Genomic DNA, 115,343 nt, shown 5'->3' on the forward strand with positions numbered 1-115,343 from the left:
GATTGATGTGGAGCACAGCCGCGGTCGGCCACAGCTCCGCGCCGGGCACGGACAGGCGGTCCCCGCAGGGCCGGCTACGACTGAAGCCTCGCTGGTCGAAGTGGTGGTGAAGCCGCCACACAGTCGCCGCGCTCGAGTGTCGACTTGGCCAGCGACCAACTCAGTCAGCAAATTGATCACTGACCAAAAAGTCAAGCCGTGGGGTTGCCCGGTAAAATCCGGGAGGTGTCCCCGTCGCGCGCATCCGGTCCCCGCCCCGCGCCGTCACGGCGGGACGCGAAGGAGAACCTCGCGCGGATCCTGACCGCGGCCGCGGACGTCTTCGCCGAACAGGGGTGCACCGCCACGCTCGCCGACGTCGCCAAGGCCGCGGACGTCGGCGTCGCCACGGTCTACCGCACGTTCGCGACCAAGGACGACCTGATCCACGAGGTGTACGAGCCGCAGTTCGCGCGCGCGGAACAGCAGGCGCTCGACGCCAGCCTCGCCGCGGACCCGTGGGCCGGCATCGGCGGGTTCCTCGAAGACTGCATCACGACGATCGCCCCCGACCGCGGCTTCCGGGAACTGCTGAGCGGGTCCTACAGCGAGACGCTGGGCTGGTCGCGGCCCCGCACACCGCATCGGCTGGCGAAGCTGGTGGAGGACAGCCACAACCGCACCGGCAAGCACCTGGAGACGCTCGTCCGGCGAGCGCGCGAAGCCGGCCTGGTGCGCGACGACCTCGTGGCCGGGGACCTGCTGCTGCTGTCGATGGCGGTGCAGACGTCGGTCGAGTTCGGCGGGCCGAGCCACCCCCGGCTGTACCGGCGGATGATCGGCTTCCTCATGGACAGCCTGCAACCCGCGCGGGAAGCCCCGACCCCGTTGCCGGAGCCGGGGCTGACCAACCGCCAGATCGCCGCCATGGAGCGGCAGCGGCGCAAGCGGATGTCCGGCGCGTGACCGGCCGGCTCAGACGGCCGACGCGGCCTGCTTGACGAGGTCGGCCACGGCCCGCGGCTGCGACTCGTAGATGGCGTGGCTGCCCGCGACCTCGGTCACCGTCGCGCCCGCCCGCTCGGCCATCGCGCGCTGCGCGGGCGGCGGGATCATGTGGTCGTCGGTCGCGACGAGGTACCAGCTGGGCGTGAGCCGCCACGCCGGCTCGCTGACCGCGCCCGCGAGGGCGTCGACACCCCACGGGACCTGCGCGTCGGCGAGGAACCGTGCCCGCTCCGGAGACACGTCACCGGCGAACGAGGCATGGAACTTCTCCTTGTCCAGGAACAGGAAACCGTCCTGCGGGGGCAGGATCGGCGGCACCGGCGCACCGGGCGGCGGGTCGGCGATCAGCGTGTTCACCGACTCGCCCTTGTCCGGCGCGAAAGCGGCGATGTAGACGAGCGCGGCCACTCCCGCGTGGGTGCCGGCCTCGCTGATGACGGCGCCGCCGTAGGAGTGCCCGACCAGCACGGCCGGGCCGTCCTGCTGGTCGAGGACCTGCCGGGTGGCCGCCGCGTCCCCCTCCAGCGACAGGGTCGGGTTCTGCACGATGCTCACCGAATAGCCGTCCCGGGTGAGGAGGGCGTGGACCTGCTCCCAGCCCCCTCCGTCGACGAAACCGCCGTGGACGAGGACGACGTTGCGCACACCTGTGCTCATGCGGATCTCCTGCGGTGACCGGGTTTCTGGGCTGACGGACGAACACTAGGACGCGCTCCCCCGGCACCGATTCGGTCAAATGACTGTCACCGCGGCGAGTCCTCCAACGCCGTCAGGGCGTCGCGCAACGCCGCCCGGGAGGTGACGCCCAGCTTGGGGAACAGCTGGTACAGGTGTGCGCCGACGGTCCGCGGCGAAAGGAAGAGCTGCTCGCCGATCTGCTTGTTGGTGAGCCCTTCCGCGGCGAGCGTCGCGATCTGCCGCTGCTGGGGCGTCAGGACGACCGCGGCGGCCGGCCGGGCCCGCGCCCCGACGGCCCGGAGTTCGGCGCTCGCCCGCACCGCCCAAGGCTCGGCTCCCAGCCGTTCGAACCGCTCCCACGCTGCGGTGAGGTACGCGCGAGCCTGCTTGGCGGCCTTCGTCTTCCGCAGCCGTTCCCCGTAGTACAGCTCGGCCCGGGCCAGCTCGAAGGGCCAGCGGTCCAGTCCCGGGGCGTCGAGAGCTTCGGCGAACACCCGGCAGTCGTCGCCGTCGGCCGCCGTCAACGCCTCCGCGACGCAGGTGACGAAAGCCAGCCGTGGCGAGAGCGTGCCGAGGCTGGTCTCCCGTGCGGCGGCCGCGTGCGCCTTCGCCTCGGCGTGCCGCCCGGTGCGCTCCGCGGCCTCGACCAGGTCCAGCATCGTGCCCAGGGCGTGCGGGACGTGGGAGCCGAACTCGCCCGCCGGGGTGATCGACGTGGCGAAGCGGTACGCGGCCTCGAAATCGCCCCGGCCGAGCGCGTCGAGCGCCCCCACCTGGAAGGCGTGGTGGCGGACGAGACCCGAATGCCGGGGATCCGCCCACGCGGTCAGCTCCGCGACCGCCGCGGCCGCCGCGGCGTGGTCGCCCCGGGCGGCGGCGATCAGCGCGCGCAGGAACCGGCCGTGCCAGACCTGGAGCCGGTACCCGTGCCGCGCGCAGAGGTCGAGGCTCTCGTCGACCCGCTCGAGCGCGTCCGCCCACTGTCCACTGTGGAACGCGGCGGCGCCCAGCAGGGACAGCGCTTCGATGGCGGAGGCGATCGGGCCGCCTTCACGGCCGTACCCGACGACGCGGGTGAGCGCGTCCCGGCACGGCGCCAGCCGGTCCACATAGGACGCGGCCATGGCGACGCGGACGACTCGGGCCGGGCTGATTTCGTGCTGCAACCCGGCGATGGCGGTGTCGAGCCGGTCCAGCACTGCCCGGGACGCGCGGGCCGGGTCGGCGTAGGTCTCCTCCAGGATCGCGAGCAGCTCCGGAGAACGGGGCCGCAGTCGCGCCAGCGCCGCGTGGAGCTCGGACCACTGCTTCGGGTCCGCGCCGCCGAAGGACGACACGAGCAGCAGGTTGTAGAGGGCTTCCAGCAGCGTCTTGTCGGAGGCGTCGCTCGGGTCGGGCGCGGCCCGGACCGCGGCGGCGAGCAGGCGGTGTGCCCCGTCGATGTCGCCGTCGCGGTTGAGGAGGTGGTTGGCGCTCGCCAAGGCGAGGGCCGGCGACGGCTCGGTGGCGGCCTGCTGCGCGGACTCCAGCAGCCGCGCGGCGTCGCGGAAGTCGCCGGTGACGACGGTGCCGAGGTAGGCCGCCTCGGCCAGCCTCGTGCTGCGCCCGCCCGGGGTCGGGCTCAGCTCGGCGGCGCGCAGCAGCTCGCTGACCGCGTGCACGGGCGAACCACGCCGGAAATTGGTGTGCGCGGACCGCTGCAGCAGGGCCGCCACGTGCTCGTCGGGCCCGGTCGCCGCCTCCGCGAGGTGCCAGGCGTGCCGGCCGGCGTGGCCGCGGTGCGCCTCGGCGAGCCGCCGGTGGACACGGCGGCGCTCGGCCTCGGTCGCCTCGTGCACGACCGCGGCCCGGATCAGCGGATGGGCGAACGAGATCCGGTCCCCCGAGCCGTCGGCCCGGACGAGCCCCAGCCGCTCGGCGGCGGCGAGCGGGGCCGAATCCCGCCCGACCGCCCGCAGGGTCCGCAGCTCCCCGTCCCCGTCCAGCGCCGCGATGAGCAGCAGCTCCCGCGTCCGGGCCGGCAGGCCGCCGATCCGCGCGGCGAACGCCTCGTGCAGCCGGTCGGTCAGCGGCAGCACGGCCGGGAGCGCGCCCGTCCCGGCGCGCTGCCACCGGCTGAGGGTGGTGGGCAGTTCCAGCAGGGCCAGCGGATTGCCCTGTGCTTCCTCGACCAGCCGATGCCGCACGCGAACCGGCATCGCGGGAAACCGGTGCCCGAGCAGGGCCATCGCCGCGTCGTCGCCGAGCGCCGCCACCTCGCGCCGGGGCAGGCCGCCCAGTCCCGGCGCCTCGCCGTCCCCGCTCCGGGACGCGGCGAGGACGCCGATGCCGGTCCCGGCCAGCCGGCGCGCGACGAACCCGAGGATCTGCGCGCTCGCCCGGTCGATCCACTGGAGGTCGTCCACGACCAGCAGCAGCGGGCCCGCCGCGGCCGCGTCGGTGAGCAGGGTCAGCGCGGCGTGCGACACCGCCAGCTGGTTGGCCGCGCCGCCCCGGCCCAGGCCGAGCGCCACGGTGAGCGCTGCCGAGTGGACCGCGGGCAGCCGGTCGAGGCCGCCGGCGAACGGGTGGAGGATCGCGCCGAGTGCGCCGTAGCTGACCTCGACGTCGAACTCGGTCCCCGCGATGCGCACGACCGTCGTGCCGGTCGCGTGCGCCGCGGCCGCGTCCAGCAGGGCGGTCTTGCCGACCCCGGGCTCTCCGCGCAGCACCAGCGCGCCCCCGGCGTCGGCGACGAACCGCAGCACGTGCGCGAGGTCGTCGTCTCGGCCGAACAGCGGCGCCGGCTTCACGCTTCGTCCTCCCGTCCGGGTAGCCGACGCAGCGCGTCGCGCAGGCCCGCTCGCGAGGTGACGCCGAGCTTCGGGAACGCCTGGTAGAGGTGCGTGGCCACGGTCCGCGCCGAGAGGAACAGCCGGTGCGCGATCTGCTTGTTGGTCAGGCCTTCCGCGGCCAGCCGGACGATCGTGCGCTGCTGGGCGGTGAGCAGCTCGGTGCCGTCGTCCGCGCGGTGCGGGCCGGCCGCCTCCAGTTCGCGGCTCGTGCGCGCCAGCCACGCGGTGGCCCCGAGGCCGTCGAAGACCTCGCGGGCCCGCTCCAGCCGCACGCGCGCCTGGCGGTTCAGCCGGGCCCGCCGGAGCCGCTCGCCGTGCGCCAGCAGGACACGCCCGTGTTCGTAGGGCCACTGCCGCACCTCCGGGCGCGCCAGCACGGCCTCGAACGCCGGCATGGCCTCCTCGTCCGGGGCGGCCATCGCCGCGGCGGCGTCGACGAGCAGGCGGTAGCGCGGCGAGATCTCCCCCAGCCGGGCCTCGCGTGCGGCGGCGACGTGCGCCGCCGCCTCCTCGCGCCGGCCGGTGCGCACCGCGGACTCGGTGAGGTCGAGGACGAACCACAGCGCGTGGGGCACGTGGGAAGCGAAGACACCCGGCGGCGACACGGTGCTCGCGTGCCGGAACGCGGCGTCGTAGTCCCCGCGGCCGAGCGCGGCCAAAGTCCGGGCCTGCGCGGCCAGCCGGGACACCAGCGTGACCCCGCGCGGGGCGGCCCAGCCGACCATGCGGTCGGTCAGGTCGAGCACCCTGGCCTCGTCGCCCCGGCCCGCCGCGATCATCGCCTGCAGGTACAGCCCGATGCAGCGCAGGAGCTGGTAGCCGCCGTCGTCGGCCAGCCGGACGTGCTCGTCGGCGAAGACCTCGGCCTGCGCCCAGTCACCGGCGTGGAAGCGTTCCAGGCCCAGCAACGTCAGCGCGTGCAGCTGGACGGTGACCGCGTGGTCGGCCTCCGGCCGGTCCCGCAGCCGCAGCAGGGGTTCGCGGCACGCGGCCAGCCGGTCGACGAAGATGCCGACCAGGCTGGTGCGCACCACGTCGATCGGGGCCACCCGGTCGTCCAGCGCCGCGATGGCCTCGTCGAGCGCACCCAGCGCGGGCAGCGCCGTCCGTGCCGGGTCGCCGAAGAACGCACGCACGAACGCCACCGGCGTGGGGACGTCCGGGCGAAGCCGCGCCACGACGCCGTGGAACGCGTGCCACAGGTCCGCGCGGCCCCCGAAGTAGCACACCCAGCCGAGCGTGGTGACCGCCTCGACGACGGTGCTGTCCGCCGTGTCCAGCGGACCTTCCCGCATCTCCAGCGCGCCGGTCAGCAACCGGTGCGCGGTCTCGATGTCGCCCTCCCCGCTGAGCAGCAGGTAGTGGGCCGCGGCCACGGCGCTGCCCAGGTCCGGCGCCGGGTCGTCGTCCCACCGCTGCGCGTCGTCGAGCAGGCGGGGGACGCGGCGCAGCTGTCCCCCGGCGACCGCGCCGAGGTAGGCGGCCTCGACGAGCCGCCGGCTGCGGTCGGCGCCGGCCGGGCTCAGGTCCGCCGCGCGCAGCAGCGCGGCGACCGCCCCGGCCGTGTCGCCGCGGCGGTGCGTCCGGCCGGCGGCCTGTTCCAGCAGGCCGGCGATGTGCTCGTCCGGCTCGGCAGCGGTGTGACCCAGGTGCCAGGCATATCGGTCGGGACGGTCCCGCAGCCGCCGGGCGAGCACGGCGTGCGCCCGCCGGCGTTCGTCGCTCGTCGACAGCGCCACGACCGCCGACCGCGTCAGCGGGTGCCGGAAGCTCACGCGGCCGTGCTCGCGGTCGACGTCGACCAGGCCCGCACGCCCGGCCCGCGCGAGATCCCGCCGTCCGGTCGCCACCTCGACCAGGTCCAGGCGGACGCGATCTTCCAGCGCCGGCAACAGGAGCGTCCGCCGGACCGACGCGGGCAGTGCGCTCACCCGCGCCGCGAACACGCCGCGCAGCCGCTCGGTCAAGGAAAGCGTCTCCGGCAGGGCGCTGCTCCCCCGCTGCTGTGCGGAGGTCAGGGAGACCGGCAGTTCGAGCAGGGCCAGCGGGTTGCCCTGCGCGTCGTCCACCAGCCGGCCGACGACCTGGCGCGCCATCGCCGGGAACCGGGTCCGCAGGATCGCGGCGGCCGCCTCGTCGGTGAGCGGGCGCACCACGTGGACGTCGGCGCCGTCGAGCGGGTTGGCGTACTCGGCCCGCACCGTAACGAGCAACCCGGTGCGGCGCAGGGACGGGCGCCGCACGACGTCGGCCAGGACCATCGTGCTGGGCCGGTCGATCCAGTGCAGGTCGTCGACGGTCACCAGCACCGGCTGGTCCGCGGTGAGCACTTCGACCACGGCGTCGGTCACCTGCGCGCGGCTGGGCGGCGGCCCCTCGCGCATGCCCAGCGCGACGCCGAGGGCCTTCGCCGCGCCATCGTCCGGCACCAGCGGGCTCAGCAGCTGGTGCAGGCCGGCGAACGCGATCCCGGCTTCGAACTCGGCACCGGACGCCGACAGCACGCGCGTCCCCCGGGCGCGGGCGTAGGCGATGGCCGCGTCCAGCAGCGCCGTCTTCCCCACCCCGGCGTCGCCGGACAGCGCCAGCGCCGCCGCGCCCACCTCCGCGCGGTCGACGAAGGCGTGGAGGACGGCCAGCTCGGCGTCCCGGCCCACGATTCCGGCGTCACGCATGACCCTGTCCCTTCCCCGGGGCACGCAGGCGCGCCGCGGGACCCGGTTCGAGTGTGCGCCGCGGTGCCCGAAGACGGTAGCCAGTGCGGCCGCGGCCTCGATTCGGTCATTCGACCTAGCGAGCGATTGCCGGTCCCGCCGGGCTTCTCGTGAACGAGTACCGCTCAGGACGGCTCCGCGGAACTGCTATTCCGTTCGACCCTAGCGCGCCGCGCACCCGGTGCTACGATCCGGAATAGCTATTCCGATACGGAGGTGCGCATGGGCCCGGACCGGCAACGCTCGCGCGTGCTCGCGGTCGTCGCGCTCGCCCAGCTCATGGTGGTGCTGGACGCGACCATCGTGAACATCGCGCTGCCCGCCGCCCAGGCCGACCTCGGCTTCGGCGACGCCGACCGGCAGTGGGTGGTGACGGCGTACTCGCTGGCCTTCGGGAGCCTGCTGCTCGTGGGCGGCCGCATCGACGACCGGGTCGGTGCGCGGACCGGCTTCGTCGTCGGTCTTGCTGGGTTCGCCGTCGCCTCGGCCCTCGGAGGCTGGGCGCCGGACTTCGCCGTGCTCGTCACCGCGCGGGCCGCGCAAGGGGTGTTCGGCGCCCTGCTGGCGCCCGCCGCGCTGTCGATCCTGTCCACGACGTTCCGCGGCACGAGCGGCCAAGGCCGCGCGTTCGGCGTGTACGGCGCCGTCGCGGGTGGCGGCGGCGCGGTCGGGCTGCTGCTCGGCGGGATCCTCACCGACGCGCTGTCCTGGCGGTGGTGCCTGTTCGTCAACGTCGTCATCGCGGCCGCCGTCATCGCCGGCGCCCTGGTCACCCTGCCGCCCGCGGAGGCGCGCGCCGGGCGGACGGATTGGTGGGGCACGGGCCTGGTCGTCACCGGGCTGTTCGCGCTCGTCCTCGGCTTCGGGCGCTCCGAAGTGCTCGGCTGGACCAGTCCGGCGACGCTGGTGTCCCTCGGCGCCGGCGTCGTCCTCCTCGTGGCCTTCGTCTTCGTCGAATCCCGCGCGAGCGCCCCGCTGCTGCCGCTGCCGATCCTGCGGTCGCGCACGCGGGGCACGTCCTACCTGGTCATGCTGCTCGCCGCCGTCGGGATGTTCTCGATGTACCTGTTCCTGGCCTACTACCTGCAGCGGACGCTCGGCTTCTCCCCCGTGCTCGCCGGCGTGGCGTTCCTGCCGATGGCCGTGTCGGTCGCCGTCGGCTCCGCGGCCTCCGGCGCGGTGCTCGTCCCCCGGTTCGGCATCCGGCTGCCGGTCACCGCGGGATCCGCCCTCGCCGCGGCCGGATTCCTTTACCTGACCGGGATCGGCGTCGAGGACGCGTATGCGACGTCCGTCCTCCCGGCTCTCCTGATGGCCGGGCTCGGCCTGGGCGCGATCTTCGGATCGGCGATGAGCTCGGCGGCCGACGGGGTGCCCGCGGCGCAGGCGGGGATCGCGTCGGCGACCGTGAACACCACCCAGCAGATCGGCGGCTCGATCGGGATCGCCGTGCTCACCGGCCTCTCCCTGGCCGCGTCCGGCACCGGCGGGGAGATCGCCGGGTACCACGCCGCGTTCTGGGGCGCGGCCGTCGCGCTGGCCGCGGCCGCGGTGGTCGCCGGCGTGCTCTACCCGCGGCCGGTCCGCACGCCGGCGGACGAAGTCCTTTACCAGGAGGAGAAATCATGACGAAGCCCCGGCGCGCAGGCGTCGTCAGCGCCATCCACCGGAAGGTGTTCGGCCTGCCGCCGGCGACGACGGCCTACACGGTAGAACGCGGAATCCGTGTTCCCACGGCCGATGGCGCACAGCTCCTCACCGACGTCTACGCCCCGGCCGGGGAAGCCCGCGGCACGGTCCTGATCCGGACTCCGTACGGGCGCGGCCTGCCGGAGAGCCTTTTCCACGGGCGCGCGTTCGCCGAGCGCGGCTACCAGGTGCTCGTGCAGAGCGTCCGGGGTACCGGCGGTTCCACCGGGACGTTCCGCCCGATGGCACAGGAGGCGTCCGACGGCCAGGACACCGTCGCCTGGCTGCGCACCCGGCCGTGGTTCACCGGCCGGCTCGCGACCATCGGCGGCTCCTACCTCGGCTGGACCCAATGGGCGCTGCTCCAGGACCCGCCGCCGGAGCTGCGGGCGTCCGTCGTGATGGTCGGGCCGCACGACTTCGCCCGGGCACTGCGCGGCACGGGATCCTTCGCCCTCGCCGACTTCCTCGTCTGGAGCGCCACCATCCGGGCCGGCCTGCCCGAGATGGTCGCCGCGCGCCGCCGCGTCAAGGCCGCGCTGCGGGAACCGACCGCCGAAGCGGCCGCGGCAAGCGCGCTGGGCACCGGCGCGCCGTGGTTCACCGGCTGGCTCGGTCACCCCGAGCTGGACGATCCTTTTTGGACGGAGTACGACGCGACCGCCGCCCTCACCACGACCCGGGTGCCCACACTGCTCATCGGCGGCTGGCACGACGTCTTCGTCGACCAGACCATCGAACAGTTCCAGGCGCTCGAAGACCGTGGCGTCAACGTCGCCATGACGATCGGGCCCTGGACCCACCTGGACACGACGTTCAAAGCGGCACGCGTCGCCGATCCCGAAGCACTGGCGTGGTTCGACCGGCACCTCGCGGGCAGCGCGTCCCGCCGGCCGGCGCCTGTCCGGATCCACCTGACCGGCGCCGGCACCTGGCGGACGCTGCCGTCCTGGCCACCGAAGACCGTCGGACACACCCTGGCCCTGCACGGCAGCGGGCAGCTCCGGGACGAACCAGCCGGCGATCCGGGCACGGTCGAGTTCACCTACGACCCGGCCGACCCGACCCCCGCCCTCGGCGGCCGCCACATGTCAGCCAAGGCGGGCCGCCAGGACAACGGCCCGCTCGAAAGCCGCGACGACGTCGTCACCTTCACCTCGGCACCACTCGACACCGATCTCGACGTCGTCGGCGCTCCCCACCTCGAACTCCGCCTCACGGTGGAATCCCCCGCGCCGCCCGAACTTTTCGTCCGGCTGTGCGACGTCGACGACCGCGGCCGGTCGTGGAACGTGACGGAGTCGTTCACCAGGCTCACCAAGACGTCCGGAGCCGTGAGCGTGCGCCTCGGACCGTGCGCCCACCGCTTCCTGGCCGGGCACCGGATCCGCCTGCAGATCTCGGGTGGCGCCTACCCGCGCTTCGCCCGCAACCCCGCACCGGCTCACTACACGCTCGTCTGCGCGGATTCGTCGCTGTCCCTGCCCGTCGAACAGGAGTCCGCATGAGGAAAGCCCGTCGGCCGGCCGGAGCCGCGCTGCTAGCCTTGGCCGCGCTCATCGTCGTCCCCGCACCGGCCGAAGCGGCCTGGCTGCCGAGGCCGGAACCCGCGACCTACGGACAGAGCCGGCCGGTGCCCGCGTCCGTCACGATGGACGACGGCGTCGTGCTGTCCACGCAAGTCGTCTACCCCACCGACCCGGTCACCGGTGCGCGCGCACCGGGCACCTTCCCCGTTCTGCTTTCCCAGACCCCGTACGGCATGCCGGGCCCCGATCCGCGGGCCGGCGGCGCCTATTTCGTCGAACGCGGGTACATCTACGTGACGGCCTCGGTCCGGGGCACCGGCACCTCGGGCGGGCAGCTGGACTGGTTCGGCAGGCGGCAGGGCAAGGACGGCGCCACGCTCGTCGGCTGGGCCGCGCACGACCTTCCGGGCTCCGACGGCGCGGTCGGCCTCGACGGCTGCTCGTACCTCGGCGTCGACCAGTGGTACACCGCGGCCGAGGCCGGCCCATACTCGGCGCTCAAGGCCATTGCCCCGTTCTGCACGGATTCCGAGATGTACGACGACCTCGCGACGGTGGGCGGCGTCCCGACGACGTTCATCCCGTCGATCTCCCACGCCTTCCCGCGCGGGCCGGAGGACGACCCGCGGACCGATCCGCTGTCGGTCACGGCCGGCGACCTGACGACCGGTGGCGCCCGGTCGTACGACAACGCCTACTGGCACGGGATCGACGTCCGGGAGTTCATGCCGCGGATCGTCGCGAACGGCGTTCCCGCGCTGAGCGAGGCGGGCTGGCAGGACCTCTTCCCCGGCGGCAACATCGGCGCGTACGTGGCCGCGCAGAACGCATATTTCGGCCGTCCGGTGACCGCACCCATCGCCGCAGGCGAGCGGGTGACCGGGCGGTACCAGGCCATCGTGGGCCCGTGGACGCACGGCGAGCACGTGAACGAAGACGTGCTCTCGAACGTCCGCAAGGAATGGTTCGACACGTGGTTGAAGGGCCGGAAGACCGGCATGGCCGACACCACGAAACCGTTGCACCTGTTCGAGAACGGCGGCGGCCGCTGGGTCGACACCGCCGCCTGGCCGCCGTCCACCGGCACCGGTACGTACTACTTCGGCGACGGCGGCGCGTTGACGACGACCCGGCCCACCGCCGCGGGAACTGACGAACTCTCCTCCGCGCTCACTTACACCACCGCACCCTTGTCCCGGGACGCCGTGCTGGCCGGCCCGATCGACGTCAGCCTGTACCTGAAGTCGACCGCACCGGACGCGTACGTGGCGGCGACCGTGAACCTCGTGTCGCCGTCCGGCGCCGTGACCAAGGTGTCGGACGGCGGGCTCTTGGCAAGCATGCGCGAGCTGGACGCCCGGCGGAGCTGGTACGGCGCCGGCCACGCGCTGATCCAGCCGAGCCACCCGTTCACGCATGCGAGTCAACGGCTTCTCACCGCGAACGAGACCGTGAAGATGGACATCGCGGTCCTGCCGAACTTCACCGTGCTCCCGGCCGGCTACCGGCTCCAGGTCGTGCTGACCGGCCAGGCACCGGCCGACTTCCACCTCCAACTGGCCCCGACGCCGCAGCAGAGCGCGAACCTCGCCTCGGGGCGGTCCGCCATCAGCCGGGCGCCGTGGGCGCCGTCATCGATCACGGTGCCGCTCGCCGCGCCGAACTCGTTCACCACCAGCCCGGTCACTTGGGGACCGACTTCCTGAGAACCCGCGAACCGCACCGGAAGGACCGCGATCACCTCCGAACCCGCCGGCGAGCGCACACTTCGCCTGTCCTGGCCGAAGCCGTCCGGCGACGGCCAGGACACAGCGACGTCCGCGCACCGCGGCGTCAGCCGGCCGCCGATGCTCCCGACAACGCGCCGATCTCCGGTGCGGGCAAGCGGTTCAGCTCGTGCTTGAGCGACTCCAGCTCGGAACCTCCGGCCATGTGGTGAGTGAGGTTGTCCAGCGTCAGGTCCGCCCGCGCGGCGTTCAGCTCGACCTCGCCCTGGCGCAGCACGACGAAGTGGTCACCGACCATGAACGCGTGGTGCGGGTTGTGCGTGATGAAGATGACGCCGAGCCCGGCGTCGCGCGCCGCCGCGACGTACTTCAGCACGACGCCGGACTGCTTGACGCCCAGCGCCGCCGTCGGCTCGTCGAGGATCAGCACCCGGGCGCCGAAGTGGATCGCGCGGGCGATCGCGACGCACTGGCGCTGCCCGCCGGACAGGCTGCCGATGGGTGCCTCCACGTCCGGCAGTGCGATGCCCATCTTGCCCAGCTCGTCGATCGTCGTCTCGCGCATCCGTTCCGAATCCAGGACGCGGAACGGCCAGGTCCCCTTAGTCAGCTCGGACCCGAGGAAGAAGTTGCGCCAGACCGGCATCAGCGGCACCACCGCCAGATCCTGGTAGACCGTGGCGATGCCCTTGTCCAGTGCCTCGCGCGGCGTCGCGAACCGCACCGGGACGCCGTCGACCCGGTACTCCCCCTCGTCGTAGCCGTGCAGCCCGGAAATGATCTTGATCAACGTGGACTTCCCGGCGCCGTTGTCGCCGAGCACGCACGTGACCTCCGCGTCGCGCACCGCGAGGGTGACGCCGCGCAGCGCCGAGATGTTGCCGTAGTTCTTGCCGATGCCGGCCAGTTCGACGACCGGAGTCCTGTCAGCCATGACCGCTCACCTCCTCGAGGTGCGCAGCCGCACCCACATGTTGAGTAGCGTCGCGACGAGCAGTGTCGCGCCGACGAAGAACTTCACCCAGTCCGGGTTCCAGCCCGCGTAGACGATCCCCTGAGTCGTCGCCCCGTAGATCAGCGCGCCGATCCCGGCGCCGATGGCCGAGCCGTAGCCGCCGGTCAGCAGGCAGCCGCCGATCACCGCCGCGGCGATGAACAGCAGTTCCTGCCCGATGCCCGTGCCCGACTGGACCGAGTCGAACGCGAACAGCTGGTGCATGCCACCGAACCAGGCCAGCAGCCCGACGCCCATGAACAGCCCGATCTTCGTCTGCTTGACCGGGACGCCGACCGCCCGCGACGAGTCGGCCTGGCCGCCGACGGCGAAGATCCAGTTGCCCGCCTTGGTCTTGAGCAGCAGCCAGGTCGCCACCGCCACGAACGCGATCCACCACAGGACCGTGACCTTGATGGTGACATTGCCGATCGGGATGTCGGCCGCGAAGATCGCCTTCGCCGAGTCGAACCCATCCATGTCGGCGATGGAGTCGGAGGCGACGTTGCCGGTGACGAGCTTCGTGACCGCGAGGTTGAGCCCCTGCAGCATCAGGAAGCTGGCCAGGGTGATCAGGAAGCTCGGCAGCTTCGTGCGCATCACGAGGTAGCCGTTGAGGAACCCGATGCCGAGCGACACGATCAGGGCGACGAGGACGCCGACCCAGACGTTGACCGAGAACTGGTAGGCGACGATCGAGCCGACCAGCGACGACGTCGTGACCGCCACGCCGGCCGAGAGGTCGAACTCGCCGCCGATCATCAGCAGCGCGACCGCGACGGCGACGATCCCGATCGTCGAGCTGGAATAGAGCACTGTGGACAGTGCGGCCGGCCCGCGGAACGGCGGGGCGACGGCGAAGAAGAGCACGAACACCGCGATGACGCCGAGCAACGAGCTCAGCTCGGGCCGGGAGACGATCCGGCGGACCAGCGAACGCGGCTGGGCCTGGACGCGGTGCGCCGACGCGGTCGGGGTGGGCGTGAGTGCCTGTGTCATCGGATCCTCCTGGGTACTCCGGCCGCGGCGGTCACCGGGTGCCCTGTTTCGCGAACTCGGCGACGGTGTCGATGTTGTCCTTGGTGATGAACGACGGCCCGGTGAGCACGGGCTTGCCGCCGCCACTGACGTTGCCGTTGGTCTTGTACAGCCACAGCGCGTCGACCGACAGGTAGCCTTCGAGGTAAGGCTGCTGGTCCACCGACCACTGCACCGAGCCGTTCTTGATGAGGTCGACCAGTGCCTTGTTCGTGTCGAACGTCGCGACCTTGGCGGAGCTGCCCGCGCCGGACACCGACTGCACCGCGAGCTGCGCGATCGGCGCGCCCAGGGTGGCGACGAAGTCGATGCTCTTGTCCTGCTGGAGCTTCGCCTGGATGGTGCTCTGCACCGCGGACGGGTCGGCCTGGTTGACGTAGAGCAGTTCGCTCTGCCCCTTGTAGGCCTGCTTCAGGCCGGCGCATCGAGCTTCGAGCGCGACCTGGCCCTGCTCCTGGATGACGCACAGGGCGTGCTTGGCGCCCACCTCGTTGAGCCGGTTCCCGAACGCCTGCCCGGCCAGGGACTCGTCCTGGCCGAAGAACGACATCGCGCCGAGCTTCTGCCAGTTGTCCAGGCCGGAGTTGAAGGCCACGACGGGGATTCCGGCGGCCTTCGCCTTCGCGACGACCCCGGCCATCGCGTCGGGGTGGGCCAGGTCGACCGCGATGCCGTCGACCTTCTGGTCGATCGCGTTCTGCATCAGCGTGGCCTGCTTGGGACCGTCGGGGTCGCTGGAGTAGACGAACTCGACGTTGTCCTTGGCGGCGGCGGATTGGGCGCCCTTCTGGACGATGTCCCAGAACGTGTCGCCCGGGGTCGCGTGGGTGATCATCGCGACCTTCATCCGCGGGGTGTCGGCGACCCCCGCGGCGGCGTTGCCCGCGGCCTGCTCCTGTTGCTTGCCACCGCTACTGCTGCAGCCGGTGACAACCAGGACCGCGGCTGCGAGTATCGCGAAGACAGCGCGTTTTCCTTGCATTCTGTACACCTCTTTGTGTGGGGAAGGGATTTCAGCTAGACGTGGGGAAATCGAAGGCGGCCTCGGCGTGGGGCCAGCGGGTGGTGACGACCTTGGCGCGCGTGTAGAAGCGGACGCCTTCCGGGCCGTGGACCGGACTGTCGCCGATCAGCGAGTCCTTCCAGCCGCCGAAGGAGTAGTACGACATCGGGACCGGGATCGGCACGTTGACGCCGATCATGCCGACCTTGACCTCGCGCTGGAACCTCCGCGCCGCCTCACCGCTCGCGGTGAAGATCGCGGTGCCGTTGCCATAGGGGTTGGCATTGATGACGGCGATCGCCTCGTCCACCGTGTCGGCGCGCAGGATCGTCAGCACCGGGCCGAAGATCTCGTCGCGGTAGGCGTCCATCTCCGGCGTCACGTGGTCCACAAGGGACGGTCCGACGAAGAACCCCTCCTCGTGCCCGCCGACTTTCAGGTCGCGGCCGTCGACCACCACCGTGGCGCCCTGCGCGGCGCTGCGGGTGACGGCGTCGGCCACGCGGTCGCGGGCGGCCGCGGTGATGACCGGTCCCATGTCGCTGGCCGGGTCGCTGCCCGGGCCGACCTTCACTTCGCGGGCCTTGGTTTCGAGGATCTCGACCAGCCGGTCACCGGCCGGCCCGACGGCGACGCCGACCGAGATCGCCATGCACCGCTGCCCGGCCGAGCCGAACGCGGCGGCCGTGAGGTGGTTCGCCGCGAACTCCAGATCGGCGTCCGGCAACACCACGGCGTGGTTCTTCGCGCCACCAAGGGCCTGCACGCGCTTCCCGGCCGCGGTTCCACGTTCGTGGACGTACTTCGCGATCGGGGTCGACCCGACGAACGACACCGCGGCGATGTCGGGGTGGTCGAGGATCGCGTCGACCGCGACCTTGTCGCCGTGCACCACGTTGAACACCCCGTCGGGCAGACCGGCCTCGGCGTACAGCTCGGCGACGAGCATCGACGCGGACGGGTCGCGTTCGCTCGGCTTGAGGACGAACGTGTTGCCCGTGGCGATCGCCACCGGGTGCATCCACGACGGGACCATGATCGGGAAGTTGAACGGCGTGATCCCCGCGACGACGCCCAGAGGCTGGCGGAAGCTGAGCACGTCGACGTCGCGGGAGACCTGATCCGAGAAACTGCCCTTGAGCGCGTCGGCGATGCCGCACGCATACTCGACCACTTCGCGGCCGCGCACGATCTCGCCGCGGGCGTCCTCGACGACCTTGCCGTGTTCGCCCGAGATGATCCGGGCAAGCTCGTCTTCGTGTTTCACGAGCAGCTCGCGGAAGGCGAACATCACCTTGGTGCGCTGGGACAGCGAGGAGTCACCCCACGACTCGAAGGCCTTGCTCGCGGCCGCGACCGCGGTGTCCACATCGGACGCTTCGGCGAGCAGGACCTGCGCTTGCTGCCGGCCGGTCGCCGGGTCGTGGACGGGTGCGGTGCGGGTCGAGGCCGCCGGGGTCGCGGCGCCGTTGATCCAGTGTTCGATGGTGTGCATGTGACCGGGTCCCTGGGGGTCGGTCCCCTCTGGCGAAAAGGGGCGCTGGCGGACGTGTTCGTCTGCCGCGGCCGATCTCGTCGTGCACCGAAACTCGCCGGCCAGGGGCGCGGTGGCGCCGTGGCCGGAGGTGAAGCACCAGCACCCGGGGGGTGCGTTGCCTGACAACCCCGCAACTTGGGAACGAGACACTGAACCTCCACCGCCGGTCCTGTCAAGCCCCCATCCGGCGAACCCCCAGGTCAAGAGCCTGTTTTCGGCCATTCGGGGTCGAAGTGTTGACACAGCTCGCCGCCCCAGCGCACCCTTGGAGCGTTCCAAAGCGCCGCCAGGTCCGCCCCCAGTCCTCGGCTGGACCGCTCGATCACATCGTCACCGTCGAAGCACCGCGATTCCCCGCAACGGAACTCCCGGTTCCCGACCACAAGATCGGAAATGCCATGCCAACCCTTTCACCTGCGGTTTTGGAGCGTTCCAAAATCGGCACGACGCCGCCTCCCAGGCCGGGAGGTCGCTCGTGAAGATGTTCGCCGCCGGTGAGTGGACCGCCGGAAGCGCCTCGGAGGAGGTCCGGAATCCCTTCTCGGACGAGGCCGTCGACACCGTCCCGGTCGCCACCGCCGAGGACGCCCTTCGGGCCCTCGACTCTGCCGTGGCCGGCGCCCGCATCCAGCGGGAAACGACGGCTTACGACCGGCAGGCGATCCTGCTCAAGGCCGCGGCCCTCGCCGACGAGCGCGTCGAACTGCTCGCCGAGACGATCAGCGCCGAGTCCGGGAAGACCCTCGCCGAAGCGACCGGTGAAGCGTCACGGGCCGGGGAAATCCTCCGCCTGTCGGCCTTCGAAGGCACCCAGCTCTACGGCGACTCGCTGCCGCTGGACGCGCACAAGGGAGCCGGGCGGGCGAAGCTGGGCTTCACGCTGCGGCAGCCGTGCGGAGTCGTCGTGGCGATCACACCGTTCAACTTCCCGCTCCTGCTGGTGCTGCACAAGATCGGCCCGGCGCTGGCGGCGGGCAACGCCGTCGTGCTGAAGCCGGCTCGCACCACTCCCCTGACCGCCTTGCTCCTGGCGGAAATCCTCCTGGACGCCGGGCTCGAGCCGCGGGCGCTCTCGGTCCTGCCGGGACCGGGCGGGGTGCTGGGTGACGTGCTGTGCGCGGACCCGCGGGTGCGCAAGATCAGCTTCACCGGCAGCACCGCGGTCGGCGAGCACATCACGCGGGTCGCCGGCGTGAAGAAGCTGTCCCTCGAGCTGGGCGCGAGCTGCCCGGTGGTCGTGCTCGCCGACGCCGACCTCGAGCTCGCCGCGAGCTCGGTCGCGATCGGCGGCTACGCCAACGCCGGCCAGGTCTGCATCTCCGTGCAGCGGGTCGTCGCCGACCGGGCCATCGCCGGGGACTTCCTCGACGCGCTCACCGAACGCGTCGCCGAGATCCGCGCGGGCGACCAGCTCGACGCCGCGACGACCATGGGCCCGCTGATCACCACCCGGGAGGCCGACCGCGTGCACGCCGCGATCCAGCAGGCCGCCGAGGACGGCGCCAAGATCCTCTACGGCGGAGACCGGGACGGAGCCGTCGTGCAGCCGGCGATCGTGACGGACGTCCACCCGGATTCGGCGTTCAGCCAGGAAGAGCTGTTCGGCCCCGCGATCGCGGTGACGACCGCCGATTCCGCCGGCGAAGCACTCGCGATCGCCAACAACACACGCTACGGCCTGGGCGCCGGGATCTTCACCCGGGACGTCTCGGCCGCCATCCGCTTCGCGCGCGACGCCGAGGCCGGCAACGTGCACGTCAACTGGACGCCGCTGTGGCGCGCGGACCTGATGCCCTACGGCGGCTTCAAAGGCAGCGGGATCGGCAAGGAAGGCCCCCGCGCCGCGGTCGCCGAGATGACCGAAGAGAAGACGGTCGTGCTGCACGGCTGATCACCTTCATCCCCGACTTCGACGAGGAAGAGAAACCATGGGCACCGTGCGTGTGACCGCCGCCCAAGCGGTCGTGCTGTACCTGGGCAAGCAGTACAGCGTCAGTGACGGCGAACGCCGCCGGCTGGTGCCGGGGATGCTGGGCATCTTCGGCCACGGCAACGTCGCCGGGATGGGCCAGGCGCTCGACGAGTACTCCGGCGAGCTGACCTACTACCAGGGCCGCAACGAACAGTCGATGGTCCACGTCGCGGTCGGCTACGCCAAGGCCAGCAAGCGGAAGGCGACGCTCGCGGTGACCGCGTCGATCGGGCCGGGCTCGACCAATATGGTCACCGGCGCCGCGCTGGCCACGATCAACCGGCTACCGGTGCTGCTCTTCCCCAGCGACACCTACGCGACCCGGCACCAGGGCGTCGTGCTGCAGCAGCTGGAGGACCCGGCCGCGGCCGACGTCACCGTGAACGACACGTTCCGCCCGGTGTCCCGGTTCTTCGACCGGATCACGCGGCCCGAGCAGCTGCTGACGGCGTTGCCGGCGGCCATGCGGGTGCTGACCAACCCGGCCGACACCGGCGCGGTCGTCGTCTCGCTGCCCCAGGACGTCCAGTCGATGGCCTACGACTTCCCCGAAGAGTTCTTCGCCGAGCGGGACTGGCCCATCCGGCGGCGCAGCCCGCACCAGGACGAAGTCGCGGAGGTCGCGAAGCTGCTCGCCGCGGCGAAACGGCCCCTGCTCGTCGCGGGTGGCGGTGTCCACTATTCCGAGGCCACCGCTGAACTCGAGGCGCTGGCCGGGGAGTTCGGCCTGCCGGTCGTGGAGACGTTCGGCGGCAAGGGCGCGGTTCAGGCGCGTGAGTGGTGGCAGCTCGGCGGGCTCGGCCTGGAGGGCAATCCCGCGTCGAACACCCTTGCGGCCGAAGCGGATCTTATCGTCCACATCGGAACCCGGCTGACCGACTTCGCCACCGGTTCTCAGTCCCTCTTCGCCGATCCCGGCGTCCAGTTCGCCTCGATCAACGTCACCGAGCACGACGCGGTCAAGCAGAACGCGACCGCGATCGTCGCGGACGCCAAGCTCGCCCTGCGAGCCCTGGCCGAGGCCGCCAGGGTCGCGGGCACCGCTCCGCGCGCCGAGTGGGCCGAGCGGGCCCGTTCCCTGGCCGCGGAGTGGGCACCCCGGCGCGCGGAGGCGCTGGCCGGAACCACGCACAGCCCGATGTCCCAAGGGCAGCTGATCGGCGTGCTCCAGGAGGAGTCCCGGGCCGGGGACACTGTCGTGGCCGCGGCCGGCGGACCGCCCGGCGACCTGCTGAAGGTGTGGGACGCGACGGACGACCGGCGCTGCCACCTGGAGTTCGGCTTCTCGTGCATGGGCTACGAGCTGCCCGCGAGCATCGGCGTCCGGCTCGCCCAGCCGGACGGTGAAGTGGTCACCTTCATCGGCGACGGCACGTTCCTCATGCAGCCCACCGAGCTGGCGACCGCGGTCCAGGAAGGCCTGAAGATCACCGTGGTGATCTCGGAGAACCACGGCTTCCAGGTGATCCGGCGCCTGCAGATGACCGCGAGCGGCAACGACTTCGGCAACGAGTTCCGCCGCCGCGACGGCGAGGCGCTGACCGGCGGCTACGTCGACCTGGACCTGGCGGCGATCGCCCGCGGGCTCGGCGCGGCCGCGTTCACCGCGGGCACCCCGGACGAAGTGCGGGTCGCGCTGCACAAGGCCCGAGAGCACGCGGGCCCGGCCGTGATCGTGGTGGAGACCGCGCCGCAGGAGAACCTGCCGGCGGGCGGGGTGTGGTGGGACGTGGCACCGGCCGAGGTGTCCCGCGACCCCGCGGTGCAGGAGAAACGGCGTCAGTACGAGTCCGCGAAGGCAGCTCAGAGGTGGTACGCGTGAACCGGCGTCAACTGGTGGACCTGATGGCGGCCGGGCGGCCGGCGCTGGGGACCTTCGTCAACCTGGGCTCGCCGCTGGCCGCCGAGGCCTGCGCGCTCGGCGGCGCCTCTTGGCTGCTGCTCGACCTCGAACACGGCACCGGCGAACACGCCCTGCTCCCCCAGATCCTCGCCGCCGAAGCCCACGGCGTCGCCGCGCTCGTGCGCGTCGAGACCGCCGACCGGATCCGCGCCGGCCGGGTGCTCGACCTCGGTGTCACCGGGGTGATGTTCCCGCGCATCGACACCGTCGAGCAGGCCGCCGAGGCGATCGCGCATCTGCGGTACCCGCCCGAAGGCGACCGCGGGGTGGCCACCTACAACCGGGCGTGCGGGTTCGGGCTCGACACCGGCGCGCTCGACCGGGCCAACGGCGAGGTCCTCGGCATCATCCAGATCGAGAGCCCGGAGGCGGTCGCCAACGCGGCGGAGATCGCCGCGGTCCCCGGGGTCGACGTCCTGTTCGTCGGGCCCCGCGACCTCAGCCACGCCATGGGCATCCCCGGCCAGGTCCGGCACCCCGACTTCGTGGCCGCGATGGAGCACGTGCTCGCCGCGGCCGGGAAGGCGGGCATCGCGGCCGGGACCCTGGCCGCCACGCCCGCGAGCGCGGCCGGGTACGTCGCCGACGGTTTCACCTTCGTCGGCGTAGGTTCGGATTCCAGCATCCTCGCCGGTGCGGTGGCCGACGCCATCCGCACCACCACCGACGCCGCCACGCGGCTGCAGAAGGAGGTTTCGTGAGTACCACCGAGTTGGGGGTCGGCCTGATCAGCGTCGGCTGGATGGGCAAGCTGCACTCGCGGTCCTACGACCGGGTGAACTACCACTATCCCGAGCTGGGCCTGCGCCCCCGCCTCATCATCGCCGCCGACGTCCTCGCCGAACAGCGGGACTTCGCGCGCGACGCGCTGGGCTACGAGCAGGTCACCGGCGACTGGCGCGAGGTCGTCGCGCACCCGGGCGTCCAGGCCGTCAGCATCACCGCGCCCAACTACCTGCACCGGGAGATCGCCTCGGCGGTCGCCGCCGCGGGCAAGCACTTCTGGATCGAGAAGCCGGTCGGCCGGACCACCGACGACGCCGTCGCGGTCGCCGACGCCGCCGAGGCAGCCGGGGTCCGCACGGCCGTCGGGTTCAACTACCGGCACGCCCCCTCGGTCGCGCACGCCCGTGACCTGATCACCACCGGGCAGCTGGGCCGGATCACGCACGTCCGCGGCCGGTTCCTCAACGACTACGCCGCCGAGCCGAACGGCGCGCTGTCGTGGCGCTTCCAACGCGACCGGGCCGGGCTGGGCGTGCTCGGCGACCTCATGACGCACGCGGTGGACCTGCTGCAGTACCTGCTCGGGCCGATCACCGACGTGAGCGCGCTGACGTCGATCATGATCCCGGAGCGCCCGCTGCCCGGTGCCGGGCCGAGCACGCACTTCGCCGTGATCGAAGGCGGGCCGACGGCGCCGGTGGAGAACGAGGACTACGCCGCCGGGCTGCTCCGGTTCGCCGGCGGGCCGGTCGGCACCGTCGAAGCCAGCCGGGTGACCGTCGGGCCGCGCTGCCAGATCGGGTTCGAGATCTACGGCACCGAGGGCTCGGTCGCCTGGGACTTCGAGCGGATGAACGAGCTGGCGGTCTGCCTCGGCCGCGGCGGTCCCGACCACGGCTACCGCACGGTCCTGGCCGGACCGGGCCACGGCGAGTACGCCCGGTTCCAGCCCGGGCCGGCGATCTCGATGAGCTACGACGACCTGAAAGTGGTCGAAGCCGCGCTGTTCCTGAAGTCGATCGAAACCGGCGAGCAGCTGGCGCCGAGCGTGGCCGAAGCGTTGACCGCGTCCCACGTCGTCGCCACGATGGCCCGCTCGGCCGAGAACGGCGGCTGGCTCCCGGTTCCGGCCGCGGTCCCCGCCGGGGCCGGGCGATGACCGAGCAGGAGGCCCGGCGGCCCACGATCCACGACGTCGCCCGGCACGCCGGGGTCTCGAAGTCGCTGGTGTCCCTGGTGATGCGGGGCGCCCCGCAGGTCAGCGACGCCCGGCGGGAAGCCGTGCTGCAGGCCGCACGGGAGCTGGGCTACCGGCCGAACACCGTGGCGCGCAGCCTGGTCGAAGGCCGCACCCGCACCGTCGGCGTCGTCGTGTCCGACCTGCGCAACCCGTGGTACGTCGACATCCTCGACGGCTTCCGTCGGGTCCTGAAGGCCAACGGCCTGCGCGTGCTCATCGGCGGCGGGCAGCTCGACGGCAAGGTCGACCCTGGGGTCGCCGAGGCGTTCATCGACCTGCGCGTCGAAGGCCTGTGCGTTGTCGGGACCCTGCCGTACGACGAAGCACTGGCCGAGGCGATGAAGACCGTGCCCGCCGTCGTCGCCAGCAGCCACAGCTACGAGCTCCCCTACGCCGACAGCGTGGTCAACGACGACGAAGCCGGCAGCCGCAAGGCGACCGAGCACCTGATCGAGCTGGGACACCGGCGGATCGCCCACCTCGGCGGCGGCCCGGACGGCGTCGCCGAAGCACGGCGGCGGGGCTACGAGGGCGCGATGCGCGCGCACGGGCTCGCCGAGCACATCCGGGTGGAGCTCTGCGACTACGACGAGCCGTCCGGGCACGCCGCGGCGGCCCGGCTGCTGGCTTCGGATGACCGGCCGACCGCGATCGTCGCGCTCAACGACCTCGCCGGTGTCGGCGCGCTGTCCGCGGCCGACGACGCCGGGCTGGCCGTGCCCGCCGACCTGTCCGTCGTCGGCTACGACAACACCGCGCTCGCCGCGCTCACCCACCTCTCACTGTCCTCTGTGGACCCGCGGAGCGTTGAGATCGGCGAGCTGGCGGCCACCCGGATCCTCGCGCGGCTCGACGGCGCCGCCGACGCGGCCAAGGAAAGCGGCAGCCGCGACCTGATCGCGCCCACCCTCGTCGTCCGCCGCTCCACCGCCAGGAAGGAAGAGCGACCATGACCGCGTCCGTCATCATGGCCATGGGACCGGTGGACGACCTGGTCGTCGAGCGGCTGTCGCCGTTCGGCAAGGTCGTCACGGCGGAGTCCGCGGCCGAGCAGCGCGCCCTGCTGCCGGACGCGATCGGGCTCATCGCCCGCGCGACCAGCGAGGTGGACCGGGCGCTGCTCGACGCCGCGCCGAACCTGCGGGTGATCGGCCGCACCGGCGTCGGCGTCGACCGCGTGGACCTCGAAGCGGCCAGCACCCGATCGGTGCCGGTCGTCGTCACCCCGACCGCGGGTACCCGCGCGGTCGCCGAAGGCACCCTGGCCTTCGCCCTGCACCTGCTCAAGAAGCTCGGCCGGCACACCACCCTGGTCCGCGACGGCCGGTGGGCGCACCGCACCCGGCTCACGGCCTACGACCTCGACGGCGCCACCGTCGGGCTCGCCGGCTTCGGCCGGATCGGACGGAGAGTGGCCGAACTGGCCCGCTGTTTCGGGGCCGAGGTGATCGTCTTCGACCCGCACCTCGACGCCGCCGAGGGCGTCACCGTGACCGACTTGCCGCGGCTCTTGGCCGCCGCGGACGTCATCAGCCTGCACGCGCCCCTGACCCCCGAGACCCGGCACCTCATCGGCGCCGCCGAGCTGGCGCTGGTCAAGCCGGGCGCCGTCCTGGTCAACTGCGCCCGGGGTGGCCTGCTCGACCTCGACGCGGCGCACGCCGCCCTGCTCGACGGCCGTCTCGCCGGAGTCGGCCTCGACGTCTACGACCCGGAGCCGCCTGCCGACCACCCGTTGTTCCACCACCCGGATGTCGTGCTGACCCCGCACATCATGGGGATCTCAGCGCGGGCGTGGCAGCGCACGTGTGTCGACATGGCGACCGGGATGGCCGCGGTCCTCGGCGGCGGCCGCGCCGAGAACGTCGCCAACCCCGAGGTGTACGCGGGAGCACCGTCATGACGCTGCGCGTGGGCGTGATCGGCACCGGCGCGATGGGCTCGGCCCACGTGGCGACCCTGCGGACCGGGATCGACGGCGCGACGGTGGTGGCGGTGTCCGACACCGACCTCGGTCGCGCGAAGGAGGTCGCGGACGACCAAGCCCGCGTGACCGATCCGGATGCACTCATCTCGGCGTCCGATGTGGACGCCGTCCTGATCGCCGCTCCCGACGAGGCCCACGAACCCCTCGTGCTGGCCTGCCTCGACGCCGGAAAGCCGGTGCTGTGCGAGAAACCCCTCGCCGCGACGGTCTACGGCTGCCGTCGCATCGTCGAGCGTGAGGTCGCGCTGGGGCGTCGGCTGGTACAGGTCGGCTACATGCGCCGCTTCGACCCGGCCTACGCCGAGCTGAAACAGACGCTCGTGGACGGCGGTGCCGGGGCGCCGCTCATGCTGCACTGCGCGCACCGCAACGCCGTCGCCATGCCGTGGTTCACCCCGGAGATGCCGATCCTCAACTCGGCCGTCCACGAGTTCGACGTCATCCGCTGGCTCCTGGCCGACGACATCACCCGGGTGTCGGTCTTCACCCCGCGCAGCAGCAGCCTGGCCGCGGCCGGGCTGCGCGACCCGCGGCTGCTGGTCGTGGAGACCGCCGGCGGGGTGCTCGCCGACATCGAGATCTTCGTCAACGCGCAGTACGGCTACGACGTCCGCTGCGAGCTGGTCGGGGAAACGAGCACCGCCCGGCTGGCCGCCACCCCACCGGTCGCGGACTTCCGGGACCGGTTCGCCGACGCCTACCGCCGCCAGGTGCAGGCGTGGGTCACCGCGGTCACCACCGGCGGTGTCTGCGGCGCCAGCGCCTGGGACGGCTACGCCGCCGGTGTCACCGCGCAGGCCTGCCTGGAGGCCGCCGAGCAACGGCGCTCCGTCGCCGTGACCCTGCCGCCGCGGCCCGCACTCTACGAGTCCCCCACGGAGGAACCATGCGTCACCACCCCCTCGGGAGCACCGATCTGAAGGTGTCCGCGGTGTCGTTCGGCACCGCACCGCTGGGCGACATGTTCGGCGCCATCGGCGAAACCGAAGCCACGGCAGTGGTGCACCGAGCGCTCGACGCCGGGATCACGTTCTTCGACTCCTCGCCCTACTACGGAAACGGGCTGGCCGAACGCCGGCTCGGCACCGCCCTGCGCGGACATCGCGACAACGTCGTGATCGGCACCAAAGCCGGCCGCTACGGCGGTGACGAATTCGACTTCACGCCGAAGCGGCTGCGCGAGAGCGTCCACCACAGCCTGGAGCTGCTGCAGACCGACCACGTCGACATCCTGCAGCTGCACGACATCGAGTTCACCGACCTCGACGATGTCTTCGGCGACACCTACGCCGAACTGGCCCGGCTGCGCGACGAAGGCAAGTGCCGGTACATCGGGATGACCGGCTACCCGATGGAGACGCTGCGGCGCGCGGTCGCCGAGACCGACCTGGACGTCGTCCTCTCCTACGCGCACTACACGCTGCTCAACACCCGGCTCGCCGACGAACTGGCGCCGCTGTGTCAGGAACGGAGTGTCGGGTTGATCAACGCTGCCGCCGTCGCGCTCGGCCTGCTCACCCCGGCGGGTTCGCGGATCAAAGTTCCGGCGGGGCAACAGATCATCGATGCGGCCCGGCGCGCCGCCGAGGTGTGTGCCGAGCGCGGCGCCGACATCGCGTTCCTGGCCAACCAGTTCTCCATCCAGCGCTCGGGCGCCGCGACGACGGTCGTCGGCACCACCAAGGCCAAGCACCTGGACGCGGCGGTCGCCGCCGAGGCCGCGCCGATCGACGAAGACCTGCTGACCGCCGTCCTCGCGGTGACCGCCGACGTGCGGGCGCTGTCCTGGAGCAGCGGCCGTCCCGAAAACAACGGAGGTGACACATGTTCCGCGTAGCGCTGTTCGGCTGCGGCCGGATCGGCCAGGTCCACGCGCGGTCGATCGCCGGCCACGACGACGCCGAGCTCGCCTGGGTGTGCGACCCCGTGCTGCCCGCCGCCCAGAGCCTCGCCGCCCGGCACGGGGGCCGCGCGACCGACAGTGTCACCCGGGTGCTGTCCGACCCGGGGCTGGACGCGGTCGTCATCGCCTCCCCCACGCCGACGCACATCGATCTGCTCACTCAAGCCACTCTCGCCGGCAAACCGGTGCTGTGCGAGAAGCCGATCGACCTCGACCTGGCGCGGATCGACGCGTGCTGGGCGGAGATCGCCGGGCTGCGGCCATTCGTCATGATGGGCTTCAACCGGCGCTTCGACCCGACGTTCACGAACATCCACCGCCGGGTCGCCGACGGCGAGATCGGCACACTGCGGGCGTTGCGGCTCACCAGCCGCGACCCCGAGCCGCCGCCGCGGGCCTACGTGGCCGCGTCCGGCGGGCTCTTCCGGGACATGACGATCCACGACTTCGACGTCGCCCGATACTTCCTCGGCGAGATCGCGGAGGTGCAGGCGTTCACGTCCGGCGACGGCCACGAGATGCTCACCGCGGAAGGGGACGCGCACCAGGCGATGGTGCTGCTGCGTGCCCGGAGCGGCGCGCTGTGCACCATCACCAACAGCCGCAGCTGCGCGTTCGGCCATGACCAGCGTCTGGAAGCCTTCGGTGACAATGGAATGCTCGAAGCGGGCAACCAGACGTCGTCGTCCGTGCGGGCCTACGGGCCGGGCGGGACCGAGACGGCCGACCCGTACCTGAAGTTCTTCGTCGAGCGGTATCGCGACGCCTACCGCGCGGAGTTCGACGAGTTCGTGCGGGCGGTGCGCGAGCAGCGGCCGCCCTCCCCCGGCTTCGCCGACGGCCGAGCCGCCCTCGCCCTGGCCGACGCGGCGGCCGAAAGCGCGGCCACCGGCCGGGCCGTCGCCGTATCCCCCGCCCTCACCGACGGAGTGCTGACATGATCATGGACCGGGTTGCCGGAGCGCCGATCTCCTGGGGCGTCTGCGAAGTGCCGGGCTGGGGCCACCAGCTCACCCCCGACCGGGTGCTTTCGGAAATGAAGGACATCGGGCTGGTCGCCACCGAGTTCGGGCCGGACGGGTTCCTGCCCCGCGACCCGGCGGCGAAGGCGGCCAAGCTGCGCGAGCTCGGCCTCTCCGCGGTCGGCGGGTTCGTCCCCGTCGTCCTGCACGACGCCGGGCGTGACCCGCTGCCGGAGATCGACCGCGAACTCGACGGCTTCGTCGCGGCCGGCGCGGGTACGATCGTGCTCGCCGCGGCCAGCGGCCTCGACGGCTACGACGAGCGGCCCGAACTCGACGAACGAGCGTGGCGCACGCTCTTCGGCAACCTCGACCGCATCGCCGACCGGGCGCGCGAGCGCGGTGTCGCCGCCGCGCTGCACCCGCACGTCGGCACGATGGTCGAAAACCGCGCCGAGGTCGAGCGGGTCCTCGCCGGGTCGACGGTGCCGCTGTGCCTCGACACCGGCCACCTGCTCATCGGCGGAACGGACCCGGTCGAGCTGGCCAAGTCCGTCCCCGATCGCATTTCCCACACGCACCTCAAGGACGTCGACGTCACGGTCGCGGAGAAGGTGCGGGCGGGTGAGCTGACCTATGCCGACGCGGTGCGCGGCGGGCTGTACCGGCCGCTTGGGGCCGGGGACGTCGACATCGCGGCGATCATCGGCGTGCTGGAGTCCCACGGCTACCGCGGCTGGTACACGATGGAGCAGGACACCATCCTCGCCGGCGAGCCCGAAGGCGAGGGCCCAGGCGCCGACGTCCGCGCGTCCGTGGCCTACCTGCGGAGCCTGCCGTGGTGACGCCGGAGCTGCTGGCCACCTGCTGGACGTCGGCCGGGAACGTGATGCCGTCGCGCACCGGCGACCACAGCCCGATCGGGATCGAGCGGCGGATCGCGGCCGTCGCGGCCGCGGGCTACCGGGGGTTCGGGATCAACCACGCCGATCTCGTCGCCGCCCGCGACGACATCGGGCTGGCCCGGCTCGCGGAGCTGTTCGCCGCGCACGGGATCGTCCACATCGAACTGGAGGTCATCGACCACTGGTGGACCGCGGAAGCGTCCCAGGCGCGCGCGGACCTACTCGACGCCGCGGCCGCGCTGGGTGCTCGCCACATCAAGGTGGGCGCGGGCATGCTGGGTGACCAGTACGATCCGGCGGTGCTGCGCTCGTCGTTCGCGGAGCTGGCGTCCGAGGCTGCGGCCGCCGGGACGCGGATCGCGCTCGAAGCCTGCGCGTTCTCGAGCATGCCGACGCTCGAACCGGCGGCGCGGCTCGTCGCCGATGTAGCCCTCCCCGCCGCCGGGCTGCTGCTGGACATCTGGCACATCTACCGCAGCGGCATGGACTACCCCACGATGGCGGCACTCGTGCCGCACGGGCACCTCTTCGCCGTCGAACTCGACGACGGTGCCGCGGACCAGATCGGGTCGGGTTTCGAGGACACCTTCGACAACCGCGTCCTTTGTGGACAGGGCGACTTCGACGTCCCCGCGTTCATCGACGCCGTCACCGGGCTCGGCTACGACGGGCCATGGGGCGTGGAGATGATGTCGCACCGCCACCGGGCGCTGGACCCGGAAACGGCCGTCGCCGAAGCCTTCGACGCGGCCGCGAAGCTGCTGACCGCCGGGAGGAAAGCGTGACACCGCTGCGCATCGGGATCCTCGGCGCGGCCCGCATCGCCGGCAAGTCCATCGCCGAGCCGGCGGTCGCGACCGGGCACCGCCTGGTCGCCATCGCCGCCCGCAACCGCTGGCGGGCGGAACGGTTCGCAGCCGAGCACGGTGTGGAGCGGGTCCTCGGCTCGTACGCCGAGGTCGTCGAAGACCTTGAGGTCGAGGTGGTCTACAACCCGCTGCCCAACGCCTGGCACGGCCCGTGGAACCTCGCGGCGATCCAAGCCGGGAAGCACGTGCTGTCGGAGAAACCCTTTGCCAGCAACGCCGTCGAGGCCGCTGTCGTACGTGACGCGGCGGTGGCCGCTGGTGTGCGGGTGATGGAGGGGTTCCACTACCTCTACCACCCGGTCACCCGGCGGCTGCACGAGCTGCTGGAGAAGGGTGAACTGGGCGAGCTGCGCGCGGTCGAGGCCGACATGTTCATGCCGGCCCCGGACGACGCCGACCCGCGCTGGTCGCTCGACCTCGCCGGCGGCGCGACGATGGACCTCGGCTGCTACAGCCTGCACGCGCACCGCGCCCTCGCGGAGTGGACCGGCGGCCCGCCCCGGCTGGTCGCGGCCCGCGCGGGCGAGCGCGCCGGCCACCCCGGCGTCGACGAATGGCTCGACGCCGACCTCGAGTTCCCCAATGGCGTCATCGGCCGGGCCCGCTGTCACATGGCCGCGCCGTCGTGGCGGTTCAGCTACCGCCTGATCGGCAGCCGCGGCGAGGCCGTCGCGGAGAACTTCGTCCAGCCCCACCTCGACGACCGCGTCACGATCACCGACGCGAGCGGCACCCGCGTCGAGGAGCTCGGCCGCCGCTCGTCGTACACCTACCAGCTGGAGGCGTTCGCCGCCCACCTGCGCGAAGGAGCCCCGCTGGAGAACGACCTCGACGACGCCGTCGCCACGATGCGGCTGATCGACGACTGCTACCGGGCCGCCGGCTTCACGCCTCGCCCCGCGCGCGTCCGAACGGAGTCGCCCGGTCGTCCGTCGTAAGATCTAGCCGACGTACTCGGCCGGGCTGGTGGTGGAGGTGGGGCTCTCGTGGAGGTGGACACGGGCCAGGACGCGGCGCGCACGAGCGCCCCGGACACCGGCGCCAACCGGACCTCCCAGGCCTACCACGACCTCCGCGGCCTGATCCTCTCCGGTTTTTACGCGCCCGATTCGCGCCTGACCGAGTCGGACCTCTCCGTCCGGCTCCAGGTCTCCCGCGGCACCCTCCGGTCGGTGCTCGCCCGCCTCGCGCAGGAGGGCTACGTCACCGCGGAGGCGAACCGCAGCGCCCGGACCCGGTCGTTCACCGAGGACGAGGCCATCGAGATCCTCGAGACCCGCGAGGTGCTCGAGGCGGCCCTGGCGGCGAAAGCGGCCGAGCGGGCCACCGACGAAGACCTCGCCGCGATGACCGAGATCTGCGCGAGCATGCGGGCCGGCCAGGCGGAGGACGGCCGGGACGAGTACTCGGCCCTGAACCGGAGGTTCCACGAGCAGGTCCGCCAGGCGGCGCGGCAGGCCACGCTCACCAAGTTCGTCGACAGCCTGCTCTACCCGCTGGTGCTGCGCCAGTACCGCGACATGGACCGCTCGCGGCCGAGGTCGACCGTCGTGCAGGAGCACGAGGCGATCCTGGCCTCGATCGTCACGCACAATCCCGAGGCCGCCGCCGCGGCAATGCGGCACCACCTGTCGGCGGTCCGGCGCGCGCTGCAGCTGAAGTTCACCACCTCCTAGGTCACGACCAGAGCGCCACCGTCCACGCGGGATCAAGCTCGACCCCGACCTCGTCACCCGGACGGGCGGCGAGATGCGCGTCGGCGTGCGCGCGGAGCACCACGTCGTCGACAGCGATGACCACTTCGCGGCGGTCACCGAGGTATTCGGTCGCGGTCACGCGCGCCGGGAACCGGTTGGCCAGGATGGTCTCCGGCACCTCACCGACGACGCGGACGTGCTCGGGACGGATGCAGACGTGGACTTCGCGCACTCCCGCGGGCGGAGTGGCGAACCGTTCGCAGCGGAGCAGGCCGATGGACGTCTTGACCTCGACCGCCCCGGCGTCAGCCGGGCCGTCGGCTACTCCGGGGATCAGGTTGGCGCTCCCGACGAAGTCCGCCACGAACCGGGACGCGGGCGAGTCGTAGATCTCCCCCGGTGACCCGATCTGCTCGATGCGGCCCTTGTTCATCACCACGATCGTGTCCGACATGGCCAGCGCCTCACCCTGGTCGTGCGTCACGTACAGGGTCGTGACCCCGAACTTCTGCTGGAAGGAGCGCAGTTCGGACCGCAGCTGCGCGCGCAGCTTGGCGTCCAGGTTGGACAGCGGCTCGTCCAGCAGCAGCACCTCCGGCTCGCAGAGCAGGGCACGGGCCAGCGCGAGCCGCTGCTGCTGGCCGCCGCTGAGCTGGGTGGACCACCGGTCGGCGTACTCCCCCAGCCCCACCTGCTCCAGCATGGCAAGCACCCGCGTTCGCGTTTCCGTGCGGGAGCAGGTCTTCCGGCCGTACCGGAGCGGGAAGGCGGCGTTGTCGAAGACCTTCATGTGCGGCCAGATCCCGTAGGACTGCGGCACCATCGCGATCGGCCGGTCCTCGGGCGGCACGTCGCGGCGCGCCTCCGCGGAGAACACCGACTTGCCGTTCATCAAAATCTCACCACGATCCGCGCTCTCCAGTCCGGCGAGGCAGCGCAGGGTGGTGGTCTTGCCACACCCGCTGGGCCCCAGGAGCGTGAAGAAGTCGCCGCGCGGGACGGTGAAGCCGACGTTGTCGACCGCGAGGCTCACTTCGCTGCTTTGCTTGCGGGTGAAGCGCTTCTCCAGGCCGGAGATCGTCACGGCGTGGTCGGGAGAGACGGACATGGACACGACACCTCACATGTGTTGTTGGAAGCCACGGCGGTTGACCCACCAGACGGAGCCGGCCGAAAGCGCGAGCAGCAGCACCGCGAGGGCGCTGGCCTCGGGGTAGTTCGCACTCTCGCCGATCATGTCCCACAGCAGCACCACGACGGTGCGGTTGTCCGAACTGGACAGCAGCAGCGCGATGGGGAGCTCGCCCAGCGCGTTGGCGAAGACCCACAGCCACGTCCGGCTCACGGCGGGGGCGGCGAGCGGCAGCACCACTCGGCGAAGCACGGTGCCGCGCCGGGCACCCGACACGCGGCCGACCTCTTCGAGGCCGCCGTCGAGCTGCAGCAGCGACGTCTGGATCATCCGGGACGCGCGCGGCACGTACCGGGTGACGAGCGCGATGACGATGATCCAGATCGTGCCGTAGACCGGGATGGGCAGGAACAGGTACAGGAACAGCACCGCCACGCCCAGCACGACGCTGGGGACGGCGAAGACCAGGAACGTCAGGTCGAACAAGGCCCGTCCCACGCGTCCGCCGCGGGTCGACGCCAGCGCCAGCCAGAGCCCGAGGCCCGCGGTGAGCGTCGCCGTCACCAGGCTGATCACCAGGGTGTTGACGACCGCGTGGGTCAGGCTCGGGTTGGTGAAGATCGCGCCGTAGTTGCCGAAGCTGAGCTCGCCCAGGCTGTGCAGGTCGATCGGTTGCAGGAACGGCGTCAGGCTCGTCCACACCAGGGTCAGGATGGGGATCACGATCGCGATGAGCACGTACAGCGTCACCAGCGCGGCGATCGGGATCCGCCACCGGCCCAGCCGGACCGGCGTGACCCGGTACCCCTTGCCGCTGACGACCTGGAACCGGTGCGACTCCCGCGTCTGCCGCCGGTACACGGCGATCAGCACCAGGGAGAGCAGGACCAGCAGCACGCCGTACGCGCTGGCCCGGCCGTAGTCCGACAGGCCGGACGGCGGTTGCAGGGCCGCCTGGACCAGGCTGCTGAACACGAAGATCTGGTCCGGGGTGCCGAGGATGGACGGGATCGCGAACTCTTCGAGGGCGATGACGGCCAGCAGCATGGCGGCGGCGCTCATGGCGGGCAGGGTGAGCGGCAGGACCACCTTCCGGGTGCGGGTGAACCAGCCGGCGCCCGACGTCGCGGCCGCCTCCTCGAACTCGACGTTGAGCCGCGCGAAAGCCGGCGCGAGCATGAGGTACATGCCGGGGACGCCGAAGATGCCGGCCACCAGGATCATCCCGGGCAGGGAGTAGATGTCGACCGTCAGCCCGGTCACCTTGCGGATGAGGATCGCGATGGGCCCGTTGGCCGGGTTGGCGGCCAGCACCCACGCCACCGCCATGACGGTGGCCGGCACAGCCATCGGGGCCAGCGTGCTGGGAGCGAGGAACCGGCGGCCGGGGATGTCGGTCCGCTCGAACAGGTAGGCCAGGCTCGCGCTGACGACCAGCGCCAGCGCGACGGTACCCACCACGAAGATCAGCGAGTTGACGGCGACCTCGAGCACCCGCGGCGACGAGAAGATCCCGGCGAAGTTGTCGAGTGTGAAGCCCGGGATCTGGAAGGGCAGCTTCAGCTCGCTGTCCTTGAGGCTGCTGTAGACCAGCATGCCGAGCGGGAAGAGCACGAGGTAAGCGAGGAGCACGCCGATGGCGATGTTGACGGCGGTGAGCACACGGTCCCGGCGAGGGGGACGGGGGAGGTCGTCGGGTGGACGAGGGGGTGCGGCGGGGGCGACCCGGGTGACGGACTGCATCGTTGGAGTCTCCAAAGGGGCGTTAGTTCACGTCGGTGCCCATGGCCTTCTCGACCTGGGGGAAGAAGTCCGAAAACCGTTGGTACTGCTGGAGGTCGTTCTCGCTGAACCACTTGACGCCGGCCTCGCACAGGGCGGCGACGACACGGTTCTTCGTGGCCTTCGAGCAGTCGGTGTCGGGCGGCAGGATCGAGTTGTAGCTGCCGACCAGGGCGGCTTGGCCTTCCGCCGAGGCGAGGAAGGCGGTGAGGAGCCGGCCCGCCGCCGGGTGCGGGGACCCTTCGGGCACGAACAGGTACGCCTTGTTGGCGTTGGTCGGGCCGACCGGGGCGACGGCGATCGGCGCGCCCTTGGCCTGGTCCTCCAGCACGAGGTTGATCAGGTCGGTCCCGGCCGGGGTCTGGCCGGAGACGATGTTCGTGTGCGCCTGCGTGGTGTTGTCGGTGAAGTGCGGGTGCAGCTGCGCGAGACGGGAGGCGTAGTCGAGCCCGGCGTCGGTGCCCAGCGTGGGGTCCTGGGCCCACACTGTCATGAACGAGCCGCGCGACTCGACGGTGAGCTTGCCGTCGTTCCACCGCGGGGAAAGCAGGTCGTCCCAGCTGTTCGGCGCGGTTTCCTTCGGGACGGCGTTGGTGTTGTAGGCCCAGACTTTCGGCACGGCCCAGATGTAGACGAAGTTGCCGTCGAAGATCTGGTCGCCGGGGACCTTGAAGTCGGCCCAGTGCACCGAGGCCGCCATGTCCAGCGAGGGCAGCACGGTGAGGCCGCCGGCGTTGGAGACGTCGAAGCTGACGCGGCCCGCGGCCTGTTCCACGTTGAGCTGGGTGACCAGGTCCGGGGCCTTCTTGTTGGTGTACTTGACGGAGATCCCGGGGTACTTCTTCTGGAAGGCCTGGATGGCTTTGCGCATCTGCGCCTCGGGTTTCGGCGCGAACCAGACGACCTGCCCTTCCGCCTTGGCCGCCTGGTACAGCTCGTCGAGGTTCTTGGCACCGGGCACCGGCGGCGGCTCGCTGCAGGCCGTCCCGAGGAGGGTGACCAGGACGGCGACGGCGGTCAGGCGGAGCGAGCGGCGCATGACACTCACTGTCCCTCCGCGACGGTGATCCCGTAAAGCCGGGCGGCCGTCCCGCCGCTGATCAGGGCCAGTTCAGGGTCGTCCAGCGTGGGCAGCTGCTCCCGCACGAGGTCGCGCAGCTCGGCCAGCGATCCCGCCGACGCGGGGAAGTTGGAACCCCACAGCACGTGGTCCGCGCCGAACTCCTTGACCAGGGTTTCGACGAGCGGCGCCGCGGACCCCGCCTCACGCTGGGCACGCAGGACGGCGGGCGGGGTGAGCTTGACGAAGACCCGGCCGGTCTCGGCGAGCGGGGAGGGATACGGGTCGCCATCCAGCTGGGGGCGGGCGGCGTGGTCGAGGACCACGGTCAGCCCCGGGTACTCCCGCAGGAGTCCGGAAAGGACCGGGGCGTGCTCGGCGTGCATCTGGACGCACACCGGGACGCGCCGCTCGGACAGGAACTCCCACACCGGCGTCATGCGCTCGTCGTCGAGGCCGCGGCCCGGGGTCGGCACGGCCGTCGTGCCGTTCGCGGCGCGGATGCGCACCCCGGAGAAGCCGCGCTCGTCGACCCAGTGCGTCAGGTCGTCGACGGCTTTCGGGGAGAGGAAGTCGACCGAGCAGACGCCGGTGAGGCGGCCGGGGTGCCGGGCGAGCTCGTCGGCGACGTAGCTGTTGTCGAACCCGTACACCGTCGAAGCCTGGACCACGACGAGGTGATCCACGCCGGCGGCGTCGGCTTCGCGCAGCAGGCCGTCGATGTCGGCCGGGCGTTCGCGGGACCACTCGGAGCGGTGGCCGCCGAGCGGCGCGGCGGGGTAGGCGGTGGTGTCCGGAGAAATGATGTGAGTGTGCGTGTCGACGCTGAACATGGCACCTCTGGTCTCGGTCGGAAGGTCAGGAGAGGCGGGTGAAGTCGGCGAGCAGCTCGGCCACCGTCACCGGGGTGCGGATGACGTTCTGCTGCAGGGCGTAGTCGATGGCGACCTGGAGCCCGGCGACGAGCTCGTCGGTGACGCCGAACCGCAGGGCGCGCACGCGGGGGCCGGGGTCGGGCTCGGCCTTGCGCTCCTCGATGCGGGCGCCGAAGGCCTGGTACAGCTCGGTCACCGTGCCGGGTTCGGCTTCGAGGAGGTCGCGGCGGACGGTGAGCAGGTGGTTGATCGGCACCGTCGCGTGCCGGGCGCCCCACGCCTCCTCGGCCTCCCGCCAGTCCGGGATGAGCGGCACCAACGGGCCCTCCGCGCTGTCGAGCGCGGGCGGGCCGAGGACGGCGGCCGCGACCTCGCCGCGACCCAGGAGGTCGAGCACCTTCCCGCTCGCGCGCTCGACGTTCGGCGGCTCGACGTACTCGGCGACGTGCGGCTCCTCGGTGGTCACCCAGGTGACGTCCTTGGCGTCGACGCCGTACTCCTCGTGCAGGATGCCGCGGACCCACAGACCCGTGGTCTGGCTGTAGGCGCGCACGCCGACCTTCCGGCCGGCCAGATCGGCCGGGGTCAGCTCGGGTGAGCCGGGCCAGCGGGTCAGTGAGTGGTGGTGGAAGTCGCCGCTGAGCACGACCGGCAGCAGGGAGATCGGGACGCCGGCCTCGTAGGCCTGCAGGAACGTGGCGAGGGCGAGTTCGCTGACGTCGTAACGCAGTTCGCGCACCATCGGGGCGAACGCGCGGTAGATCGGGTTCGCCGCCGCAAGGGTGACCGGGTGCCCGCCCGCGGTGAAGGCAGGGTCGGTGAGGAACGCCGTGTGCGGGTAGGACTTCACCGCGACGGACAGGGGCCTGGCCATGGGGCAACTCCTCCGTTGTCTGAGGCCGAGCGGCCAGAATGTTCAACAGTGTCAGCGACCGTACGGCGCAAGTCCTGGACTTTCAAGACTTGAACGGCCAGATCGTTTAACAATCTGCCGAATATCACCCTTTGCATCCAGATTGACTACCCAGGGTTCAATCTCGCAAAGTTGTTCTACATAATTCGGGCATCACATCGGTTCTTGCTGGATCTGTGCAGCACCTGCTACGGTCGCCCGGCAAGTTGTTAAACAATCTGACCGAATCGCCAAGCGAGGTCACAGCCTTGATCAAGATCGACGAGGAGATCCCCGTCCCCGCGCCGCCGGGACGGGTGTGGGAAGTGGTGTCCGACCCCGCCGAGGTGGTGTCGTGCATCGACGGGGCCGAACTCGGCCAGTCGCACGAGGACGGTTCCTTCGACGGCACGCTGGCCGTCAAGTTCGGCGCCGTCCGCGTGCGCTTCGGCGCCCGGGTGTCGCTGGACCTGGACGAACCCGAGCGGGAAGGACGCCTTTCGGCCAAGGGCCGGGACGGGCAGGGCGCCACGCGGTTCACCGCGCACGCCACCTTTCAGGTGCGCGAGGACGCCGGCGGGTCCTGGGTCCGCGTCACCGGGGAGATCACCCTCGCGGGCAAGCTCGCGTCGCTGATCGAAGCCGGGGCCGGCGCCATGGTTGCCCGGATGACCAGGGAGTTCTCGGCGGAACTGGTCCGCCGATGCACGGGGACCACCGAAGTGACCCTGCCGCGGCCGTCCGTGTGGACCCGGCTGCGGGCCTGGTGGCTGCGGATCTTCCAGCGGAGTGAGGTGCGCAGTGGCCAGGCTCAATAGCGTGATCGCCGCGCTGGAGTCGGGGCAGCACGCCTTCGCCGCGTTCGCCGCCCCCGAACCGGCCGCGGCCCTCGACTTCGCGTCCGCAGACTACGACGGCCTCGTCTTCGAAGCCGAGCACAAGCCGTGGGACGCTCGGACCCTGCGCGACAGCCTCCAGTATCTGCTCGACCGGCGCCGGATCTTCGAGGCGGGCACCCTCGCCCCGTCGCCCACTCCCCTGGTCCGGGTGCCCGTCAACGGCGCGGAACACGGCCAGTGGCACGCAAAACAGGCCCTCGACCTCGGCGCGTACGGCATCGTGTGGCCGCACATCTCGCGCGTCGAAGAGGCACGCAACGCCGTCGCGGCCTGCCGGTATCCCCGGCTGCCCGACGCTCCCCGCTTCGAACCGGCCGGCCTGCGCGGCGACGCACCGGCGGCGGCCGCGCGGTACTGGGGACTGTCCACTCAGGACTACTACGCCAAGGCCGACGTCTGGCCGCTCGACCCGGACGGCGAAATCCTCGTCGTGATCCAGATCGAAGACCAGCTCGGCATCAACAACCTGCCCGCCATTCTCGACGAGGTGCCCGGCATCGGCCTGATCCTCATCGGCGAAGGCGACCTGAGCCAGGAACTCGGCGTCCCCCGGCAGCTCGAGCATCCGCTGATGGTCGAAGCCCGCGCCCGGATCGTGAAGACGTGCCTGGAGCACGACGTCGTGGTCGGGCACCCGCACGTCACCGCCCGCAACGCCGAGCAGGTCGTCGACGAGGGTTACCGCTTCCTCATGACCGCGCCGGTGCGCGGCTACCCCGGCCTCGAACGGGGCCGGGAACTCACCGGGAGGACCCCTTCATGATCATCGACTGCCACGGTCACTTCACGACCGCGCCGCCCGCGCTCGGGCGGTGGCGGGAGCGCCAGATCCAGGCGTTCGAGGGCTCGGGCGCGCGCGTCTCGCCCGACGAGCTGCACATCGGCGACGACGAGATCCGCACCGCCATCGAAAACGGTCAGCTGAAGCTGCAGCGCGAACGCGGCACCGACCTCACCCTGTTCTCCCCGGGCGCCGGGAAGATGGCGCACCACTACGGCGACGCCGAAACCAGCCTCGTGTGGTCCCGGGTGAGCAACGACCTCATCGCCCGCGTCTGCGGCCTGTTCCCGGACAACTTCGCCCCCGTCTGCCAGCTCCCCCAATCGCCCGGCGACGCGCTGGCCGCGTCCGTCCGCGCGTCCGCGGCCGAGCTGGAGCGCTGCGTCACCGAACTCGGCTTCGTCGGGTGCCTGCTCAACCCGGACCCGTCCGACGGCTACTGGCAGGCCCCGCCGCTGACCGACCGCGTCTACTACCCGCTCTACGAAAAGCTGGTGGAGCTGGACGTCCCGGCCATGGTGCATGTGGCGATGTCGCGCAACGACGCGGTTCAGGGCACCTGCGCGCACTACCTCAACGGCGACACGACCGCGTTCATGCAGCTGTGCCAGTCGGACCTGTTCCGCGACTTCCCGACGCTGCGGCTGATCCTGCCGCACGGCGGCGGCGCCGTGCCCTACCACTGGGGCCGCTACCGCGGGTTCATGCTGGACCGGGGCCGGCCGCCGCTGGAGGAGTCGTTGCTGGGCAACGTCTTCTTCGACACTTGCGTCTACCACCGGCGCGGCCTGGAGCTGCTGACCGACGTCATTCCCGCCGCGAACGTGCTGTTCGCCTCGGAGATGATCGGCGCCGTCCGCTCGGTCGACCCCGAGACCGGCCGCCGCTTCGACGACACCAAGGCGCTGCTGGACGACATCCCGTCCCTCACCCCCGAGGACCGCCGCGCCATCTACGGAGGCAACGCGCTGCGGGTGTTCCCCCGCCTCGCGGTCCGGGTCAGCCACCACGAAGAACAGGAGGCCGTGCGATGAAGGTCTACGAAGCACTGGCCGCGGCGTTCGCCGCCGAGGGCACCACGGACGTGTTCGGCATGATGGGCGACGCCAACATGCACTGGATGAACGCCCTCGCCGGGCACGGCACCCGCCTCTACGAGGTCCGGCACGAGGGCGCGGGCCTCAGCATGGCGCACGGGTACGCCCGCGCTTCGGGCCGCCCCGGTGTCGTGACGACCACCAGCGGGCCGGGAGTTTCGCAGCTGGCGACGTCGATGATCGTGGCGAGCCGGGCCCGCATCCCTCTAGTCGCGTTCGTCGGCGAGACGCCGCTGGGCGACGAGTCCGCCGTGCAGTACCTCGACCAGCGCCGGTTCGCCGCCGCGATCGAATGCGAGTTCTTCCACGTGGCCAAGGCGGACTCCGCCATCGAGGTCGTCCGGAACGCCTTCCACCTCGCCCGCACGCAGTCCCGGCCCGTCATGATCAGCGTGCCGATCGACGTGCAGCTGCAGGAGTTCGACGACGACCTGCCGTACTCACCCTCCACCGAACTGCTTCGCACCCCGAAGCTGCTGCCGCACCCGGAGCGGATCGAGCAGGCCCGGGAGCTGATCGCGGCGAGCAAGCGCCCGGTGATCATCGCCGGAAGGGGCGCACGCCAGGCCGGCGCCGCCGAGGAGATCCTCGCCCTGCAGCAACGGACCGGTGCGCTCCTGGCCACGACGTTGCAGGCCAAGAACTGGCTCTACGGACGCACCGACTACCACGTCGGGATCGCCGGGCTGTTCGGCAGCAAGGTGGCGATGGAAATGTTGCAGGAGGCCGACTGCGTGATCGCGGTGGGCGCGAGCCTCAACCACTACACCATCGAAAGCGGCTACCTGTTCCCCGACGCGAAGTTCGTGCAGATCGACACCGCGCCGAACGTCGTGATGGGCAACGGCCGGGTCGCCGACTGCTACGTCCAGGCGGATGCGATCACCGGGCTCACCGCGTTGACCGGCGCGCTCGAACCCGACGGCCTTGAGGGGTTCCACACTGCCGACGTGCACCGCCGGCTCACCGCTCCTCTGGTCGACCCGGCCGAGTACCGGCGGAACCCCGGTCTGCTGGACCCGCGCGAGGCGATCGCCGTCGTCGACGAAGAGCTGCCGGGCGAGATCGGGCTGGTGCTCGGCAGCGGGCACCAGACGGACTTCGGCACGATGCTGTTCCAGCGCTCCCGCGAGGTCACCTCGAACTACGGCATGTTCGGCGCGATCGGGCAGGCTCCGCTGCTGACCGTCGGCGCGGTGGTGGCCAAGGGCGAGCCGATGTTCGTCGTCGAGGGCGACGCGAGTTTCCTCATGCACCTGTCCGAGTTCGAGACGGCCTGCCGCTACGGGCTACCCGTGCTCGTCGTGGTCATGAACGACGAAGGGCTCGGCGCGGAGTACCACAAGGCCGCGGCGAAGGGCCTCGACCCGGCCCTCGCGGTGATCCCGACGCCCGAGCTGGGTGTCGTGGCCCAGGCGCTGGGCGGTGGCGGGGCGACCGTCCGCACCGTTGACGAGCTGCGTGCCGCATTGGGCAAGTACGTGCGGGCCCCGCGCCCGACCGTGATCGACGTGCGCATCACCCGGGACGTGCTCAGCGTTCCCTACCGACGGATCCAGTACGGCGAGGACGTGTGATCATGAAAATCATCCTGGGAAACGACGCGCTCGCGGCCACGGCCGTCGAGGCCGCCGGCGGTGAACGGCTCGACATCCGGCCCGTGCACAAGGCATCCCGCGGATTCCTCGACGAAGGCACCGCGGAGGTCTGCGAGCTGGCGATCGTGACGCTGCTGCAGGCCGTCGCCTACGACAAGCCGGTGGCACTGCTGCCGATCGCCGCGCTCGAGCGCCACCAGCACCAAACCCTGGTGACGCTGGGCGATGCGGGCGTCGAAGGCGTGCGCGGCCGCACCGTCGGCGTGCGGTCGTGGAGCCAGACCACCGGCGTGTGGGTACGCGGGTTCCTCACCGAGCAGTACGGCGTCGATCTGTCCGAAGTGGACTGGATCACCTACGAAGACGGACACCTGCCCGAGTACACCGACCCGTCGTGGGTGCGCCGGACTCCTGAAGGTGTGAAACTGCCGACCGAGTTCCTCGCCGGGAGCGTCGACTACGGGATCCTGGGCAACGAGCTGCCCGCCGACGACCGCATCCGCACGGCCATCCCGGACGCGCTCGCCGTCGCGGAGAAGTGGTCCGCCCGCAAGGGGTTCATGCCGGTCAACCACGTCGTCGCGGTCAACCCGAAGGCGGACGCGAAGGCCGTGCTCGCGGTCTACGACGCGCTGGCGGCGCAGGCACCGGCCGGGTTCGACGCCCTGCGCGGTCCCGTCACCGAAGTGGCCCGCTATGCGCGGGAACAGCAGGTGCTCCCCCGAGACGTCTCGTTCGACGAGCTGGTGGATCGCACCTGTTCGGTCCTCGGGGTAAGCGCTTCCCGCCTCAGCTGATGGAAAGGCAAGACATGGAAAAGCTTTCGATGGTCTTGGGCGACTACGCCCATGGGCGCGCCCTGCTCAACGGCGACGTCGAGATCCCCGGTCACCGCGTCGAGCCGGTCGAGGTGTCCCCGGTGATCGGGGCGTACCGGCGGATGATCCGCGACCTCGAGTTCGACGTCTGCGAACTCGCGCCGACGTCCTACCTGATGGCCCTGCAGGCGGGCGTGCCGTTGACGGGCATCCCGGTGTTCCTCAACCGCCGCTTCCACCACACGGACGTCCAGTGCGCTGCGGCCTCCGGCATCCGCTTCCCCAGCGACCTGGCGGGCAAGCGGATCGGCGTGCGCGCCTACACCGTCACCACCGGGGTGTGGGTGCGCGGGATCCTCCAGCACGAGTACGGCCTCGACCTCGGCTCGGTCACCTGGGTCGTAGACGACGAGGACCACATCGAGGGCCGGGCGCCGGCGAACGTCGAGCACGTCACCGACGGCCGTTCGCTCGGTGCGCTGCTGCGTGCCGGGGAGATCGACGCCGCGCTGAGCGGCAACGCGGGCACCGGACGCGCGGGGGCGCCGCGGGCGGGCTGGACAGCAGAACAGTCCACCGTGGACGAAGGGCCGTATCCGCTGTTCCCCGACCACGACGTGCTGGCCACCGACTGGTACCTCCGCACCGGCATCTACCCCCTGCACTCGGTGATCGCGCTACGCCGCGAGCTTGTCGAACGCGAACCCGGGCTGCCGAGCGCGCTGTACGCCGCGTTCGCCGAAAGCAAGCGCCGTCAGGCCGAAGCGGACCCGGAGTGGTCCGCACTGCCCCGGCTCGGCAAGCAGGCCCGGCAAATCGGCGGCGACCCGATCCCGTACGGCCTGGCTGCCAACGAGAAGAGCCTGCGCGCACTAGTGGAGTTCTCGCGCGACCAGGGCCTGCTCGACGCGGAGCCGCAGCAGCTGTTCGCCGACGGCGACTACCCGGACGCCTGAGAGGAAAGCCCATGGACATCATCGACACCCATTGCCACGTCATCTCCGGTGACCTGGCGAAGTATCCGCGTTCACCGTTGGATGGCAAGCAGTCCGGCTGGGCCACGACCCGCCCGGTCGATGCCGACGGCATGGCCGCCCGGATGGACGAAGCCGGTATCAAGCAGGCCGTGCTGGTGCAGGCCACCACGGCGTACGGCTACGACAACTCCTACGTCCTCGACAGCCGCGCACGGCGCCCGGACCGGTTCCTCGCGGTGGGCACCGTGGACCCGCTGCGGCCCGACGCCGCCGAGCACCTCGCGGCGGTCACCGAAGGCGGCCTGGCCGGGGTGCGGCTGTTCACCAGCGGCAGCACGGTCCCCACCCAGGGCGAGTGGTTCGCGGCACCGGAGTCCTTCCCGTTCTGGGAAAAGGCCGCCGAGCTGGGCGTCACGGTGTGCCTGCAGATGCGGCTCGGCCCGGCGACCGCCCAGCTCGTCACGCTCCTGGACCGGTTCCCGTCGGCGCGGATCCTCCTCGACCACCTGGGCTACCCCGCCGTCGCCGAGTCGCCCGCGGACGCCGGGGCGGAGGTGGCGAAGCTGGCCGTGCATCCGAACCTGCACCTCAAGCTGACCCACCGCACCCTCGAGCCGCTGCACAGCGCCGGAAAGGAGGCCGCGGCGTTCCTCGACCCGGTGCTGGCGTCGTTCGGCGCGCACCGGATCGCGTGGGGTTCGAACTTGCCCGCGGCCGAGCAGTCCCTGCCCGAGCTCGTCACGCTCGCGCGGGAGGTCCTGGCCGAGGTCCCGGAGGCCGAGCGGCACGAGATCTTCGAGGGGACGGCTCGCCGGCTGTACCCGGGACTGCCCGGCTAGCCCCGTGGGCGACGACGGGAAGGCCACGCGCTACAGCCAGGTGTACGAGGAACTGCGCACGCTCCTGCTTTCCGGCGGCTACGAGCCGAACACCCGGCTCACCGAAGCGGATCTGACGTCCAGGTTCGCCGTGTCCCGCGGGACGATCCGCTCGGTGCTGGTGCGGCTGGCCCAGGAGGGGTACGTCACCAGCGAGGTCAACCGGGGTGTCCGCACGCGGAGTTTCACGATCGACGAGGCGGCGGACATCCTCGAGGCCCGCGAAACCCTGGAAGCGGCGTTGGCCGGCAAGGCCGCCGAGCGGGCGACCGACGTGGAGGTCGCCGGCCTCCGCCGTACCTTGGAGGAGATGGAGCAGGCGCAGGAGCGCGGGGACCAGGCCGCTTACTCCCGGGGCAACCGGGCATTCCACCAGCAGGTGAAGGCGGCCGCGCACCAGGCCACGCTGGCGCGCACGTACGACACGCTGCTCTACCCGCTGGTGATGCGCCAGTACCGCAACATTTCGGCCCGCCACCCGCGGTCCGGCTCACTGGCCGAGCACCGGACGATCCTGCTGGCCATCATGACCCGCAACCCGGAGGCGGCTGCCGCCGCCATGCGTCACCACGTCGGCTCCGCCCGCCGCGCGCTGCTGCTCGGCCAGCAACACCGCCGGACGCCGGGCGTCGCCTGACGATTTCGGGGAAAGGGCCGAGCAGGCCGTCACCTGGTTTGGACAACGTGCGGTCGGCCGGACTCACAGTCCCATCGTGTGGCGCACCATCCGGTCGAGCAGACGATCGGAGACGAGATGCGTCAGCCGGGTCATCACGGCGGCGTCGCGACCGACGGTGTAGCGGGTCCGCGGCTTCCGTTCGCGGATCGCCTTCGAGACGACGTCGGCGACGACGCTCGCGTCCAGGCCGTCGGTGCCCCAGGATTTCGTGGTGGCGTGGAAGGCTTTCGTGAGCCCGGCGTAGCGGGTGCGCTGCTCGGGGGTCATGCCCGCGATCAGCCGGTCCGCCGTCGCGTTTCCGCGTTCGGTCAGCTTGGTGCGGATCGCACCGGGGATGATCACGGCGACGGCGACACCGAACGGCTCCACCTCGCGACGCAGGGAGTCGCTGATGGCTTCCATGGCGAACTTCGCGGCGGAGTAGGCGCCGAAGCTCGGCATGGCGACCTTCCCGCCGGTGGAGCCGATGTTGACGATGCGGCCCTTGCTCCGCAGGAGAGCGGGCATGAGCGCCTGGATGACCGCCACCTGACCGAACACGGAGACGTCGAACTGCCGACGCCAGTCCGCCAGTGGCAGCGCTTCGATCGGGGCGTTCACCGCGATCCCGGCGTTGTTGACCACGGCGCGCAGCGGGCGGCGGTCCCCGCCGGCCCGGTCGGCGAGCGCGGCCACCTGGCCCTCGTCGGTGATGTCGAGCAGCACCGGTTCGATGTGCACGGCCTTCACCTCCGCGGCGGCAGCCTCGGTGCGGACGCCGGCCAGGACGTGGAAGCCGTCGGCGGCCAGGCGCTGCGCGGTCGCCCGGCCGATGCCGGTACTCGCGCCGGTGACGATCACGAGTTCGGAGGGAGTGCTGGAGTTCGTCGCGTTCATGAGATCACCGTGCGCCGCGGCGCACGCGAGAAACAGCCACGGCATGTCCTGGTACAGCCAGTACCACCACGAACGGGGTGCGTCGGCGCACAATGACCGCATGGATGATCTCGGCCGGGCCCTGCGGACGTGGCGCGATCGCCTCGACCCGGCGAGCGTGGGCATCCCGCACAAGGCACCTCGCCGGGCTCCGGGACTCCGCCGTGAGGAACTGGCCGTCCTCGCCGGCATCTCGATCGAGTACGTCGTCCGGCTCGAGCAAGGACGCGCGGTGAAGCCGTCCGCACAGGTCTGCACCGCGCTGGGCCGGGCGCTGCGGCTGTCGGACGCGGAGTACGCGCACCTCATGCGGCTGGCCGGGCACGCGGCCGACCCGCACCGCGTCCCCCGGCTGATTCCCGGCAGCGTCCGCCGCCTGCTGGACCGGCTCGAGAGCCACCCGCTCGCCGTGTACGACGCCACCTGGCAGTTGCTGCACTGGAACCCCTTGTTCGCCGCGACCTTCGGCGACCCCACGACGGTGACCGAAGACCACCGCAACCTGCTGCTCATGCAGTTCGAGGGCATGCCGAGCCCAGCGCGGTTCAGCCCCGGGGAGCGGGCCGCGTTCGAGGAGTCGCTCGTGGCGGACCTGCGCGCCACGACCAGCCGTTACCCCGACGACCCGGACGTCGAGGCGCTGATCACCCGGCTGCAGCGCGCGCCCCGTTTCCGGGAGCTGTGGGCGGCCGCGTCGGTCGCCGAGCACCAGAGCGGGCACAAGGTGATCGAGCACCCGGAAGTCGGTTCCGTCGACCTGGACTCCGACGTGCTCACCACACAGGGCTCGAACCTGCGGGTCGTCGTCTACACACCCCGGCCGGGCACCGACGCGCGGGACAAGCTCGGCTTCTTGGCGGCGATCGGCACGCAGAACCTGGCCCCCGATTGCGGCTAGCCGTCAGGCCGGGCCCGCTGAAGTGCCGGAAGGCCGGCGAACGTACCTCCCGATCGGGCCGTGTACGACGGGCTCTACGACCGAGTCCTCGAGCAGAGTCGGGCTGTCCCGGGCTCGCGCGATCCTCGTGCACCCTGCACAGCACGGTTTCGGTGACCACTCGGTCGTCACCACCGCTTTCGGCCTCCTCGCCGCGGAAGCTGATCGGCCGGGGCCGGCTCGGGGTGCCGGCCCCGGCCGGGTTCAGGACCAGGCGATGTCGCCGTCCCGGTCGACAAAGCGGCCGGATCCGGCGCCGGGTTTCTCGGTCGCGAGGCCGACGATGGCGTCCGTGCCTTCGGTCACCGTCTGGGGGCCGCTGTGACCGTTGAGGTCGGTCGCCGTGTAGCCGGGGTCGACGGCGTTGACGCGGATGTCGGTCAGCGCCTTGGCGTACTGGGTCGTCAGCATCGTCAGCGCGGCCTTCGAGGCGGTGTAGAGCGGCACGATGACCTTCGACTCGATCCGCGACGGGTCGTGGGTGATGGCCAGCGAGCCCAGCCCGCTGCTGACGTTGATGATGACCGGGTCCGCCGACCGGCGCAGCAGTGGCAGGAACGCGGTGGTCGTCCGGACCACGCCGACGAGGTTGACGTCGAACACATCGAAGGCGTCCGCCGCGGTCAGGGCGCCGGGGTCGCCGACCGGGCCGTTGATGCCGGCGTTGTTGATCAGGACGTCGATCGAGCCCTCGTGCTCGGCGACGTTCGCGGCCGCGGCGGCGACGGACGCGTCGTCGGTGACGTCGATGGGAACGAAGCGCGCGTCGAGCGCGGCGGCGGCCTCGGCGCCCAGTTCGGCGTTGCGGGCTCCGATCAGGACGGTGTGGCCGAGTCCGACGAGACGGCGGGCGGTCTCGCGGCCCAGCCCCTTGTTCGCTCCGGTGATGAAAGTGATCGTCATGCGGTCCACGTTCGTCCGTTCGCGACGTACCGGCCAGGGACGCCTCGACGGTAGGAAAAGCAGTACCACCTTCACTGTCTGCCCGGCGGTGGCGGCTGAGGGAAGATGGACGTCATGACCTCGGACTCCGGCACCCGGCTCGGTGCGACGATCCGCACGTGGCGGGACCGGCTGCCGCCGTCGGCCGCGGGGCTGCCGGCCGGCCGGGCGCGCCGTGCGGCCGGGCTGCGCCGCGAGGAACTCGCCGAGCTCGCCGGCGTGTCGGTGGACTACGTCGTGCGCCTGGAGCAGGGGCGCGCCACGACGCCCTCGGCGTCGGTGGTGGCGGCGCTGGCGCGCGCCCTGCAGCTGTCCAGCGCCGAGCGTGACCACCTGTACCGGCTGGCCGGCCTCGCCCCGCCGTCCGGCGGCGCGATCTCCGACCACATCCCGCCCGGCGTCCACCGCGTGCTCGCCCGGCTCGGGGACGTCGCGGTCGCCGTGTTCGCCGCGGACTGGCAGCTGATCTGGTGGAACCCCGGCTGGGCCGCGCTGCTCGGACATCCCGCATCCTCCCCGGTGCACCTGCGCAACTTCGCCCGCGACCGGTTCCCGGTCGACGCCGGTCCCGCCCGCCTCGCGCTGTGGCCGGTGTCCGAACTGGACAGCGACGCCACCGACGCCGCCGTCGTGTCCGACCTGCGCCGCGCCACCGGGCGCTTCCCCCGCGACCAGCGACTGGCCGAACTGATCCGCGTGCTGCACAAGGGCAATCGGCGTTTCGCCGAACTGTGGTCGACCGGCACGGTGACCTCCCACCGGGAAGACCACAAGACGATCGAGCACCCCGCGGTCGGACCGGTCACTGTGGACTGTGACGTGCTGACCGACGGCGACTCCGAGCTGAAGATCGTGATCATGACCGCCGCGTCCGGCAGCGAGGATGAAACCAAGCTGCGGCTCGCGGCGATCGTCAGCCCGGCGATCACGACGGGCTCGTAGGCGCCTCCCGCGGAATCAGGCTTGGCCTTTCGCGTGACCGCGGATGTGCGCGATCACGGCGCTCAACGCGGCTTCGAGGGCAGCGGTGTCGCGTTGAGCCTGGGCAAGCAAAAGGCCGCCCTGGACGGCCGCCAGCAGGGCGAGAGCGAGCTCGTCGGCGTCCGTGCCCGGCCGGAGAGTGCCGTTGCCGATCATCGCGGCCAGGCCGTCGCGAATCGCGCCGGACCACGCACTGAAGCCGGCCGCGAGGGCGTCGCGGGCCCAGGGATGACCGTCGGACAACTCGCTGGACAGGCTGCCCAGCGGGCACCCGCCGGCACCGTTCTGCCGGCGGGCCGCCTCCACCACGACGTCCCGCCACGAGTCGAGGGCGTCGAGGCTGTCGAGGGTGGCCAGCAGGGGCGTCTGGTGCGACAGGATCGACTCGGACTGGTAGGCGATGACCGCCTTGGTGAGGTCGTCCTTGTCGGCGAAGTAGTGGTAGATCTGCGACGAGCTGACCCCGGCGGCGTCGCGGACCGCGGGCGTACTGGTGCCGGCCACGCCGTGGCGGTACATGAGCTCGGCCGCGGCCACGACGATCCGGTCCCGGGTCGCGCGCCCCTTCTGCGTGCTCGGCGCGATCTGCGACGTCATCGGCTCACCTGCCTCGGACTGGACTTGACGATCCAATCTTAGCGACGTTAGTTTGGATAGATCAATCCAATCTGCGGAACACCCCGGAGGAGAACACCTTGATCCTGGTCACCGGCGCCACCGGCAAGGTCGGCTCGGAAGCGGTCCGGCTGCTCGCCGCGCGGCACCACCCCGTGCGAGCACTGGTCCGCGATCCGTCCCGCACACCCCGCGGCGACGTCGAGGTCGTCATCGGCGACTTCGACCGGCCGGACACACTCGACGCCGCGGTGCGCGACATCGACACCGTGCTGCTCGTCAGCCCCGCGGTACCGGCGCAGGAGATGGCGGTCATCGACGCCGCTGTCCGCCACGGAGTGACGCACGTCGTCAAGGTCAGCAGCAAAGCCTCGGCCGACTCCCCGGTCGCCCGGCGCCGGGGGCAGGCACGGATCGAGGCCCATCTGGAAACCAGCGGCCTGGCGCACACGCTGCTCCGGCCGAACGCCTACCTGCAGAACCTGCTCGCGCTGGCGCCGATGATCTCCCGAACACAGGGCTTTCCGATGTCGGCCGGCGACGGCCAGGTCGGCATGATCGACGCACGGGACGTCGCCGCCGCGGCAACGGCGGTCGTGACCGCTCCGAGCGAACACGCCGGCCGGACTTATCGGCTGACCGGGCCGGAACTGATCACCTACACCGACGTCGCGAAGGAACTCACCGCCGCACTGGGACATCCGGTCGAATACCGCCGGATCACCCCGGCCGAACACCGCGCGGCGATGATCGGCGCAGGCGTCCCCGAGACCGTCGCGGACTCCAACGCCCAGGCGTTCGGCTTGATAGCCGAAGGCGACGCAGCATGGCTGTCGGACGATGCGAAGGCGCTCACCGGCGAAACACCGCGCAGCCTGCGCACCTTCCTCGCGGAGCACATCGAAGCCTTCTCCTAGCGAGCAGGGATCCGGGACGATGACATCGTCCCGCGTTCGAGCTTCAAACAGGAATCAACATACTTCCGTTGGTTTCTGATCAACGGTGTTGACTTCGGGTGGGTTAAAACGCAACGCTGTAGGTCGTCGAGGAACGGGGTGGTTCACGATGTCTCAGCTCTCGCCAGACCCGGCCGCACGCCGCGCAGGGATCAGCCGTCGCAGGTTCCTGGAGGGAAGCGCCGCACTTCTCGGCACACTCGCCCTGCCCGCCACGATGCCATGCCCGGCCGCGGCGGCGACCGTGCTCGACGGCCTGGCCGCTCCGCCGAACGGCTTCCCCGAGTGGAACAACAACATCGGGATCTTCGAGATCGGCACCGAGCCACCCCACGCCACGCTCATGCCCTACGCCGACCTGAGCCAGGCGCTGGCCGGCGACCGCACTCGGTCGCCCTACCGGTTCGACCTCGACGGCGAGTGGAAGTTCCAGCACGCCGACCGCCCCGACGCGCGCGATCCCGACTTCCACCGCGAAGACGTCGACGACAGCTCCTGGGCCAAGATGCCCGTGCCGTCGAACTGGCAGCTGCACGGCTACGACTTCCCGATCTACGTCAACATCACCTACCCCTGGTGGGGCGCCAACGGCCAGAACGAGAACGCCCAGCCTCCCTTCGCCCCGACGCGGTTCAACCCGGTGGGCCAGTACCGGCGGACCTTCCGCGTCCCGGACGGTTGGCAGGGCAGGCGCACGGTCCTGCACTTCGAGGGCGTCAAGTCGGCGTTCTACGTGTGGATCAACGGCAAGCTGATCGGCTACCGCGAAGACTCCTACACGCCCAGCGAGTTCGACATCACCGAACATCTCCGGCCGGGTACCAACCGGATCGCCGTCGAGGTCTACCGCTTCCCCGACGGCGACTGGATGGAAGACCAGGACATGATCCGCCTCGCCGGCATCTTCCGGTCCGTCTACCTGTTCTCGACACCGGCGGTGCACCTGCGCGACTTCCGCCTCGACACGCGGCTGCGCGACGGCTACACCAACGCCGACCTCGCCGTCACCGCTCACGTCCGCGACTACAGCGGGACGGACAAGCGCACCTACACCGTCGAGACGCAGCTCTACGACGCGGACCGGCGGCCGGTCTGGCCGCGTCCGCTGAGCCAGCAGGTGAACCTCGGCTCGGGCGCCGCCGGGCAGGACGTCACGGTGAGCGCGGCCCAAGGCGTGCGCGCGCCGAAACTCTGGTCGGCGGAGCGGCCCGACCTCTACACGGCGGTGCTCGTGCTGCGCGACCCCGCCGGGAAGGTCGTCGAAACCCTCTCCGCACGCGTCGGCTTCCGCGAATTCAAGCTCGCCGACGGGCTGATGCGCATCAACGGGCAGCCCGTGACACTGCGCGGCACCAACCGCCACGAGATGCACCCCGACCACGGCGCCGCGCTCACCCGCGCCGACCTCGTCGAGGACATCGGCCTGATGAAGCGTCTCAACATCAACGCCGTCCGCACCTCCCACTACCCCAACAATCCCACCTGGTACGAGCTGGCCGACGAGTACGGCCTGTACGTCGTGGACGAAACCAACCTCGAGACCCACGGTGTCCGGGACAGCTACCCCGGCTCGAACCCGGACTGGACCACCGCGGTCGTCGCCCGCGCCCAGCGGATGGTGCACCGCGACAAGAACCATCCGTCCGTGATCATCTGGTCGCTGGGCAACGAAGCCGGCGCGGGCAGCAACTTCGTCGCCATGCGCGACTGGATCCGCTCCTACGACACGACCCGCGTGGTCCAGTACGAGGGCGACAACCGGCCCGAAGTCAGCGACATCCGCTCCCAGATGTACGAAACCCCTGCCCGGATCAAGGAACGCGCGCTCGACACGTCCGACACCAGGCCGTACATCATGATCGAGTACGCCCACGCGATGGGGAACTCCACCGGGAACCTCAAGGAGTACTGGGACATCATCCGCACGTACCCGATCCTGCAAGGCGGGTTCATCTGGGACTTCGTTGACCAGGGGCTGCACTGGCCGACCCCGCCGCGCAAGCTGCTCGCCGAGACCGGGCCCGAAACCCTGGCCGCCGAGCTCGCGCCCGCCGCGAAGTTCGACCGCGCGCAAGGCGTCTCGGGTGGTGCGGTGTTCGCCTCCGCGGAAAGCCTCGAGCTGACCGGTTCGCTGACGCTGGAAGCCTGGGTCACCCCGGCCGCGGTCGGCGGGCACCAGCCGATCATCGCCAAGGGCGATCACCAGTACTCGCTCAAGCTCTCCGAGGACAGCCTCGAGTTCTTCATCTACGCCGGTGGATGGATCGCGGCCAACGCTCCCCTGCCCGCGGACTGGACGGGGAAGGAGCACCACGTGGCCGGCGTCTTCGACGACGCGGCGAACACGCTCACGCTCTACCTCGACGGCAAAGCCGTGGCCACCACCGGCACCGACCGCGCCCCGGACAGCACCGCGGTCCAGCTCGCCCTCGGCACGGACGCCGAGAATCCCGAGCGCGTGTTCGGCGGGTTCATCCGCGCCGCCCACGTGTACGCGCGAGGGCTCAGCGCCGCGGAACTCGCGACCGCGGCCCGCGACCCCCGTGACCCCGCCGTCCGGTTCTGGTTCGACGCGGCCACCGCGACCTACACCGAGCAGCAGCCTGCCGAGCGGACCTTCCTCGCCTACGGCGGCGACTGGGGCGACAACCCCAACGACGGGAACTTCTGCGCCAACGGCATCGTCACCGCCGAACGCCGGTCAGGTGGGAAGGCCACCGAGGTCAAGCACGTCTACCAGTCGATCAACGTCACCGCGGGCCCCGACGTCGCCTCGGGCCGGGTGACGATCACGAACGAGAACCTCTTCACCAACGTCAACACCCACGACGGCAGCTGGGAGCTCGTGGCCGACGGCACGGTCGTGCAGCGCGGACAGCTCACGCGCGCACAGCTCGACGTGCCACCCCGGTCGAGCCGAACGATCACGGTTCCCTTCCACCGGCCGGCCCGCCTCGAGCCGGGAGCCGAGTACTTCCTCCGCTTGGCTTTCACCACCCGGACGCGCACGGCCTGGGCCGACCGAGGCCTCGAAGTGGCCAAACAGCAGGTGCCGGTCGACTTCGGCAGCCCCGCGGTGCAGCCGGTACCGCTCGCGCAGGTACCCGCCGTCGTCGTCACGGACACCGACCAGGCCGTCACGGTCACCGGCGACGGGTTCACCGTGGCCGTCGCCAAGGACACCGGTCTCATCACCACCTACGAGGCCCACGGAGTGCGGCTCGTGACTTCGGGGCCGGCCCCGAACTTCTGGCGTGCGCCGACCGACAACGACATCGGGAACGGACAGCCGAGCCGCAACGCGACCTGGCGGCACGCGGGCACCCACCGCCGAGTCACCGGCGTCACCGTGAAAACCCTCGCCGGCAAGGCCGCCGTGGTTACCGTCAGCGGCACCCTGCCGACGTCGGTCGCCTCGGCGTACACCACGACGTACACGATCTTCGGCAACGCCGAGATCAAAGTGGACAACACGCTGCACCCCGGATCACCGACCCTGCCGTACATCCCGGAAGTCGGGACGATCCTGCTGCTGCCCGGCGAGTTCGACACCCTCGACTACTACGGCCGAGGACCCGATGAGAACCACTGGGACCGCAACACGGGCTCCGACGTGGGCCGGTACTCCTCGACGGTGGCCGAGCAGTGGACGGGGTACATCCGTCCTCAGGAGAACGGCAACAAGACGGACGTGCGGTGGGTCGCACTGACCAACAGGCGCGGCGTCGGGCTCCTCGCGAGCGGCGAACCGCTGCTGGAGGTCAACGCATCACACTTCACGCCGGAGGACCTGTCGGTCGGTGCACGGCACGACTACCAGCTCACTCCCCGCCAAGACGTGGTGCTGCGCCTGAACCACAAGCAGATGGGCGTCGGCGGCGACAACAGCTGGGGCGCGCACACGCACGACGAATACAAGCTGTTCACCGACCGCGACTACAGCTACACCTACCGGCTGCGCCCGCTCCTCAGGCGGGACCAGGCACTGGCGCTCAGCCGCCGGCCCACGGCGACCTCGCCGTAGAGGCAGGTCGGCTCGGACCAGCTCACCCGCACTGGCAGGCCGGTGCGGGTGAGCTGCACTTCGGCGCGGGCGGCTGGTCGAACACATACGGCAACAGCCGAGCTCAGACTTCACGCTCCACCGGGATACACGGACGCCGGTTCACCAAGGTTCACCACATTTCCGAAGTATTTCGCCCACCTTCCGAACCCTGGACAACCCGAAGCGGACAAGCGACGATTGCCGCCACAACCAACGCGGAGATCATCCATTCTCCCGAGGAAAGCCTCCCCGTTGTAGTTAGCGCTAACGAGTATTGCGCTGCTCCCACTGATGTCGGGTCAGTGGGCGCCCCGTCCCCTCCACTTCCCCAGGCAGTACGGCACATCTGCGGCGTTACCCCCTGCCCTTTTGCCGTTGCCCCGAACAACGGAGTCACTCATGCCCGGAAATACGGGAAAGCACCGCATCTCCCGACGCACCAAGATCGCGACCGGCGCCCTCGCGCTCGCCATGGCGGCCGGTGGCATCGTGGTGGCGACCACGTTCGGCGAGCCCGGCAAGGCCAGCGCCGACGAAGCCGACCCCGCCCTCTACATCGACATCCTCAAAGTCGCTCCGAACAACGCCGAGCCCGCGAGCTCCCGCGGCGCGTCCACCGGCACCTTCACCGTCGACTGCGGCCGCAACGAGAACGGGCACTTCAACCCCGACAACTTCGTCGCCCAGCCCGGCATCCGCAACGGCGCCCAGCACCTGCACGACTACGTCGGCAACCTCTCCTCCAACGCGGACTCGAACAACAAGAGCCTCGACGCCGCCGGCACCACGTGCAAGAACGGCGACAAGTCCGCCTACTTCTGGCCGGTGGTCCGCATCGACACCGGCGACGAAGAGAAGAACCCACCGGCGAAGTCCCCCGACGGCGACCGTGACCAAGCGGCCCAGGCCGCCACCACCCCGGTGATCACCTGCCCGGACGTCGCCAGCAAGCTGCCCGACGTCCCCGACTCCGCGATGGCCGAGGTCGACCGCAACCTCGACCTGCTCGACACCCAGATCGACGAAGCCAACCAACGCCTCGCCGGCACCCAGGGCCAGGGCGGCCCGAACTTCGTCCAGAACGCCATCCTCGGCCCGCTCAAGGACAAGCGCGCCGCCACCATCGACCGCATGGCCATCGCCATCGGCCGCACCGCCACCAAACCCCAGGGCCTCGACGCCCTCGCCCCGTGCACGCTCAAAGAGCAGGCCGGCACCGGTGGAAACAGCGCGAGCAACGGTGGCGGGGCTCCAGGCGGCGCGGTGGCTCAGCAGATCACCTGCCCGGACGTCGCGAGCAAGCTCCCCGCCGTCCCGGCCCCGGCCAAGGCCGAAGTGGACCGCAACCTGCAGCTGCTGAACACCCAGCTCCAGGAGGCGAACAACCGGCTCGCCACCAGCCAAGGCCAGGGCGGCCCGAACTTCGTCCAGAACGCCATCCTCGGCCCGCTCAAGGACAAACGCGCCGCCACCATCGACCGCATGGCCATCGCCATCGGCCGCACCGCCACCAAACCGCAGGGCCTCGATGCCCTGGCCCCGTGCACCCTCGGGCAGCAAACCGGCACCGGCGGAGAGAGCAAGCCCTTGCCAGGCGCGGACGAGAACAACGAACTGCCCGACAACGACGGCGAGATCCAGCGTCCGGCGAAGGTCGGCATCACCTTCCGCGGCAGCCCGGCCGGCCAGGTCGCCGCGATGCCGAAGTTCCTGCGCGCGCTCACCGGCGACGCGAAGCCGTCGGTCAACGGCACGAAGAACACCCGGGCGGCGTGGACGTGCACCGGCTTCGAGAACCGGCTGACCGACAAGTACCCGATCTGCCCCGACGGCAGCAAGGTCGAACGCATCCACACCTTCCCCAGCTGCTGGGACGGCAAGAACACCGACAGCGCCAACCACCGCACGCACATCGTCTTCCCGGACAAGGCCGGCCGGTGCGCGCCGGGCTTCACAGCAGTACCACAGCTGCGGATCACCCTCGTCTACGACATCCCGCACGACATCCAGGTCAAGAAGCAGTACAAAGTGGACTCCTTCCCCGACGAGAACCACAACCCGCTGTCCGACCACGACGACTTCGCCAACGTCATGTCCCAACGCCTCATGAACCAGGTCGTCAACTGCATCAACCGCAACAAGACCTGCACCGCTTGAGCCGAGCACCGGCAAGGGGCGCCCGCCGTGACTTCCATCCCCCGCGGCGGGCGCCCTCCGCTGCTGTCGGTCAGCGGTCTTGGTCGGCGCGTTTCCACCACGAGGCCGTGCCGAGCAGGCACTCGAGCAGGATCAGAGCTGGGAAGCACCGCCGTCCACCGGGAACTCGGCGCCGGTCGTGTAAGTGGCGTCGAAAGCCAGGAAAGCCACCGCTTTCGCGACCTCGGCGGGGTCACCGAACCGCAGCATCGGGTTGTTCGAGGTCATCTGCGCCCGCGCCTGCCCGGCAGCGTCCGCCGGCATCGACCTCTCCAGGATGCCGGTATCGATCGGGCCCGGACTGATCGCGTTGACGCGGATCCGCCGCGGCAGCAGCTCCCGGGCCAGGCTCCGGGTCATCGAGCGCAGCGCCGCCTTGCTGGCCGCGTACGCGCTGACCATCGGCAGCCCCTTGACGTTCGCGACCGAAGTGGTGACCACGACGCCACTCCCCTCCCTCAACAGCGGCACGAACTTCTGCACCGTGAAGTAGGCACCCTTGGCGTTGACCGCGAACAAGTCGTCGTACACCGGCTCGGACATCGACTCGAAGGGCACCGCCCGGGTCACACCCGCGTTCACGAACAGGGCGTCCACACGGCCGAAATCCGCCCGCGCCCGGTCCGCCAGAGCGTCCAAATCGGACAGCGATGCCGCGTCGCCGGGGACGGCCACCGCGCGCTCCCCGAGCTGCTCGCGAGCAGCATCGAGCGTGTCCCGGGTGCGACCGGTGATCAGCACCCGCGCTCCGCCGTCGGCGAACAGCTTCGCCGCGGCGAAACCGACCCCGCTGCTACCACCGGTGATCACGACGTTCTTGCCTCCGTACGCTGCCATGACATCCAGTCAAGAACACCTCCCGGCCGTCGTCCAAGACCTGTTCCGCACACCGTCATACGGAATGCGCATGACGCGTAGACTCGACGGGCGTGGACCTCGACCTGCGGCTGGTGCGGTACTTCACGGTCGTCGCGGAGCACCTGAACTTCGGGCGCGCCGCCACCGCCCTGCACCTCGCCCAACCGTCGCTCAGCCGCCAGATCCAGCGCCTGGAACACGAGCTGGGGGTGCGGCTCTTCGATCGCACCCCGCAAGGCAGCCGGCTCACCGAAGCCGGCCAGGCGTTCCTCCCGCAAGCGCAGGCACTGCTGCACGCCGCCCAGCAGGCCGGGCGCGCCGCACGCTCGGCCGCGCCTCAGCAGGCGGTCACGGTCGGCTACGTCGCGGATCTGGTGATCACCGCGGCGATCCGGGAACTGCGCCGGCAGTACCCCGGCGCCCGGGTCGGCACCCGCCACCTGAACTGGCAGGACACGCATGCCCTGACCGAACACCGGGTGGACGCGCTCGTCACGCGGCTGCCGTTGCCGTTCCGGACGGACAACCTGCACGTGACCGTCCTCCACGACGAGCCGCGAGTGCTGGTCGTGCCGACGTCGCATCCCCTTGCCGGCAAGGAATCCGTCACGCTCGGCGATCTCGCCGACGAGCAGCTCGTCGCCTGCACCAGCTCGCCCACGCTCTGGAGCGGGCCCCTCGAACCGAGCCTCGACGACAGCTTCGACGACAAGCTCGAACTCATCGCCGAAGGCCACGCCATCGCCATTCTGCCCGCCGGCGACCGGCGCAGCACGCTGCGCACGGACCTCGCCACCGTTCCCGTAGAGGACATCGAGCCGTGCCAGGTCGTGCTCGCCACCCACGCCCACGGCCCCAACCCCCTGGCGACCGCGTTCCACGACATCGCCGCCATCCACCTCGCCTGAAACATCTCGGCGAGGAACAGAGCCTGGACCGGCAGTGCGGGGCGACGCGCCGCTGTCGCCCCGCAACCGGACCCTCTGCTACTGGATCAGGAACGGCGCCGACACGTCCACCGCGTACGGCGTCGTGCCGTTCTTGTCCAGCTGCAGCACATAGCTGCCCGGCACCACGGCGGGCGGGCCGGACGCGTTGATGTCGGGCGCGCTTTCGGCCAGCGTGGCCGCCGGGAAGGACACGCGCACGACCTGTGACCGGCCCGGGTCGAGCGTCACCCGCGCGAAGCCGACCAGCCGTTGCGGCGGGACGACCACCGGGCTCACCGGCTGTGCCACGTAGACCGGCACGATGTCGGTGCCGGCACGGGTCCCGGTGTTGGTGACGGTGAACGTCGCGGTGGCCGTGCCGTTGCGCGCGACCTTCTGCGTCACCGACAGATTCGTGTGGGTGAACGTCGTGTACGACAGGCCGTACCCGAACGGGAATTGCGGGTTGTACGCGTTGCCCTGACCGGACGCCGTGCTGGGCAGCTGGTCGAAGAACTTCGGCTGGTCCCCCAGCGGGGACGGAGCCGTGCCGGCGAAGTCACCGCCGACGGCCGGCGCGTCGGACGGCCAGCTGATCGGCAGCTTGCCCGCGGGGTTCGCCTTGCCGAACACCACATCCGCCACAGCCGTGCCGGCCTCCGTGCTGCCCTGGTAGGCCATCAGCACCGCGTTCGCCTTCTCCGCCGGGCCCAGCCCGACCGGCCGGCCCGCGACGACCACGACGATCACCGGTTTCCCGGTCGCCTCCAGCGCCGAGATGAGGGCCTGCTGGTCGGGCGCCAGGGCCGGCGCCGGGTTGTCGCCCAGCCCTTCCGCATAGGCCTTCTCCCCCACCACCGCCACATAGGCACTGGTGTCCGCCGCGGCCGCGACGGCGCTGGCCTGGTCCGGCGCGTAGACCGCGGCCGGGTCCGCAGCCCGGATTCCGCCCAGCACGGTGGTACCCGGCGGAATCTGGTTCTCGGGGCCCATGCAGCACACGTGCCCGGCACCCGCCACGCCCTGCCAGCTGACGCTCCAGCCGCCGAGCTGGTTGGTCATCGAGTCCGCGCTCGGGCCGGTCACCACGACCTTCGCGCCTGCCGGCAACGGCAGCGCGTTGTTCTCGTTGCGCAGCAAGGTGATCGACTCCCGCGCGGCCTTGGCCGTCTGATCACGGCCCGCGGTGACGGCGGCGTTGGCGGCGTTCGCGTCGACGCACGGTTTCGCCGGGTCGGCCACGCACGGCTGGTCGAACAGGCCGAGCTGGAACTTCAGCGTGAGGATGCGGCGCACGGCCTGGTCGATCCGCGCGCGCGGGATCTTGCCCGTGTCGACGGCCTGCAGGATCGCGGCCTGCCACCCGGCCGGGTCGGCGACCTGCATGCTCATGTCGACGCCCGCGTTCACGGCGGCGGCGATGGCACCCGGGAGATCCGCCGCGATGTGGTAGGCGGTCTGCAACGCGGTGACGTCCTGGTAGTCGCTGATCACGACACCCTGGAAGTGCATCTGGTCCCGCAGGACGTCGGTCAGCAGGTAGTGCGATAAGGTGGCGGGAACACCGTTGATCGAACCGGAGTTGACCATCACCGTCCCGGCGCCCGCGTCGATCCCGGCCTTGTACGGCGGCAGGATCGTCGTCTGGAGGTAGTTCATGGGCAGCAGCGCCTCGGCCCGGTCGTGGCCGTTGACCGACTGCGAGTAGCCGGCGAAGTGCTTGACCGTCGCGCTGACGTTCAGCTCACCGCGCTTGCCGGGCGTCTGCATACCCTTGATGTTCGCGGCGCCCATCGCGGCCGACAGGACCGGTTGCTCGGCCCACGTCTCGTAGGTGCGGCCCCACCGGTTGTCGCGCGCGATGTCCTGGACCGGCGCGAAGTTCCAGTTCCAGCCGGTGGCGCGCAGGGCGTCCGCGGTCGCCTTGCCCCCGGCCTGGGCGAGCGCGGGGTCCCAGGTGGCGCCCATGCCGATGGACTGCGGGAACAGCGGCGCCTGCCACGGGTGGCCGAAGCCGTGCACCGCGTCGACGCCGAACACCACCGGGAGGTGCAGGCGCGAGTTCTTGATCGCGAACTGCTGGATGATGTTGTACTCGGTGGCCCAGTCGTAGCCGGTGTTGCCCACACCGCCCTTGCCTGTGGTGTCGACCGGATTCTCGGTACCGCCCGCGAGAATCGAGCCGACGTTGGCGTCGACCAGGATTTTCCGCATGCACACGGGATTGGGCAGGTTGAAACCGTTGTTCCCGCACGTTGTGCCATTCGAGTCGGTCAGCGTGCTGACCAGCTGCTGGTCCATCTGGCCGACCTTCTCGGGCAGCGTCATCGCGTGCAGCAGCGCCTCCACCCGCGCCGCCACCGGGCGGTGGGAGTCCAGCCAGGGCGCGGCGCCCGGATCGATGGCGGCACTGCTACTGGCGGTGAACGCGGGAACCGCGAGTGAGACCGCCGCCGCGAACACCGTGACGGTGGCGCGGATAGTGCGTCTGTGATTGCGGAACACCTGACCTCCTTCAGCCGTGGTCGGCGGTGACCGGCCGCAGTGGTGCGAGCGCACCGTAGGCGCCGTCCGCCTGGGCTGTAAAGCGCCGAACGGCGGCTGAGCTTCCGTTCGTACACACCTTGAAGTAAGCGGTATCCCGTGCCGGCATCCGACCGGCCGAGGCCTCGACGGCCTACGATTGCCGGATGGCTCGAGGGGAACACGCGTTCGGAAGACCTCTCCGGCACCCGCCCGCTCCGTCACCGCTGCCCACATCCGCCGAGGCTCCGGAGTCCGCGGTTCCCGAATCCGAAGGCCGGCCAAGTGGTCCCGGGAGCCCGGACCCCGATGCCGTGACGCCGGGAGTGCGGCGCCTGCGCGCCGGCAGCCGGCGCTGGACGTACGCGTTGATCGCCGCCGCCGCGATGCTCGGCGGCTGCGTCGCGCTCGACATCGCTCTGGACCGGGCCGCCGACCACCTGCTCCGCACCGGCGTGCACGGGGCCGGGACCGTGCTCGAGATCCGCTACGCACCAAGGCGTCTGCCGATACTCAAGATCGAGTACGTGTTCGCCGGCAAAGACCGGGTGGGAACGGTCTCTCAGACGTCTGATCGCCGCTACTCCGCCGGTGACCAGGTCACCGTGGTCACCGACCCGGCACGGCCGGACCGGATCCGCACGGTCGACGAACCGAACTTGGACAACGGCGCCGTCACCGCCGGCGGCGCCCTGCTCGTCGCCGGGGTCGCGATGTTCCCGATCGCGGTCATCCGCCGAGCGCGGTGGGCACGCCGGCTGGGCCACGCCCGCCGCACCGGCTGGCACCCCGCCGTCGTGACCATCGTTCCGCACCGGCGCCTGGCTGCCGACGACCACCATGCGCCGGACCTCGAGATCCGCTACCGCTACCGCAACGGCACCGCCACCAGCGCCCGTGCTGCCCACGCCTACCGAGTAGCCGCGCTCGACGACCGGCCGCACCGCGCGGCCTGGGTCGCCGGCACCGGGGAGAACATGAGCGTCCTGTTCCCCGAGGGACCCGCAGCGACCGCCCGTACCTGGTCCCCGCGACCGAACACGGTCGACAGCACTGATCGGGAATCACCCAGCCCAAGCAGGATCGGGTCATGGCGACCGCACAGCGGTAAGCGTTTACTGATTGCCTTCCGTGAAGGCAACCGCCGGCGTCCGGGAGCGCTGTGCGGAACTGTTGTCGTCGATGGTGGCGAGGCGGGTGCGGACCTGCTCCGCCTCAGGCGTGCCGAGTTCGACGTAGCGAGTCAGGGCATGCTGATAGTGGTGCCCCGCCTGGGTGGAGTCGCCGAGAGCGCGGTGGGCGTCGCCGAGGCCGGCGTGGGCCCGAGCCTGCTGGTCGCGGCCGCCGGTGTCCGCCGCGATGACATGGGCAGCGGTGTGGTGGGCGGTCGCGTCGGCATGATCGCCGGCGGCGTGAGCGGCTTCGCCGAGGCCGTTGAACGCCCAGGCTTCCCCGTCCCGGTCGCCGGTCACCCGGAAGACAGCCAAGGCCTCCCGGTGGAGCTCGATAGCCTCGGCGAGCAGCCCGAGGCGGGTGTGGAGGGTACCGAGACTGTCCAACGTCCGGGCTTCACCGACGCGGGCGCCCAGTTGCCGGTACCGGGCCAGGGCCCGCCGGAGGTGGTCGGCGGCCTGCCGGTACCGGCCCAGCCGCACCTCGACGATGCCGAGGCCCCGCAGTGCGCCGGCTTCACCGCTGTGGTCATCGCCCTGCCTGCAGAGGGTCAGGGCCTGCTCGTGGTGATCGGCGGCCGCCGCGTACCGGCCAAGACAGGTCTCGACCACGCCGAGGCAGTTGAGGGCGAAGGCCTTGCCGGCGCTGTCGCCACTCTTCCCGCAGAGGGTCAGAGCCTCCTGGAGGTGCTCGGTGGCCGACTGGTAGCGGCCCAGCCGCTCCTCGACGGCGCCAAGGCTGGCCAGGGTTCGGGCCTGTTCGGCCGGGTCGCCGGTCTCCCGGAACAGGTGCAGGGCCTCCCGCAGGTGCTCCGCGGCCGGGCCGTACCGGCTCAGCAGTGCCTGCGCGAAGCCGAGACACGTCAGTGCGTGGGCCTGTCCGGTCGGGTCGCCGGTGTGGCGGGCGGCGTGCAGGGCGTAGCCATGGACCGCCAGGGCGTCGGTGACGGACCTACTCGCGAGGTGCGGGGACAGCGTGGCCGACAGTTGAGCTGTGTGAGCGGGCCAGCCCGCGCCGGCGGTGTGCGCAGTGACCGCGACGAGGGTGGGGCGTTCGGTGTCCAGCCAGGCGAGAGCGGTGCCCGAGTCGGTCAGCTCCGGGCAGGGCGTGCCAGGTGCGGGAACCCGGGGTCGGCGGTGTGCCTCGGCCGGATAGAGGGTGTCCACGGCGATGGCGGCGGTGGCCAGGTAGAAGTCGAACAGCCGGGTCAGGGCGGCATGGCGCTCGGGTGGCGGGTCCTCGTCGCCAGCCCGGCCGGTGGCATAGGCGCGGACCAGGTCGTGCATGGTGTACCGGCCAGGGGCGTCCTCCTGCACCAGGTGGTCTCGGCACAGGAGGCGCAGGAGAGCCTGGGCGGTGGGCAGGTCGCTGCCGGCAACGGCCGCGGCAGCGTGGTCGTCAAGATCCTGGCCCGGGTGCAGCGCCGACAGCCGCAGCAGCCGTTGCCCGTCAGCGGGAAGGTGCTGGTAGGACAGGTCGAACGCCAGCTCCACGCCGGCGTCGAGGCGCCGCTGGTGGTGGCGTTCGTCGAGCCGGTCGGCGTGGTCGGTGAGCGTCCACCCGGGGGTACCGCGGATGTGTCCGGTGACCAGTCCGAGCGCGAGGGGCAGGTGACCGCAGCGGCGGGCGATCCGATCAAGCGCCTGTGGGTCGCCGCCGGCGGGGACCCCGGTTGTGGCCTGGGTCAGGAAAGCCGCGGATTCGCCGGGCGTGAACACGTCCACCGCCAGGCGTGTGGCGGCGGTCAGGTCGGCCAGGTCGCGTCTGCTGGTGACCAGTACCGGGCAGCCCGCGGTCCGGGGCAGCAGCGGATCGACTTGGTCGGCGTCAGCGGCGTTGTCCAGCACGACCAGGGTTCGGGTGCCCGCCAACCGGTCCCGGTAGACCGCGCTGCGGGCGGACAGGTCGTACGGGATCTGTCTGCCGGACACGCCCAGCGTGCGCAGGAGGCCGTCCAGCACGGCGGCCGGCTCGGCCGGTGGTTGGGCCGGGTCGGGGTGAAACCCGCGCAGGTTGACGAACAGCACCCGGTCGACGAGCTCGTCCCGGACCAGGAGGTGTCCGGCGTGCACGGCGAGCTGGGTCTTGCCGGCGCCGGCGATCGCGGAGATCACCACCGGCTCGCCCGTGACGGCGCTGTGCCGCAACCCCGTCCGCAGCCGGCCCAGCTCGGTGGCCCGGCCGGTGAAGCCGGGCAGGTCCGGTGGGAGGGCGTCCTGAACCCTGACCTGCGCCGCCGCCCGGATCTCACCCGTGAGGACACGGAGCGCCTGCTGCCACTGCGTCACATAGCCGGCGTCGGGATGCAGGGTCTGCACGATCGCGACGACCAGGTCGACGTTCACCCGGCGCCGGCCCAGCCGGAAACAGTCCACCACGGTGGTCTTGCCGGTCAGCTCACCGGACAGCCGCCCGGCCGCGGTCCACGCCGAGTTCACCCGGCTGGTTATCCACTGGTACGACGGGTCACCGGCCCAGACCTTCAACGACCGCAGCCGCTCGACCAGGTCATCGAGCTTCTCGGCCTGCCCGGGATCGGGCAGTGCCGCGGACCCGTCGACCGGTTGCCGTGACGACGGCACGGCACACCCCCTCATGCCGAAGTTCCCGACCGATCACCGCGGCCTCCGCCGTGCGGATTCGTTCGGGATTCGAACGCCCAGGTTACCTGCCCGGGACAGTCGACCGCAGGACCTCGGCGACCACCGCGCAGCGACAGTTGAGACGTTGAAACCGAAGCGATATTCCATGTGGAAAGCGTCCCGGTAGCCGCGCTCGGCCCGCCCGGAAAGGAATTTGTGATGACTGTTGCCGCATCCCGACCCGAAGTCCGCACTGCGGCCGGAACACTGCGCGGCGGCCGGGAGGCAGGCATCGTGGTCTTCCGTGGCGTCCCGTTCGCCGAACCGCCGGCCGGCGCTCTGCGTTTCGCCGCACCGCAGCCCGTGCGAGGGTGGGGCGGGGTGCGGGAGGCCGTTTCGTACGGCCCGCCTCCCCCACAAGCCGGCTATTTCGGCATGGACGAGCCGGCTCAGGACGCGACCGACGACTGGCTGACGATCAACGTGTGGTCGCCCGAACCCGACCCGGGCGCGGGGCTGCCGGTCATGGTGTGGATCCAGGGCGGCGCGTTCGCGTTCGGGATGTCCAGCCTCCCCGAGTACGACGGCGTCCGCCTCGCGCGCGACGGCGGGGTCGTGGTGGTGACGTTCAACTACCGCGTAGGCGTCGAGGGCTTCGCGCAGCTCGAGGGGGCACCCGCCAACCGGGGCCTGCTCGACCAGGTGGCCGCATTGGAATGGGTGCGCGACAACATCAGGGCTTTCGGCGGCGCCCCTGACCGGGTCACGGTCTTCGGCGAGTCGGCCGGCGCCGGGTCGGTCGCCGCGCTGATGGCGATGCCCCGTGCGGCCGGGCTCTTCCGCCGGGCCGTCGCCCAGAGCGTGCCGGGCACGGTCTTCACGACGGCGCTCGCCGCCGACATCGCCGCCGCGTTCGCCGCCGAGCTGGGGCTGCGACCCACCGTGGCCGACCTGTCCACAGTGGAACCTTCCCTCCTGGCCGCCGCCGGTGACGACGTCACCGCCAAGATCAGCCAGTGGGCACAACGCTGGGGCCGGGCCGGGCACCGAGGAATCCCGTTCGCACCCGTGGCCGACGGCGACGTCCTGCCGGTCACCCCGTGGCAGGCCCTGGCCGACGGTGCCGGCCGGGACATCGACCTCATCGTCGGCCACACCCGGGACGAGCAGCGGCTGTTCAACCTGATCACCGGCGTCCTCGGCAAGGTGACCCCGGAGCAGGCGGCGGCCACGCTGGATGTCCTCGCCCCTGGCCCGGACGGTGCCCGCCGCTACCGCGAGGCCTTCCCGGACGCAGGCCCCGACCAGCTGCACGAGCTGGTGAACTCGGACTGGCTGTTCCGGATGCCATCGCTGCACCTGGCCGAGGCGCAGACCACCGGCGGCGGCCGTGCCCACCTCTACGAGCTGACCTGGCCCGCCCCGGGGATGGGCGGCGCACTCGGCGCCTGCCACGGCCTCGACGTACCGCTCGTCTTCGGCAACCTGGACCGCGGCGGGACCGCCACGCTGATCGGCGAAGGCCCGCCACCCGAGGCAGAGACGGTATCCGCCGAGATGCGCACCGCGTGGACCGGATTCGCCACCCACGGCGACCCCGGTTGGCCCGCCTACGACACAACGCAACGCCTGACGCAGATCTTCGACACCCCATCGGCGGTCACCGCCTACCCGGAAGAGGCTTCCCGACAGCTCTGGCAGGACCACACCTTTTCGGCGCTGCCGCTGATCGGCTCGTAACATTGGCCCGACGTCCGCACCGCAGCTCGGACTCGCCGTTGTCGGCGAGTCCGAGTTTCCGGAAGATCGCCCGGATGTGGGTCTCGGCGGTTCGCTCGGCCTCCCGCCTCCGGCGACGAAGGCCACTTGGACACTCGAAGGAGCGGTCGGTCACTAGCCCTGGCCCGGGGCCGAGCTTGTTCAGCGAGGAGCGCGACCTGAGCTCTGCCGCACGACAAGCCGCGGCGGAGTGACGAATTCGCCCGCCGGCGCCGCCTGCCCTTCCGCGCGGGCGATGGCCCGCTGCACCGCGGTCGCGGCTTGTTCGGCGGGGTCCTGGCTGACCGAAGTCAGCTCGACATTGCGCAGGGTCGCCAGGCGGGTGTCGTCGTAGCCGACCACCGAAACGTCGCCCGGCACGTCGATGCCGCGGATCCGCAGCGCGAACAGCAGCCCGAACGCAGTCATGTCGTTGTACGCCAGTACCGCGGTCGGCAATGACGGCCCGGCCAGCAGTTCCGTGGCCGCGGCGACGCCGGAGTTCTCGTCGGCGTTTCCGCCGATGATGCGTACCCGGTCGGCGAGACCGTGTTCGGCCATCGCGTCGAGGTAGCTCTCGCGCCGGGTCCGGCTGAGGACGGCCCGGCCGCCGTCGACGTGGCAAATGTCCCGGTGCCCCAAGGAAACGAGGTGCTCGACCGCCATCGCGATGCCTTGGCGCTCGTCGACGTGCACCGAGTCGACCGAGGTGGCGTGCAGCTGCGAGCCGACGGTCACCGTCGGGGCCTGGCGGCTGAGCGCGGCGAGTTCGTGGTCGCCGATCTCTTCGGGGCTGACCAGGATCAGGGCGGCGCAGCGATCCTCGAGCAGCGCGTGGGCCGCCTCCAGCCCGTGCCGGGTCTCCGTGGCGGCGCTGAGCACGAGGTCGTAGCCGGTGCCGGCGACCGCCTGGTACAGGTGCTCGACCACTTTGGCGTGGAAAGCCTGCGAGATCGTGAAGGTCACGCCGAGCAGCTTCGAGTTCTGCACCCGCAGCGACCGGGCGCGCTGGTCGGGCCGGTAGCCGAGCCGGTCGGCGGTCCGCATGACGCGTTCCCGGGTCTTCTCCGACACACCGGGCTCGCCACGCAGCGCGACCGACGCCGACGAGACCGAGGTCCCCGCCGCCCGCGCGACGTCCACGATCGTGACCCGATCCCCGCTGCCTGCCATCCGCACCCCCAGAGCCTCGCACCCGGGCGATCCCGGACTTTGTCTTGACATAGTAGCCGCGCCGTGGCTACCGTCACAGCCACCTTACCGGAACGTTTCGGTAGTTCACAGCCAGCAGAAACACAGCACTGAGCAGAACGTTTCGGTGCATCAGTCACGCTCCGGTGCACCGACGCAGGAGGCGAAGGCAACGGTGACTTCGACGACCACGGAACGACACCCCGGACCCCGTCCCGGCGTTCATCGCCGGACTGGCGCCCACCGAGCGACCTGGCCGGCCGGCTTCGTGGTCACGCTCGTGTTCCCGCCGATCGCCTGACGACGTTCCCGATCTTCGCTGCGGTCAACCCGCGGTCGCTCGATCGAAGCCATCGGAGCCCGCTTCCGCGAGCAGCCCTGAATCCCCGCTCACGAAAGGCGAATCCCCTTGTCCAGCACCCCCATCTCCGTCGCGGTGATCGGCGCCGGGATGGCCGGCCGCAGCCACGCCGCCGGCTACCGCAACGTGCACACCGTCTTCGGCGCCGGCCTCCCGCCGGTGCGGCTCGCCGCGATCGCCGACGCGAACGTCGAACTCGGCGAAGACGCGGCGCGGCGATACGGCTTCGAGAAGGCCCTCCCCAGCTGGGAAGCCGTGGCCGAAGACCCGTCGATCGACGCGGTGAGCATCGTCGTCGGCAACGCCCTGCACCGGCCGCTCGCCGAGGCTCTGGTCGCCGCGGGCAAGCACGTGCTGTGCGAAAAGCCCCTGGCCGGGTCCCTTGAGGACGCCCGCGCGATGGTCGCGCTCGAGGGCGGCGCCGACGTCGTCACCGCGGTCGGGTACACCTTCCGGCGCGCGCCCGGGATCGCCGCGATCCGCGACCACGTCCGCAACCGTGAACTCGGCGACCTGACCCTGTTCGGCGGCCGCTACTGGGCCGACTACGCCACCGACCCGAAGAGCCCGCTGAGCTGGCGGTACAAGGGCGGCCCCGGGTCCGGGGCACTCGGCGACGTCGGCTCCCACGTCATCGACGCGGCGGAGTACGTCGCCGGCCCGATCGTCTCCGTGTCCGGAGCTCAGCTGTCCACCTCGATCGGCAAGCGGCCCTTGCCGCTCGGCGCGGTCGTCGGGCACAACGCCGCCCCGGTCTCCGACGAGCTCGGCGAGGTCGAGAACGAGGACAGCGCCACCTTCACCGCCCGCTTCGCCTCCGGCCTGATCGGCACGTTCTCGGTGTCCCGTACCGCTTTCGGCCTGCCCAACGGGCTCGCCTTCGACGTACTCGGCGTCGGCGGGCGCGCCGCGTTCGACCAGCACCGCCCCGCCGAGTACCTCTTCGACGACGCCCAGCCCGACGCCCGCACGCGGGGCGCCCGGCAGATCATCGCCGGCCCGAACCTGCCCTACTTCGCCGGCGGCGTGCCCATGGAAGCCCCCGGCGTGGGCGCTTCCAACGGCGACAACTTCACCTACCAGGCCCGCGCGTTCCTCGACCAGGTCGCCGGCGTGGACAACCCCATCCCCGCCTGCGCCACCTTCGCCGACGCGTTGCACACGCTGGAGATCATCCAGGCCGTCGTCGAGTCCTCCCGTTCCGGCGGCGCCGCCGTCGACGTCCCGCCCGCCGCCTGACCCGCGAAGGAGAGCCACGATGCCCCTCAAGCTCGGCGCCTACACCGCCTGCCTGCACGACCGCACCCTCACCGAAGCACTCGACGTCCTGCAGGAGAACGGCCTCACGTCCGTGGAGGTCAACACCGGCGGCTTCATCCCGTCCCCGCACTGCCCCGTGGACCTGCTGCTGTCCTCGGCGACCGCGCGCGCGGAGTACCTCGCGATCTTCGCCGAGCGCGGGATGGAGCTGACCGGCCTCAACTGCAACGGCAACCCGCTCAACCCGCTGCCGGGAGTCGGGCCGAAGCACGCCGACGACCTCCGCCGCACCATCCGGCTCGCCGGCCTGCTCGGCGTCAAGCACGTCGTGACCATGTCCGGCACCCCCGGCTCCGACCCGGACGCCCAGTACCCCTCGTGGGTCGTGAACCCCTGGGACGGCGTCTACCTGGACGTCCTGGACTACCAGTGGGGCGTCGCCGTGGCGTTCTGGACGGAGATCGACGCGCTGGCCCGGGAGAACGACGTCCGGGTGGCGATCGAGATGCACCCGCACAACGTCGTCTTCTCCCCCGTCACGCTCAAGCGGCTGGTCGACGAGACCGGCGCGACGAACGTCGGCGCGGAGCTGGACCCGTCACATCTGATGTGGCAGGGCATGGACATCGTCGCGTCGATCAAGTGGCTCGGTCCGCTGGTGTTCCACGCCGCGGCCAAGGACGCGATGCTCTGCCCGGGCGCGGACATCCGCGGCGTCCTGGACACCTCGTTCACCCGCGTACCCGCCGACGCCCCGGGCAAAGTCCCGACCGGCTACGGCTTCTGGTGCGCCGCCTGGCCGGAGAACCCGGCCTGGAAGTTCGTCGCCGTCGGCATCGGGCACGACGTCGGGTACTGGACCGGGTTCCTGCGTGCGCTCGCCGACGTCGACCCGGACATGGCCGTGAACATCGAGCACGAAGACGCCGCCTACTCCCGGACCGAAGGGCTCGCGCTCGCCGCGAAGAGCCTGCACAGCGCGGCCACCGGCCTCTGAGGAACGCCATGAAACTCGCACTCGACCCGCAGATGTTCTACGCGACCCACTCGGTGCTCGACCTGCCCGATGTGGTCGCGCGGATGGGGTATTCCTGGATGGAGCTCTCGCCCAAGGCGGACTTCATCCCCTTCTTCCGCCATCCCCGTGCCGACGACGCCACGGTCGCCAAGCTGCGCAAACGCGCCGCCGACGCCGGAGTCGGCATCGCCTCGGTGCTTCCGGTCCTGCGCTGGTCCGGTCCCGGGGAGCAGGAACGCCAAGCCGCGGTGCGGGCCTGGAAACGGGCCATCCGGATCACCGCCGACCTCGGCGTGGACACCATGAACTCCGAGTTCAACGGTCGCCCGGAGAGCCCTGAGCTGGCCGAGAGCCAGTTCCTGCGGTCGATGGACGAACTGGCCCCGGTGTTCGAGCGCGAGGGCGTCAAGCTCGTGCTCGAGCCGCACCCCGACGACTTCATCGAGGACGGTCACGCCGCGGTCGAACTGGTCCGCGGGCTGAACAAGGACTGGATCTCCTTCCTCTACTGCACCCCGCATACCTTCCACCAGGGCGACGACGCCACCGGCATCATCACCGCCGCCGCGGAAAAGCTCACCCACGTGCACCTGGCCGACACCCTCGACCACACCGCCTCGCACGGCCTGCGTTACATCGTCAACCCACCGGAGTCGACCGCGCGCGTCCACCAGCACGCCGAGATCGGCCGTGGTGAAGTCGACTTCGACGAGGTCTTCGCCGCGCTCGCCTCGATCGGCTTCGACGGCGTCGTCTCCTCGTGCGTCTTCGGCTGGGAAGAACACGCCGAAGAGATCAGCGTCCGCCAGCGGGACAAGGCTTCCGCGCTGGCGGAAAAGCACTTCGGTTCGACCTTCTGATCCCCTCGCAGAGCGCACAAAGGAGTGCAGCGATGAAAAGATCCGCCAAGTTCACCCTGACCACCCTCGCCGCGGCGGCCACGCTCGTGCTCGCCGCCTGCAGCAGCACAGGCGGGAAGACCGCCGACACCCAAGGCGCGCAGCTCGCCGCCGGCCAGGCCGGCACGCCGAAGATGAAGGTCATCATGATCACGCACGCCCCCTCCGGCGACACGTTCTGGGACATCATCCAGAAGGGCGCGCAGGCCGCGGCGGCCAAGGACAACGTCGACTTCGTCTACACCAACGACGTCGACGCGTCCAAGCAGGCCACGCTCCTGCAGAACGCGGTCGACCAGAAACCGGACGGGATCGCGCTGACCGTGCCCAACGCGGCCGCGCTCGCCGACGGCATCGCCAAAGCGAAGGCGGCCGGCATCCCGATCGCCGGGCTCAACGCCGGTGCCGACCAGTGGAAGCAGCTGGGCCTGCTCGAGTTCTTCGGCCAGGACGAGTCGATCGCCGGCCAGGCCTTCGGCACCAAGCTCACCGAAGCCGGCGCCAAGCACGCCCTCTGCGTCATCCAGGCCCAGGGGCAGGCCCAGCTGGAGGCCCGCTGCAACGGCGTCAAGCAGACCTTCAAGGGCACCACCGAAACCCTCTACGTCAACGGCCAGGACCCGGCCGCGACCCAGTCGACCATCCAGGCCAAGCTGCAGCAGGACCGCAGCATCGACTACGTCGTCACCCTCGGCGCCCCGATCGCCCTGCTGGCCGGCAAGTCCGTGCAAGGCGCGGGCAGTGCGGCGAAGGTCGTCACCTTCGACCTCAACAAGCAGATCGTGTCCGCCATCAAGGACGGATCCGTGCTGTGGGCCGTGGACCAGCAGCCGTTCCTGCAGGGTTATCTCGCCGTCGATGCGCTGTGGCTCTACAAGTACAACGGCAACTACAGCGGCGGCACCAGCGCCACGGTGCTGACCGGCCCCGCGTTCATCGACAAGTCCAACGTCGACAAGGTCGCGACCTTCGCCGACCGGGGCACGCGGTAGCAGGGAGGATTCCGATGACTCAAGCACTCGCGCCCGTCCCGGCAGCACCGCGCTCGCACGCGCAGGTGCGGCAGCGCTCGGCCGGCCGCCGCATCGTCGCCCGCCCGGAACTGAGTTCCCTGCTCGGCGCCATCGCCGTGTTCGTCCTGTTCTTCGTGGTGGCCCCGCCGTTCCGCGAGGCCGCCGCGCTGTCCACCGTGCTCTATTCCAGCTCCACCCTCGGCATCGTGACCGTCGGCGTCGCGCTGCTGATGATCGGCGGCGAGTTCGACCTCTCGGCGGGCGTCGCCGTCACGACCTCGTCCCTGGTCGGCTCGATGTTCGCGTTCCAGCTGACCCTCAACGTGTGGGTCGGTGTGCTGTTCGCGCTCGTCGTCTCCCTCGGCCTCGGGTTCCTCAACGGCTACCTCGTGATGCGCACGAGATTGCCGAGCTTCCTCATCACCCTGGCCACGTTCCTGATGCTGCAGGGACTCAACCTCGCCATCACGAAGCTGGTCACCGGCAACGTGGCGACCGACTCGATCGCCGACATGTCCGGCTTCGCCTCGGCCAAGGCCGTCTTCGCCGCCGACGTCCACTTCGGCGGTGTCGCGGTCAAGATCACCGTCTTCTGGTGGATCCTGTTCGTCGCGATCGCGACCTGGGTCCTGCTGCGCACCCGCACCGGCAACTGGATCACCGCGGTCGGCGGGCAGGCCGACTCCGCGCGTGCGGTCGGTGTCCCGGTCAAGGCGACCAAGATCGGGCTGTTCATGACGGTCGGGTTCGGTGCCTGGTTCCTCGGCATGCACCAGCTGTTCGCCTTCGACTCGGTGCAGTCCGGCATCGGCGTCGGGAACGAGTTGTTCTACATCGCCGCCGCGGTGGTCGGCGGGTGCCTGCTCACCGGTGGCTACGGCTCGGCGATCGGCGGCGCCATCGGCGCGCTGATCTTCGGCGCGACCACCCAAGGAATCGTCTACGCCGGCTGGAACCCGGACTGGGTGAAGTTCTTCGTCGGCGCCGTCCTGCTCGTGGCGACGCTGCTCAACATGTGGGTGCGGCTGCGCACCTCCCGGAGGTAACCATGACCACTCCCCTGGTGGAACTGGAAGAAGTCGGCAAAAACTACGGCAACATCACCGCCCTGCGCGGAGTCAGCATCACCGTCCGGGCGGGCGAGGTCACGTGCGTGCTCGGCGACAACGGCGCCGGGAAGTCGACCCTGATCAAGATCATCTCGGGGTTGCACGGTCACGACGCCGGCGGCTACCGCGTGGACGGCACCGAAACCCGGTTCGCCTCACCACGGCAAGCCTTGGACCGCGGCATCGCCACGGTGTACCAGGACCTCGCCGTGGTGCCGTTGATGCCGGTGTGGCGCAACTTCTTCCTCGGCTCGGAAATCACGCGCGGATCCGGCCCGTTCAAGCGCATCGACGCGGACGCGATGCGCGAGACGACCGACGCCGAGCTGCGGAAGATGGGCATCGAGCTGCCCGACATCGACCAGCCGATCGCCAGCCTGTCCGGCGGGCAACGCCAGTGCGTCGCGATCGCGCGAGCCATCTACTTCGGTGCTCGCGTGCTCATCCTCGACGAACCCACGGCCGCGCTGGGTGTGAAGCAGTCGGGTGTCGTGCTCAAGTACGTCGCCGCGGCGCGGGATGCCGGTCTCGGCGTCATCTTCATCACGCACAACCCGCACCACGCGTTCATGGTGGGCAACCACTTCGTCGTGCTGCGGCAGGGCGAAGTCGAGCTCAACGCGACCCGCGCCGAGCTCACCCTCGACGACCTGACCCACCACATGGCCGGCGGCGCCGAGCTCGACGCGCTCAAGCACGAGATCGACAGCGTGCAGGTTTCCGACATGGGTGCGCTGCACGAGCCGAGCGGTGAGGCATGACGGGGATCCACCACGTGGCCCTCGTCGTGGACGACCTGGAGCGGGCGGTCGGTTTCTACACGCGGACGCTGGGTTTCCGGCTCCGCACCGACCGTCCGGCCGGGCTGGGGCCCGGCGCGTGGCTCGACGTCGGCGACCAGCAGATCCACCTCGTGGAAGGTGCCCCGTCGACGGCGCGAGGCCGGCATTTCGCCGTCCTGGTCGCCGATCTCGACGGGGCGATCCGGCGGTTGCGCGCGGACGGGGTCGTGGTGAGCGACCCCGTCCCGATCGGCGCCGCCCGGCAGTCCTTCCTCACCGATCCCGCGGGGAACGCGATCGAGCTCCACGAAAGGCGGAGCCGGCCCGTGGCAGACGTGTCCGCTTCGAGAGGAAACCCGATGGCCGCACCGTTCGATCTCGTCACCATGGGCCGGGTCGGGGTGGACATCTACCCGCTGCAGACGGGCGTCGGGCTGGAGGACGTGTCCTCGTTCGGCAAGTACCTCGGCGGGACCGCCACCAACGTCGCGGTGGCGGCGGCGCGGTACGGACGAAGCTCGGCGGTGGTGACCAAGACCGGCGACGATCCGTTCGGCCGGTTCGTCCACCGCGCCCTGCGGGACTACGGCGTGGACGACAGGTTCGTCGGCACGAGCCTGCTCCTGCCGACGCCGGTCACGTTCTGCGAGATCTTCCCGCCGGACGACTTCCCCCTGTACTTCTACCGCTTCCCGCAGGCACCGGACCTGGACCTGCATCCCGCCGACCTCGACCTGGACGCCATCCGTGACGCGCGGATCTTCTGGATCACCGCGACCGGCCTGTGCCAGGAGCCGAGCCGGTCGACCACGCTCGAGGCGCTGGAAGCCCGCGGTCGCCGGGGGATCACGATCCTCGACCTGGACTACCGGCCGATGTTCTGGGACTCCCGCGAGCAGGCCCACGAGTGGGTGAGCAAGGCTTTGGACCACGTCACCGTCGCCGTGGGGAACCTCGACGAAGTCGAGACGGCGGTCGCGACACGGGAGCCGCGGGAGGCAGCGAAGGCCTTGCGGGACAGGGGAATCTCGCTCGCGGTGGTCAAGCAGGGCCCGAAGGGTGTGCTCGCGGTGGACGATTCCGGTGAGGTGCAGGTCCCACCGGTGCCGGTCGAGGTGGTCAACGGCCTGGGCGCGGGCGACGCGTTCGGCGGCGCGCTGTGCCACGGCCTGCTGTCGGGCTGGGAGACCGAGCGGATCATGCGGTTCGCGAACGCGGCCGGCGCGCACGTGGCCGGCGAACTGGCGTGTTCGGACGCGATGCCCACCGAGGAACAAGTACTGGAAAGGCTTGCCGAAAGTGTCTGACAAGCTGCTGCACCGGCAGGCAGGCAGCACCGCCGAGGACCCGTTCGAGCTCGTCGTCACACCGGAGTCGGCGGGCTGGGGTTTCTCCGGGCTGCGCATCCTGGCTCTGGACCACGACGCGCGGGCAGTGTCCACCGGGGACAGTGAGTGCATCGTGCTGCCACTTTCCGGTCACTGCACCGTCGAGGTGGCGGGAGAAACCTTCGCCCTCACCGGGCGCACCGGCGTGTTCGACGGTGTCACCGATTTCGCCTACCTGCCTAGAGACATCGAGGCGACGATCACCGGCACCGGCCGCTTCGCACTCCCCGCGGCCCGCACCACGACGAAGCTCGCCGCGCGTTACGGCCCCGCGGAAAACGTCCCGATCGAGCTGCGCGGCGCGGGCACCTGTTCCCGCCAGGTGCACAACTACTGCCTGCCGCACACCTTCGACGCCGGCCGGCTGCTGGTGTGCGAGGTGCTCACCCCGGGTGGCAACTGGTCGTCCTACCCGCCGCACAAGCACGACGAAGCCCGCGAAGGCGAGAGCGAACTCGAGGAGATCTACTACTTCGAGGTCGGCGGTGGCGGTATGGGCTACCAGCGCGTCCACGGCACCGACGAGCGGCCGATCGACGTGCTCGCCGAGGTGCGCTCGGGCGACGTCGTGCTGGTCCCGCACGGCTGGCACGGCCCGTCGATGGCCGCGCCCGGGTACGACCTCTACTACCTCAACGTCATGGCCGGCCCCGGACCGGAGCGGGCCTGGCTGATCTGCGACGACCCCGCGCACGGCTGGGTCCGCCGGACCTGGGAGTCGCAGGACCTCGACCGCCGGCTGCCCTTCGGAGGCACACGATGAGACTCACCACCGCGCAGGCCCTGGTGCGGTTCCTCGCGAACCAGTACTCGGAGCGCGACGGCGTGGAGCAGCGGCTGATCCCCGGGGTGTGGGGGATCTTCGGCCACGGCAATGTCGCCGGCATCGGGCAGGCATTGCTGCAGGCCGCCCGCACGGGCGAAGCCGGCTTGCCGTACCACCTGGCGCGCAACGAACAGGGCCAGGTGCACGCGGCCACCGCGTTCGCGAAGATGCGCAACCGCCTGCAGGCCTTCGCCTGCACCGCCTCGACCGGCCCCGGCTCGACGAACATGATCACCGGTGCCGCACTGGCGACCACGAACCGGCTGCCGGTGCTGCTGCTGCCGAGCGACGTGTTCGCCACCCGGTCGCCGGACCCGGTGCTGCAGCAGCTGGAGGACACCCGCGGCGGCGATGTCACGGTCAACGACGCGTTCCGGCCGGTCTCGAAGTACTTCGACCGCATCACCCGGCCCGAGCAGCTCATCCCGGCCGCCCTCGCCGCGATGCGGGTGCTCACCGACCCGGTCGAGACCGGTGCGGTGACCCTGTGCCTGCCGCAGGACGTCCAGGCCGAGGCCCATGACTGGCCGGAGGAGTTCTTCCGGCGCCGCGTCTGGCACGTCGGCCGTCCGCTGCCCGAGCCCGACGCGCTGGCGCGGGCGGCCGACGCGCTGCGGAGCGCGAAGGCGCCGCTGATCGTCGCCGGTGGCGGGGTCGTCTACGCCGGAGCCGAGCAGCAGCTGCGGGCCTTCGCCGAGGCGACCGGGATCCCGGTCGCCGACACCCACGCCGGCAAGGGCGCGGTGGCGTGGGACCACCCGTGCGCGGTGGGCGGCCTCGGCTCCACCGGCACGTCGGCGGCCAATGCCCTGGCCGCCGAAGCGGACGTAGTCCTCGGCATCGGGACGCGCTACAGCGACTTCACGACCGCCTCGCACACCGTGTTCGGCAACCCGGCGGTGCGGTTCGTGAACCTCAACGTCGCGCGCCTCGACGCCGCGAAGCACTCCGCGGACATGGTGCTCGCGGACGCGAAACGCGGCATCGAAGCCCTGCACGGTGCCCTGTCCGGCTGGCAGGTCGACGAGGCGTACCGCACGCGGACCCGCATGCTGGCCGACGACTGGAACCGCAAGGCCGACGCGTGCTTCAGTCTCGGCCACGGCCCGTTGCCCGCCCAGACGGAGATCCTCGGCGCACTCAACCAGGCGCTCGACGACCGGGACGTCGTGATCAACGCCGCCGGGTCGATGCCCGGCGACCTGCAGATGCTCTGGCGGGCCCGGGATCCGAAGGCCTACCACGTCGAGTACGCCTACTCGTGCATGGGCTACGAGGTCGCCGCCGGCGTGGGCGCGAAGATGGCCGCGCCGGATCGCGAGGTCGTCGTGCTCGTCGGCGACGGCTCGTACCTGATGATGGCCCAGGAGATCGTCACGATGATCGCCGAAGGCCTCAAGGTGATCATCGTGCTCGTGCAGAACCACGGGTTCGCCTCGATCGGCGCGCTGTCGGAAGCACTGGGCTCGCAACGCTTCGGCACGTCGTACCGGTACCGCAGCGACGACTCGGGCCTGCTCGAAGGCGGTGTCCTGCCGGTCGACCTGGCGGCGAACGCGGCCAGCCTCGGCGCCACCGTCCTGCGTGCGTCCACAGTGGATGAATTCACGACGGCGATCGCGCAGGCGAAGGCGAACCCGGCGACGACCGTCGTGCACGTCGAAACCGACCTGCACGGCCCCAACCCGCCGGGATCCGCGTGGTGGGACGTGCCGGTCAGCCAGGTCGCCGAACTCGAATCCACGCGGAAGGCCCACGAGACCTACTCCGCGACCAAGCACGCTCAGCGCCACTACCTGTAGGCCTTCCGCGAGCCGGCATCGACTTGGTGCGGGTCACCCTTCCCGCAAGTAGCGCAGCACGGCGAGTACCCGGCGGTCGCCGTCGCCCGGCGCCAGGTCGAGCTTGGCGAAGATGCCGTTGATGTGCTTGGCGACAGCGCTTTCGGTGATGACCAGCGTTTCGGCGATGTCGGCGTTGGCGCGGCCTTCGGCCATGTGGGCGAGTACCTCACGCTCGCGCGGGGTGAGCCGGTCGAGCGGGCCGTTGGTGTGGCGCAGCAGCAACTGTGCGACGACCTCGGGATCCAGCGCCGTGCCGCCGGAAGCGACCCGGCGTAGCGCGTCGACGAACTCGGCGACGTCGGCCACCCGGTCTTTCAGCAGGTAGCCGACCTTGCTGGTGTTGGCCGACAGCAGGTCGGCGGCGTAACGCTCCTCGACGTACTGGGACAGCATCAGGACCGCCACCGCGGGCCATTGGCGGCGGATCACCAGGGCCGCCTTGATGCCTTCGTCGGTGTGGGTGGGTGGCATCCGCACATCGACGATCGCCGCGTCGGGACGGTGTTCGGCGACCGCAGCCAGCAACGCTTCCGCGTCGCCGACGGTGGCGGCGACCTCGATCCCGGCCACGCCGAGCAGCCGGGCCAGACCGGCTTGGAGCAGGACCGAGTCCTCGGCGATCACGACGCGCACGGCAGCTCCGCGGTCACGCTGGTCGGCCCACCGGCCGGGCTGCTCACCGACAGGATGCCGTCGACCGAGCGCACCCGGTGCGCCAAGCCGGTCAGCCCGGTCCCGCGGGACGGATCGGCCCCACCGACGCCGTCGTCGGTCACGATCACCGTCAGCACGTCCTCGAGCCGCCGCACCTCGATCCCGGCACAACTGGCGTGGGCGTGCTTGGCGATGTTGGCCAGCGCCTCCGCGACCATGAAGTAGGCGACCGCCTCGACGGTCGGGGACGCCCGCGCAGCCATGTCCACCCGAAGCCGGACCGGAACCGGGGCCCGCGCGGCGATGCCGGACAACGCCGCGTCCAGGCCCCGGTCGTCCAGGATGGCGGGATGCAGGCCGCGAACCAGGGTGCGGAGCTCGGCCAGGGCTTCCTTGGCCTCCTCGTGCGCGTCGACGATCACCTGTTTCGCCTCGTCGGGGAGGTCGGGCAGGCCGGCGCGGGCCAGGCCGAGGTTCATGGCCAGCGACACCAGCCGCTGCTGGGCGCCGTCGTGCAGGTCGCGCTCGATCCGGCGGCGTTCGGCATCCGCGGCGTCCACGACGCCCGCACGGCTTTCGGCCAGATCCACCAGCCGGCGGTGCAGCCGGTTCGGGCCGAGCAGCGCGTCCGCCGCCCAGACGTCCAGCTGGGCGACGAGGCCGGCCGTGCGTGATCCGGCCGCCAAGACCGGTCGAACCGCGCCGAGTGCGGCATGCCGGGCGTCACCGGTGGTGCGCAGCAGACTGACGGCCGGGAGCACCAGCAGGTACGCGACGATCCCGGCCAGGACGACACCGGCCGTCCACGCGATGGCCGCCAGCAGCGCATACGCGGCCAGGACGGGCGCCACCACGGCGTGGTAGCCGAACTGCCGCCCGGTCGCCGCGAGGCCGCGCCAGGTCCACCTCCTCGCGGTGTCCGGCGGGATGTCCATGCCGAGCACGGCGCGCAGCCGGTTCCGCTGAACCGCGGTCAGCACCGGGGACACGGCCAGCAGCACGAGAGCCGTGAAGACCACGCCACCCAGGACGACGTCCCTGGCGAACTTCACGTCGGTCAGGTGCAGGCCGAACCAGAGTGCGGTGGTGATCCCGAGCGTGATCAGCTGCACGGACACCCCCGCCGCGACGAACCCGAAAGCCGCCGAAGCGGCGGTCGGCGTACGTCGTGGCGTGTCCATGATCCAACGGTAATCGAGACCGGTCCGGCGGGACCATCATGCAGGCACCCGGATCGGTGCGGTAGCAGGCACCACCACGAAGCCGGAACCGTGGGCTACTGATCTCGGCCGGCCGCGGCGGCAAGGTTTCGCCGCAGGGCCGCCGACGCCGGCGGCATCACCACGACTTCGGTGGAGGAATCCCATGACCGTTCGGACGATACCCCGGCCGCCGCTCACGGCGAGGATGCGGGCGCGACCCCGGAACCGCTGGGCGCCCAGGGTGCTCGGCGCGGTCGCCGCGGCCATGGTGCCGTGGGTGTTCGTACTGGGCCGGTCCCTGCCCGCGACCACGCAGGTGCGGCACTGGCCGGCCGTGTGGATCGGACTCGACCTGGCCATGGCGCTCGGCTGCGCGATCACCGCGCGTTTGGTCCACCACGGCGACGACCGCGCCCGCCTCTCGGCATCGGCGGTCGCGGCGCTCATGGTGATGGACGCCTGGTTCGACGTCCTGACCGCCCAGGCCGGCACCGAGGTCACCCAGGCACTCGTCTGCGCGGTCCCGGAACTGGCCTTGGCCGGCCTGTGCACGTGGCTGGCCCTGCACGATACCGAAAGGCCGTCATGACGATGAGGACATCAGCAGCGGCATGCGCCCGCTCCACGACGCCTGGCACGTCGCGACCAACGACCATGTCCAGGCGATCGTCGTGGCGGACTCGTGGGCATGGGGCGCGCAGCCCCTCCGCCGGCCTGTGACAGCGGACCGGCCCCGATCGGCATCGACGAGATCTGCCTTGTCGCTTGGTCATGTTTGCCGCCCGTGGTGGTGGGTATCTCCGTGGCAACGACAGGAGACCGCATGCGGGCGTGCAGCGTGATCGAGTTCGCCCCCGGTTTCGACCCGCCGGCCACAGCCGCAGATGGCGGAATCGGCAGCGCGCCGTCGGAGCGCGGCACGCCGAGGGCGGCCGTGGCGGGCCGGAAAGCCATAGTCGTTTCGACCGAACTCCGGATCCCCGGACCCGGCCGTCGCCGCAAGAACAACGACTACTCGCGCTACCGGCCACTGTTCGACGAGCTGGCCGGACTGCCGGTCGGCCATCCGGGCCGCAGGCGACTGCGCGAACAGCTGATCCTCGCGCACCTGCCCCTCGCCGAGCACATCGCCGCCCGCTTCACCGGGCGAGGCCAGCCGCGCGACGACCTCGTCCAGGTCGCCCGGATCGGGCTGGTGAAAGCTGTCGACCGGTTCGAACCCGCACAGCGGTCGGACTTCCTGTCCTTCGCGGTCCCGACGGTGATGGGTGAGGTCCGCCGGTTCTTCCGCGACACCGGCTGGTCCATGCGTGTTCCGCGGGGACTGAAGGACCTGAGTGCCCAGCTCACCAAGGGGACCAGGCAGCTCGCGCAGGCTCTCGGCCGGGCCCCCACACCGAGCGAGCTGGCCGGCCACCTCGGCATCGACGTCGAGACGGTGCGCGAAGGCCTGCTGGCCGCGAACGCCTACGAAGCGTCGTCCCTGGACCGGCCCACCGGTAAAGGCGATGGCACCACCACCGTGGCCGATTCGATGGGTGGCCTCGACGCCCGGATCGAACTCGTCGACGACCACGAAACCGTGGCGCCCCTGCTGCGGCGCTTGCCCGAGCGAGAACAGGCCATCGTCACGATGCGGTTCTTCGACGGCATGAGCCAGTCCCAGATCGCCGCCCGGGTCGGTGTTTCGCAAATGCAGGTTTCCCGCCTGCTCGGCAAGATCCTGCGCGAACTGCGCGAGCAGCTCGCCGAGTGAACCTCAACCGGCCGCGTTGCTGACCAGTTCGGTCGCCGGCAGCCCCGGCTCGGGGAATACCCGCATGCCAGGGAAGTACGCGTCGGCGGATTGTCGGCTTTGACGACGCCACCGAACTCAAACACGAAGCCGGCGAGAGTTGCGCCACGTCCGCCACCCCGTGACGTTCTCCGGCCGGCCGGGTCCATCAGGGGTCCAGGCAAGCGGGATCCACCCGCACTGCCAGACCCGAAGGAGTCCCATGACGAACCCGGCCCGCACCAGCAGCACCGCGAAGACCCCGGCCCACTCGGACACCACGGTGGTGGAGCGCGAAAGCGGTGCACTGTCCTCCGCGCACGGCACCACGACCATCTCCGACGTCGTCGTCCAGAAGGTCGCCGGGCTCGCCACCCGCGAGATCGCGGGCGTCCACGCCCTCGGCGGCGGCGCCTCGCGAGCCTTCAACTCCCTGCGCGAGCGGATCCCCGGTGCGACCGCGTCCGCCGGCCAGGGCGTGGCCGTCGAGGTCGGCGAGCGACAGGCCGCGATCGACCTGCAGATCCTCGTCGAATACGGCGTCTCCATCACCGACCTCGCCCGCTCGGTGCGGCGCAACGTCATCACCGCCGTCGAGACGATGACCGGGCTCGAGGTCGTCGAGGTCAACATCGGCGTCTCCGACGTCCACCTCCCGGGCGACGACGTGGCCGCCGACACCACCGAAACCGGCCGCGTCCTGTGACCGCCGGCGTCGAGCCCGACGCCGCCGCCCTCGCCACGCTGGTGACCGCGCTCCCGCAGGTCGCCGGCCTGCACAGCGGCCACTTCGGGGAGATCGCCACCCTGCTGCCCGGCCGTCGCGTCCCCGGCGTCCGGGTCCGGCCCACCGAGATCGCCATCGGCGTCACCGGCCGCTACCCGGCCACCGCCGCCGAGATCGGCGCCGCGGTCCGCGGCGCCCTCGGACCGGCCGGCCGGCCGGTGCACGTCCACATCGGCGACATCGCCGCACCCACCGCGACCGTCGTGGCCGCCGTCATCGAGGAGATCCCGTGAACCACACCCGAACAGGCCTGCTGACCGGGCTCGTCCTGGGCCTCGCCGCCGCGTTCGGCGGCTTCGGGGCTTTCCTGCTGGTCCTCGTCCTCGGCGGGCTCGGCCTGCTGGTCGGCCGGTTCCTGGACGGCAAGCTGGACATCTCCGCGCTCTCCGGCCGGGATCGGGGCTGACCACACCATGAGCACCGCGACCCTCGCGCACACCGCGGACCGAGCGTCAGCCGATCCCGGTGACCGCGGCGCCCTGACCATCACCGACGATGCCGTCGAGCGCATCGCCGCCCACGCGGTCACCGAGATCACCGGCGTCGGCGGCTCCGCCTCCCGTGTTCTCGGGGTGGCCGTGGGCGCGGAGAACCTCGACCGCGGCGCCAAGGTCACCGCCACGGTCACCGGCGACACCGCCGCCCTGACCGTGCGGCTGTCGATCAGCTACCCCCAGCCGGTCCGCGCGACCACCGAAGCCACCCGCGACCACCTCGTGACCCGGGTCGCGGAACTCACCGGTCTCACCGTCGAACGAGTCGACATCACCGTGACCGCCCTGCACACCGAGACCACCACAGCTCGGAGGATCCGGTGAAACGCCGACCCCGCCGCAGCACCCCGGCCGTGCTCACGGCGCTGGTACTGCTCGCCGCCTGCGTCCTCGCCGCGATCGAGGCGATCCAGCTGCTCCTCGGCCGGACACCGCTGATCGGCTACGAGCAGGTCGCCGGGTGGCTGCACAGCATGCGCTGGAACGACGTCGTCCCGGCCGTGGCCGGCGGCGCCGCCGCACTGGTCGGGCTGATACTGCTCGCGGCGGCGGTACTACCGGGCAAGCTCGTCGTCCTTCCTTTACAGGGCGAGATCGATTCAGGTGCTTCCCGGCACAGCTACCGCTCGACGTTGCGCGTCGCGGCGTCCGATGTGGACGGTGTGTCCGACGCGAAGCTGAAGGTCAAGCGGCGCAAAGTGATCGCCCGGATCCGCACGGCGCGGACGAATGTCGAAGGGTTACCCGAGGCCGTACGCTCGGCGATCGAAGGGCGGCTCGCCCAGATCGCCCCGGCCACCGCGCCCGCGGTCAAGGTCCGGATCAAGTCCACCAGGAGCACCCGATGAGCGGCCTCAACCGTCCGGCCCGGCTGAACCGCACGGTGCTCGGGTTCCTCGGCTCGGCGCTGCTGGCCGCAGGCGGATTCACCGTCGCCACGCACTTCGGGAAGCTCACGCTGGTGGCTTCGGAATCCGCGCTCGCGCCCGGTACCGTGGCTCCGCCGACCTGGGTCTGGTACGTCGTCGCCGCGGGCGCGATCATCCTCGGCCTGCTCCTGCTGCGCTGGCTGGCCGCGCAGCTGACCCGGAAACCGAAGACCCACACCTGGCGCTTCGAGACCGACCCCGGCCGCGGGCGCACCGAGCTGGCCGCCGGCACCGCCGTCGCGCCGTTCCTCGCCGAGGTCGAGACCTACCCGGGCGTCCGCTCCGCACACGCGACCCTCGCCGGAACCCACGACAACCCGGCGCTGGCCCTGGTGCTCGGCACCGAACAGGACGGCGACCCGACCGCCATCCGGGTCCGGCTCGAGACCCACGGTCTGCCGCGGCTGCGCCAGGCCCTGGACCTCGACACCCTGCCGGTGACCATCGAGTTCCGCTTCACCACCAAAGCCGGTGCCCGGGCCCGCTGACCGCGGGCCGGTTCATGGTGACGGCCGGTCACCGCCGGCCGGGCACGCGGTATTCGATGATCCACGCGTGCAGCTCTTCTTTCCAGTACGCGAGTTCGCGGCGCGGAATGCGGATGATCATCTCGGTCGAAGCTCCCGCCTCGAGGTCCGCCACGACGAACCCCACCGCTCAGCGGGGCGGGCCCACGATGACGTTCCCGAACTTCTCCGCCGCCTCGGCCATCCGGTCCGGGGAGATCTCGAAGCCGTCCGGGCGCGGTTCGGCCCGGTCGCGGCCGGCGTGGCGGAACATGCCCTCGATGCCCGCCGGGGTGTTGATCATCAGCAGGTCGGCCTTCGCGGACGTGATGCGGTAGGCGTGCGGGATGTTCTTGGGCAGGAAGACGATGCCGCCCTCCGCCAGCTCCATCTCGTCCTCGCCGACCCAGACCAGCGCGGTGCCTTTGATGAGCATGAAGACTTCGTCTTCCTTGGTGTGCAAGTGGAACGGCGGCGCTTCACCCTTCTCGACGTCGAACCGGCCGACCATGAGCTGACCGTCGGTGGCAGCGCTGTCGAGCAGGATGGACAGCGTCCCGCCGTCGAGCCACTCCAGTTTCTGCTGCTGGTCGGGCTGGGCGAGGTAGGCCATGCTCATCGGGTGGCTCCGTTCGAAGTGGACGGTCAGAAGGAGCCGAGGGCACGCAGGCGATCGGCGACCGCGCGGCGGGCGACGTCGGTGTCCCAGGCGAACGTGTCGAACTCGTGCGGTACACCGGGGTGCAGGTGGAACTCCACGTCGACCCCGGCTGCGCCGAGCCGCCGGGCGTAGTCGAGGTCCTCGTCGCGGAAGATGTCGAGCTGGCCGACCTCGAGGTACGTCGGCGGCAGGCCCGTCAGGTCGGCCGCCCGCGCCGCGGCGGCGTACGGCGAAACGTCGGGACCGCCGGCCCGGTCACCGAGCAGCGCCGACCACCCGGTGGCGTTGTCCTCATAGGTCCACGTGGCGAACGGGACCAGCTCCGGATCCGGCGTCGTCGTGCGGTCATCGAGCATCGGGAAGACGAGGATCTGACGCGCCACCGCCGGTCCACCGCGGTCGCGGGCCAGCAGCGTCACCCCGGCGGCCAGGCCGCCGCCTGCACTGTCGCCCATCACGGCGATCCGGGCCGGGTCGACGCCGAGTTCGGCGGCGTGGTCGTGGAGCCACCGCAGCCCGGCGTAGACGTCTTCGACCGGCGTGGGATCCGGGTGCTCGGGTGCGAGCCGGTAGTCGACGGCCACCATCGGCACCCCGCTCGCGGACACGTACCGGGCGATCGGTGCGTCGTAGAGAGCGACGCTGCCCAGGATCATCCCGCCGCCGTGCAGGTACAGCACGGCCGGCCCGGGCTCGGCGCCGTCCTTGGCGTACCAGCGCAGCAGCACCTTCGCGCCGTCGTCGGCGACGGCGTGGAAATCGGTGGTCGTCACGTCGGCCGGGGTGGGTTGCATCGCCGCGGTCTCGGCCATCATCGCCTCGAGCGCGACGCGACGGGTCGCGATGTCGCCCACTGCCGGCTGCGGCGCGTCGGCCATGGCCTCGGACATCGGCGCGAGGACCGCGGCGACCTGGGGGTCGACAGTGAACGTCACAGCGGTCCTTCTTCCCTGGCGTCGATTAAACGGACGATATCGTCCGCCTAACCGACTGTCAACGCGGCCGGCGAACCCCGGGGCTGCGATGATCGGTGCCGTGACCGAGGAACAGGACAAGGTCGTCCGGCGGCGAGGGCCGCGGCGGGACGCGGCCGACAACCGCGACCGGGTCCTCGCGGCCGCCGCCATCGCGGTCCGCCGGGAAGGAACCGCGGTCCCGATGGCCACCATCGCGGCGGACGCCGGGGTCGGTGTCGGGACCGTGTACCGCCACTACCCCTCGCGGGAGGCGCTGCTCGGCGCGTTGACGCACCGGTCGTTCCAGCTCGTGCTCGAAACCGCTCGCCGGGCCGCAGCGCTCGACGGACCGCCGATCGAGGGCATCCGGTTCTTCCTCGAGCGCACCATCGAACACGGATCGGACCTCGTACTCCCCATGCACGGCGGCCCGGTGCCCAGCGACCACGCCACCGTCGCCGTCCGGGACGAGGCCCACCGGACGTTGGGCTCGATCCTCGGGCGAGGACAGGACGACGGCACGATCCGAGCCGACGTCACCAGGGCCGACATCGTCAGCTTCGGTGCGTTACTGGCGCAGGGCCTGCCCCACGTTCCGGACTGGAAATCCGCCGCCCGCCGTCAGGTCGACATCTACGTCGCCGGCCTCGGCAGCCGATCGCCGGAAGTCAGTCCGTGACGGCCTCAGTGGCGTTCCACAGCTCGCGCTGAACATCCGTGGGCCTCCCCGGGGCCGGGCATTCGAGCCTCCGCCCGGTGCGAGCGAAGCATCGGTGACACCTGCGACAAGTGGATCTTCTCCGAGCAGATCGTCCACGAACCGATCATCGACGTCGAGACCTTCCAGCGCGCCCAGAAGATCGCCGCTGCCAAAGGCGCCGGCCGCAAGACCCGCGAACGGACCCGCACCCGCCACCCCTACGTCCTCAGCGGCCTGCCGCACTGCGGTGTCTGCATCCGCCGAATGCGGGCCCAGCGCAACCACCAACGTGGAGAACGCTGAGGACTCGAAGCCCGGGACCGGCCTGGACGAGCAGCTCGTGGCACAGCTGGTGAGCCGCGCCAGGGCCGGCTAGCTGTCAACCAGGAGTTTGCGAGCACGACCGTCTCGTCCGGGAGCACCGAGCGGCCGGCCGAAACCGGCCTGCCTCGGCGTACTCCCCTCCACTGGCCGGCTCCTTTCGTCGCGGGGCGCGCTAGCGCACGTCCAGGCCCAGCAGCATCCGGGCGTACTGCTCGCGATCGATCTCGGCAACGAACGCGGGATGCCGGGTCGCCGTACCGAGGTCGCGCCAGATCCGCTGCGCCGGGCTGGCTTCGGCGAACCGGCCGGCGCCGCCGGCGTCCAGGAGCTTGTCGACCGCCTCGCGGATCCGCCGCGCCGCGAACCCGGCGTCCATCCGGATGCGGGCGGTGGCGAGCGGAGTCATCCGCGCACCGGTACGGGTAGCCCGGTCGACGGCGCGGGCGCTGCGCGCGGCGTGCAGGATCGCCGAGTCGATGAGCATGGCCGCGTCCGCGATGTTCGCCTGCACACCGGGCGCGTCGATCGCGCGGGAATGCAGCTTCACCGCCGAGGCCAGCGGCTTGCCGTCGGCCAGCTTCTGCGTGATGTGGTCGTAGGCCGCAATGCCCATCCCCAGCACCGGCGCGGCCAGCGCGCCCATCAGGCCCTGCGGGGCGGGCACGCGCATGGCCGTCCGGATCTCCGCGGTGCGGGGAGCGGCACCGGCCGCACGGGCCGGGAAGAGGGCGTAGTCCTCCGGGACGAAGACCTCGTCCGCGACGATGGTGTCGCTGCCCGTGCCGCGCATCCCCGCCATGTGCCAGGTGTCCTTGATGGACAGTTGACTCATCGGGACCAGGACGATCCCGCGCTCCGGTACGGCCCCCTCGGCTCCAGTCGTGATGTCGAGGATCGCCCAGGTGGCGTGGTGCGCCCCCGAGGCCCAGCCCCAGCGCCCGCTGAGCACGTACCCGCCGGGGACGGCGCGCGCCGGCACGGCGCCGGCGGACGAGCCGCACACGGCCGCGTCCGGATCCTCGCTCCAGACCCGGTGCCGTACTTCGTCCGGGAACAGCCAGAGGGCGACACTTGCGCTGTAATACACCACCAGCACCCAGGCCGCCGACGAGCAGCCGCGCCCCACTTCGGCGGCGACCGCCGTCGCCGCGCACGCGCCTGCCTCGTTACCGCCGTAGGCCCGCGGCGTGGCGAGGCGGAACAGTCCCTCCTTGCGCAGCGCCGTGACGACTTCGTCGGGCAGCTTCCGCGTGACATCCGCGGTCTCCGCGTTCGCACTGAGGACCGGGACCAGCGACGACGCCGCCGACACGAGCGCCAGCTCCTCCTCCGGCAGATCGGCGACGAGCGCGTCCAGTCGATCGCTCGTGCTGACCTGTCCTTCTTGCCGGTCCATGGCGGTCCTCTCTGCGGATTGCCAGCCTGCACCTGAGACTAGGTGCCGTTTGTGAAACCACAGTACCGAAAAAGAGGTGTAGTACCATCAGCGCATGACAGGGCTGCCGGGACGGGACGAGCATCGTCCCGGTGCGCGTGAACTCGCTCGGCGCGCGATGCGGGCGCAGGTGGCCGAGATGGCGCTCGACCTGTTCCTGGACAACGGCTACGAGCAGACCACGATCGACGACATCTGCGCGGCCGCCGGCATCTCGCGCAGCACCTTCTTCCGCTACTTCCCGTCGAAGGAAGACGTTTTCGCGAGCGAGACGTCGGCGGCCGTCGACGAGCTGCTGGTGGCCTTGCAGCAGCGGCCCGACGACGAAACCCCGTGGGCCGCGCTCCGCCACGCGATGGGCCCCCTCGTCGCGCACTACGCCACTCAGTCCGAACGCGCACATAGGCTGGCGGCGCTGGCCAGGACCACCCCCGCACTCGCCACGCTCCACCAGGAGAAGCAAGTCAGGTTCTTCGGGTCGATCGCCCCCGAGCTCGCCCGGCGGTTCGGCTCCGACCCGCGCGATCCGGCCGATCCCCGCCCCCGCGCACTGATCGCGAGCGCCCTCGGATGCTTGGAGGCTGCCGTCGCGGCTTGGATCGCCGGGAACGGAACACAGGAGCTGGGCCGGCTCCTCGATCGTGCGATGGACGCGATCGGCCCGGACCGGCCGGAATCCTGAGCCGCGGCGGAGCGATACGTCGCCGCCCGGCTCCCGCTCACCGGTCGCGGCAGGAGACAGCCCGGAGCGCTACTCGTCCCGCCTGACCGGCAGTTTTGCGTTGGCTGGCGTTAAAGAGACCTCTCACAAGTCGGTGGCGAGAGCCTCGTCGTAGTTCACGAACTCGCCGAACGCGTCCGATGGCCAGCAGGTCGACTTCGCCCGCGTGCTCGTCGAGCAAACCTTCGCGTCGCCGGGTGCGTCGAGCGGGCGAGCACGAAGTCGCCTTCTCCGGAATCGGTGACGGCCGCGAGGATCGCCATGGTCAAGCCGCCTTCCCGCGGCGACGGGGGACGTCGGAGAACCTCCGGCCCACCTTGCGTTTCCGACTTGGAAACTCTAGAGTTGCCATCATGGAAACCAATGGATCCATCAACGCGACGGACGCGTCAGCAGCACTGGCCGAGGTGCGGCGCAGCCGGGCAAGAGTGGCGTGGAGCGGCTATCCGGCGTGGTACTGGCTTACTACGGGGGCAGGCCTGAGCGCAGGGACGGCGGCCATCTTGCTGCCCGACTGGTGGGGCTTGGCAATCGTGGCCGTGGTGACGCTCGGACTGGTCAAGGTGGCGCACATCGCAGGCCGGAGGCGCGGTATCTGTGAGGGCTGGGTTCGCACCGCGATGACCGCGAGAGAAGTGCTTGCGCTGTACGGGCCGGCGACCGTGGTGATCCTCGCGGACGCGGTCGCGCAGCGGTTGGACTGGTGGTCGCCCTGGTCGCCGATCGTGGCCGCGATCCTGGTGTTCGGGCTGTTCGCCGGCGTCGGACTGACGTTCAGCGCCCGGACCGGCCGCCGGTGAGCTCGTCGCCGGACACCGAGCCGACCACGACGGCCGATAACGGGTTCGACCACCTGATCCACGCCCCAGTCCGGTTGCGGATCTGCGCGGCGCTGGAACCCGTCCGCGAGATCGAGTTCGGCACCTTGCTGACCCTGCTCGACATCAGCAAGTCCGCTCTCAGCAAGCACATCGCAGTGCTCGCCGAAGCCGGCTACGTCACGCAGCGACGCGCCGTGCGCGATACCCGGCAGCGAGTCTGGCTTCACCTCAACGAAACCGGGCGGACCGCCTACGCAGGTCACGTCGCCGCGCTGCACCGCATCGTCGGCGGCGCCCAGACTCCGTGACATGCGCCGGCCGGGTCCAGCGCTCGGTGCGTGGACGTACCCCGGTTGGCCGGGGCTCGCGGCCAACCTGGGCGTATCCCGGGGGTAACGGTTGAGCGGCGTCGCCGGGATCCGCTAAGACAGGAGATCCGCAAGGCTGGACTGCGGGTGGAGGGGGCCGGCCCGATGACCGTGGAGTTCCGTCTGCTCGGCCAGGTCGAGGTCCGGCTCGACGGGGAGCCGATCGACGTCGGTTACGCCCAGCTGAAGGCCGTACTGGCGCTGCTGCTGGTCGAGGTGAACCACGTCGTGGCGGTCGATCGGCTGGTGGATCGGGTGTGGGGCGACCGGCGCCTGCCGCAGCGGCCACGCGGGGCGATCCAGCGCAGCATCACCCTGTTGCGCGCCGCGCTGGCACCGGTGCCGGGCTTCGCGATCACCTGGCAGCAACCGGGATACCGGCTCACCGCCGAACCCGGCTCGGTCGACCTGCACCGGTTTCACCGGCTGATCGCCGACGCACGCACGGCCGGCGACGACCCGCGCGCGGTGGCACTGTTCGGCGAAGCCTTGGAACTCTGGCGGGGAGAACCCTTTGCCGGCTTGGACATCCCCTGGCTGACCGAGTGCCGCACGTCCCTTTTCCAGCAGCGCCAGGCCGCCGAGCTCGAGCTCACCGACATCCGGCTGCGCCAGGGCGACCACGCCGAACTGCTGCCCGGCCTGGCCGAGCGGACCCGCGACGACCCCCTCGACGAGCGGCTGGCCGCCCAGCTGATGCTCGCGCTCTACCGCAACGGCCGCGCCGCCCACGCCCTCGAGCACTACCAACGGTTCCGGACCCGGCTGGCCGAGGAAACCGGCACCGATCCGGGCCCGCCACTGCGGCGCCTGCACCACCGGATCCTCGCCACGGATCCGGCGCTCACGGTCCCCTCCCCCACGACCGCACCCGTGCCGCGCCAGCTGCCCGCCGCACCGCGGTCGTTCACCGGCCGGGCCGCCGCACTCGCCGACGTCAACGCCACGCTGACCGAGCGGGGCCGCGCCGTTCCCGTCGCCGTGGTCACCGGGTCCGGCGGCATCGGCAAGACGTGGCTTTCCCTGCACTGGGCCCATGAGCACGCCGAGGCGTTCCCCGACGGGCAGCTGTATGTGAACCTCCGCGGGTTCGACCCCGGCAGCGAACCCCTGCCGGCGGCGACCGCGCTGCGCGGGTTCCTCGACGCCCTCGGCGTCGCGGTCGAGGCCACCCCACCGGAATGGGAGGCGCAGATCGGGCTCTACCGCAGCGTGGTCGCCGGAAAGCGCTTGCTCATCGTGCTCGACAACGCCCGCGCCACCGACCAGATCGTGCCCCTGCTGCCGGGCAGTCCCACGTGCGCGGTGCTGGTCACCAGCCGCCACCGGCTCGACGGCCTGGTCACCTCGCACGGCGCCCGGGCGGTGGCCCTCGACGTGCTGACCGGCACCGAGGCCCGGCAGCTCCTGGTCGGGCACCTCCACCGGCACCGGATCGCCGCCGAGCCGGACGCCGTCACCGAGCTGCTCGGCTACTGCGCGGACCTTCCGCTGGCGATCGGCATCGTCGCGGCCCGCGCCGGCCACCACCCCGGGTTCCCGCTCTCCGCGCTGGCCGCCGAGCTGCGCGACCAGGCCGGCCGGCTGGCCGCTCTGGACACCGCCGACGCCGACGTCAACCTGCGAGCGGTGCTGTCGTGGTCCTACCGCGCCCTGTCCCCCGAAGCCGCGACGGCGTTCGGGCTGCTGGGGCTCGCCGCCGGGCCGGACATCAGCCTTCCCGCCGCCGCGAGCCTGCTCGCACGGCCTGCCACCGGCACACTCGGGCTGCTGCGCGAGCTGGAGCACGCTTCCCTGGTGCAGCAGTACGATCCGGGCCGGATCCGGATGCACGACCTGGTCCGGCTGGCCGCGGCGCAGCACGCCGAGCAAGATCTTCCCGAGCCGGACCGCACCGCGGCGCTGCGCCGCCTGGCCGACTTCTACCTGCACACCGCGCACGCCGGAGACCGGCTGCTCCAGCCGTTGCTCCCGCCGATCCGGCTCGCCGAGCCCCACACCGGCTGCCAGGTCGTGCCGCTGGCCGATCAGGCCGCCGCGCTCGCCTGGTTCACCGCCGAGCACCCCAACCTGCTCGCCCTGCAACGGCTGGCCGCGGCCCGGGGCTGGGCGGCCGTCGGCTGGCAGCTCGCGTGGCTGCAGACGACCTTCCTGTACCGCCGGGGCCGGTTCCACGCCGCGCTCGACGCGTGGAAGGCCGGGCAGGAAGCCGCGAAGGAGCTCGACGACCCCGCGGTGCACGCCGGCACCCACCAGCTCCTCGGCGCGATCTTCACCGAGCTGGGGCAGCACACCGAAGCCGGGCACCACCTCGCACTGGCCGAGCGCAGCGGTGACCTTCCCGCGCAGGCCTACACCCACCACGCACTGGGCTGGTCGTGGTCGCTGCGCGGCGCCGACCGGCGGGCGCTGGAGCACGCCACCGAGTCCCTGCGCCTCTACCGGGCCCTCGGTTTGCCGGCCGGGGAAACCCGGGAGCTCACGGTGTCGGGCTGGTACCGGGCCCGGCTCGGCGACTTCGCGGAAGCAGGCGCCCACGCCGAGGCGGCGCTGGTGCTGGCCCGCCGGCACGGGTTTCGCGAGGACGAAGGCCTGGCCACGGGAATCCTCGGCTTCCTGGCCCAGCACACCGGCCGGTACCGCGACGCTGTGAACCACTACCGCGACGCCGCCGGCGTCCTGCTCGAGGCCGGCAACACCTACTTCGAGGGCACTGTCCTGGAATTCGCCGGACAGACGTACCTCGCGCTGGACGAACCCGAGGCCGCGCACCGGACGTGGCAGGAGGCGCTGGAGCTGTACCGGGTCCAGGCCCGCACGGCCGACGCCGACCGCGTCCGGCGATACCTGGCGGATCTCGGCGAGTGGCTGCCGGCCCCGGCACCGACGCGCTGACCAGCGCACATCTGCGGTACCCAAGCGCGGCCGAAGCGGGACGGCGCACAGTCTGCCGTGCCGAGCGCAGGGGGGACTGGCGGATGGAGATCCGGTTGCTGGGCCCGGTGGAAGTGGTCGCCGGGCGGACCCCGGTCCCGGCCGGACGGCGGCAGCTGCGGGTGGTGCTGGCGGTGCTGGCCGCGGCCGCGCCCCGGGCGGTGCCGGTGGCGCTGCTCATCGACCGCGTGTGGGGCGAGCACCCGCCGCTGCGGGCCCAGCAGGCCGTGTGGACCCGCGTCGCCGAACTCCGCAAGGTGCTGGCCGGCGCCGCCGGTGAGCCCGGGCCCCTGGTTTCGTGGCAGCCGGGCGGGTACACGCTGCGCGTGGATCCCGACCGGGTGGACCTCCACCGGTTCCGCCGGCTCGCCGCCGCCGCCCGGCGGCCCGGCCCCGAGCGCGTCACGCTGCTGGCCGCGGCCATGGACCTGTGGCGGGGCACGCCCCTGGCCGGCCTCGGCGGCGAATGGGCGGCGCGGCAACGGGACAGCTGGCAGCTGGAACGGCTGGACACGGCCGTCGCCTGGGCTCGTGAAGCGGTGTGTGTGGGTGCGCACACCGCCGTCATCCCGGTGTTGCGGGACCTCGTCGACGACCACCCGCACTCGGAACCGCTCGCGACCGAGCTCGTCCGGGCCCTGGCTGCCGACAACCGGATCGGGGAAGCGATCGCCGAGTGCCGGGCCGCCTGCGATCGCCTGCACCGAACGCTGGGCATCGGTCCCGGGCGTGAGCTGCGGACAGTGCGGCAAGCGCTGCTGAGCGGAGCACCGCTGGTGCCGCCGGCCGGGGCCGGGCCGCTGGTCCTGCCGGCCCAGCTCCCGGCGGACGTCGCGGGATTCGTGGGCCGTCGCGCCGAAATCGCCCGCCTGGACGGGCTGCCGGCCGCCGGGGGTGTGCTAGCGGTGTCCGGGACCGCGGGCGTGGGCAAGACCGCGCTGACGGTGCACTGGGCCCACCGGGTGCGCGAGCGGTTCCCGGACGGGCAGCTCTACCTCAACCTGCGCGGGTTCGACCGGGCCGGGCCGCCGAGGGATCCCGCGGAGGCGGCCCGGCTGCTTCTCGAGGGTCTCGGCGTGCCCGCCGATCGCGTGCCCGCCGACCTGGACGGCCGGGCCGCGCTCTACCGGAGCCTGCTCGCCGGCCGGCGGATGCTCGTCGTGCTCGACAACGCCCGGGACACCGCGCAGGTCCGGCCGTTGCTGCCGGGCACCCCGGGCTGCCTCGTCCTGGTTTCCGGCCGCACCACGCTGACCGGCCTGGTCGCCGTGCACGGTGCCCCGCTCCTAGTGCTGGACCTGCTGCCCCGCGACGAAGCACGGCAACTGCTGGACGCCCGCCTGGGCCGGGCGCGCACCGAGGCCGAGCCCGCGGCGGTCACCGAAATCATCACCGCCTGCGCGCGGCTGCCGCTGGCGCTGGCGATCGCGGCCGCCCGGGCCGTCGCCCGGCCGCGCCTGCGGCTCGGCGTCCTCGCCCAGGAGCTGCTCGACGCCCGCGGCCGACTGTCGGTCCTGTCCGGCGATGACCCGGGCACCGACCTCCGCACCGTGCTCTCCTGGTCCTACGCCGCGCTGAGTCCCGAGGCACGCCGGGTGTTCCGCTTGCTGGGCCCGGTTTCCGCGCCGGACCTCACCGTCGCGGCCGTGGCCGGCCTGGCCGGCGTCCCGGCCCGGCAGGTCGAGCCGGTGCTGGCCGAGCTGACGCGCGCCAACGTCCTCACGGAGCGCGTTCCCGGCCGCTTCGGCTGTCACGAGCTGCTGCGCGGTTACGCCGCGGCCGTCGGGTCCGAGGCGGGCGCCCCGGACCCGACGCGACGTTCCTAGGTGAGCGACTCCCAGCCGATCGTCTGCACCCGCACGCCCGGACAGGTCAGGCGGACGTTGTAGGTGCCCACCGCCGGCAGGGCCGCGCTGTTGATGCGCTGCCCGTTCGAGCAGATGATGTAGACCCGCATCGCGCCCGAGGTGACCTGGCAGGTGAAGTCGACGATCTGGAACGGCGTCCGGGAGAACCAGTTGCAGGTGAAGACGGCGGCGGTCGTGGTCTGCTGTCCGTCGGTGGCTCGCGGGGCGACGTTCCAGCTCCCGGTCATCGGCGCGGCGGCGGTGACCACCGCACCGGTGTTCGCGGGTGCCGCGGAAGCCACAGCCGGGGAGGCCACCCCGACGGCGACGAGCAGGACACCCATCGCGAGCAAAGCTTTCACGGCCCGCGTGGCGATGGAGCGGGACCCGATTGATCGGCGCATGCGTATCTCCTCCGTTGGTGGAGCGGAGTCCGGCGTTCGGGGACGCGGACGGTTGCCACGCTGAACCACGGGCTTGCGCATCGGGCTGACCGGATCCTTACCGGGCTGTGCCTCAGGCGGCGACGGGCCCGCGTGGAACCGAGGGCGCTTCTGCCACACCGATTCCCGGACCTGCGACTTGCCGCGCCGTGCCGCTCCCCCAAGCGGCCGGGTCGGAACCGAGGGCGCGATCCAGCAGTTCGCTCAGCTTCGGTGAGCCGGTGCCGCACGGCTGGGCTGAACGCCGGGCACGTCCCGGCGCTGCGCCGCCGTCGTCGCAACCGTCCAACGCAGACAGAAGGCGAGCGGCCGAAGTGGTGCTGCGCCCGGGTTTCCACGCTTCGTCCTCCATGGATGTTTCGAGGCCGGCCGCATCCTTTCAGGCCATCACGAAACGTCGGGAACGATCTTGACCACATCGATGTGCGGTGAGTGAATCACCTGCATCCTGATCATCGGGTCAGGAACAAGGTCCGGAGGACGACGTTATGAAGTTCAGCAGGGTGCTCGGAGCCGCCGCGGCGGGCGTGGCGCTGTCGACGGCCGTGGCCGCTCCGGCGAACGCCGGCGTGCTGACGACGATGGACTTCGCCGTGTTCGGCGGCGAGGTGCAGATGGTCGTCTTCGGCAGCGGATACCACGTGAGCTCGGTCGCCATCGCTTCCCAGGCCGGCAATTTCCAGGGACCGGCGCAGTACGAATTCACTTACTTCGCCACCACTTCGCCGACCAAGACGAGCACCATCATCTGCGGCGGCGGGGGCACCGGGGACGGCTGCTACAAGAAGTTCACCATCAACGCCACGTACTCCCACGGAACCGGGAGCCGGAGCTGTGGCTCGATCATCCGCGTCGACAGCAACAAGAACATGGGTACCGCCTGCAAGAACTGGTGAGCGCGGGACGGCCGCCGAGCCGGTCGCCGACGGTGTCGGCCGGCTCGGCGCACCTCGGACTCGCTCTCGGCGGCCGATGAAGGCCGGCGGTCACTCCCGGTCCGGCTCGCCCAGCTCGATCCGGCGTCCGGTCCGGGAGGACGCCAGCCCGGCCTCGGCCAGCCGGATGCCCCTCGCCCCGGCCAGGAAGTCGTACGGGTGCGGCTCGTCCGCCACGACATGCCGGACGAACTGCTCCCACTGCGCCTTGAAGCCGTTGCCGAACTCGGCGTTGTCGGGCACTTCCTGCCACTGCGACCGGTAGCCGCCGGCCTCGGGGAGGTCGGGGTTCCAGACGGGCTTCGGGGTCACCTCGCGCGGCTGGACGACGCACTTGTGCAGGCCGGCCACCGCGCTGCCGCGGGTGCCGTCGACCTGGAACTCGACCAGCTCGTCACGGTGCACCCGCACGCACCACGACGAGTTCAGCTGCGCGATCACCCCGCCGTCCAGCTCGAAGATCGCATAGGCGGCGTCGTCGGCCGTCGCGGCGTAGGGTTCGCCGGCTTCGTCCACCCGGGACGGGATGTGCGTCACGGCCTTCGCCGTCACCGCCCGGACCGCGCCGAACAGGTTCTCCAGCACGTAGTTCCAGTGGCAGAACATGTCCACGACGATGCCGCCGCCGTCCTCGGCCCGGTAGTTCCAGCTGGGCCGCTGCGCACTCTGCCAGTCGCCTTCGAAGACCCAGTAGCCGAACTCGCCGCGCACGGACAGGATCCGGCCGAAGAACCCGCTGTCCACCAGCCGCGCGAGCTTGCGCAGGCCGGGCAGGTAGAGCTTGTCGTGCACGACGCCGTTCTTCACGCCCGCCGCGGCCGCCCGGCGCGCGAGCGTCAACGCTCCTTCGACGGACTCCGCCAGGGGTTTCTCGGTGTAGATGTGCTTGCCCGCGTCGATCGCCCGCGTGATCGCCTTCTCGCGGACCGACGTCAGCTGCGCGTCGAAGTACACCGGGAAGTCGCTGTCGGCGAGCGCGGTGTCGAGGTCGGTCGTCCACCGCGTCAGGCCGTGCCGGCTCGCGATCTCGGCCAGCTTGTCGTCATCGCGGCCGACGAGCAGCGGCTCGAGCTGCACGCGGGAGCCGTCGGCGAGCGGGACGCCGCCCTGCTCGCGGATCGCCAGGACCGACCGCACCAGGTGCTGGCGGTAGCCCATCCGGCCGGTGACGCCGTTGAGCACGACGCCCAGGCGGTGTTTCGTCATCTTCACCTCACTGATCGGAATGCGCGTACCGGCCGAACCAAGCGGCGGCCGCGCGCAGGGGGACGTCGATGGCGGCGAGGTCCGGGTACCAGGCCTTCTCCCATTCCAGGGAGATCCAGCCCGACCACGACCGCAGGAGCTCGCCGCACTCGGACAGCGGGATCGCGCCCTCCCCCGGCGGGACCGGGGTCGGGTCTTCGCGGCTCACGGCGTCCTTGACCTGGAAGTAGCCGAGGTAGCGGCCCAGCACCTCGCGGGTGACGGCCGGTTCCTCCCCGGCCCGCCACGGGTGCACCGCGTCCCACAGCACCGCGACGAGGTCCGGGTCGCCGAACGGCTCGACGACCGCCAAGGCCGCGGCGCCGGTGGGCCGCGAGTCGTGGGTTTCGAGCAAGAGCCGGACCCCGGCGTCCCGGAGGTCGTCGAGCACCGCGCCGATCCGGGGCTGCGCCTCTCCGTCACCGCCCGGGAAGACGCGCACCGCCGGCGCGCCGATCCGGTGGGCCAGGTCGATCAGCGCGCGCAGCTCGTCGATCACCGGCTGGTCGGGCCCGGGACGGCAGACCTTCGCGTACCCGGCCAGGCACGCGACGGCCAGCCCTTGGTCTTCGAGGAGAGTGCGGAGGTCGTCGATGGCCGGTCCCGGAAGTCCTAAGTGGACCTCCTCGTCCGCGTGCACGCGCAGCTCCAGGCCTGCACACCCGTACGCCAGTGCCGTGTTCGCGGCCTCGCGCACCGGGACTCCCGGCATGCCGAGCGTGCTCACGGCGAACCGCCAGCTCATCGACGACCTCCCTCGCTCAGCCTCCTTTGTAAGCGCTTACAGTATTGCGTGTCAAGGGTTTCAGGTGCCGTCGATCAGCCGGACGGCGAGGTCCGGGCTGAACGTCCCGGCGGGCACCGTGGGCGCGATGCCGCACTGGCCGTCGGACACGCCCGGCGTCTTGACCCACAGGAGCATCTCCGCGCCACCGCCGGTCTGCGCGGTGACACCGAGCTTGCGCCCGGCCGGGTTGCACCAGTTCCCGTTGGAGCCGTTGGCGTTGCGGCTGGTGTCGATGACGAACTGCGCGCTGCCGCCCACGCCGGACTTCACGGAGTTGGCGTAGCTCACCGACTGGCTGGTGGTGTAGAAGTTCGACACGTTCACCGCGAAGCCCCTGGCGTTGGCCACCCCGGCGGCCTTCAACCGGCTCGCCATGGTCGCCGCCGCCACCCAGCCGGCGTTGCCGCCGTCGAGGTAGGCGTAGGTGTTCGGGGCCTTCTGCTGGAACATCTGGGTCGCGTAGTTCAGCATCGTGTTGCGGTCGGCGATCTGCGCGCCGCTCATGCAGTCGAAGTCGCCGAGCGCGTCCGGCTCGATGATCACGACGGCCGGGTGGGTCCCGACGCCGGCGGCGAAGCTCGAGACCCACGTCTTGTACGCGCCGAGGCTCCCGGCTCCCCCACCGGACTCGCCGCCGCACGCGTCGCGACCGGGGAGGTTGTAGGCGACCAGCACCGGCAGCTTGTCGTGGCTGTCGGCGGCACCGACGTAACTCGCCACCGACGTGCCGATGTTGCTGTCGTTGCCGAACCACTTCGCGATCGGCTTCGACGCGATGGAGGCGTTGATCTTCGCGGCTCGCGAGTCACTCGAGTGCGACGCCACCCATTGGGCGGGCGCCGAACCCGTGTTGACGTAGAAGCCACTGGTCAGGTCGATCGGGCTGGCGGCGTTCGCGGGCACCGCGGTGCCGACGAGCAAGAGCGCCGACACCGCGAGGACGCGGGCTGTCCACCGCATTGTGGACCTCCTTCTTTCCGAGGGGACTACTTACCAGCGGCGAAAGCCGCGACCCAGGCGAGCGACGAGTTCCAGTTGATCGCCGTCTCGTTGGTGGAGTAGGAGAAGATGTCGTCGATGTAGCACTTCGCGGGCGCGCAGCCCGGCAGGTTCTGCTGGGCGACGGGGTCCTGCAGCCCGCTGTTCGGGCCACCGGCCAGCGAACCCGGCGGCGGAGTCGGCAGCTTCGGGTCGAGCTGGTGGGCCCAGATCCGGCCGTGTTCGTTGGTGCTGGCCCGCTCGCCGTAGCCGGTGACGAACGACTGGTTCAGCCCGTTTCGGCCGAGCAGGTAGTCCATCGACTCGAGGACGGCGTCGCGGTAGCCCGGCCGGTGCGTCAGGTCGTACGCCGTCGCGATCACCAGGGCGTTGTTGGTGGTCGAGCTGGTCGAACCCCACGGGTAGGCCGCGTCCTTGAACGGGTTCGGGTAACCCTGCGAGTCGATGTTCCGGACGTACTGGTCGGCGACGCTCAGCACCCGCTGCCAGGCACCCACGACACGATCGAGGGGGAAGCGCCACGGCAGCCGGGCGATGGTGAGGTCGGTCAAGGCGCCGGTGTCGCGCCACGAGAACCCGTCGGCGGTGATCCGGCCGGTCATGGACTTCAGGTAGGTCCGGTCACCCGTCGTCGCGTACAGCTCGGTCGCCGCCCAGGAGAACTCGTCGGTGACGTCGGTGTCGGCATAGGCACCGCCGCCGACGCTGTCCTCGGCCGGGGCGTAGATCGCCGGGTGGGCGAGCGCGGCCTGCCACGCCGTCTTGGCCGCGGCCAGGCACTTCGCCGCGAACGCACGATCGTAGGGCTGCCAGACGCGAGCGCATTGGGCGGCCGCGGCGGCCAGGTTGAGCGTGGCTGCAGTGGACGGCGGGTGCAGGTAGCGCGGCTGCGCGTCGGCCTGGGGCTGGGTGGGCAGCGCGGTCCAGGCGAGGTCGTGGATCTTGTGGTGGGCCATGCCGGCGAGGGGCTGCCCGGCCGGGACCTGCATCTTGAGCAGGAACTCGACCTCCCAGCGCGACTCGTCGAGCACGTCGGGGACGCGGTTGCCCGCCTCGGGGACCTTCAGCAAGCCGTCCTTCAGGCCCGCCCAGTCGCCTGTGGACAGTGACCGCTCGTAGCTGTCCATGAGCTGCCACGCGGCCAGAGCGCCGTTGACGACGTACTTGCCCTGGTCGCCGGCGTCGTACCAGCCGCCGCTGACGTCGAGCGAGTAGTCGCAGGTGCCGGGCAGACAGGGCACGGACGTGTCACCCTTGTTGGGCGCGACACCGAGGTGGCCCGCGGGCCGGGCGTAGGCGTCCCCGACGTAGGCGGCGTCGATCGGGGTGCCGCTGCGGACGAGGTAGAAGTACTCCAGCGAGTCCGTGCGCAGGCCGTCGTACGGGTTGCGCGCGATGTCGAACGGCTCGCTGACGGCCGCGCCGACCGCGAGCGTGTAGCCGGTCCCCTCCTTGCGGTAGTCGCCGAAGTCCGCGATGTGCACGTGGTCGCCGGACGCGGCGTCGTTCCCCTGGACGCGGGTTTGTCCCTTCTTCACAACTTTGCCGGTGCTGTCGCGAAGTTGCCACGGGACTGGCCGGGTCGAAGCGTCCACGATGGACGCCTGCTTCGGCCCGGACACCGCGTACCCGAGCTGGTTGACCCGCACGGGTGAGCCGTAGTCCTTGCCGCCGCCCGGCGCGATGGCGCCGCCGGTGAGCGAGACGTCGTCGACGCAGAACGTGTACGCCTTGGTGGCGCCGCCGAACTGGAAGTTCACCTGGCCGCGCAGGGTGGACAGGCTGGAATTGCCGGTGAAGGTGAACGTCTTCGGGGCGCTCGTGACGGCGGCGGTCTTCGAGAACATCGTCGTGCTCGGCGCGACCGCGAGGCCGAGCCCGGCGCGGATCGTGACGTCGGCGGTGGCCGTCGCGGTGAACCGCAGCGTGTACGGCTGGCCCACTTCGAGGGGGATGTCGTTCTCGCCGAGCATCGAGTCCCACGGGTTGACGGTGCCGGCGGGGACGTCGGCGCACAGGCGGCCGGCGTCGATCCGGGATGGGGTGTTCCCGCTGCTCCACCAGGGGGCTTTGGTGGTGTCGAAGGTGCCGTTGAGCACGCGTTCGTACGGCGCGTCGGCGTGCGCGGCCGGGGCCAGCGACACGACGAGCACGACGGGCAGACAGGCCGCGAGCAGCCTGGGTCTTATGGACATACCGGTTCTCCTGGGGATCGAAACGGGGATCGAGGAGACCGGCACACCACAGCGTCAGTGCGGGATGGTGCGCCTCGGACGGCCGGTGTGTCAACCGTCTCGGGGTCTTGACAGCTGCCTCTTCACAACCGCGCCGACTCCGGGTTACAGTCCTGTAAGCGCTTCCAATTCTGGCGCAAGCCAGCCAGCGTCCCACCGGCACAGCCGCAGCGTCGCAGCAGGTGAAGGTGTTTTCACAAAGTCGTGATGTAGGCCGTTCGGGCTGTTAGCGGTTCCGGAATCGGCCTCGCAAGTGGAGGATTTCATGCCTGCCAGACTCAGGCGAACGCTGCTGGCCACCGCCATGGCCGCCACCCTCGCCGCCGCCGCGGCCTGCGGCGGGACGAGCGACGATCAGCAGAGCGCGTCCGGCCCCGTCACCCTCGTGGTGAAGACGTTCAGCCAGTTCGGCTACGACGCCCTGTACAAGCAGTACGAGGCGAGCCACCCCGGCGTGACGATCAAGGAAGAGAACATCGGGAAGCTGGGCGACTACACGCCCAAGCTGCAGCAGTGGATGACCGCGGGCTCCGGGGCCGGCGACGTCGTGGCGCTCGAAGAGGGCATCATCAGCCAGTACGTCGCGAAGCCGGACAAGTTCGTCAACCTCCTCGACAAGGGCGCGGACTCCCTCAAGCCGGACTACCTGGACTGGAAGTGGAACCAGGCGCTGACCTCGGACGGGAAGACGCTGATCGGGCTGGGCACCGACATCGGCGCCCAGGGCATGTGCTACCGCAAGGACCTGTTCCAGAAGGCCGGCCTGCCCACCGACCGCGACCAGGTCGGTGCCCTGTGGCCGACCTGGGACGCCTACCTGGCCACGGGAAGGCGCTTTCTCACCGCGAACACCGGCGCCAAGTTCTACGACTCCTCCAGCGGCATGTACCAGAACATCCTGATGCAGCAGGGTGATCACACCTACTACGACAAGGCCAACAACTTCGTCGCGGACAGCAACCCCGCCGTGCGCAGCGCCTACGACCAGACCGTCGGGATGATCCAGGGCGGACTGTCGGCCAACCTCGACCAATACAGCCCGCAGTGGAACGCCGGGTTCAAGAAGGGCACGTTCGCCACCATCGCGTGCCCGTCGTGGATGCTCGCGACCATCCAGAAGCAGGCCGGCCCGGAGAACGCCGACAAGTGGGACGTCGCCAAGGTGCCGGGCAATGGCGCGGTGCGCGGCGGCTCGTTCCTCGGCGTCCCGAAGCAGAGCAAGCACCAGGACCAGGCCGTCGAGCTGGTGAAGTTCCTGACCAGCGCGAAGGGCCAGATCGGCGCCTTCCAGGCGAAGGGGAACTTCCCGTCTTCTCCGCAGGCCATCGACGACCCGGTCGTCCAGGGGCTGACCAACGCCTACTTCGGCAACGCGCCGGTCGGGAAGATCTTCGGTGCCAGCGCGAAGGCCGTGAAGCCGGTGTACCTCGGCCCGGCGAACGTCGCCATCGGCGACCGGTTCACCAACGCGCTGCTCGCCGTCGAACAGGGCAAGCTCCAGCCCGCCGAGGCGTGGTCGAAAGCCATCGACGAAGCCAAGCGCCTGGTCAAGTAGGCCGCCGGGCGGGGCGCGCGCTCAGCCCGCGCGTCCCGCCCGGCCTCCATTAAGGACATCCAGTTGGTCACCCAGCAACGGCCCCGCGCCGCCGTGAAACCCCCGCCGCCACGCCCCCGGGAACGCGGCAGCCTGCTGTCCCGATGGGACCTCAAGGCCTCGCCGTACCTGTACATCGCCCCGTTCTTCGTCATTTTCATGGTCTTCGGCCTGTTCCCCCTGCTGTACACGGCGTGGGTCTCGCTGCACGACTGGGACCTCGGCGGGGACGGCGGGTTCATCGGCCTCGACAACTACGCCACCCTCTTCGGCGACCCGGACTTCTGGAACGCGGTCGTCAACACCGTCGGCATGCTGGTGCTGGCCACCGTCCCGCAGCTGCTGCTCGCGCTGGTCGTGGCCGCGCTGCTGAACCAGCAGCTGCGGGCCCGGCTGCTGCTGCGGATGGGCGTGCTGCTGCCGATCGTCACGTCGGTGGCCGCGGTCGGTATCGTGTTCAGCCAGATCTTCGACCGCGACGCGGGCATGGCCAACGGCCTGCTGCACCTGGTCGGCGTCTCCCCCATCGACTGGCGCGCCGACAAGTGGTCGTCCTGGGTCGCTATCTCGACCATGGTCGACTGGCGCTGGACCGGTTACAACTCGCTGATCTACCTGGCCGCGATGCAGTCGATCCCACGCGAGCTCTACGAAGCCGCCACAGTGGACGGTGCGTCGAAGATCCGGCAGTTCCGCAGCATCACGGTGCCGATGATCCGCCCGGCGATCGTGTTCACCGTCATCATGTCGACCATCGCCGGCATGCAGCTGTTCACCGAGCCGCTGATCTTCGGGCAGGGCACCTACGCCATCTCCGGCGGCTCGCTGCGCCAGTTCCAGACCGTGTCGATGTACATGTTCGAGAAGGCCTTCCGCGACGCCGACCTCGGCTACGGCTCGGCCATCGCGTGGATGATCTTCCTGCTCATCACCATCCTCGCGATCATCAACTTCCTCATCACCCGGAGGTCCTCGAAGTGATGCGGAAGACCTCACCCCTGGCCTACGTCACGCTGCTGGCCGGGATCGCGCTCTCGGCGTTCCCGCTGTACTGGCTGTTCGTGGTCGCCACCCGGACCAACGACATCGTCGGCGACTGGCCGCCACCGCTGCTGCCCGGCGGCAACCTCTTCGAAAACATCGGCCGGCTGTTCACCGCCGAAGACGCGAACTTCCTGCTGGGCATGGCGAACTCGGCGATCGCGTCGGTGGCCGTCACCGTCTCCGTCGTCTTCTTCAGCACCCTGGCCGGGTTCGCCTTCGCCAAGCTGCGCTTCCGCGGCCGCAACAGCCTGCTGGTGGTCATCCTCGGCACGATGATGATCCCGGTGCAGATGGGCATCATCCCGCTGTACATGATCATGGTCCAGCTGGGCTGGCAGAACCGGCTGCAGGCCGTCATCGTGCCGTTCCTCGTCTCCGCGTTCGGCGTGTTCATGATGCGGCAGTACGCCGAGCGCTCAGTGCCGGACGAGCTGATCGAGGCCGCGCGCATCGACGGCTGCTCGACGTTCCGGATCTACCTCACGGTCGTGCTGCCCGCCCTGCGGCCGGGCGCGTCAGTGCTCGCGCTGTTCACATTCATGAGCACCTGGAACGAGTTCCTCTGGCCGATCGCGGTGCTGGAGAACGACAACCCGACCGTGCAGTTCTCCCTGAACCAGCTGTCCACGAGCTACTACACCGACTACACGCTGATGTTCGCGGGCGCGCTCGTCGCCTGCGTCCCGCTGCTGCTGGTCTTCCTGGCCTTCGGCAAGCAGATCATCGGCGGCATCATGGAAGGAGCGGTCAAGGCGTGACCACGTTCGCACCCGGTTTTCTCTTCGGCGCCGCCACCTCGAGCTTTCAGATCGAGGGCGCGGTGGCCGAGGACGGGCGAGGACCGTCCATCTGGGACACCTTCGCCGCCACCCCGGGCAAGGTCGACAACGGTGACACCGGCGAAACCGCCGCCGACCACTACCACCGCTACCGCGACGACGTCGCGCTGATGAAGGACCTCGGGCTCGGCGCCTACCGGTTCTCCCTCGCCTGGCCGCGGATCCAGCCCGCCGGTTCCGGCGCGGTCGAACAGCGCGGCCTGGACTTCTACCGGCGACTTGTCGACACCCTGCTCGAGCACGGCATCCAGCCGTGGCCGACGCTCTACCACTGGGACCTCCCCCAGCCCCTGGAGGACGCCGGGGGCTGGCCGGAGCGCGACACCGCCCAGCGGTTCGCCGACTACGCGGCCGTCGTCCACGACGCGCTGGCCGACCGCGTCACGCACTGGACGACGGTGAACGAGCCGTGGTGCTCGGCGTTCCTCGGCTACGCCACCGGGCGGCACGCGCCCGGCCGACGGGAACCCGCGGCCGCCGTCCGCGCCGCGCACCACCTGCTGCTGGGCCACGGCCTGGCCGCGGCGGCCATGCCGGACAGCACCGTCGGGATCACGCTCAACCTGACGCACGTCTCGTCCGCGTCCCGCGCCGAGCCCGACCTCGACGCCGCCCGGCGGATCGACGGCATGCAGAACCGGCTGTTCCTCGACCCGGTGCTGCTCGGCGAATACCCCGGGGACGTCCGAGCCGACCTGGCCGGCGTCACGGCGTTCGACCACGTCCGGCCCGGTGACCTCAAGACGATCGCCGCACCGCTGGACTTCCTGGGGATCAACTACTACTCCCCGATGCTCGTCGCCGGCGGTGGCGCGCCCCGGCCGTCGGCGTACGTCGGCTCCGATCGGGTCACGCAGGTCGACGGCGGCCGCCCCCGGACGTCGATCGGCTGGGAGATCGACGACAACGGCCTGGCGCTGCTGCTGGCCCGGCTGAAGCGGGAGTACCCGGCCCTTCCGCTCTACATCACGGAAAACGGCGCGGCCTTCGACGAACCGGTGCACGACAACGCGCGGATCGCCTACCTGAAGGGCCACCTGCGTGCCTGCGCGGCCGCGATCGCGCAGGGCGTGCCGCTCAAGGGCTACTTCGCCTGGTCGCTGCTCGACAACTTCGAGTGGTCCTACGGGTACGCGCAGCGGTTCGGCCTGGTGCACGTCGACTACGCGACCCAGGAGCGCACCCTCAAGGACAGCGCCCGCTGGTACGCCGGCGTCATCGCCCGGCAGGGCCTGTGAGCGCTTACAGCCTTGTTAAGCTGACCGTCCGATCGATCCGGGGGAGGCGAGCACGATGAGCAACCGGCCGTCGACGCTCGAGGAAGTGGCACGCCTGGCCGGGGTGTCCACCGGCACCGTGTCGCGGGTGATCAACAACGCCCCGCACGTCAGCAAGAAGTCACGCGAAGCGGTGCAACGCGCGATCGAAGAGCTCGGGTACGTGCCGAACACCGCCGCGCGCTCGCTGGCCACCGCCCGCCGCGGCGCGGTCGTGCTCGCCATCTCCAGCGACGACCCGGCGCTGTTCGCCAACCAGTTCTTCGCCGAGGTGATCGCCGGGGTCAACGCCGTCATCGAGGAGACCGACCTGCAGCTGATGCTGGTGCTCGCGGCGTCCGAACGCGGCCGTTCGCGGCTGACGCGGATCCTGCAGTCGCGCGCCGCGGACGGCGTCATGCTGCTGGCGCTGAGGGAGAACGACCCGCTGTCGAAGATCGCCGACGAGGGCCAGGTGCCGGTCGTGCACGGTGGGCGTTCGCTGGACCGCACGCCCCAGTACTACGTCGACGCCGACAACCGCGGCGGCGCGCGGCAGGCCGTCGAGTACCTGATTTCCCTGGGCCGGCAACGGATCGCGACGATCACCGGCCAGACCGACCAGCACGCCGGCGTCAACCGGTACCTCGGGTACCGGGAAGCACTGGCGCTCGCCGCGCTGCCCGACCACCGCGTCACCCACGGCGACTTCAGCGAGGCCAGCGGCGTCGAAGGGATGGCGCGGCTGCTCGACGAGCACCCGGACCTGGACTCGGTGTTCGTCGCGTCGGACGCGATGGCGGCCGGCGCGCTGAAGACCCTGCGCTCGCGGGGGCTCTCGGTGCCCGGGGATGTCGCGGTCGTCGGGTTCAACGACATCGTCACCGCGCAGCACACCCATCCGGCGTTGACGACGGTCCGCCAGCCGATCGAGGCGCTCGGCCGCGAAATGACCCGCATGCTGGTGCGGCTGATCGACGGCGAGCAGCCGACGTCGCTGATCCTGCCGACCGACCTGGTGGTCCGCGAGTCCGCCTGAGGCGCTCATCCGGCCGTCACCTCGAGGGGGTCGAAGCCGATCCGGACGGTGAAGCCGTCCGGCCAGCGGATCTCCGTGCCGTCGGCGGTGACCTCCGCTCCCCCGGCGCCGAGCACCGCGTGGGCGACGAAGACCGCCGTGCCCTCGGCGGGGCCGGTGAGCCGGGCCAAGGCCACCCACGGTGCGTACGCGGTGCCGTGCGGCGCGCGGACCTCGTCCTGCCCGGTCCAGCCGGTGAGGGGTTCCAGCACCGAGTCCGCGGCCCAGCCGGTCTGCTCCGCGGCCGCTCCCGGCGGGGCGCCGAGCACGCGGTGGACGCGCACCTCGTCGCGCCCGCGCACCACGGTGACGCTTTCGACGCGCAAGCCGGGTACCGCCGCGGTCTTGAAGATCGGCCGGTGCCAGGAGGCGGCCCAGCCCCAGCCGTCACCCTGGCCCGCGCCGAGCGGGGTGATCCGGCGGCGGACGCTGCGCACGCCCCCGATGACGACGGCGAAGTGGTTGTCCGCGGCGTTGTCCCTCGCCGTCGGACCGGTGTGCGTCGAGTAGGCGAAGCGGCCGTAATGCGGGTCGTCACCATCCGCCGCCTCGGCTTCGTGCGGACGCAGGTGGTCGCTTCCGTGGTTGTGCAGCCGGACGACGCCGTCCACCTTCTGCAGCAGGAAGCCCGGTGCGGGTTCCGCGCGGATGGTGTCCGCGTCGTCCGGCTCCTCTGTGGACGTCCACAGTGGATGATCTTCCGGCGCGAGCAGGCAGGCGAACGCCTTCGACGCCCAGTACGGCGACCCCGGTCCCGAGTAGAACTGCGTGGTCGGTGCGTGCGGGCCGTGCCAGCCGAGGCTCAGGATGCCGTTGTCGTCGAGCGCGCCGCGGTCGAGGAAGTACTTGAGCGAGCCGCTGAGCAGCCGCCGGGACAGGCCCGGCCGCAGCGGGGTGTCACCGGTGACCGCGCCGAGCCCGATCGCCGACACGGCCGCGAACCGGTAGGTCAGCGACCGTCCGAAGTGGACGGGTGCACCATCGGTGCCGAACCACAGGCGCAGGCTCTGCAGGTGCTCGCGCAGCCGGTCGCCGTGGTGCGTCGGCTTCCCGGCCAGGTGGGCGTCCAGGACCGGGTAGAGGTGCAGGGCCCAGCCGTTGTAGTAGTCGAACGCGCGGCCGTCGCCGTCGGCGTACCAGCCGTCGCCGCGGTACCAGCCTTCCAGGAGTTCCAGTGCGCGGTCGCGGGCCCGCGCGGTTTCGGCGTCACCGCGGCCGACGTCGTCGAGGAAACCGGCGACGGTGAACGGGAACAGGTACCAGTTGTTCGGCGCCGGGACGTGCCTCAAAGCGCCACGCAACCAAGCTTCGACACGGTCCTGGGTGTTCGAATCCAGGCGATCCCAGAGCCAGGGGCGGGTCAGGCGGAGCCCGAGTGCGACGGACGCGGACTCGACCATGGGCTGCCCGGCGACGTCGTGGCCGAGGATCACCGGCCACGACTCGGCGTCGTCGCGGCCGGGGGTGCGGGTGCCCGCGTCGAGGCCTTCGGCGTAGCGCTCCAGCCAGTTGCGGGGGTCGCCGCCCCCGGCCACGCGGAAGCCGGCGGCGAGGAAGGTGCGGGCGAAGCCTTCGAGGCCGTCCGAGCGCACGCCGTTGGCCGAGGCGGGTCCGGGCAGGTCGAGCCGCGCTTTGCCCGGGCTCGCCCAGCGCCACGCGGCGTCGAGGAGCCCGTCCGCGGCGGCGACCCAGTGCTCCCGGGTGTAACCCGTGCACGGGCTCAGCTCGCGGTCGTCCGGGGGCAGCTTCACGCGATCAGCCCCATCCGGTCGCGGAGCACCGGGTGGGCGAACCCGTCCCCGGCGGCCCAGCGGGTGACCTCGGCGACGGCCAGCTCCGCCAGCCGCCCCCATTCATTGCCCTGCGACCCCGCCAGGTGCGGGGTGATCAGGACGTTCTCGTCCGTCCACAGCGGATGCCCGGCCGGCAGGACCTCGGGCTCGGTGACGTCGAGGACCGCGCGGATCCGCCCGGCCGCGGTGGCCTCGGCCAGGGCGTCCTGGTCGAGCACGGCGCCGCGGGCGGTGTTGATCAGCACGGCGTCCGCGCGCATCGACCCGATCAGCTCCCGGCTCACGAGCCCGCGGGTTTCGGGCAGCAGCGGCGTGTGGACACTGACGACGTCACTGCGTTCGAACAGCTCGGCCAGGCCCACCCGCTCGGCACCCTCCACCTCGGTCACATACGGATCATGCACCAGTATCCGCAGGTCGTGGGGCCGCAGCAGCTCGATCACCCGCCGGCCGATCATCGACGCGGAGAGGATGCCGACCGTCCGCCGGTAGTTGCCGACGTCCCGCGGCACGGCGAGCCAGTCGTCGCGGGTGCGGTCCACGCGGTAGCCGCGGGCCCGTTCGAGCACGCGTTTACCCGACAGCAGGATCATGGCGAGGGCGTACTCGGCGACCGGCACCGCGTTGGCCGCGGCCGCCGACGTCACCTCGATGCCGCGGTCCCAGCACGCCTCGGTGACGTGCGCGCGGACCGACCCGGCGGTGTGCACGATCGCGCGCAGCTTCGGTGCGGCGGCGAGCGCGGCGGCGTCCAGCGGCGGGCACCCCCAGCCGGTGACCAGCAGCTCGACATCGCGGAGCGGGTCGCCGGCGAAGTCGTCGATCACCCCTTCGGCGAGGTCGCAGACTTCCCGGAGCGCGTGCAGTGCCTTTTCGTCGAGGACCGCGGCGGCGGCGCGCGGCGCCATCGCGAGGGCGACGCGGATCACTTGACGGCTCCCGCGGTGAGCCCGGATCGCCAGAACCGTTGCAGCAGGACGAAAGCGAGCAGGAGCGGGAGGATCGCCAGCAGCGACCCCATGATGACGACCGGGTAGTACTCGGGGGACACCGTGGCCGAGCTGTTCCAGCTGTAGAGGCCGAGGCTGACCGGGTACAGCTTCTGGTCCGAGAGCATCACCATCGGCAGGAAGAAGTTGTTCCAGATCGCGGTGAGCTGGAACAGGAACACGGTGACCACGCCGGGCCCGAGCATCCTGAAGGCGACGCGGACGTACGTCTTGAGCTCGCCGGCGCCGTCGATGCGCGCGGCCTCCAGAACCTCGTCGGGCACGTACCCCTGGCTGAACACCCGGCCGAGGTAGACGCCGAAGGGGTTGAACAGCACCGGAACGAACACCGCCCAGGGGGTGTCGACGAGCCCGGTGCCCGAGGCCATCAGGTACAGCGGCAGGGCCAGCACGGTCTGCGGCACCATCACCGCCGCGAGCACCAGCCCGAAGAGCTTTTCCTTGTGCCGGAAGTGGTACTTGTCGAAGGCGTACCCGCAGGCGATGCTGATCAACGAGCTGACCGCCCCGCCGGCGACGGCGTAGAGGAGGCTGTTGGCGTACCAGCGGCTGTAGATCCCCTTGTCCATCGCGAAGAGGTCTTTGAGGTTGTCCAGCGGGGAAAATCCGCGCCAGGACAGGAGATCACTGCCGAAGAGCGCGTCGCCGTTCTTGGCCGCGGCGAGCACGAGCCAGAGAACGGGCAGGACCGTGTACAGCACGGAGATCCCGACGACGGCGTTGACGGCGGTGCGGCTGAGCAGCTTCACCGGTTCGCCTCCCGGGTGCGGTTGGTCCAGCGCGTCACGCCGTAGGACAGCGCGATCGTGCAGGCGAGGAGGATCACGGACGCGGCGGCGGCGAGGCCGTAGTTGTTGCGGGTGAAGGCGGCGTCGTAGATGTACATGCTGGGCGAGAACCGCGCGGTGATCATCGGCGTCGACTGCGACAGCAGCATCGGCTCGGTGAACAGCTGCAGCGACCAGATGAGCGTGAAGAGCAGGACCATCACGACGGACGAGCGGATCAGCGGCGTCTTGATCCGCAGCGCGGTCCGGACGGGCCCGGCCCCGTCGACGACGGCGGCCTCGAGCACTTCCCGCGGCACGGCCTGCAGAGCGGCGTAGAAGATGACGACGTTGTAGCCGAGGTTGCTCCACAGGGCGATGTTGACGATCGCCGGGATGACGGTGTGGATCCCCAGGAAGTCGACGGTGATCCCGGCTTCGCCGAGCACTTCGACGACCGGGCTGAGGCCGGGGGTGTAGAGGTAGAGCCAGATGATCGCGGCGATGATCCCGGGCACGGCGTGCGGCAGGAAGAGCCCGAGCCTGGCGACGGACTTGAGCCGCGCGGCGGCGGAGTCGAGCAGCAGGGCCAGCCCGAGGGAGGCGACGACGAGGAGTGGAAGGTAGAGGAGGCAGTAGAGGGCGATGACGCCGAGTCCACTGAGGAAGGTGGGATCGGTGAGGACGGCGAGATAGCTGCGAAGGCCGACGAAGACGGTGTGTTCCGGACCGAAGCCGAGCCCGGGTTCGTCGGCGCCGAAGAAGCTCAGCCAGACGGCGGTACCGACGGGGACCAGGAAGACGGCGACGAGGAGGACGAAGAAGGGCGCCATGAGAACGGCGCAGGCACCGCGGTGGCGGTTGCGGGAGCGCGGAGCAACGGTCTTGGCCGGCGGGTTCACGGGACGGGTCAGGGTGGCGGTCATCGGTGACCTCCTCTCAGGATCGGCACTCGGGCGGACGATGGCGCGGCAAGAGGTGGGCTTCCGCGCTCGTGCAAGCGATGGGGCAGGGCGCCCGAGCACGGCAAAGCCGCGGCAAGGGACGGGCTCCCGCGCTCGGGCGACCGAAGGAGCCGGGCGGCCAGGCGCGGATTGCCCGGCGCCGGGCGGCGGAACAGCTTTGTCATCAGCGATCCCCCCTCAGCCGGTGTGCTCGGTCGTCGCCAGGCCGAGGGCGTTCAGGTCCGGCATCGTGGCCTTCTGGGCGTCGTGGACCGCGTCCAGCAACGTCCCCTGCCCCGCACCCGCCCTCGCGAAGCCGTCCTGCAGCACTCGCTGGGTCGCCGTCATCCGGGGGCCCCATGTCCAGCCGTCGCGGATGACGTGGGCTTGCTCATCGAACAGGCGGTAGATGTCCTGGCCGCCGTAGTACGCCCGGTCGAACGCGCGCCGCCCGATCTCGACCAGCGCCGGCGCCGCCGGGTACTGACTGCTCGTGCCGCTGGACAGGCGGGCCCGCAGCGCGTCCGGGTGCGTCACCTGCCACTCGATGAACTCCATCGCCGCTTCCGGCTCGGCGCTGTCCTTCGTGATCGCGAAGGTCGAACCGCCGTGCGTGCCGACCGCCGGCCGCGCGGGGTCCCACTGCGGCAGCGGCGCGATCCCCCACCGGCCCTTCTGCCCGGGCCGCGCCTTCATCTGCGCGCCCGCGTCCCAAGCCCCGCTCAGCCGGGCGAAGACCAGGCCCTGCCCGATCTGCGCGTCGTTCTGCCGGCTCAGCGAAGCGTTGGCGAACACCAGGTCGTCGTCGAGCAAGCCCTGCCAGAACCCCGCGACGCGGCGGGTCGCGCTGTCGGCGAGCGAGACGTTCCACGCGCCTTGCGCGGTGTCGAACCAGCGCGCCCCGGCCTGCCACGCGAACGCGGCGAACTGCATGCCGCCGTCCGTCGGGAACAGCGCGAGACGGCGGCGAGCGTCCCGGACCTTGCGGGCGGCCCCGGCGAATTCGTCCCACGTGCGCGGGACTTCCGCGAGCAGATCCCGGCGGTAGTGCAGCACCATCGGCTCGACGTCGAGCGGCACGGTGAACACCCGCCCGGCGAACGTCGCGAGCCGCCAAGCCTGCGGCAGCAGCTTCGCCCGCAGCCGGTCGGTGACCAGATCGGTGAGATCCCGGGCGACACCGTCGATCGCGAAACCGGGCACCTGGGGGTATTCGATCGTCGCGACGTCGGGCGCGTTGCCGGCGCGGGCCGCGTTGCTCAGCTTCGCGTACCCGCCCTGGTCACCCGAAGGGATCTGCTGGTAGTCCACGCGGATGCGGCTCTGCGTGCGGTTGAACGCGTCGACCACCTGCTGGCTCCCGCGCAGCGCCGACCAGAACGTGACGCGGGCGGGGCCACTCCGCGCGGCGGGTGCGCACGCGGCCGCCAGGGGCAGGGCCAAGCTCGCGGCCAGCACGGACCGGCGGCTTGCGGGCATCGTCGCCTCCTGCGATCGGGGATGCCCACAGTCTGATCAGCTGAACGAATTTCGGTCAATATCCAGCGCCAACACGGTCAAACGCTCAGGCGTGTGGTCGACCCCCGGACCTTCAACTCCGGCAGCACCGTCACCCGGCGCGGCGGCCCGGTATCGGCGCCGAGCCGCTCGATCACCAGCCGGGCGGCGAGCCGTCCCACCTCGGCCTTCGCCGGAGCCACCGCCGTCAGCGGCGGGTTGCCGAGCGCCGCGACGACGTCGTCGTAGGCCACGACCGAGCAGTCCCGCGGCACCGAAAGCCCGGCCTCGGCCAGCTGCTGCACCAGCATCAACGCGTCGACGTCGCCGTGCAGGAGCAGCCCGGTCGCCGCGCGCGAACGCACGACCTCGGGCAGCGAAGGCCCCTCCGCACCGGCGGCCGGATCGGCACCCGCCCCCGGCGCGCTGAGCACGACGGCGTGGTCGTCCACCTCCGGGCGCGCGGCACAGGCGTCGGCGAAAGCGGCACGCAGAGCCCGGGCCGTCGGGCTGTCGTCGCGCGCGGCGAGCACCAGCCGGCGGTGCCCGAGCGCGACCAGGTGCTGCACCGCGAGATGGACGCCGTACCAGTGGTCCGTGCACACCGAATCGCGCGCGTGCAGCGCACTGCCCGGCCGGGGCCGCCGTTCCACCAGCACCACGGGCACGCCGACCCCGGCCAGCCAGCGGTCGTCGGCTTCCTCGGCCGCGACCGTCCGCCACCGCGGCGCGATCAGCAGCCCCCGGACGTCCTCGTCGGCCAGCACCCGCTCGACGATCGGCTGTTCCGCCCCGGCGACCTGCGGCGCTGGGTGCAGCACGATCCGCGTCCCGGCCTCCTCGAACGCGGCGCGGGCACCGTGCACGACCTCGTTGAGGTAGGCGTGCCGCTCGGGCACCACGAGCGCGACGACTCCCCCGCCCGGCTCCCGCGCCGGCGACGCCGTCCGCAGGGGAACCAGCGACCGCGCGACCCCGTGCCCCCGCCGGAGCCGCCCGGCCCGGGCCAGGTCCTCGACGTCCCGCCGCGCGGTGATCACCGAGACCTCCAGCTCGCCGGCGAGCTCGGTGACCCGGACCTCGCCCCGCGCTTCGACCACGGCCAGCACCCGCTGCCGCCGATCCGCACCCGACTCCCGCATCGCCCCACCTTGCTCGTTTGACCGTTCCGGTCGAGCATATCGATCAGCCGAGGTGCGTGCACCGAGACCGCGACAGGAACCGACGACCCCTATCGCGTCTCCGTGGTCCGCACCGTCACGTTCGACGAACCGGCCACCGACCGCCGCAACGTGGGCTCACCGGGGCCGACCCAGATGTCGAGCACGACCGTCGAAGCACTAGCGTGCTCGGCCTGACATCCCCATTTTTGGGGATCTGTCCCCCAGAACACCCACAAAGCGCCCGCTTACAATAGGGGCGAGCGGAGCCGGCCACCCCAGGCCGTCCGGTCTGGGAGGATCACCGGATGACGATGTCGCTGTCGGCCGAACTGTGGCCGGATGTGCAGCCCGAGACCGCACGGCGGCTGATGCTGGCCGGGGTGGAAGCCTTTGCCAAGCGGGGCTATCACGCCACCACCACGCGGGACATCGCCGGTGCCGCCGGAATGAGTCCCGCCGCTCTCTACGTGCATTTTCCGTCCAAGGCCGCGCTGCTCTTCGCCATCAGCCGGTACGGCCACGAGCAGACGCTGGCCCTCGTCGAGAACGTCGTCGCGAAGGAGTCCGATCCGGTCGAACGGATCCGGCTCATCGTCGAGGACTTCGTCGCCTGGCACGCGCGGCGCCACACCGTCGCCCGGGTCGTGCAGTACGAGCTGCAGGCCCTGCCCGAGCAGGAGTTCGAGGTCGTCGCCGAGCTGCGACGCCGGATCGAGCGGATCGTCCGCGAGGTCATCGCGGACGGCGTCGAAGCCGGGGTGTTCACGGTGTCCGACGCCCACACCTCGGCCCGCGCGGTGCTCTCCCTGGGCGTCGACGTCGCCCGCTGGTACACCGAGCGCGCCCGCCAGACGCCGACCGCGCTCGGCAAGGAGTACGGCGGGCTCGTGCTGCGGATGCTCGGCGCTTCTCAGCCTGAGACGCCGGTCACAGACTAAGCGGTCGCTTTGAAGACACCCGCATCAGGACGCCGGTGCCGGATCATCCTCGTGACGGCCCTGGGCGTCGCCCTCTTGGTCGCGTGCACCACGATCTTCCCCGTGCTGATCGTTCGCGGTGAACTCAGCACCGGGCAACTCGCGGCCCTGTCGCCATCGGACTACGTGAAGGCCGTCAACGACGCTCGCGTATCGCTACTG

General features: G+C 71.2%; 100 protein-coding genes and 1 pseudogene (1 of these 101 running past the window's edge). 64 read left to right on the forward strand and 37 right to left on the reverse strand.

The window, feature by feature from the left end:
- Positions 1–225 precede the first annotated feature (225 nt).
- Positions 226–945, forward strand: a complete 720-nt coding sequence (locus QQ657_RS25025) for a TetR/AcrR family transcriptional regulator (protein WP_284744670.1) — start codon at positions 226–228, stop codon at positions 943–945.
- Between the two features lie 9 nt (positions 946–954).
- Here the strand turns inward: QQ657_RS25025 and QQ657_RS25030 are convergent, their stop codons facing one another.
- From QQ657_RS25030 to QQ657_RS25040, 3 genes are all read right to left on the reverse strand, one after another.
- On the reverse strand, positions 955–1,644 hold the full coding sequence (locus QQ657_RS25030) for an alpha/beta fold hydrolase (protein WP_284744671.1): 690 nt from the start codon (positions 1,642–1,644) through the stop codon (positions 955–957).
- 86 nt (positions 1,645–1,730) lie between these two features.
- Positions 1,731–4,457, reverse strand: coding sequence for an ATP-binding protein (locus QQ657_RS25035; protein ID WP_284744672.1), 2,727 nt, complete (start codon positions 4,455–4,457; stop codon positions 1,731–1,733).
- On the reverse strand, positions 4,454–7,174 hold the full coding sequence (locus QQ657_RS25040) for an AAA family ATPase (RefSeq protein ID WP_284744673.1): 2,721 nt from the start codon (positions 7,172–7,174) through the stop codon (positions 4,454–4,456). Before QQ657_RS25040 ends, QQ657_RS25035 begins: the two co-directional genes overlap by 4 nt.
- 261 nt (positions 7,175–7,435) lie before the next feature.
- Between QQ657_RS25040 and QQ657_RS25045 the strand changes: the two genes are divergently transcribed.
- The 3 genes from QQ657_RS25045 to QQ657_RS25055 are packed head-to-tail and all read left to right on the forward strand — an operon-like array spanning position 7,436 to position 12,137.
- Positions 7,436–8,842, forward strand: coding sequence for an MFS transporter (locus QQ657_RS25045; RefSeq protein ID WP_284744674.1), 1,407 nt, complete (start codon positions 7,436–7,438; stop codon positions 8,840–8,842).
- Positions 8,839–10,410 (forward strand): CocE/NonD family hydrolase, encoded by a 1,572-nt coding sequence (locus QQ657_RS25050; protein WP_284744675.1) that lies wholly within the window; start codon positions 8,839–8,841, stop codon positions 10,408–10,410. Before QQ657_RS25045 ends, QQ657_RS25050 begins: the two co-directional genes overlap by 4 nt.
- Positions 10,407–12,137 carry a CocE/NonD family hydrolase gene (locus tag QQ657_RS25055; RefSeq protein ID WP_284744676.1) on the forward strand — a complete coding sequence of 577 codons (1,731 nt, stop codon included), beginning with the start codon at positions 10,407–10,409 and terminating at the stop codon, positions 12,135–12,137. Before QQ657_RS25050 ends, QQ657_RS25055 begins: the two co-directional genes overlap by 4 nt.
- 127 nt (positions 12,138–12,264) lie before the next feature.
- Here the strand turns inward: QQ657_RS25055 and QQ657_RS25060 are convergent, their stop codons facing one another.
- From QQ657_RS25060 to QQ657_RS25075, 4 genes are read right to left on the reverse strand one after another with little or no spacing between them, the layout of a single operon-like run.
- Positions 12,265–13,092, reverse strand: a complete 828-nt coding sequence (locus QQ657_RS25060) for an ATP-binding cassette domain-containing protein (protein ID WP_284744677.1) — start codon at positions 13,090–13,092, stop codon at positions 12,265–12,267.
- 6 nt (positions 13,093–13,098) lie between these two features.
- Positions 13,099–14,151: an ABC transporter permease gene (locus QQ657_RS25065; RefSeq protein WP_284744678.1), complete on the reverse strand. Its 1,053-nt coding sequence runs from the start codon at positions 14,149–14,151 to the stop codon at positions 13,099–13,101.
- A gap of 31 nt (positions 14,152–14,182) precedes the next feature.
- A complete protein-coding gene (locus tag QQ657_RS25070) occupies positions 14,183–15,172 on the reverse strand; it encodes a substrate-binding domain-containing protein (RefSeq protein WP_284744679.1) in 990 nt (329 codons plus the stop codon).
- 31 nt (positions 15,173–15,203) lie between these two features.
- Entirely contained in the window at positions 15,204–16,688 is a 1,485-nt protein-coding gene (locus QQ657_RS25075) for a CoA-acylating methylmalonate-semialdehyde dehydrogenase (protein WP_284744680.1), read from the reverse strand.
- Positions 16,689–17,211: 523 nt separating this feature from the next.
- On the opposite strand from QQ657_RS25075, the gene QQ657_RS25080 reads away from it, so the two are divergent.
- Genes QQ657_RS25080 through QQ657_RS25140 form a run of 13 tightly spaced genes read left to right on the forward strand, consistent with a single transcriptional unit; the run spans position 17,212 to position 30,873 of the window.
- Positions 17,212–18,621 carry an aldehyde dehydrogenase family protein gene (locus QQ657_RS25080; protein WP_284744800.1) on the forward strand — a complete coding sequence of 470 codons (1,410 nt, stop codon included), beginning with the start codon at positions 17,212–17,214 and terminating at the stop codon, positions 18,619–18,621.
- A 37-nt stretch (positions 18,622–18,658) separates the two neighbouring features.
- On the forward strand, positions 18,659–20,524 hold the full coding sequence (gene iolD / locus QQ657_RS25085; protein WP_284744681.1) for a 3D-(3,5/4)-trihydroxycyclohexane-1,2-dione acylhydrolase (decyclizing): 1,866 nt from the start codon (positions 18,659–18,661) through the stop codon (positions 20,522–20,524).
- Positions 20,521–21,306, forward strand: a complete 786-nt coding sequence (locus QQ657_RS25090; RefSeq protein ID WP_284744682.1) for an HpcH/HpaI aldolase family protein — start codon at positions 20,521–20,523, stop codon at positions 21,304–21,306. Before iolD (QQ657_RS25085) ends, QQ657_RS25090 begins: the two co-directional genes overlap by 4 nt.
- Positions 21,303–22,490: a Gfo/Idh/MocA family protein gene (locus QQ657_RS25095; protein WP_284744683.1), complete on the forward strand. Its 1,188-nt coding sequence runs from the start codon at positions 21,303–21,305 to the stop codon at positions 22,488–22,490. The genes QQ657_RS25090 and QQ657_RS25095 overlap by 4 nt, the downstream gene beginning before the upstream one ends.
- Positions 22,487–23,524 carry a LacI family DNA-binding transcriptional regulator gene (locus tag QQ657_RS25100; RefSeq protein WP_284744684.1) on the forward strand — a complete coding sequence of 346 codons (1,038 nt, stop codon included), beginning with the start codon at positions 22,487–22,489 and terminating at the stop codon, positions 23,522–23,524. Before QQ657_RS25095 ends, QQ657_RS25100 begins: the two co-directional genes overlap by 4 nt.
- Positions 23,521–24,474, forward strand: a complete 954-nt coding sequence (locus QQ657_RS25105; RefSeq protein ID WP_284744685.1) for a hydroxyacid dehydrogenase — start codon at positions 23,521–23,523, stop codon at positions 24,472–24,474. The genes QQ657_RS25100 and QQ657_RS25105 overlap by 4 nt, the downstream gene beginning before the upstream one ends.
- Complete coding sequence (locus tag QQ657_RS25110) at positions 24,471–25,478, forward strand: Gfo/Idh/MocA family protein (RefSeq protein ID WP_284744686.1); 1,008 nt, start codon at positions 24,471–24,473, stop codon at positions 25,476–25,478. The genes QQ657_RS25105 and QQ657_RS25110 overlap by 4 nt, the downstream gene beginning before the upstream one ends.
- A complete protein-coding gene (locus QQ657_RS25115) occupies positions 25,445–26,395 on the forward strand; it encodes an aldo/keto reductase (RefSeq protein WP_284744687.1) in 951 nt (316 codons plus the stop codon). Before QQ657_RS25110 ends, QQ657_RS25115 begins: the two co-directional genes overlap by 34 nt.
- Positions 26,383–27,402 (forward strand): inositol 2-dehydrogenase, encoded by a 1,020-nt coding sequence (iolG, locus tag QQ657_RS25120; protein ID WP_284744688.1) that lies wholly within the window; start codon positions 26,383–26,385, stop codon positions 27,400–27,402. Before QQ657_RS25115 ends, iolG begins: the two co-directional genes overlap by 13 nt.
- A complete protein-coding gene (locus tag QQ657_RS25125) occupies positions 27,399–28,268 on the forward strand; it encodes a sugar phosphate isomerase/epimerase family protein (protein ID WP_284744689.1) in 870 nt (289 codons plus the stop codon). The genes iolG and QQ657_RS25125 overlap by 4 nt, the downstream gene beginning before the upstream one ends.
- Positions 28,262–29,113 carry a sugar phosphate isomerase/epimerase family protein gene (locus tag QQ657_RS25130; RefSeq protein ID WP_284744690.1) on the forward strand — a complete coding sequence of 284 codons (852 nt, stop codon included), beginning with the start codon at positions 28,262–28,264 and terminating at the stop codon, positions 29,111–29,113. Before QQ657_RS25125 ends, QQ657_RS25130 begins: the two co-directional genes overlap by 7 nt.
- Complete coding sequence (locus tag QQ657_RS25135) at positions 29,110–30,135, forward strand: Gfo/Idh/MocA family protein (RefSeq protein WP_284744691.1); 1,026 nt, start codon at positions 29,110–29,112, stop codon at positions 30,133–30,135. Before QQ657_RS25130 ends, QQ657_RS25135 begins: the two co-directional genes overlap by 4 nt.
- Positions 30,136–30,183: 48 nt before the next feature.
- Positions 30,184–30,873 carry a GntR family transcriptional regulator gene (locus tag QQ657_RS25140; protein WP_284744692.1) on the forward strand — a complete coding sequence of 230 codons (690 nt, stop codon included), beginning with the start codon at positions 30,184–30,186 and terminating at the stop codon, positions 30,871–30,873.
- Between the two features lies 1 nt (position 30,874).
- Here the strand turns inward: QQ657_RS25140 and QQ657_RS25145 are convergent, their stop codons facing one another.
- Genes QQ657_RS25145 through QQ657_RS25165 form a run of 5 tightly spaced genes read right to left on the reverse strand, consistent with a single transcriptional unit; the run spans position 30,875 to position 36,617 of the window.
- Entirely contained in the window at positions 30,875–32,002 is a 1,128-nt protein-coding gene (locus tag QQ657_RS25145; RefSeq protein ID WP_284744693.1) for an ABC transporter ATP-binding protein, read from the reverse strand.
- Positions 32,003–32,014: 12 nt separating this feature from the next.
- Entirely contained in the window at positions 32,015–33,769 is a 1,755-nt protein-coding gene (locus QQ657_RS25150; protein ID WP_284744694.1) for an ABC transporter permease, read from the reverse strand.
- A 22-nt stretch (positions 33,770–33,791) separates the two neighbouring features.
- Positions 33,792–34,847: an extracellular solute-binding protein gene (locus QQ657_RS25155; RefSeq protein WP_284744695.1), complete on the reverse strand. Its 1,056-nt coding sequence runs from the start codon at positions 34,845–34,847 to the stop codon at positions 33,792–33,794.
- Positions 34,848–34,852: 5 nt separating this feature from the next.
- Complete coding sequence (locus tag QQ657_RS25160) at positions 34,853–35,701, reverse strand: amidohydrolase family protein (RefSeq protein ID WP_284744696.1); 849 nt, start codon at positions 35,699–35,701, stop codon at positions 34,853–34,855.
- Between the two features lie 25 nt (positions 35,702–35,726).
- Positions 35,727–36,617 carry a substrate-binding domain-containing protein gene (locus tag QQ657_RS25165; protein ID WP_284744697.1) on the reverse strand — a complete coding sequence of 297 codons (891 nt, stop codon included), beginning with the start codon at positions 36,615–36,617 and terminating at the stop codon, positions 35,727–35,729.
- A gap of 287 nt (positions 36,618–36,904) precedes the next feature.
- On the opposite strand from QQ657_RS25165, the gene QQ657_RS25170 reads away from it, so the two are divergent.
- The 8 genes from QQ657_RS25170 to QQ657_RS25205 are packed head-to-tail and all read left to right on the forward strand — an operon-like array spanning position 36,905 to position 44,320.
- The gene (locus QQ657_RS25170; RefSeq protein ID WP_284744698.1) at positions 36,905–37,453 is read left to right on the forward strand and encodes an SRPBCC family protein; all 549 of its coding nucleotides are present in this window, start codon (positions 36,905–36,907) and stop codon (positions 37,451–37,453) included.
- Positions 37,437–38,297, forward strand: coding sequence for an HpcH/HpaI aldolase family protein (locus tag QQ657_RS25175; RefSeq protein ID WP_284744699.1), 861 nt, complete (start codon positions 37,437–37,439; stop codon positions 38,295–38,297). Before QQ657_RS25170 ends, QQ657_RS25175 begins: the two co-directional genes overlap by 17 nt.
- Positions 38,294–39,349 carry an amidohydrolase family protein gene (locus tag QQ657_RS25180; protein WP_284744700.1) on the forward strand — a complete coding sequence of 352 codons (1,056 nt, stop codon included), beginning with the start codon at positions 38,294–38,296 and terminating at the stop codon, positions 39,347–39,349. The genes QQ657_RS25175 and QQ657_RS25180 overlap by 4 nt, the downstream gene beginning before the upstream one ends.
- Positions 39,346–40,989 carry a thiamine pyrophosphate-binding protein gene (locus QQ657_RS25185; RefSeq protein ID WP_284744701.1) on the forward strand — a complete coding sequence of 548 codons (1,644 nt, stop codon included), beginning with the start codon at positions 39,346–39,348 and terminating at the stop codon, positions 40,987–40,989. The genes QQ657_RS25180 and QQ657_RS25185 overlap by 4 nt, the downstream gene beginning before the upstream one ends.
- 2 nt (positions 40,990–40,991) lie before the next feature.
- Positions 40,992–41,807, forward strand: coding sequence for a hypothetical protein (locus QQ657_RS25190; RefSeq protein WP_284744702.1), 816 nt, complete (start codon positions 40,992–40,994; stop codon positions 41,805–41,807).
- A gap of 14 nt (positions 41,808–41,821) precedes the next feature.
- Entirely contained in the window at positions 41,822–42,784 is a 963-nt protein-coding gene (locus QQ657_RS25195; RefSeq protein WP_284744703.1) for a substrate-binding domain-containing protein, read from the forward strand.
- A gap of 11 nt (positions 42,785–42,795) precedes the next feature.
- Positions 42,796–43,644, forward strand: a complete 849-nt coding sequence (locus QQ657_RS25200; protein WP_284744704.1) for an amidohydrolase family protein — start codon at positions 42,796–42,798, stop codon at positions 43,642–43,644.
- A 4-nt stretch (positions 43,645–43,648) separates the two neighbouring features.
- Positions 43,649–44,320 (forward strand): GntR family transcriptional regulator, encoded by a 672-nt coding sequence (locus QQ657_RS25205; RefSeq protein ID WP_284744705.1) that lies wholly within the window; start codon positions 43,649–43,651, stop codon positions 44,318–44,320.
- Positions 44,321–44,383: 63 nt separating this feature from the next.
- Here QQ657_RS25205 and QQ657_RS25210 read toward each other — a convergent pair whose 3' ends face one another.
- Positions 44,384–45,340, reverse strand: a complete 957-nt coding sequence (locus tag QQ657_RS25210; RefSeq protein ID WP_284744706.1) for an SDR family oxidoreductase — start codon at positions 45,338–45,340, stop codon at positions 44,384–44,386.
- On the opposite strand from QQ657_RS25210, the gene QQ657_RS25215 reads away from it, so the two are divergent.
- Positions 45,339–46,175: a helix-turn-helix transcriptional regulator gene (locus QQ657_RS25215; protein WP_284744707.1), complete on the forward strand. Its 837-nt coding sequence runs from the start codon at positions 45,339–45,341 to the stop codon at positions 46,173–46,175. The genes QQ657_RS25210 and QQ657_RS25215 overlap by 2 nt on opposite strands.
- A gap of 243 nt (positions 46,176–46,418) precedes the next feature.
- On the opposite strand, the gene QQ657_RS25220 is transcribed toward QQ657_RS25215, so the two are convergent.
- A complete protein-coding gene (locus QQ657_RS25220; RefSeq protein WP_284744708.1) occupies positions 46,419–47,117 on the reverse strand; it encodes an SDR family NAD(P)-dependent oxidoreductase in 699 nt (232 codons plus the stop codon).
- Between the two features lie 114 nt (positions 47,118–47,231).
- Between QQ657_RS25220 and QQ657_RS25225 the strand changes: the two genes are divergently transcribed.
- Entirely contained in the window at positions 47,232–48,098 is an 867-nt protein-coding gene (locus QQ657_RS25225) for a helix-turn-helix transcriptional regulator (RefSeq protein ID WP_284744709.1), read from the forward strand.
- Between the two features lie 15 nt (positions 48,099–48,113).
- Here the strand turns inward: QQ657_RS25225 and QQ657_RS25230 are convergent, their stop codons facing one another.
- Positions 48,114–48,734 (reverse strand): TetR/AcrR family transcriptional regulator, encoded by a 621-nt coding sequence (locus QQ657_RS25230; RefSeq protein WP_284744710.1) that lies wholly within the window; start codon positions 48,732–48,734, stop codon positions 48,114–48,116.
- Between the two features lie 98 nt (positions 48,735–48,832).
- On the opposite strand from QQ657_RS25230, the gene QQ657_RS25235 reads away from it, so the two are divergent.
- The 3 genes from QQ657_RS25235 (at position 48,833) to QQ657_RS25245 (ending at position 55,910) form a co-directional block, all read left to right on the forward strand.
- Positions 48,833–49,669 carry an SDR family oxidoreductase gene (locus QQ657_RS25235; RefSeq protein WP_284744711.1) on the forward strand — a complete coding sequence of 279 codons (837 nt, stop codon included), beginning with the start codon at positions 48,833–48,835 and terminating at the stop codon, positions 49,667–49,669.
- 148 nt (positions 49,670–49,817) lie between these two features.
- Positions 49,818–53,732 (forward strand): glycoside hydrolase family 2 TIM barrel-domain containing protein, encoded by a 3,915-nt coding sequence (locus QQ657_RS25240; protein WP_284744712.1) that lies wholly within the window; start codon positions 49,818–49,820, stop codon positions 53,730–53,732.
- Between the two features lie 420 nt (positions 53,733–54,152).
- Positions 54,153–55,910, forward strand: a complete 1,758-nt coding sequence (locus QQ657_RS25245) for a DUF1996 domain-containing protein (RefSeq protein ID WP_284744713.1) — start codon at positions 54,153–54,155, stop codon at positions 55,908–55,910.
- A gap of 132 nt (positions 55,911–56,042) precedes the next feature.
- On the opposite strand, the gene QQ657_RS25250 is transcribed toward QQ657_RS25245, so the two are convergent.
- Positions 56,043–56,786, reverse strand: a complete 744-nt coding sequence (locus QQ657_RS25250) for an SDR family oxidoreductase (RefSeq protein WP_284744714.1) — start codon at positions 56,784–56,786, stop codon at positions 56,043–56,045.
- A gap of 92 nt (positions 56,787–56,878) precedes the next feature.
- On the opposite strand from QQ657_RS25250, the gene QQ657_RS25255 reads away from it, so the two are divergent.
- Positions 56,879–57,715 (forward strand): LysR family transcriptional regulator, encoded by an 837-nt coding sequence (locus QQ657_RS25255; protein WP_284744715.1) that lies wholly within the window; start codon positions 56,879–56,881, stop codon positions 57,713–57,715.
- Between the two features lie 78 nt (positions 57,716–57,793).
- Here QQ657_RS25255 and QQ657_RS25260 read toward each other — a convergent pair whose 3' ends face one another.
- From QQ657_RS25260 to QQ657_RS25270, 3 genes are all read right to left on the reverse strand, one after another.
- Entirely contained in the window at positions 57,794–60,241 is a 2,448-nt protein-coding gene (locus QQ657_RS25260) for a glycoside hydrolase family 3 N-terminal domain-containing protein (protein WP_284744716.1), read from the reverse strand.
- Positions 60,242–60,839: 598 nt separating this feature from the next.
- Positions 60,840–60,992 (reverse strand): hypothetical protein, encoded by a 153-nt coding sequence (locus QQ657_RS56985; RefSeq protein WP_284744717.1) that lies wholly within the window; start codon positions 60,990–60,992, stop codon positions 60,840–60,842.
- A gap of 382 nt (positions 60,993–61,374) precedes the next feature.
- Positions 61,375–64,014, reverse strand: coding sequence for a tetratricopeptide repeat protein (locus QQ657_RS25270; protein ID WP_284744718.1), 2,640 nt, complete (start codon positions 64,012–64,014; stop codon positions 61,375–61,377).
- Positions 64,015–64,233: 219 nt separating this feature from the next.
- Here QQ657_RS25270 and QQ657_RS25275 point away from each other — a divergent pair, with 219 nt between their 5' ends.
- Entirely contained in the window at positions 64,234–65,754 is a 1,521-nt protein-coding gene (locus QQ657_RS25275; protein ID WP_284744719.1) for a carboxylesterase/lipase family protein, read from the forward strand.
- Positions 65,755–65,934: 180 nt separating this feature from the next.
- On the opposite strand, the gene QQ657_RS25280 is transcribed toward QQ657_RS25275, so the two are convergent.
- Positions 65,935–66,945: a LacI family DNA-binding transcriptional regulator gene (locus QQ657_RS25280; protein ID WP_284744720.1), complete on the reverse strand. Its 1,011-nt coding sequence runs from the start codon at positions 66,943–66,945 to the stop codon at positions 65,935–65,937.
- Between the two features lie 427 nt (positions 66,946–67,372).
- On the opposite strand from QQ657_RS25280, the gene QQ657_RS25285 reads away from it, so the two are divergent.
- The 10 genes and pseudogenes from QQ657_RS25285 to iolD (QQ657_RS25330) all read left to right on the forward strand — a co-directional run bounded on the left by QQ657_RS25285 (position 67,373) and on the right by iolD (QQ657_RS25330) (position 77,421).
- Complete coding sequence (locus QQ657_RS25285; RefSeq protein ID WP_284744721.1) at positions 67,373–68,563, forward strand: Gfo/Idh/MocA family protein; 1,191 nt, start codon at positions 67,373–67,375, stop codon at positions 68,561–68,563.
- 19 nt (positions 68,564–68,582) lie between these two features.
- The gene (locus QQ657_RS25290) at positions 68,583–69,581 is read left to right on the forward strand and encodes a sugar phosphate isomerase/epimerase family protein (RefSeq protein WP_284744722.1); all 999 of its coding nucleotides are present in this window, start codon (positions 68,583–68,585) and stop codon (positions 69,579–69,581) included.
- An 8-nt stretch (positions 69,582–69,589) separates the two neighbouring features.
- Positions 69,590–70,462 (forward strand): sugar phosphate isomerase/epimerase family protein, encoded by an 873-nt coding sequence (locus tag QQ657_RS25295; RefSeq protein WP_284744723.1) that lies wholly within the window; start codon positions 69,590–69,592, stop codon positions 70,460–70,462.
- Between the two features lie 32 nt (positions 70,463–70,494).
- Positions 70,495–71,493 carry a substrate-binding domain-containing protein gene (locus tag QQ657_RS25300; RefSeq protein WP_284744724.1) on the forward strand — a complete coding sequence of 333 codons (999 nt, stop codon included), beginning with the start codon at positions 70,495–70,497 and terminating at the stop codon, positions 71,491–71,493.
- Positions 71,494–71,507: 14 nt separating this feature from the next.
- A complete protein-coding gene (locus QQ657_RS25305) occupies positions 71,508–72,560 on the forward strand; it encodes an ABC transporter permease (protein WP_284744725.1) in 1,053 nt (350 codons plus the stop codon).
- A gap of 2 nt (positions 72,561–72,562) precedes the next feature.
- The gene (locus QQ657_RS25310; RefSeq protein ID WP_284744726.1) at positions 72,563–73,384 is read left to right on the forward strand and encodes an ATP-binding cassette domain-containing protein; all 822 of its coding nucleotides are present in this window, start codon (positions 72,563–72,565) and stop codon (positions 73,382–73,384) included.
- Positions 73,381–73,698 (forward strand): annotated as a pseudogene (locus QQ657_RS25315) (VOC family protein); the annotation flags it as partial. The gene QQ657_RS25310 and the pseudogene QQ657_RS25315, both read left to right, overlap by 4 nt.
- Before the next feature lie 66 nt (positions 73,699–73,764).
- Positions 73,765–74,712 carry a 5-dehydro-2-deoxygluconokinase gene (gene iolC / locus QQ657_RS25320; RefSeq protein WP_284744801.1) on the forward strand — a complete coding sequence of 316 codons (948 nt, stop codon included), beginning with the start codon at positions 73,765–73,767 and terminating at the stop codon, positions 74,710–74,712.
- The gene (gene iolB / locus QQ657_RS25325) at positions 74,705–75,556 is read left to right on the forward strand and encodes a 5-deoxy-glucuronate isomerase (protein ID WP_284744727.1); all 852 of its coding nucleotides are present in this window, start codon (positions 74,705–74,707) and stop codon (positions 75,554–75,556) included. Before iolC ends, iolB begins: the two co-directional genes overlap by 8 nt.
- Positions 75,553–77,421, forward strand: a complete 1,869-nt coding sequence (gene iolD, locus QQ657_RS25330) for a 3D-(3,5/4)-trihydroxycyclohexane-1,2-dione acylhydrolase (decyclizing) (protein ID WP_284744728.1) — start codon at positions 75,553–75,555, stop codon at positions 77,419–77,421. The genes iolB and iolD (QQ657_RS25330) overlap by 4 nt, the downstream gene beginning before the upstream one ends.
- A 33-nt stretch (positions 77,422–77,454) precedes the next feature.
- Here iolD (QQ657_RS25330) and QQ657_RS25335 read toward each other — a convergent pair whose 3' ends face one another.
- Both QQ657_RS25335 and QQ657_RS25340 read right to left on the reverse strand, forming a co-directional pair.
- The gene (locus QQ657_RS25335; RefSeq protein WP_284744729.1) at positions 77,455–78,096 is read right to left on the reverse strand and encodes a response regulator; all 642 of its coding nucleotides are present in this window, start codon (positions 78,094–78,096) and stop codon (positions 77,455–77,457) included.
- Positions 78,084–79,298 (reverse strand): sensor histidine kinase, encoded by a 1,215-nt coding sequence (locus QQ657_RS25340; protein WP_284744730.1) that lies wholly within the window; start codon positions 79,296–79,298, stop codon positions 78,084–78,086. The genes QQ657_RS25335 and QQ657_RS25340 overlap by 13 nt, the downstream gene beginning before the upstream one ends.
- A 184-nt stretch (positions 79,299–79,482) precedes the next feature.
- On the opposite strand from QQ657_RS25340, the gene QQ657_RS25345 reads away from it, so the two are divergent.
- The 8 genes from QQ657_RS25345 (at position 79,483) to QQ657_RS25380 (ending at position 83,791) form a co-directional block, all read left to right on the forward strand.
- Positions 79,483–79,908: a hypothetical protein gene (locus QQ657_RS25345; protein WP_284744731.1), complete on the forward strand. Its 426-nt coding sequence runs from the start codon at positions 79,483–79,485 to the stop codon at positions 79,906–79,908.
- Between the two features lie 387 nt (positions 79,909–80,295).
- Complete coding sequence (locus QQ657_RS25350) at positions 80,296–81,075, forward strand: SigB/SigF/SigG family RNA polymerase sigma factor (RefSeq protein ID WP_284744802.1); 780 nt, start codon at positions 80,296–80,298, stop codon at positions 81,073–81,075.
- 241 nt (positions 81,076–81,316) lie between these two features.
- Complete coding sequence (locus QQ657_RS25355) at positions 81,317–81,799, forward strand: Asp23/Gls24 family envelope stress response protein (protein WP_284744732.1); 483 nt, start codon at positions 81,317–81,319, stop codon at positions 81,797–81,799.
- A complete protein-coding gene (locus tag QQ657_RS25360) occupies positions 81,796–82,113 on the forward strand; it encodes a hypothetical protein (RefSeq protein ID WP_284744733.1) in 318 nt (105 codons plus the stop codon). Before QQ657_RS25355 ends, QQ657_RS25360 begins: the two co-directional genes overlap by 4 nt.
- Complete coding sequence (locus tag QQ657_RS25365) at positions 82,110–82,286, forward strand: hypothetical protein (RefSeq protein ID WP_284744734.1); 177 nt, start codon at positions 82,110–82,112, stop codon at positions 82,284–82,286. Before QQ657_RS25360 ends, QQ657_RS25365 begins: the two co-directional genes overlap by 4 nt.
- Before the next feature lie 7 nt (positions 82,287–82,293).
- Entirely contained in the window at positions 82,294–82,698 is a 405-nt protein-coding gene (locus tag QQ657_RS25370) for an Asp23/Gls24 family envelope stress response protein (protein WP_284744735.1), read from the forward strand.
- On the forward strand, positions 82,695–83,222 hold the full coding sequence (locus QQ657_RS25375) for a DUF6286 domain-containing protein (RefSeq protein WP_284744736.1): 528 nt from the start codon (positions 82,695–82,697) through the stop codon (positions 83,220–83,222). Before QQ657_RS25370 ends, QQ657_RS25375 begins: the two co-directional genes overlap by 4 nt.
- Positions 83,219–83,791: an alkaline shock response membrane anchor protein AmaP gene (locus tag QQ657_RS25380; protein ID WP_284744737.1), complete on the forward strand. Its 573-nt coding sequence runs from the start codon at positions 83,219–83,221 to the stop codon at positions 83,789–83,791. Before QQ657_RS25375 ends, QQ657_RS25380 begins: the two co-directional genes overlap by 4 nt.
- Before the next feature lie 28 nt (positions 83,792–83,819).
- On the opposite strand, the gene QQ657_RS25385 is transcribed toward QQ657_RS25380, so the two are convergent.
- The 3 genes from QQ657_RS25385 to QQ657_RS25395 are packed head-to-tail and all read right to left on the reverse strand — an operon-like array spanning position 83,820 to position 85,405.
- Positions 83,820–83,945, reverse strand: a complete 126-nt coding sequence (locus tag QQ657_RS25385) for a fibronectin type III-like domain-contianing protein (RefSeq protein ID WP_284744738.1) — start codon at positions 83,943–83,945, stop codon at positions 83,820–83,822.
- Positions 83,946–83,960: 15 nt separating this feature from the next.
- The gene (locus QQ657_RS25390) at positions 83,961–84,428 is read right to left on the reverse strand and encodes a cupin domain-containing protein (protein ID WP_284744739.1); all 468 of its coding nucleotides are present in this window, start codon (positions 84,426–84,428) and stop codon (positions 83,961–83,963) included.
- A 26-nt stretch (positions 84,429–84,454) separates the two neighbouring features.
- A complete protein-coding gene (locus QQ657_RS25395; RefSeq protein WP_284744740.1) occupies positions 84,455–85,405 on the reverse strand; it encodes an alpha/beta hydrolase in 951 nt (316 codons plus the stop codon).
- A gap of 100 nt (positions 85,406–85,505) precedes the next feature.
- Between QQ657_RS25395 and QQ657_RS25400 the strand changes: the two genes are divergently transcribed.
- Positions 85,506–86,105: a TetR/AcrR family transcriptional regulator gene (locus QQ657_RS25400; protein WP_284744741.1), complete on the forward strand. Its 600-nt coding sequence runs from the start codon at positions 85,506–85,508 to the stop codon at positions 86,103–86,105.
- Between the two features lie 517 nt (positions 86,106–86,622).
- Here the strand turns inward: QQ657_RS25400 and QQ657_RS25405 are convergent.
- Positions 86,623–87,846 (reverse strand): acyl-CoA dehydrogenase family protein, encoded by a 1,224-nt coding sequence (locus QQ657_RS25405; RefSeq protein WP_284744742.1) that lies wholly within the window; start codon positions 87,844–87,846, stop codon positions 86,623–86,625.
- A gap of 94 nt (positions 87,847–87,940) precedes the next feature.
- Between QQ657_RS25405 and QQ657_RS25410 the strand changes: the two genes are divergently transcribed.
- From QQ657_RS25410 to QQ657_RS25430, 5 genes are all read left to right on the forward strand, one after another.
- Positions 87,941–88,567, forward strand: coding sequence for a TetR family transcriptional regulator (locus QQ657_RS25410; RefSeq protein ID WP_284744743.1), 627 nt, complete (start codon positions 87,941–87,943; stop codon positions 88,565–88,567).
- A gap of 392 nt (positions 88,568–88,959) precedes the next feature.
- Positions 88,960–89,406, forward strand: a complete 447-nt coding sequence (locus tag QQ657_RS25415; protein ID WP_284744744.1) for a hypothetical protein — start codon at positions 88,960–88,962, stop codon at positions 89,404–89,406.
- Positions 89,403–89,735, forward strand: a complete 333-nt coding sequence (locus tag QQ657_RS25420) for a transcriptional regulator (RefSeq protein ID WP_284744745.1) — start codon at positions 89,403–89,405, stop codon at positions 89,733–89,735. The genes QQ657_RS25415 and QQ657_RS25420 overlap by 4 nt, the downstream gene beginning before the upstream one ends.
- A gap of 165 nt (positions 89,736–89,900) precedes the next feature.
- The gene (locus QQ657_RS25425) at positions 89,901–92,690 is read left to right on the forward strand and encodes an AfsR/SARP family transcriptional regulator (RefSeq protein WP_284744746.1); all 2,790 of its coding nucleotides are present in this window, start codon (positions 89,901–89,903) and stop codon (positions 92,688–92,690) included.
- 83 nt (positions 92,691–92,773) lie between these two features.
- Entirely contained in the window at positions 92,774–94,555 is a 1,782-nt protein-coding gene (locus QQ657_RS25430; protein WP_284744747.1) for an AfsR/SARP family transcriptional regulator, read from the forward strand.
- Here the strand turns inward: QQ657_RS25430 and QQ657_RS25435 are convergent.
- The gene (locus tag QQ657_RS25435) at positions 94,552–94,980 is read right to left on the reverse strand and encodes a hypothetical protein (RefSeq protein WP_284744748.1); all 429 of its coding nucleotides are present in this window, start codon (positions 94,978–94,980) and stop codon (positions 94,552–94,554) included. The two genes, QQ657_RS25430 and QQ657_RS25435, sit on opposite strands and share 4 nt — an antisense overlap.
- 527 nt (positions 94,981–95,507) lie before the next feature.
- Here QQ657_RS25435 and QQ657_RS25440 point away from each other — a divergent pair.
- Positions 95,508–95,915 carry a hypothetical protein gene (locus QQ657_RS25440; RefSeq protein WP_284744749.1) on the forward strand — a complete coding sequence of 136 codons (408 nt, stop codon included), beginning with the start codon at positions 95,508–95,510 and terminating at the stop codon, positions 95,913–95,915.
- 90 nt (positions 95,916–96,005) lie between these two features.
- Here the strand turns inward: QQ657_RS25440 and QQ657_RS25445 are convergent, their stop codons facing one another.
- Genes QQ657_RS25445 through QQ657_RS25460 form a run of 4 tightly spaced genes read right to left on the reverse strand, consistent with a single transcriptional unit; the run spans position 96,006 to position 101,180 of the window.
- Positions 96,006–97,160: a Gfo/Idh/MocA family protein gene (locus QQ657_RS25445; protein WP_284744750.1), complete on the reverse strand. Its 1,155-nt coding sequence runs from the start codon at positions 97,158–97,160 to the stop codon at positions 96,006–96,008.
- Positions 97,161–97,167: 7 nt separating this feature from the next.
- Positions 97,168–97,944, reverse strand: a complete 777-nt coding sequence (locus tag QQ657_RS25450; protein ID WP_284744751.1) for a sugar phosphate isomerase/epimerase family protein — start codon at positions 97,942–97,944, stop codon at positions 97,168–97,170.
- A gap of 60 nt (positions 97,945–98,004) precedes the next feature.
- Entirely contained in the window at positions 98,005–98,946 is a 942-nt protein-coding gene (locus tag QQ657_RS25455) for a glycoside hydrolase family 6 protein (RefSeq protein WP_284744752.1), read from the reverse strand.
- Positions 98,947–98,972: 26 nt separating this feature from the next.
- Positions 98,973–101,180, reverse strand: coding sequence for a glycoside hydrolase family 9 protein (locus QQ657_RS25460; RefSeq protein ID WP_284744753.1), 2,208 nt, complete (start codon positions 101,178–101,180; stop codon positions 98,973–98,975).
- Between the two features lie 304 nt (positions 101,181–101,484).
- On the opposite strand from QQ657_RS25460, the gene QQ657_RS25465 reads away from it, so the two are divergent.
- The 5 genes from QQ657_RS25465 (at position 101,485) to QQ657_RS25485 (ending at position 106,991) form a co-directional block, all read left to right on the forward strand.
- Positions 101,485–102,774: an ABC transporter substrate-binding protein gene (locus tag QQ657_RS25465; protein WP_284744754.1), complete on the forward strand. Its 1,290-nt coding sequence runs from the start codon at positions 101,485–101,487 to the stop codon at positions 102,772–102,774.
- Positions 102,775–102,837: 63 nt separating this feature from the next.
- The gene (locus tag QQ657_RS25470; protein ID WP_284744755.1) at positions 102,838–103,794 is read left to right on the forward strand and encodes a carbohydrate ABC transporter permease; all 957 of its coding nucleotides are present in this window, start codon (positions 102,838–102,840) and stop codon (positions 103,792–103,794) included.
- Positions 103,794–104,615 (forward strand): carbohydrate ABC transporter permease, encoded by an 822-nt coding sequence (locus QQ657_RS25475; RefSeq protein ID WP_284744756.1) that lies wholly within the window; start codon positions 103,794–103,796, stop codon positions 104,613–104,615. The genes QQ657_RS25470 and QQ657_RS25475 overlap by 1 nt, the downstream gene beginning before the upstream one ends.
- Positions 104,612–105,934: a GH1 family beta-glucosidase gene (locus QQ657_RS25480; RefSeq protein ID WP_284744757.1), complete on the forward strand. Its 1,323-nt coding sequence runs from the start codon at positions 104,612–104,614 to the stop codon at positions 105,932–105,934. Before QQ657_RS25475 ends, QQ657_RS25480 begins: the two co-directional genes overlap by 4 nt.
- A 55-nt stretch (positions 105,935–105,989) precedes the next feature.
- Positions 105,990–106,991 (forward strand): LacI family DNA-binding transcriptional regulator, encoded by a 1,002-nt coding sequence (locus tag QQ657_RS25485; RefSeq protein ID WP_284744758.1) that lies wholly within the window; start codon positions 105,990–105,992, stop codon positions 106,989–106,991.
- Between the two features lie 5 nt (positions 106,992–106,996).
- Here the strand turns inward: QQ657_RS25485 and QQ657_RS25490 are convergent, their stop codons facing one another.
- The 6 genes from QQ657_RS25490 to QQ657_RS25515 all read right to left on the reverse strand — a co-directional run bounded on the left by QQ657_RS25490 (position 106,997) and on the right by QQ657_RS25515 (position 114,183).
- A complete protein-coding gene (locus QQ657_RS25490; RefSeq protein WP_284744759.1) occupies positions 106,997–108,781 on the reverse strand; it encodes a DUF2264 domain-containing protein in 1,785 nt (594 codons plus the stop codon).
- Positions 108,778–109,752, reverse strand: a complete 975-nt coding sequence (locus QQ657_RS25495; protein ID WP_284744760.1) for a hydroxyacid dehydrogenase — start codon at positions 109,750–109,752, stop codon at positions 108,778–108,780. The genes QQ657_RS25490 and QQ657_RS25495 overlap by 4 nt, the downstream gene beginning before the upstream one ends.
- Positions 109,749–110,582: a carbohydrate ABC transporter permease gene (locus tag QQ657_RS25500; protein WP_284744761.1), complete on the reverse strand. Its 834-nt coding sequence runs from the start codon at positions 110,580–110,582 to the stop codon at positions 109,749–109,751. Before QQ657_RS25500 ends, QQ657_RS25495 begins: the two co-directional genes overlap by 4 nt.
- The gene (locus QQ657_RS25505) at positions 110,579–111,526 is read right to left on the reverse strand and encodes a carbohydrate ABC transporter permease (protein WP_284744762.1); all 948 of its coding nucleotides are present in this window, start codon (positions 111,524–111,526) and stop codon (positions 110,579–110,581) included. Before QQ657_RS25505 ends, QQ657_RS25500 begins: the two co-directional genes overlap by 4 nt.
- Before the next feature lie 216 nt (positions 111,527–111,742).
- Positions 111,743–113,023, reverse strand: a complete 1,281-nt coding sequence (locus tag QQ657_RS25510) for an ABC transporter substrate-binding protein (RefSeq protein ID WP_284744763.1) — start codon at positions 113,021–113,023, stop codon at positions 111,743–111,745.
- Between the two features lie 77 nt (positions 113,024–113,100).
- Complete coding sequence (locus QQ657_RS25515) at positions 113,101–114,183, reverse strand: substrate-binding domain-containing protein (protein WP_284744764.1); 1,083 nt, start codon at positions 114,181–114,183, stop codon at positions 113,101–113,103.
- Between the two features lie 326 nt (positions 114,184–114,509).
- Between QQ657_RS25515 and QQ657_RS25520 the strand changes: the two genes are divergently transcribed.
- Positions 114,510–115,142, forward strand: coding sequence for a TetR/AcrR family transcriptional regulator (locus QQ657_RS25520; protein ID WP_284744765.1), 633 nt, complete (start codon positions 114,510–114,512; stop codon positions 115,140–115,142).
- Between the two features lie 51 nt (positions 115,143–115,193).
- Positions 115,194–115,343 carry the 5' portion of a pentapeptide repeat-containing protein gene (locus QQ657_RS25525; protein ID WP_284744766.1) on the forward strand. It continues 642 nt past the right edge of the window, so the window shows 150 of its 792 coding nt (coding positions 1–150); its start codon is at positions 115,194–115,196; its stop codon lies beyond the right edge, outside the window.

It is taken from the genome of Amycolatopsis ponsaeliensis (assembly GCF_030182635.1).
In the GTDB taxonomy this organism is placed as follows: domain Bacteria; phylum Actinomycetota; class Actinomycetes; order Mycobacteriales; family Pseudonocardiaceae; genus Amycolatopsis; species Amycolatopsis ponsaeliensis.

Bases quoted from the DNA above. Each gene is read 5' to 3' on its own strand.
- QQ657_RS25030 (WP_284744671.1), bottom strand. From the start codon at position 1,644: ATGAGCACAGGTGTGCGCAACGTCGTCCTCGTCCACGGCGGTTTCGTC.
- QQ657_RS25040 (WP_284744673.1), bottom strand. From the start codon at position 7,174: ATGCGTGACGCCGGAATCGTGGGCCGGGACGCCGAGCTGGCCGTCCTC.
- QQ657_RS25045 (WP_284744674.1), top strand. From the start codon at position 7,436: ATGGGCCCGGACCGGCAACGCTCGCGCGTGCTCGCGGTCGTCGCGCTC.
- QQ657_RS25050 (WP_284744675.1), top strand. From the start codon at position 8,839: ATGACGAAGCCCCGGCGCGCAGGCGTCGTCAGCGCCATCCACCGGAAG.
- QQ657_RS25055 (WP_284744676.1), top strand. From the start codon at position 10,407: ATGAGGAAAGCCCGTCGGCCGGCCGGAGCCGCGCTGCTAGCCTTGGCC.
- QQ657_RS25060 (WP_284744677.1), bottom strand. From the start codon at position 13,092: ATGGCTGACAGGACTCCGGTCGTCGAACTGGCCGGCATCGGCAAGAAC.
- QQ657_RS25065 (WP_284744678.1), bottom strand. From the start codon at position 14,151: ATGACACAGGCACTCACGCCCACCCCGACCGCGTCGGCGCACCGCGTC.
- QQ657_RS25070 (WP_284744679.1), bottom strand. From the start codon at position 15,172: ATGCAAGGAAAACGCGCTGTCTTCGCGATACTCGCAGCCGCGGTCCTG.
- QQ657_RS25075 (WP_284744680.1), bottom strand. From the start codon at position 16,688: ATGCACACCATCGAACACTGGATCAACGGCGCCGCGACCCCGGCGGCC.
- QQ657_RS25080 (WP_284744800.1), top strand. From the start codon at position 17,212: ATGTTCGCCGCCGGTGAGTGGACCGCCGGAAGCGCCTCGGAGGAGGTC.
- iolD (WP_284744681.1), top strand. From the start codon at position 18,659: ATGGGCACCGTGCGTGTGACCGCCGCCCAAGCGGTCGTGCTGTACCTG.
- QQ657_RS25100 (WP_284744684.1), top strand. From the start codon at position 22,487: ATGACCGAGCAGGAGGCCCGGCGGCCCACGATCCACGACGTCGCCCGG.
- QQ657_RS25105 (WP_284744685.1), top strand. From the start codon at position 23,521: ATGACCGCGTCCGTCATCATGGCCATGGGACCGGTGGACGACCTGGTC.
- QQ657_RS25110 (WP_284744686.1), top strand. From the start codon at position 24,471: ATGACGCTGCGCGTGGGCGTGATCGGCACCGGCGCGATGGGCTCGGCC.
- QQ657_RS25115 (WP_284744687.1), top strand. From the start codon at position 25,445: ATGCGTCACCACCCCCTCGGGAGCACCGATCTGAAGGTGTCCGCGGTG.
- iolG (WP_284744688.1), top strand. From the start codon at position 26,383: ATGTTCCGCGTAGCGCTGTTCGGCTGCGGCCGGATCGGCCAGGTCCAC.
- QQ657_RS25125 (WP_284744689.1), top strand. From the start codon at position 27,399: ATGATCATGGACCGGGTTGCCGGAGCGCCGATCTCCTGGGGCGTCTGC.
- QQ657_RS25145 (WP_284744693.1), bottom strand. From the start codon at position 32,002: ATGTCCGTCTCTCCCGACCACGCCGTGACGATCTCCGGCCTGGAGAAG.
- QQ657_RS25150 (WP_284744694.1), bottom strand. From the start codon at position 33,769: ATGCAGTCCGTCACCCGGGTCGCCCCCGCCGCACCCCCTCGTCCACCC.
- QQ657_RS25155 (WP_284744695.1), bottom strand. From the start codon at position 34,847: ATGCGCCGCTCGCTCCGCCTGACCGCCGTCGCCGTCCTGGTCACCCTC.
- QQ657_RS25160 (WP_284744696.1), bottom strand. From the start codon at position 35,701: ATGTTCAGCGTCGACACGCACACTCACATCATTTCTCCGGACACCACC.
- QQ657_RS25165 (WP_284744697.1), bottom strand. From the start codon at position 36,617: ATGGCCAGGCCCCTGTCCGTCGCGGTGAAGTCCTACCCGCACACGGCG.
- QQ657_RS25180 (WP_284744700.1), top strand. From the start codon at position 38,294: ATGATCATCGACTGCCACGGTCACTTCACGACCGCGCCGCCCGCGCTC.
- QQ657_RS25185 (WP_284744701.1), top strand. From the start codon at position 39,346: ATGAAGGTCTACGAAGCACTGGCCGCGGCGTTCGCCGCCGAGGGCACC.
- QQ657_RS25190 (WP_284744702.1), top strand. From the start codon at position 40,992: ATGAAAATCATCCTGGGAAACGACGCGCTCGCGGCCACGGCCGTCGAG.
- QQ657_RS25195 (WP_284744703.1), top strand. From the start codon at position 41,822: ATGGAAAAGCTTTCGATGGTCTTGGGCGACTACGCCCATGGGCGCGCC.
- QQ657_RS25200 (WP_284744704.1), top strand. From the start codon at position 42,796: ATGGACATCATCGACACCCATTGCCACGTCATCTCCGGTGACCTGGCG.
- QQ657_RS25215 (WP_284744707.1), top strand. From the start codon at position 45,339: ATGGATGATCTCGGCCGGGCCCTGCGGACGTGGCGCGATCGCCTCGAC.
- QQ657_RS25210 (WP_284744706.1), bottom strand. From the start codon at position 45,340: ATGCGGTCATTGTGCGCCGACGCACCCCGTTCGTGGTGGTACTGGCTG.
- QQ657_RS25220 (WP_284744708.1), bottom strand. From the start codon at position 47,117: ATGACGATCACTTTCATCACCGGAGCGAACAAGGGGCTGGGCCGCGAG.
- QQ657_RS25225 (WP_284744709.1), top strand. From the start codon at position 47,232: ATGACCTCGGACTCCGGCACCCGGCTCGGTGCGACGATCCGCACGTGG.
- QQ657_RS25230 (WP_284744710.1), bottom strand. From the start codon at position 48,734: ATGACGTCGCAGATCGCGCCGAGCACGCAGAAGGGGCGCGCGACCCGG.
- QQ657_RS25240 (WP_284744712.1), top strand. From the start codon at position 49,818: ATGTCTCAGCTCTCGCCAGACCCGGCCGCACGCCGCGCAGGGATCAGC.
- QQ657_RS25245 (WP_284744713.1), top strand. From the start codon at position 54,153: ATGCCCGGAAATACGGGAAAGCACCGCATCTCCCGACGCACCAAGATC.
- QQ657_RS25250 (WP_284744714.1), bottom strand. From the start codon at position 56,786: ATGGCAGCGTACGGAGGCAAGAACGTCGTGATCACCGGTGGTAGCAGC.
- QQ657_RS56985 (WP_284744717.1), bottom strand. From the start codon at position 60,992: ATGACCGCGATCGGGAACATCGCGACCCCGGCGACGAGCAGGGCGCCG.
- QQ657_RS25275 (WP_284744719.1), top strand. From the start codon at position 64,234: ATGACTGTTGCCGCATCCCGACCCGAAGTCCGCACTGCGGCCGGAACA.
- QQ657_RS25280 (WP_284744720.1), bottom strand. From the start codon at position 66,945: ATGGCAGGCAGCGGGGATCGGGTCACGATCGTGGACGTCGCGCGGGCG.
- QQ657_RS25290 (WP_284744722.1), top strand. From the start codon at position 68,583: ATGCCCCTCAAGCTCGGCGCCTACACCGCCTGCCTGCACGACCGCACC.
- QQ657_RS25295 (WP_284744723.1), top strand. From the start codon at position 69,590: ATGAAACTCGCACTCGACCCGCAGATGTTCTACGCGACCCACTCGGTG.
- QQ657_RS25300 (WP_284744724.1), top strand. From the start codon at position 70,495: ATGAAAAGATCCGCCAAGTTCACCCTGACCACCCTCGCCGCGGCGGCC.
- QQ657_RS25305 (WP_284744725.1), top strand. From the start codon at position 71,508: ATGACTCAAGCACTCGCGCCCGTCCCGGCAGCACCGCGCTCGCACGCG.
- QQ657_RS25310 (WP_284744726.1), top strand. From the start codon at position 72,563: ATGACCACTCCCCTGGTGGAACTGGAAGAAGTCGGCAAAAACTACGGC.
- iolC (WP_284744801.1), top strand. From the start codon at position 73,765: ATGGCCGCACCGTTCGATCTCGTCACCATGGGCCGGGTCGGGGTGGAC.
- iolD (WP_284744728.1), top strand. From the start codon at position 75,553: ATGAGACTCACCACCGCGCAGGCCCTGGTGCGGTTCCTCGCGAACCAG.
- QQ657_RS25340 (WP_284744730.1), bottom strand. From the start codon at position 79,298: ATGGACACGCCACGACGTACGCCGACCGCCGCTTCGGCGGCTTTCGGG.
- QQ657_RS25345 (WP_284744731.1), top strand. From the start codon at position 79,483: ATGACCGTTCGGACGATACCCCGGCCGCCGCTCACGGCGAGGATGCGG.
- QQ657_RS25355 (WP_284744732.1), top strand. From the start codon at position 81,317: ATGACGAACCCGGCCCGCACCAGCAGCACCGCGAAGACCCCGGCCCAC.
- QQ657_RS25370 (WP_284744735.1), top strand. From the start codon at position 82,294: ATGAGCACCGCGACCCTCGCGCACACCGCGGACCGAGCGTCAGCCGAT.
- QQ657_RS25380 (WP_284744737.1), top strand. From the start codon at position 83,219: ATGAGCGGCCTCAACCGTCCGGCCCGGCTGAACCGCACGGTGCTCGGG.
- QQ657_RS25390 (WP_284744739.1), bottom strand. From the start codon at position 84,428: ATGAGCATGGCCTACCTCGCCCAGCCCGACCAGCAGCAGAAACTGGAG.
- QQ657_RS25405 (WP_284744742.1), bottom strand. From the start codon at position 87,846: ATGGACCGGCAAGAAGGACAGGTCAGCACGAGCGATCGACTGGACGCG.
- QQ657_RS25410 (WP_284744743.1), top strand. From the start codon at position 87,941: ATGACAGGGCTGCCGGGACGGGACGAGCATCGTCCCGGTGCGCGTGAA.
- QQ657_RS25415 (WP_284744744.1), top strand. From the start codon at position 88,960: ATGGAAACCAATGGATCCATCAACGCGACGGACGCGTCAGCAGCACTG.
- QQ657_RS25425 (WP_284744746.1), top strand. From the start codon at position 89,901: ATGACCGTGGAGTTCCGTCTGCTCGGCCAGGTCGAGGTCCGGCTCGAC.
- QQ657_RS25430 (WP_284744747.1), top strand. From the start codon at position 92,774: ATGGAGATCCGGTTGCTGGGCCCGGTGGAAGTGGTCGCCGGGCGGACC.
- QQ657_RS25435 (WP_284744748.1), bottom strand. From the start codon at position 94,980: ATGCGCCGATCAATCGGGTCCCGCTCCATCGCCACGCGGGCCGTGAAA.
- QQ657_RS25440 (WP_284744749.1), top strand. From the start codon at position 95,508: ATGAAGTTCAGCAGGGTGCTCGGAGCCGCCGCGGCGGGCGTGGCGCTG.
- QQ657_RS25445 (WP_284744750.1), bottom strand. From the start codon at position 97,160: ATGACGAAACACCGCCTGGGCGTCGTGCTCAACGGCGTCACCGGCCGG.
- QQ657_RS25450 (WP_284744751.1), bottom strand. From the start codon at position 97,944: ATGAGCTGGCGGTTCGCCGTGAGCACGCTCGGCATGCCGGGAGTCCCG.
- QQ657_RS25455 (WP_284744752.1), bottom strand. From the start codon at position 98,946: ATGCGGTGGACAGCCCGCGTCCTCGCGGTGTCGGCGCTCTTGCTCGTC.
- QQ657_RS25460 (WP_284744753.1), bottom strand. From the start codon at position 101,180: ATGTCCATAAGACCCAGGCTGCTCGCGGCCTGTCTGCCCGTCGTGCTC.
- QQ657_RS25465 (WP_284744754.1), top strand. From the start codon at position 101,485: ATGCCTGCCAGACTCAGGCGAACGCTGCTGGCCACCGCCATGGCCGCC.
- QQ657_RS25475 (WP_284744756.1), top strand. From the start codon at position 103,794: ATGCGGAAGACCTCACCCCTGGCCTACGTCACGCTGCTGGCCGGGATC.
- QQ657_RS25485 (WP_284744758.1), top strand. From the start codon at position 105,990: ATGAGCAACCGGCCGTCGACGCTCGAGGAAGTGGCACGCCTGGCCGGG.
- QQ657_RS25505 (WP_284744762.1), bottom strand. From the start codon at position 111,526: ATGACCGCCACCCTGACCCGTCCCGTGAACCCGCCGGCCAAGACCGTT.
- QQ657_RS25510 (WP_284744763.1), bottom strand. From the start codon at position 113,023: ATGCCCGCAAGCCGCCGGTCCGTGCTGGCCGCGAGCTTGGCCCTGCCC.
- QQ657_RS25515 (WP_284744764.1), bottom strand. From the start codon at position 114,183: ATGCGGGAGTCGGGTGCGGATCGGCGGCAGCGGGTGCTGGCCGTGGTC.
- QQ657_RS25520 (WP_284744765.1), top strand. From the start codon at position 114,510: ATGACGATGTCGCTGTCGGCCGAACTGTGGCCGGATGTGCAGCCCGAG.